This is a genomic window from Paraburkholderia sp. HC6.4b, from assembly GCF_014200875.1.
Taxonomy (GTDB): Bacteria; Pseudomonadota; Gammaproteobacteria; order Burkholderiales; family Burkholderiaceae; genus Paraburkholderia; species Paraburkholderia tuberum.
Genome location: NZ_JACHDC010000006.1, coordinates 226,945 through 340,656, shown reverse-complemented (window position 1 = coordinate 340,656; position 113,712 = coordinate 226,945). Strand labels below are relative to the sequence as shown.

The window sequence follows — 113,712 nt, the reverse complement described above, 5'->3', positions numbered from 1 at the left end:
TGCGGATTGCCCGTGTGAAAGTAGGTAATCGTCAGGCTCCCCCCCAGTCAGAAACCCCACCCGCCGCGGTGGGGTTTTTGCGTTTACGCGGCCAACTTTGCGCGCTTCACTACTTTCCGATCCGCAACGCATCCGCGTAACCCGTCAGTTCCAGATAGGCTCGCCCTACATCCGCATTTTGTTGACTCACCCGTACCGCGCCTTCCCAATACACGGCACCGGTCGACTGTCGTGAGTCGAGTTCCTGATCGTCCATCAGCGGATCGAGTTGCCATGTCAGCGTTCCCGCTCTAACCGTCATCGAGACCGGATACGAAGTATTCGTGTGCGGCGAGCGCCACATGCGACGCGGCGTGAAGTCGACTTCACCGGGGTTGAAATTCGTTACCTGACCATCGGGTCTGCGAAGCGTCGCGTGGGCCCATATTGCATGTCCGTCGCGGTTGCGGATCTTGAATGCCATTAGCGCCGAGCCGTCCGTCAAATTGGCGCCGAGCCAATCCCACCCGACCGCATTGGCGTCGAGCAACGTGCTCGACCACTCGTGATCGAGCCATGCGGTCCCCGTCACTGCTGCATCGCGCATCGTGTCGTTTTCACCTCCGGCTGGGCGCACCACAGTGCCCGTCACGCGGAGTTGCGGTTCGCTGTAGTAATAGCTCGTCTGTTCGGGCCGCGGTCCTTTGCGCGAGTAACCGCGCTCGCCCTGAATCAGCGGAGGCTGCGCTGGCGTGAGTTGGAGGTGTAGCGAGAATCCACTTGCATCGGCGGTGACGTCGTAGTGGCCGTCCGCGGCGCGAATCATTTTCCAGGCGTCGAGTTTGACGTCGGTGTTGGCGGTCTTCGCGTAGGCGAGCCCGAGACCCTGCCGAGCGATGCGTTGATCGTGAACGAGGTGTCCGATGGCCGGATCGCTCAGCGCAGCGTGCGCGATGATCAGTTGCGACGGGGCGAAATCGCTTGGATCGGCGGCATCGTGACCAGTCGCCGTACGGAAGAACGTGATCTGGAATCCGAGCGGTCGGTTGTCGGGCGTCGTGAGCCAGCCTGTCGCGTACCACCATTCGGTGCGGAAAGCCGGATGAGCACCGCTGTCCCGCGGAAACGAGATCGGATGGTCTGGCGTGACTGCCGCGAAGGCGACCGGGGTGGATCCAGTGGAGTCGCTACTAGCGGCGAAAGAGGGCGACACAGCGGCGATGCCAATCCAAAGTAGCCCTCGGAAAAAAAGCTGAAGGCGCCGCGGAGGTGACCCGCCGTGTCGGCGCGCGATGCACGTCGCGCAGCCATCAAGCGCAGAGCAAACCTCGCGAATGGCCGCGCTATCCCGGATCAACCGCATTTCACACGCACGCCGCGCAACTGGCATCACCAGTCCTCCTTCACCGCGCGCACTGCATCCACCGACACCGCGCCGCGTCCCGCGACCACCGCCGTCGTACACGACAGCACCAGCATTACCAACGCGACTGTGCCAAGCACTAACCACGGTACATGCAGCGACATGCTCCAGTGAAACGACTGCGGATTGACGACGAACACGAGAATCAGGCTGATCGCGAAACCAAGCGCGAAACCGAGCGCAATGCCGCATGCGGTGAGCAGACCGCCCTCCGAAGCGAGGATCGCGAGAATCTGCGCGCGCGTCACGCCGACGTGGCGCAACATCCCGAACTCACGGGCGCGCGCGAGCGTCTGCGCGGAAAACGTCGCTGCGACGCCGAACAATCCGATCACGATCGCCACCGCCTCGAGCAGATACGTGACCGCGAAACTGCGATCGAAGATCACCAGCGTGCGCGCACGGATCTCGCCCGGTTGCGACACCTCGAGCGAAGCGCCGAACGGCAGCGCCTTCAAACTTGCGACGACGCGTTCGACAGTCACGCCCGGCTCGACGGTCACGGCGACATCGGTTGCGGTGGAGTCGCCGGTCAGCCGCCGATAATCGGCAAGCCGTATCTGGATCGCGCCGCTCTGTCGCGCGTAGTCGCGCCAGACGCCGGCTACGACGAACGTCTGGCCATGCTCGCCGAGCGACAACCGCACACGTTGACCTAACTCATACCCATACAGGTCGATCATTGCTTCGGAGACCCAAATAGGTATGTCGCCGGCGCGAAGCGCGGACGGCGGCAGCACCGCGCCGGTCATCTGCAGAGTCGCGCCCGGATCGGTCGCGTCGATTTCGCGGGCGAGCAGCGCGACGTCCGGGCGCGCGGGATCGAGCGTCAGATGTGTAATGCGCGCGAACGCGGCGTTGCCGATGCCGGGCACCGTCGCGATGCGCGTCTGTTCGTCGGGCCGCAAGCCGCCACTGTCGCCGCTATTGCCGCCCGACGCTACGCGCACATACAGATCGGCGGACAGCAGATGCGTGATCCAGTCGTCGACAGACACGCGGAAGCTGGCCACCATGATCGCCATCGCGACGATCAGCGCGAAGCTCGACAGCACGCCGCCCATCGCGATCGACGCCTGCCCCGGCGCATTCGCGAGACGCGCAATCGCGAGCGTGCCCGTCGCGCCCGCGCGGCGTCGCGTGCCGCGCGCGCGGCCTGCCGCGCCGAATATCAGCGCGGTCACGCGCGGCATCAGCGCAATGCCGCCGACGAGCAGCAACGCGACCGCCAGATAACCGGCGATCGGCGCATCGAACCACGGCGGCACGCGCGTCAGCGCGGCGGCCGCCAGCAAACAGCCGAACGCCGGCCACGGCGTGGCGAGCCGCGCCAATGCGCTTTCCTCGGCACCGGCCTTGAGTGCCGGGGCAGGCCGTGCGCGCGCCGCGTCGATGGCGGGCGCTACGCTGCCCAACACCGACACCGCGACCCCGAGCGCGAGAAACACCGCGCTCGCGAGCGGCTCGAAGCCGACTCGCGGTTGCACCCCCGGAAAATAGCCGCCGCCGAGATCGCTGCCGAAGAAGCGCAGCGCACCGCTGGCCATCGCGTAGCCGAGCGCAAGTCCACACAACGAGCCGAGCAACCCGAGCAGCGCGCCTTCAAGCAGGATCTGCCGCAATAGCTGAGCTCGCGTGAGCCCGAGCACGCGCAGCATCGCGAATTGCGATCGGCGTCGCACGACACCGAGTGCCTGAGTCGAAAACACGAGGAACGCGCCCGTGAACAGCGCGACCAGCGCGAGCACGTTCATGTTGATCCGGTAAGCACGCGACAGGCGATCGGTGCGGCTCTCGGTGTCGCGCGTCTCGGCGACTACCCATGTGCTGCCGAGCTGCTGTTGCAGATCGCGTTTGAAGCGTTGCCGATCGACGCCGCGTGCGAGTTGCACGTCAACGCGCGTCAGCTTGCCCACCTTGCCGAATCGCCATTGCGCGGCGGCGATGTCCATCACCGCGAGCCGTTGACCCGGCCGCGTGCGCACGAGCCCGCCCGCGACGCGCAGATGCAGATCCGACGTACCGCGGCGTAGCGTGACGTCGTCGCCGGTCTTGACGTTCAGCCATTGCTGCGCGGCCGTCGACAGAAATATCGCATCGGAGGCGAGCGTGTCGAACGGGCGATCAGGCGAGGGCACGCCGATCAGATCGGGCGTGATCGACCTCGCCTTGAAGACGTCGATGCCGAGAACGGGCAGTGCACCGGTGCGGCCCGGCACCGCGACGTCGAGCGCGAGCACGGGACTCGCCAGCACCACGCCCGGTTCGTTGGCGAGTCGCGGATAGAGGGACTCGTCGACGAAAGGCTGCGCGCCGCGCACCTGCAGATCTGCTTCGCCTGACAGACTGCGCGCGGCCGCCGAGAATTCGTTGAAGGCGGCGCTGTTGATCAATTGCACCGCGTAGCCGAGCGCGACGCCTAGCGCGATCGTCGCGATGGCGACGAGTGCGCGTCCGCGATGACTGCGCCATTCCGCGACCATCAGCCAGCGCGCGAGAACACGATATCCCGGCGCGCGCGGCAGTGGACGAAGGTCAACGGCCATGGTGGGTCGAGCGGGCCGCGGCGTGCGCGACGTTCGCGGCCTTATCGCGCGCGCCATGCAAGTCGCCGTCGCTGAGGATCAACACGCGGTCCGCCACGGCGGCCGCGGCCTCGGAATGCGTGACCATGATCGTCGCCGCGCCGGTCGCCTTGCATTGCGCGCGGAACAGGCCGAGCACGTCGCGCGCGGTGGCAGGGTCGAGGTTGCCGGTCGGTTCGTCGGCGAGAAGCAGCGTCGGACGATGCACGAGTGCGCGTGCAATGGCTACACGCTGCAATTCGCCGCCGGACAGATCACGCGGAAAGTCGTCGCCGCGTCCGCCGAGGCCGACCGCCGCGAGCATGTCGAGCGCGGCGGCCGTCGGTAGATCATTGAGCAGCAGCGGCAGCGCGACGTTCTGCGCGAGCGTCAGATGCGGCAGCACGTGAAACGCCTGGAACACGAAGCCGAGCTTCTGGCGCCGCAGTCTCGTCGCGGCGTTGTCGTCGAGTTGTTCGACCGGGCGTCCGTCGATTAGCACGCTGCCGCTATCGGCGCGGTCGAGCCCGGCGACCAGGTTGAGCAATGTCGACTTGCCGACGCCCGAGTCGCCCATGATCGCGACGAACTCGCCCGCAGCGAGTGTGAAGTCGAGCCGCGCGAGCACGATGCGGCCGGTGCCGTACCGCTTGCTGAGGCCGCGGCATTCGAGTGCGGGTACGACGTCGTCACGAAGCGCCATGCGAGGAGGTCCGGAAAAGGAGTCGGGCGAGGGGAGCCCGCTGCGCGAATTGAGTGTGCCTCGCCGCGCGAGTTTCTGCAGCAGTTACCATGGCGCGGCGCTGGTCCGTGTAAGGAAAACGGAAGATTCGTGCGCCTGGAGTGGAACATTTTCAGCGCACCTTGATCGAGGCGCGCGGCACCGCTGGGGACCTCCTCGTCGGTCGGTTTAGACCGCTCGTACAAAAATTTTTTTATCGCCGACGAGGCAAATTTTTGTTTGGTTGCCGCTCGTCCGCGGCCGTCAAAAAGCATTCGACAGCACGATCCGTTCCAGTCGAACCAGCCCCGTAAACAGCGAATGTCTAACAGCGGCCAACCTCCGGCTAATTGCCAGCTTTTGCTGCCAAACTGCCAAGGCCTAACAACGTCTTTGTAACAATGTGCAAACGCACATTTCGATGCATTTTGCAAGCGCCCACGTCGCAACAATGTATTGTGGCGAGGATTTCGCGGCTGTTGCGATGCAAAATTATTCTTATCTTGGTAATCTCCCACCCTTGGTCAGTCGGCTGCGGGTAAACGTGTAGCGGGAAACCGCTCCACGCGTCAATTTCAGCGAACTCCAACTTACATTTCCATTTCAATGTCTGCTTGTTTCAGGGGGCGTTGACGCGGCGTTTTGTACTTCAAGTTTTGACAGAGCACATGCCATTGCCTCTCCTAAGTCTTCTCATCTGGATCCCCATCGTCGCCGGGTTCGTGGTTCTGCGCGCCGGGTCGGACGCGGCGCGTAATCGCACACGCTGGCTCGCGCTGATCGGCGCGGTGGCGGGTTTCTTGCCGGTGATCCCGCTCGTGACGAGTTTCCGTAACGACGTGACCTCGATGCAGTTCGTCGAGAACGTCCGCTGGTCGCCGACGTTCGATATCGCATGGCATGTGGGAATCGACGGGATTTCGCTGTGGCTCGTCGCGCTGACCGCGCTGACGACGATCATCATCGTGATCGCATCGTGGGAGTCGATCACGCAGCGCACCGCGCAATACTTCGGCGCGTTCCTGATGCTGTCGGGCTTCATGCAGGGTGTGTTCACGTCCCTCGACGGCATGATGTTCTTCATTGCGTTCGAGGCGACGCTGATCCCGCTGTATCTGCTGATCGGCACCTACGGTCACAAGAACCGCACGTACGCGGCGGTGAAGTTCTTCTTCGTGTCGTTCCTCGGCTCGCTGATGATGCTGATGTCGCTGCTCTATCTGTATAGCCTGACGCACAGCTTCGACCTCGCCGTGTGGCGCGAAGCGCACCTCGACATGGTGCCGCAGGCGCTGATCTTCCTCGGCTTCCTTGCCGCGTTCGGCGTGAAGGTGCCGATGTGGCCGCTGCACACGTGGCTGCCCGACGTGCACCTCGACGGCCCGACGGGCGCCGCGGTGATGATCGGCATGCTGAAGATCGGCGGTTACGGTCTGCTGCGTTTCGCGCTGCCGATCGCGCCGCAAGCGAGCCATTTCTTCGCGCCGATGATGATCACGCTGTCGCTCGTCGCGGTGATCTATTCGAGCCTGCTCGCACTCGTGCAGACCGACATGCGCCGCCTGCTCGCGTATTCGACGGTCGCGCATATGGGCCTCGTCACGCTCGGTCTGTTCGTTTTCAACCGCTTCGGCCAGTCCGGCGCAATCGTGCAGATGATCTCGTACGGCGTGGTGTCCGGCGCGATGCTGTTGTGCACCGGCATGCTCTACGACCGCACGAAATCCGCGTCGATCGCCGAATACGGCGGCGTCGCCAACACGATGCCGCGCTTTGCCGCTTTCGTGATGCTGTTCTCGATGGCCAACATCGGTCTGCCGGGCACGTCGGGTTTCGTCGGCGAATTCATGGTGCTGATGGGCGCGATCCGCTTCAACTTCTGGATCGGTGCGATCGCCGCGACCACCCTGATTCTGAGCGCGGCCTACACGCTGTGGATGTACAAGCGCGTGATCTTCGGTGCGATTGCCAACGCGCGCGTCGCGAAGCTGAAGGACCTCGGCAAGCGCGAGTTCGCGCTGCTCGGTGCGTTGGCGCTGCTGGTGCTCGCGATCGGTCTCGACCCGAAGCCGTTTACCGATGCGATCGATCCGTCGGTCGCCACGCTGCTCGCGCAATCGGAACGCTCGGCGCTGCCGTCGGACTCCGTGCCGACGGAGGGCGGCGAGCATCTGCAGGCAGCGGCGCCCGGACCGGTTCCCGTCGCCACGCAGACTCCGGGTTGAAAGAACAGAGCGCAAGAGTCGTTGTCGCATCCGCGCGTCAGGATGCGGCGACGCTCTTGCGCTTTTGCGCGTCGTTATCAATCCCTTTGTGAATGCATGCGTGTTGCAGTACGTCGAAAACCGCTGCGCGTCCAGCGATTTTTAGCGCTTATTTCAGGGGACTTTTGCGATGCGTCAGCTTTTCGATGCTTCGTTTCGAAGCGTCGCAAACGACGCTGGTGAATAGGGTGCGCGGGGAGATGCGGCAACGTGTCGCACTGCGTCGCGACGCAATAGTTCGTTGCTAAATCGAGTGTTTATTAGCACCCGATGCCCCCCTATTATGCGAGCGCTTATTAATGGAGAGCCGTCGAATGACGTTCGTTGAAGTCAAAAAAACGAGGCAGTGGATATGAAAGGACGGACGCTGAGAAGGCCGGCAAGTTTCATTTCCGCCAGCCTCATGTTGCTGCTTTCGGGTTGCAGCAACCTCGATATTCTGAATCCGAAGGGGAGTGTGGGACTCGCGGAGCGTGATCTGATCGCGACTTCGGTGTGGGCCATGCTGATCGTCGTGGTGCCGGTGATTCTGATGACACTGTTTTTCGCGTGGCGTTACCGCGCATCGAACAGGAACGCCGACTACCAGCCAGGGTGGACGCATTCCACCGCGGTTGAAGTCGTCGTCTGGACGATTCCGACTTTGATCATTCTGTTCCTCGCAGTGTTGACGTGGCGGACGACGCATGAGCTCGATCCGTATCGCCCGCTCGAATCGCAGGTCAAGCCGATCAACGTCGAAGTCGTCGCGCTCGATTGGAAGTGGCTCTTCATCTATCCGGACCTCGGCATCGCGTCGGTGAACCAGCTCGCGATCCCGGTCGGCACGCCGGTGAACTTCCGGATCACGTCGGACACGGTGATGAACTCGTTCTTCATCCCGCAGCTGGGCGGCCAGATCTACGCGATGGCGGGCATGCAGACGCGCCTGCACCTGATCGCCGATCACGCCGGCGACTACGCGGGCACCTCGGCAAACTTCAGCGGCAAGGGCTTCTCGGACATGAAGTTCCGCACGCTCGCCAGCTCTCCTGAAGACTTCAACGCGTGGGTCGCCAAGGTTCGCGCTTCGTCGGATCGTCTCGACATGGACCGCTATCACGCGGTGTCCGAGCCGAGCGAAAAGGACCCGGTGCGGTACTTTTCGACGGTCGATCCGAAGCTGTTCAACAACATCATCGCCCGCTACAACAACGGCAACGTCCTCGACAACAAGGACGCTAACTGTGCGCCTAAGGGGTAACGCATGTTCGGAAAACTAACGCTCGATGCGATCCCGTATCACGAGCCAATCATCGTTACGGCGGGCGCGGGGATGATTCTCGCTGCGCTGGCCGTGCTCGGCGCAATCACGTATTTCGGCAAATGGCGCTACTTGTGGGCCGAATGGTTGACCTCGGTCGACCACAAGAAGATCGGTGTCATGTATATCGTCATTGCCTTCATCATGCTGCTGCGCGGCTTCGCCGACGCGATCATGATGCGTATGCAACTGGCGCTGTCGTACCTGGCCCCGGGCTTTTTGCCGCCGCATCACTACGACCAGATCTTCACCGCGCACGGCGTCATCATGATCTTCTTCATGGCGATGGCGTTCATGGTCGGTCTGATGAACCTCATCGTGCCCCTGCAGATCGGCGCACGCGACGTCGCGTTCCCGTTCATCAACTCGCTGAGCTTCTGGATGACGGCAATCAGCGCGATCCTGATCAATATCTCGCTGGTGATCGGTGAATTCGCGCAGACGGGCTGGCTCGCTTATCCGCCGCTGTCCGAATTGCAGTTCAGCCCCGGCGTCGGCGTCGACTACTACCTGTGGAGCTTGCAGCTCTCCGGTATCGGCACGTTGCTGACCGGGGTGAACTTCTTCGTGACCATCGTGAAGATGCGCGCGCCGGGCATGTCGTTCATGAAGATGCCGGTGTTCACGTGGACCGCGCTGTGCACCAACGTGCTGATCATGGCGTCGTTCCCGATCCTGACCGTCACGCTCGCGCTGCTCGGTCTGGACCGTTACCTCGGCATGCACTTCTTCACGAACGATGCCGGCGGCAACGCGATGCTGTACCTGAACCTGATCTGGGCATGGGGTCACCCCGAGGTGTACATCCTGATCCTGCCGGCGTTCGGTATCTTCTCGGAAGTCGTCGCGACCTTCGCTAAAAAGCCGCTGTTCGGCTACAAGACGATGGTGTGGGCGACCTGCGCGATCATGGTGCTGTCGTTCCTCGTGTGGTTGCACCACTTCTTCACGATGGGTTCCGGCGCGGACGTCAATGCGTTCTTCGGTATCGCGACGATGATCATCTCGATCCCGACTGGCGTCAAAGTGTTCAACTGGCTGTTCACGATCTACAAGGGCCGTCTGCAATTCACGACGCCGGTTTTGTGGACGATCGGCTTCATCATCACTTTCACGATCGGCGGTATGACCGGCGTGATGATGGCGATTCCGGGCGCGGACTTCATGCTGCACAACAGCCTGTTCCTGATCGCTCACTTCCATAACGTAATTATCGGTGGCGTGCTGTTCGGCTATCTGGCCGGCTTCAACTACTGGTTCCCGAAGGCGTTCGGCTTCAAGCTGAACGAGAAGCTCGGCAAGGCCGCGTTCTGGTTCTGGCAGATCGGCTTCTGGGTTGCGTTCACGCCGCTGTACGTGCTCGGCTTCATGGGCATGACGCGCCGTCTGAACCACTACGACAACCCGACCTGGCATCCGTGGCTGATCGCCGCCGCGTGCGGCGCGGTGCTGATCGCGATCGGTATCGCTTGCCAACTGCTGCAACTGGTCGTCAGCATCCGCGATCGCAACCTGAAGGAAAACCGCGACCTCACGGGCGATCCGTGGGACGGTCATACGCTGGAATGGGCGACGAGTTCGCCGCCGCCGGCTTATAACTTCGCGCACATCCCGGACGTCCGCTCGCTCGACGCGTTCACCGAAATGAAGTCGCGCAAGGGCGGTGTGAAAGTGCCGGCGTATCGCGACATTCACATGCCGTCGAATACGTCCGCGGGTCTGTTGGTGGGTCTGTTCTCGCTGGTGCTCGGTTTTGCCGGTGTGTGGCACATCTGGTGGCTTGCGATCGTTGGCGCGGTCGGCGCGATCGCCACCGTGATCATCTACAGCTTCATGGACAACGACGGCTATTACATTCCTGCCGACACTGTTGCGCTGATTGAAGAGAATCGCAACGGCGGTGCTGGTGCCGTGGCCGGTGTCGGCGCAAGCGCCGGCAAGCAGGTCGCGCTGGAGGTGGACTGATGTTACAGAAGACAATTGCGGTTGAGCCGCAACTCGCGCCGGACCATGTGCCGTCGCACTCGGTGTTCGGTTTCTGGCTGTACCTGATGACCGACTGCATCATCTTCGCGGCGCTGTTCGCGGTGTTCGCGGTGATGAGCCACCAGTTCGCGGGCGGTCCGAGCGGCAAGGACCTGTTCGAGATTCCGGGCGTCGCACTTGAAACGACGATGCTGCTGCTCTCGAGTATCACGTACGGCTTCGCGATGCTCGGCGCGCACAAGAACCGCAAGGGCGTGCTGCTCGGCTGGCTCGGCGTGACGTTCCTGCTGGGCCTCGCGTTCCTCGTGCTGGAAATGCGCGAGTTCTCGCACCTGATCGCCGAAGGCGCGGGTCCGAGCCGCAGCGCGTTCCTGTCGTCGTTCTTCACGCTGGTCGGCACGCACGGCCTGCACGTGACGTTCGGCCTGATCTGGATGGTCGTGCTGGCGCTGCAGGTGATGCGTCATCGCGACCTGACCGAACGCGACATGATCCGTCTGACGTGCCTGAGCCTTTTCTGGCACTTCCTCGACGTCGTGTGGATCGGCGTTTTCACCTTTGTCTATCTTGCGAGCGTGATCTAAATGGACCATAGTCATAGCGCCCATGGCGCACACTCGGAAGGCGGTCACGGCAGCTTCGGCAGCTATACGGCGGGCTTCGTGCTCTCCGTCATTCTGACCGTCGCGGCCTTCGCGATCGTGATGACCGGCACGTTGACGGGCCAGAGCGCGTTGCTCGCGATCGCGGGTCTCGCGTTCGTGCAGATCCTCGTGCATCTGGTGTTTTTCCTGCACATGAACACGTCGTCGTCGCAGCGCTGGAACGTGACGGCGTTTGCGTTCACCGTGCTGACCGCTGTTATCGTGGTTGGCGGGACGTTGTGGGTGTTGCATAACGTCAGCATGAATATGATGTCGCGCTAAGCGGATAACGCTTTAGCGTCAGCCTCGGAAAAAAGCCCCGCAAGATTTCGATATTGCGGGGCGTTTGTTTTGTCTGGACGGTTTGTTTTTTTACTATGCTCGTGGCGCGCGCTTTTGCTGAAGGCGCCATATGGCGTGGCGAATTGCATTGCGGCTCCAGCGAAAAGCTTTGAGAAGCGGCCGCATCCGGTTGCCGCGTACTTTTTCGAGCGGCCGTGCGGCTTGTGGTGCGAGTTGTTCGACCACGGCTTCCGGGGTCGTGAAGAGACGGGTTTTCCAATCGAAGTACAGTGGATAGCGCAGCAGCACGCCCGCGCACAGCATGTCGAGCGTCAATGTGCGATGACGCCACGGCAGCGGCGCGAGCGCGTCGTGGGTGAGTCCCCAGCCCGCGTAGAACGGCAGCCCGTAGGTGAACACCGCTTTGCCGCGCAACAGCGCGTCGAAGCCCGCGAGCGACGATAGCGTGTGAACTTCATCCGCCGCATCGACGAGCGACAGCAGGTCCGCTTCGGTATCGACGACGTCGGCGAGTTGCTGCGCGTCGATCAGACCATTGCGATTGCCTGATAGTACGTCGGGATGCGGTTTGTAGACGACGAATGCGTCGGGCCGCAGGCGGCGGACTTCGCGCAGCAGCGCATCGGCGGTGCCGATTGCGCGCCATACGGAGCAGGGGCTCGATCTCGAAGGCGCGCCGACGCTGCTGGTAGCGCGGGCGCCGCTTGAAGATGCGGCGGGCGCGATTCAGGCGAGCACGTCGCCTGCGCATTGGTCGTTGCTGTACGCGACGTCCGACGCGATCGACGACACGCTGAGCACAGCGCTGCGATCCGCCGGCCACACGACGTCGAGCACGACGCTTCAGGCATTGCGTCACGATATGAGCAAGCTGGCCGCGCCGGCCGGGGGTGGGCAGCACATCGCGCATCACGTGGTGTTCGTTGCGCCCGATCAGCCGTTGTCCGCCGACGCGGACGGCGCCGAAGTGATGCACGCGCAGCGGCAGACCACGCTCGCGCTCGCACAGCTCGTGCGCGACCTCGCGGTGGCGTCGAACGAAATGCGCCCGCAACTGTGGATCGTCACGCGCGGCGGCGCGCCGGTCGCGACGCCGTTCGTCGATGCCGCGTCTCTGCGTCCCGAGCAGGGCGCGCTGTGGGGGCTCGTGCGCGTGCTGGCCAACGAGCATCCCGAACTATCGTGCCGTCTGATCGATGTGTGCGCGACGCAAGCGGACGCGGGCGCGTTGCTCGCGCGCGAACTGCTTGCGTCCGACGGCGAGGAAGAAGTGCTGCTGACGCCGCGCGGCCGCTACGTGACGCGTATGCTGCCCACCTCGAACGCGGCGCTGCGCGACATCGCGGCCGAGCCGCTGCGTGCGCGCAACGAAGCGGCGGTGCTCGGTTTCGCGTCGCCGGGTTCGTTGCGCAACCTCGAATGGTTCCCGCTGCCGCAGAGCGAGCTCGCTGCGGATGAGGTCGAGATCGAACCGGCCGCGACGGGCCTCAATTTCCGCGACGTGATGTACGCGATGGGCCTGCTGTCCGACGAGGCCGTCGAAAACGGCTTCGCGGGCGCGACGGTCGGCATGGAGCTGTCCGGGCGCGTCGTACGCGTCGGCCGCGACGTGCAGCGTTTCGCGGCGGGCGATGCGGTGCTCGGCTTCGCGCCGGCGTCGTTCGCGAGCCGAGTGCGCACGAAAGCGGAAGCGATTGCGCACAAGCCCGCGCGTCTGACGTTCGAGGAAGCGGCGACCGTGCCGACGACGTTCTTCACCGCGTACTACGCGCTGTGCGAGCTCGCGCGTCTGCGCCGTGGCGAACGGGTGCTCGTGCACGGCGCGGCGGGCGGCGTCGGGATCGCGGCGATCCAGCTCGCGCGGCATCTCGGCGCGGAAGTGTTCGCGACCGCGGGCAGCCGCGAGAAGCGCGAGTTCGTGCGTCTGCTCGGCGCCGATCATGTGCTCGATTCGCGCAGCCTCGCATTCGCCGATCAAATCCGCGAGCGCACGCAAGGCGCCGGCATCGACATCGTGCTCAATTCGCTGGCCGGCGAAGCGATGGTGCGCAGCATCGATACGCTGCGTCCGTTCGGTCGTTTCCTCGAACTCGGCAAGCGCGATTTCTATGAAAACAGCCGCATCGGCTTGCGGCCGTTCCGTAACAACATCAGCTATTTCGGCATCGATGCGGACCAGTTGATGAGCGCGTTGCCGGGGCTGACCGCGCGTCTGTTCGAAGACGTGATGCGGCTGTTCGCGGACGGTGTGCTGCATCCGCTGCCGTATCGCGCGTTCCCGGCCGAGCGCGTCGAGGAAGCGTTCCGCCATATGCAGCAGGCGCGGCAGATCGGCAAGATTCTGGTCACGTATCCGGCCGGCACGCCGAGCCCCGCGCGTTCGGCGCAAGCCAGCGCGACGCTGCGACTCGATCCGGCGGCCGCGTATCTGATCGTCGGCGGCACGGGCGGGCTTGGCTTTGCGAGTGCACGCTGGATGATGTCGCGCGGCGCGCGTCATCTGGTGCTCGCGAGCCGCTCCGGCTCGCTCGCGCCCGAACTGGCCGAAGAAACCGCACGCTGGCGCGCAAGCAACGGCACCGAAGTGCGCACGGTCGCCTGCGACGTGACCGACGCGGCCGCGCTCGATGCGTTGCTCGCCGACCTCGCGCAACGCGGCACGCCGTTGAAGGGCGTGCTGCATTCGGCGATGGCGATCGACGACGGTCTCGTGCGCAATCTCGACGACGAGCGCTTTGCCGCCGTGCTCGCGCCGAAGGTGGCGGGTGCGTGGAACCTGCATCGCTCGACGCGCGACCTGGCGCTCGATTTCTTCGTGCTCTATTCGTCGGCGACGACCTTTCTCGGCAATCCGGGGCAATCGAGCTACGTCGCGGCGAACAGCTTCCTCGAAGCGCTGATCGCGCAGCGGCGCGCGGCCGGTTTGCCGGGCACCTGCATGGCATGGGGTCCGCTCGACGACGTCGGCTTCCTCGCGCGCAACGCGGAAACACGTGAAGCGCTGCAGGCGCGGATCGGCGGTGTGTCGATCAGCTCGGCCGAAGCGATGGCCGCGCTCGAACGCGCGCTCGTCGCGATGCATGCGGGCGAGGCGGTGGTGCGGCTCGATTGGCACGCCCTAGCGCTCGGCATGCCGGCGGCGCGCGCGCATCGCTATACCGAGCTGCAGACGCGCGGCAGTCACGAACCGGCGCCTCAGGGCAGCGTGCAGATGCGCGAGCAGATCGCGGCGATGGCGTTCGACGATGCGCAGCGATTGGTCGAGGAGACGCTGCAGGCGCAGATCGCGCGCATTCTGCACATGTCGCCGGAGAAGATCGAAACCGGCCGCTCGATTCTCGACATGGGCATGGATTCGCTGATGGGCATGGAACTCGGCATGGCCGTCGAAGAGCGCTTCGAGGTCAAGCTGTCGATCATGACGATGGCCGAAGGCGCGACCGTGCATTCGCTCGCGCAACGGATCGTCGAGTCGATCCAGACGCACGATGAGGCTGCGGAGCCGAACGGCGCCGCCGCGCAGATGGCGGCGCAGGTCGCGGCAGTCGCCGCGCAACATGCGCTCGATGTGGGTGCCAACGCGCTGGCCGACGTGGCGGATGCGCTGTCCGCTCAGTCGAGCGCGACGGAGCCCGTCTAATGCGCGCGCCCGCGGGCTGGAGTCATCGGGAGGGGACGCTCGCACGCGTGCTGACGGTGAGCGGTCACGGCTTGCACACGGGCCGGCGCGTGAACGTGCGGATCCTGCCGGGCACGGCCAACAGTCCGCGCGGCATCGTGTTCAGGCGCATGCAGCAGGGTCGCGTGCTGGCCGAATTCGCGGTGAGTCCCGCGTTGCGGCGCGGGCAGCCGCTGTGCACGATGCTCGAATCGGCCGATGGCGTGCGCGTGCGCACGGTCGAACATCTGCTGGCTTCGCTGCTAACGTGCGAAATCGATCGCGCGACGATCGAGCTCGATGCCGAGGAAGTGCCAATTCTCGACGGCAGCGCGCAACCTTGGCTCGACGAGATTCGCGCGTGCGGACGCATCGAGCTACCGCATGCGAAGCGCTTCATTCGCGTGCTGCGGCCCGTGAAGATTGCCGACGGCGCCGGCACGCGCGACGAACGCAGCATGTCGATCGAACCGGCAGCCGCCTATGAATTGAGTGTGCGCAACGATCTGAAGGGCTTCGGCGAATTGCGCTGGGACGGCGCGCTGACGCCGGCGAGCTTTGCCGGCGAGATCGCGCCGTCGCGCTCCTATGGACGCGTCAAGTGGGCGATCCCGGCGATCGCGGCGGGCTACGTGCGCGGCACGCCGATTCTGCGCGGCGCGCGCCTGTCGTGCACGGCGGCGATCGTCGGCAATCGGGTGCTCGGCGGCATGCGCGTGCCCGACGAGTTCGTGCGGCACCGCGTGCTCGATCTGGTCGGCGACATGGCGATGGCCGGTGCGCCATTGCTGGGCCGCGTGAGCGCGTTGCGGCCGAGTCACGAAATGAACTACCGGCTCGTCGCCGCGCTGCTCGCGGATCGCGACGCGTGGGAATGGGCGGAATTCGCGAGCTGAACGTACAGGATTAGCGAAACACTATGGGACTGGGTGATCACCTTCGCCAGCAACTCGCCGCGAAGGCGTTGATGAGGCAACTGGAGCGCGTGTCCGACGAGGCGCGCGAGCCGGGCGCGCCGCTCGCGGCGAGCGGCACTCGCGCGGCGCAGGACGCCGCGCGCGCCGAGCTGTGCAGCTTCGAAAGCATGCCGGGTTATCAGCAGGTCGAGATCCTGCGGCAGATGGGCGACAAGCTGCAGGTTCAATCGCCGTTCTTTCGCGTGCATGAAGGCGTGGCCGGCGCGACGACGCGCATCGGCGGCGCCGAGTATCTTAACTACGCGAACTACAACTATCTCGGCCTCGCCGGCGATCCGCACGTATGTGCGCGGTCGAAAGAGGCGATCGACCGCTATGGCACGTCGGCGTCCGCGAGCCGCATGGTGGCGGGCGAGCGGCCCGTGCAGCGCGAACTCGAAACGGCGCTCGCGTCGTTCTACGAGGTCGACGATTGCGTCGTGTTCGTCAGCGGCCACGCGACCAATGTGACCGTGATCGGCTCGCTGTTCGGTCCTGGCGACCTGATCGTGCACGACTCGCTCGCGCATAACAGCATCGTGCAGGGCGCGCAATTGAGCGGCGCCAAACGGCTGAGCTTTGCGCACAACGACTGGCAGGCGCTCGACGCACTGCTCGCGCGCGTGCGGCACGACTACCGGCGCGTGCTGATCGCGATCGAAGGCCTGTACAGCATGGACGGCGACGTTCCCGATCTCGCGCAATTCGTCGACATCAAGCGCCGTCATGCGGCGTTCTTGATGGTCGACGAGGCGCATTCGCTCGGCGTGCTCGGCGAGCGCGGCAAGGGCGTGCGCGAGCATTGCGGCGTGGCGAGCGGCGACGTCGATATCTGGATGGGTACGCTGAGCAAAACGCTGGCCGGTTGCGGCGGGTTTATCGCCGGCACGCAGGCGTTGATCGATATCCTGCGGCACCTCGCGCCGGGCTTCCTGTATAGCGTGGGGCTCGCGCCTGCGTTGGCGGCGGCGTCGCTCGCGGCGCTCGAGCGTCTGATCGCCGAACCCGAGCGGGTCGCGCGCTTGCGCGCACACGGGCGGCAGTTCATCGACGAGGCGCGTGCCGCCGGTCTCGATACCGGCAAGAGCGCGGGGTATGCAGTCGTGCCGATCATTTCCGGCAGCACGCTGAAGGCCGCGCAATGGGCGAACGCGATGTTCGCCGAAGGCATCAACGTGCAGCCGATTTTCTATCCGGCCGTCGAGGAAAAGGCGGCGCGCCTGCGCTTTTTCATCTGCTCGACGCATGAACCCGAACAGATCAGCCGCACGATCGTCGCGCTCAGGCGCATCGCTCGCTAACCACACCGCAACAATCAAACACAGGGCAGCCTGTCATGTATGCCGTAGATCCTGCGCGCGCGGATTCGCCCGATCGCGAACCCGAACCGGTCGCGCTGCGCTGTCGTGCCGCGCGCGCAGACGATGCCGAAGCGTGCGCGCCGCTCGTGTTCGCATCGGGCATGCGCGAATTCGGTTTCTTTCTCGGCGAGCCAGCCGATGCGTGCACCGAGTTTCTCGCGTTTGCGTTTGCATCGAAGCTCGGGCGCTTTTCGTATCGACGCCACCGTGTGGCCGTGACTGAAGGCGACCAGCCGGTCGCGGTGCTAGCGCTCCATGACGGACGCAACACATGGTTCGACGATCCGCATGTCGCGCTGATGCTGCTGCTGTTCTTCGGCCTGCGCCGCACGGTTCGCATGCTGTTGCGCGGCCTTGTGCTCGAAAGCGAGTTGCCGGCACCGAAGTCGTCGCAGACGCTGATCGCCCACTGCGCGACGCATCAGCGCCTGCGCGGCACGGGCGTTTTCAGCGCACTGTTTGCGGATGCGATGCGCGCCCGGGAGTTGATGAATTCGCAGACTCGCGCGGCGCATGGCGAACACGATCGGCAACAGCTCGTGCTCGACGTGTTGGTGAGCAACAAGCGCGCATACGCGCTGTACCGGCGTCTCGGCTTCGTCGAATTGCCGCGCCGCGCGCCGCTTTCGGCGCGCTTGCCGCGCGAGCTCAAGTCGGTGCGAATGGAGTGGCTTGGCAAGCAACAAGTGGCGCGGAAAAAAAGACGGCCAGCAACGTACGACGCAAGCAAGACGCAGATGCACGATGCAGTCGATTGATAAGACACAAACAAGGACCTGAAATATGCACATCCATCCCGTAATTCTTTGCGGCGGCAGCGGCACACGACTGTGGCCGATGTCGCGTGGCGGCTACCCGAAGCAGTATCTGGCACTGACCGGCGAACACACGCTAGTCCAGCAAACCGCGTTGCGCCTGCACGGCATCGATGATGTGACCGTGCCGATCGTCGTCACGAACAAGGAGCAGCGTTTTCTTGTCGCCGAGCAACTGCGCCAGGTCGACGTGGGTTCGTCGCGCATCGTGCTGGAAACGGCGAGCCGTAACACGGCGCCGGCCATCGCCGTGGCGGCATTGCTCGCGTTGCGCGACGCGCCCGACGCGTTGCTGCTGGTGCTGCCGTCCGATCACGTGATCGCCGGCGAGGCCGCGTTCGTGAAGGCGGTCGAAGCGGCAGCACAGATCGCGAAAGACGGGCATCTGGTCACGTTCGGCATCGCGCCGACCGAGCCGCATACCGGCTACGGTTACATCCGCGCGGGCGCGGCGCTGATCGACGGCACGCAGACGTTCGCGGTCGACTCGTTCGTCGAGAAGCCCGATGCCGCGACCGCTCAGCGCTTCATCAACGAAGGCCGTTACTACTGGAATAGCGGCATGTTCATGCTGAAGGCGTCGACGTATATGGACGAGCTGCGCCGCTACGAGCCGGAGATCGCGCGTCAGGCCGAGCTGTCACTGCAGAACGCGCAGCAGGACTACGATTTCGTGCGTCTCGATGCCGAGGCGTTCGCCGCCTGCCCGAACATTTCCGTCGACCACGCGGTGATGGAGAAGACCCAGCGCGCGGCCGTCGTCGCGGTCGCCGATCTTGGCTGGAACGACATCGGTTCGTGGACCGCGCTCGCGGACATCGCCGAGCGAGATGCGCAGAACAACGCGCTGATCGGCGACGTGCTGACCGAAGCGGTCAGCAACTCGTACATTCGCGCCGAGCATCGGCTGGTGGCGGCGATCGGGCTCGAGAACATCGTGATCGTCGAGACCGCGGACGCGGTGCTGGTCGCGCATCGGGATCAGGCGCAGGACGTGAAGAAGATCGTCGCGCAGCTCAATGCGATGGGGCGTCACGAGTCGGTCACGCATCGTCGCGTGGTGCGGCCGTGGGGGTCGTATGAAGGCATCGATAGCGGCGAGCGCTTCCAGGTCAAACGCATCGTCGTCAATCCGGGCGCGCAGCTGAGTCTGCAGATGCATCATCATCGCGCGGAGCACTGGATCGTCGTGAAGGGCACCGCGCTCGTGACGAACGGCGACAAGGAAATCATGCTGACCGAAAATCAGTCGACCTACATTCCGCTCGGCGTCACGCACCGGCTGCTGAACCCCGGCAAGATTCCGCTCGAGTTGATCGAGGTGCAGTCGGGCGCGTATCTCGGCGAGGATGACATCGTGCGGTTCGAGGATACGTACGGGCGTGTGGCGAAGGTTTAACGCCGTCGACGTTTAGCCTCGGCGACGTGTTTCAAAGGCCACTGGTCGAAGGACCGGTGGCTTCTTTCATTTGCGTGAGCGCATCCGGAACCCGACTTACCGCACGCGAAGGGACCTTCGAAAAAGAGCATGAAGCGCGCGATGCGGCCCGATCGTACCAACCCGGGCCGCAACCCATGCATGATTGCGCCGTCGTACGCAACGGCGCTGGGCCTCGTGCTTACAGCGGCACGATCTTGACCGGCTCCGGATGGCAGACCGGGGTGTAGACCGGCCCGCAGCCGTAATGCACGGGCTGGCAGGGGTTGTAGGAGGGCGGGTTGTAGTACGACGGGCCGCGAACCGGCGGTTTTTCGCCGTAACACGAAGGCGGGTATTCGTGCGGGAAACACGAGTGGCCGCCGCGCACGGACTGTGCAGCTGCGTGGTCGAGGTCGTCGCAGCGCGACAGGTCGGCAAGGGTCAAGTTCGACATGATGAATCTCCGGCAACGTTGGATGGGTATCGAGCGCGCAAATGCTTTGCGCCCGGTCGTTCCAGTTGCACGCACCATGCCATGCGGCGGGATTCAACGTCTGTGCTGGGTCGAGCGCTGATCGACCGGATCTGCGCAGTCGAAAACTGATCGGCGTTGGCCAACTTGCGGCAAGCCGGTGTCGTTCAACCGCCAACACGTCGGTCGATCAGCGCGTGCCCCATCCCGCGAGCAACGCCGGTAGCTCGGCCATCTCCCTGAACACGTGCACCGCGCCCGCGCCATGCAACGCGGTCGCGCTGCTATGGCCGAGGTGCGTCGGGCAATAGCCGAATACCGTCGCGCCGGCCGCGACGCCCGCGGTCGCGCCCGTCACCGTATCCTCGATGACCGCACAGCGTGTCGGCTCGACGCCGAGTGCCGCGGCCGCGGCGAGGTAGACGTCGGGAAACGGCTTGCTGCGCGGCGTTTCGTGGCCGCTGAAGATGCGTCCGTCGAAGCAGTCGAGGATGCCGGCCTTCACGAGCTGCAATTCGATCTTGATGCGATCCGCGCCCGACGCCACCGCGATGCGTCCATTCAACCTCTGCTGCAGCGCGCGGACCGCGAAAGGCGCGCCGTCGATCGCGCGCAACTCATTGTCGAGCGCCACGTTGCGACGCGCGCGGAACTGCGCCAGCCACCCGGCCGTGATCGCGAAGCCGGTGCGCGCCTCGATCAATGCGGCTTCGTCCCTGACCATCTTGCCGACGAAAATGCGCATCGTCTCTTCGACGCTCAAATGCCAGCCGAGCTCGCCGAGCATCTCGGTGAGCACGCGGTTCGTGATGGGTTCGGAATCGACGAGCACGCCGTCGCAGTCGAAGAGCACGGCGTCGAAAGGAAAATCGGCCATCGGGGAGGGTAGGGATAAGGTCGCGGACCGGCAAGGATACCGCACCGGGCCGCGTGCCGCAGCCTGGAAGCTGCAGCGGCGGCGTCCAGCGCGGCTGCTCAGTCCTTGTACCCGTCGCTCAGCGTCTTCATGAACGCGATGATGTCCTGGATGTCTTGATCGGTCATCGCGGGCTGGTCGCCGAACTTGCGGTCGAACGGCGCATCGGCCACATCCACGTTCGCATGGTATTGCGGCGGCAGATCGTCGTACTTCTGCACCTTGCCCGACGCATCGCGCGGATAGATTCTGTCCGGCGACGTATTGCGCAGGTTGTAGAAGTCCAGCACCTGCTTGAGGTCGTGATACACGCCATTGTGGAAGAACGTCTTGCGTTCGGCGGCATTGCGCAGCGTCGGCGTCAGGAACATGCCGCAATACTGCGTCTGCCTGGCCATGTCGGTCCGGAAGGGCCCACAAATGCCCATGTCGTAGAACTTCGGATTCCTGTTCGGCGCAAGTTCGCGATTGCGCGGCACGCCGAGCGCTTCATACTGCGTGTCGGTAAAGAGAGGTGGAAGGCCGTCCGACGTCGGCTGGCTCAGGTGGCAACCCGCGCAATTGGCCTTGTCCTTGTCGTTGAACAGACGCAAGCCACGTAGTTCGGCTTGCGTGAGGCGTGCACGTCCTTCGAGCCAGGCGTCGTATTTGCTCGAGAATGGATGGAACGCCGGGTCTTCGAATTCATACCGACCGATCGCGAACATGGCTTCCGACACGAGCAGATCGGGATCGTTGACGACGTGCGGACCGAAAAGTTGTCTGAGTGTATCGATGTGCTTCGAGTGCCTTAGCTTGTCGGCAACCGAAGCCAGGTCGGGGTTCGCCATCTCGACCGGGTTGGTCAGCGGCCCAAGCGCCTGGTCCTGCAGCGTGCTTGCCCGGCCGTCCCAGAAGAGTCCCCCTTGCGGCACCATAGCCGGCGCGGCAGGCGCAACGCCCGCGGTTTTCTGGGCGCGCTGCACGCCTAGCGCGGCCGAGGCCTGCGTATCGAGGCTGACCGGTGCGGCGTCGGTATCGCCCTGATCGGGACCGATGCTGAACGGCGCCTGGCGATACAGGTACGCGAGCGATGGCACAGGCCGATAGCCCGCTTCCGTCATGTGAAGGCCGCCCGGTTGTACCGTCAGGTCGTTGGGAGGCGAGAAAGCGTGCGCGGCGCTGTGGCACGACGCGCACGACTGTTTGCCCGACGCCGAAAGCGACGGATCATTGAACAGGTCCCTGCCGAGTACCGCGACCGCGCTAAGGGGCGCGACGGGGGGACGCAGGAGCTTGACCGGATGGGCGTTGAGGCCCGTCAGATTCTCGACCGTATCGCCGATCGCCGCGGGCATACGCTCGGGATAGATCAGCGCGTAGCCAACCAGAGCGGCGCCTAGCAGCACGATGCCCAGCACTATCCGGAGGATCAGGCGACGCCACGTGCTGCTCGCGGCGCGAGGGGACGGGGCGCTTGCGGTGGGTAGTTGTGAAGACAAGGTGGCGTTCGAACGACGATTCATGGCGATAGCGGTAGGCAAGCTGAACTGCAAACAAGCACGTCGAGCCACCGTACCGGCTGGCTCGACGTCATCACTGATTGACGGGCATCAACAGCTCCGTTCCCTGAACGTCACACCGCGTACTTCCCTGTGCGGCAGAACGGACGGATAAACGGGTGGCTCCTTAGTTCGTTGCAGGAGGAGCCGACAGCTTGGTGCCAAGGTTCGTGTCGAGGTACAACGCCGGCGTTTTGCCACCGTTGGTGAAGTCGAACAGCGACGCGATGCTCCCCGTCGCCGCATCGTGCGATCCGTTGCCGATGCGGGTGCCGCCGAGCCAGTTGTCTTCGATGAACCTGACAACCGAAGCCTGAGTGATCGCCGTGTGGTCGACGTAGTTGCTACGTGCGTACGGCGAGATCACCAGAAGCGGAATACGCGTTCCCGGGCCGCAACGGCCGTTGACAGCCGCGCCTGTCACGCCGACGCCTTGCTTCGCGCCCGTTGCGTTGCAGGTGCCGGCGCCGTTCAGCTGGTCGGCGGTGGCGTCAAACGACGAAGTCGTCGGCGTCGCATAAGCGTGGTCGTACCAGCCATCCGAATCGTCGTACGTGATGATGACGGCGGTGTTCTTCCAGTCCGGCTGTTGTTGCAGGAAGTTGACGACCTTCGTGACGAACGCCTGCTCGTCGATCGGATCCGAGTTGCCCGGGTGCGCATCGCCGACGGCCGGTGCCTTCAGGTAGCTGACCGACGGGAAGTTGCCCGCCGAGACGGCCGTGAAGAAGTCGTTGACGTCGTATTGATGGTGCACCGGCGTCGCCGTCGAATCGAGCGGGTCGGTCTGTCCAATCAGCGCGGTCGACGTCGGGCGCGTGTGCGCCAGGTTGGCCGTCGTAGCGTAGTACTGGAACCAGTTGTGGTGAGGTACGTAGTCCGTCTTCGTTGCGCCGAGGACCGACGAGTAGGTACTGCGCTTGCACGCCGTGGTGCCGTTCGAGTTGGTGGCGCTCAGGTCGAAGCCGCCCATGAAGCCGCCCCACGTAATGCCTTTCGCGTTGAGGAGGTCACCGATGTTTTTGTTATTCGAGCTCAGCGTGGCCTGGCCGCTCGACGTCGAGGTGTTGCACACGTCCCCGGTCGGGTCGGAATCGCCGTTCATCGTGAAGCTGCCCGCGCCGTCGGCGATCACGTTGTCGCCTTGAGCGGCACCGTTCGCAGGAACAGCGCCGTTGGTCTGGCCGGAAACCACCTCGAGCGCGCCCGGTGTCGACGGACCGTACGTGTCGGTGTACATGTTGTCGCTCATCGCGAAGTTCTGCGCGTAATTCCACAGCGCGGTGACCGTGTTGCCGTCGAAATAACCCATCACGAGACCCGGCGTGCCGAACGTCGAACCGCTGCCGGCGCTGTTGTTACCCGTGTACTTGGGGAACAGGTCCGCCGCGCCATTGTCGTAAGCGAGCTGTTCCTTCATGTAGTCGTGCGACTGGCCGTTGGTATTGGCCTGGCTGCGGTCGAGGCGGAACGGATTGATACCGCTGCCTGCGGAGGCCGCGTTGTTCGCCGTGTTCAGGAAGTTCGGGTTGCTCGTCAGAAGCGAATTCTGATTCAGATTGTTGATCTGGGCCGGCGTGTTCGCCGCCGTGAACGCCGGTTCACCGACCGGGTTCTGCGCGTTCGGATAGGTGCCGAAGTAGTGATCGAAAGAACGATTCTCACCGAAGATCACGACGAGGTGCTTGATCGGCGTTGCCGTGGCCAACGCGTCCTGGGCGGATACGGTAGCAGCCGGTGTGGAGGCCGGCGCGGATGCAGTCGAAGGAGAGCTGACGCTGCTGTTTCCGCATGCGCTCAGCACGAACAGTGCGGCGGCAAACGGAATGGGCAAAAGGGCTTTACGAAACATTTTTTGGTGGCTCCACATTCGCGGTCCAGCCCTTCCATCGATAGGTATGAACGGTGCTGGAAATTGTTGTTAGAAGCGTAACGGCCGACGCCATTGATTGCAGCCCGGGCATTGGACCATCAAAAAATGAAAGTTTTCGGGCAATACGCCGACTATTGCCTTTCGTGAGCCCGACTGTATTCGTGCTTTTTTGCCAATAGCGCGACGGATTTCTTCCGCTGCCGCGTTCAAGTAGAAACGGGGCCGTCCTGGGCGCCGACTTGTTCCAGCCTTGAAGGGAGAAATCGACATGAACACCAACCGCATCGCTCGTCTGCTCGGTTCCACGCTGAGCGCCGCGCTGTGCTGCGCGGCCACGCTGACGGCCGCGCCCGCCTCCGCACAAGTGATGATCGCGCCGATGGCACCGCCGCCGCCGCGCGTCGAAGTCGTGCCCGCGCCACGGGACGGCTATGTGTGGGATCAGGGCCGCTGGCGCTGGGAGCACGGCCGCTATGCGTGGGTGCCGGGCCACTGGCAGCCGGTGCGCGTCGGCTATCACTGGGTGCCCGGGCATTGGGCGCAACGTGGGCCGCACTGGCGCTGGATCGAAGGACATTGGGCTTGAACGAGGCTTGCGATGAAAACACTCGTGATGATTCTGCTGGCGGCCTCGCTCGCCGGCTGTGTGGTCTATCCGGCACGCCCGGCCTATTACCGGCCGGCGGTCGTCGTATATTGACCGCGTACGTGATACCTGGCCGGATAGCGGCGTAGCGGCACGACAACATAACGACACGACAGCTGAAGGAGCGGCGGCAAGTGAACGACGTTGATCCCGTGATGCGGTCCTCACGCGAAAGCGCGCGCGTGATGTCGCGACCGAGCCGCACGCCTTGAGCGACGCACCACCCGATCCGGACGCCGATCCGGACGCGGAGCTGATCGCGCGGGTGGGCCGCGCGGAGCCCGGCGCGGTCCGCTCGCTGGTCGCGCGCAAGCTGCCGCGGCTACTTGCGCTCGCCACGCGCATGCTCGGCGATCGCATGGAAGCGGAGGACGTCGCGCAGGAGGTCTTCGTGCGAATCTGGAAACAGGCGGCCCGCTGGCGTGAAGGCGAAGCGAAGTTCGACACGTGGATGCATCGGGTCGCGCTCAATCTTTGCTATGACCGTCTGCGCGGCCAGCGCGAAGACCCGAGCGACGAACTGCCCGATTCGGCCGATCCCGCCGCGCCGCCCGACGCGCGGCTCGAAGCACGTGCCGACCACGCGCGCGTGCGCGCGGCGCTCGCCGCGCTGCCGGCGCGACAGCGCGAGGCACTCGTGCTGACCTACTACCAGGAGATGTCGAACCTCGACGCTGCCGCCTTGATGGGCGTCAGCGTCGATGCGCTGGAGAGTCTGCTGAGCCGCGCGCGGCACAATTTGCGCGCCCAACTGGCCGGCAGCGGCCTTAGCAAGGACAAGTCATGACGCCCGAAAGATTCCATCAGATCGTTGCAGCGTACGGCGCCGACGCGCGCCGCTGGCCGGAGCGCGAACGCGAAGCCGCGCAGGCGTGGGCGCGCGCGCATCGCGACGAAGCCGATGCGGCGTTGAGCGACGCGGCCAGCCTCGACGCGTGGCTCGCCGCCGACGAGCTCGAGCCGCCGAACCTCGAACTGCAGCGTCGCATCATCGACCGTGCGCCGTCGCGACGCTCAGCCGCGCGCTGGCGTTTGTGGTGGTCGGGCGCGGCGGTGGCAGGTGTCGGGCTGCTCGGCGGCGTGGCGGGGGCGTTCGCGGTGTCGTTCTTCGTGCTGACCGAGAACGCGCCGGTCGTGCATGAATCCTCGTATCTGACTTCGAGCTTCGGCGGCAGCTCCGCCGATTGGAGCGGCGAATGAACGGGCGCTCGTGGAAATTTGCGCTGCTGGGCTCGGTGGTGCTCAACGTGTTCCTGCTCGGCGCGATCGCCGGCGGCGCGTATCAATGGTTCGCCGCGCACGGTGCGAATCCGCCGGCGGCGGCGCAGGACCGGCGCGCGCTGCGGTTCGCCGCCGAGCCGCTGTCGGCGCAGCAGCGGCAGGCGTTTATCGACGGCCTGAAGAGCGCGCGGCGCGACGGGCGCCAGTATGCGCGCGACGCTCGCGAAGGGCGTCGTGAGGTGCTGCGTCTGCTGGCCGCGCCGAAGTTCGATCGCGCCGCACTCGATGCCGCGCTCGCGCGCACGCGCGCGGCCGACGTCAGCCTGCGCGCGATGGTCGAAGCGAGCGTCGCCGATTTCGCGGCGACGCTGACGCCCGAGGAGCGCGTCGAATTCGCCGAGAGTTTGAAGTTGCGCGGGCAATGGCGCGAAGCGCAGCCGGCGCCGAACGCGAAAAAACCGGCGGCGAATGCCGCATCGAGCGAATAAAAAATGCGCGCGATGGCGACGGATTTCAGCGTGTCGTCCGTTTAACGGACATGCAGGTGTCCTACCTGCGACGAGGATCGTATGGCCAACTCACCGAACCTGAATGCCGCGGCGATCGCACTGAACCGCTTCGGCCTCGGCGCGCGCGCCGACGACACGCCGCCCGCCGATCCGAAGGGCTGGCTGCTCGCGCAGTTCGAGCAGTATCAGCCGCGGCCCGACGCGTGGGCGAACCAACCCGATTCGATCGCATTGTCGAGGCAGCTCGTGCAGCAGCGCATGCAGATGGAGCAGCAGTCGAAACAAAAGGCGGGCGAGGAGACCAACCCGAGCCAGAATGCGAACAACACCGCAGCACCCAGCCAGACCGACGCGCAAGCCGCCAGGCAAGCCGAAAGAAAAGCACTGCGCGTCGAAATCCTCGACATGTACCGCTCGTCGGTCAATGCGCGCGTCGCAAGCGCGCTGACCACGCAGACGCCGTTCATCGAACGCCTCGTGCATTTCTGGGCGAATCACTTCGCGGTGTCGACCGAAAAGCCCGGCGTCGCGGCGCTCGCCGGGTCGTTCGAAGCGGAGGCGATTCGCCCGCACGTGCTCGGCCGTTTCGAGGACATGCTGGTGGCCGTCGAGCGTCATCCGGCCATGCAGCTGTTCCTCGACCAGACCCGCTCGGTCGGTCCCGACAGCATGGCCGCGCTGCGCGCCGCGCAGCGCAATCCGGACAACAAACGCGGACTCAACGAGAACCTCGCGCGCGAGATCATGGAGCTGCATACGCTCGGCGTGCGCAGCGGCTATAGCCAGGACGACGTGACCGAGTTCGCGCGTGCGCTGACCGGCTGGAGTCTCGTCGGCAATCCGGGGAACGGCGGCGCCAATGCAAACCGGCGCGCGCTGGAACAGAACGGCGAACCCGGCAGCTTCGTGTTTCGTCCCGCGCTGCACGAGCCCGGCTCGCGCACGATCATGGGACGCCGCTACGACGAAGCCGGCGAACAGCAGGCGCTCGCGATCCTGCACGACCTCGCGCACGCGCCGGCCACCGCGCGGCATATCGGCACGAAGCTCGCGCGCCATTTCGTCGCCGACAATTCTCCACCTGGCGTCAGCGAACGTCTGGCCGATGCGTTCACGCGCAGCGACGGCGATCTGCCGGCCGTCTATCGCGCGTTGATCGATACGCCGCAAGCGTGGTCGCCGGCCGCGGTGAAGTTCAAGACGCCGTGGGAGTGGACCATCTCGTCGATGCGCGGACTCGGCTGGCACGAGCCCGGAAATCTGCAGAGCGCGCCGATCCTCACGCAGCTTGGCCAGCCGGTGTGGCGGCCCGGTTCACCCGCCGGCTACGACGATATCGCCGCGAGCTGGGCCGCGCCCGATGCGCTCGTGCGCCGCGTCGAAGTCGCGCAACGTTTCGCCGCGCGCGTGGGTGACCGGCTCGATGCGCGCTCGCTCGGCCAGACCTTGCTGGCTGGCTCGCTCAGCGAGCCGACGGCCACGGCGGTGTCGCGCGCGGAAAGCGCATCGACGGCGATCGCGCTGCTGCTCGTATCGCCCGATTTTCAACGGAGATGAACGCCATGCTGTCACGCCGTCAGTTTCTGAGCGTCGCCGCCGCCGGTGCCGGCGCAATGCTCGTGTCGCCGCGGATTGCGTTCGCGCATGTCGCGACCGACCGCCGCTTCGTGTTCGTGATCCAGCGTGGCGCGGCCGACGGGCTGAACATCGTCGTGCCGTACGCGGACCCCGCGTATGCGACGCTGCGCGGGCCGCTCGCGATCGATGCGTCGAACGCGCCGCATCTGGACGGCACGTTCGCGCTGCATCCGGCGCTCGTGCAGATGGCGAAGCTGTACGCGCAGCGCGAGGCGTTGTTCGTGCACGCGGTCGCCTCACCGTATCGCGACCGCTCGCATTTCGACGGACAGAACGTGCTGGAAACCGGCGGCACGTCCCCGTATCAGACGAAGGACGGCTGGCTCAACCGGCTCGCCGCGCAACTGCCCGCCACCCGCGAAAACGCGATCGCGTTCGCGCCGACCGTGCCGATGGCGCTGCGCGGGCCCGCGGCGGTGACGTCATATGCACCGTCGGCCTTGCCGCAGGCGCCCGATGATCTGCTCGCGCGCGTGTCGCAACTGTACGAGCAAGACGCGCAGCTGCGTGCGCTGTGGGAATCGGCGATGGCGGCGCGCGGCCTTGCGGGCGACGCTGGCGCGCGCCAGGACCCGGCGAGCCTCGGCAAGCTCGCGGCCAGTTTTCTGGCGCGCGACGACGGTCCGCGCATCGCGATGATCGAGACCGGCGGGTGGGACACGCACAGCGCGCAGAACGCGCGGCTCGCGAACCAACTGAAGGCACTCGACACGATGCTCGCGGCGTTGCGCGACGGCATGGGTTCATCGTGGAGCAAGACCACGGTGCTGGTCGCGACGGAGTTCGGCAGGACCGCCGCCGCGAACGGCACGGGCGGCACCGATCACGGCACCGGCTCGGTCGCGGTGGTGGTGGGCGGGTCGGTGCAGGGCGGACGCGTGATTGCCGATTGGCCGGGCCTCGCGCCGCATCAGCTGTATCAGTCGCGCGACCTGAAGCCGACCGCCTCGCTCGATGCGTTGATCGCCGGCACCGCGAGTGAAAGCCTCGGGCTCGATCCCGAACGGACGGCGGCAGCGCTGTTTGGTCGGACCATGGCGGGCAGACCGATGACGGGCATCGTGCCGGCGTGACGCGTTGATCGCACAACGGCGTGCAATGACGATGGCACGGAGGCGTAATGGGCGAGCGAGGATTCCGTGGGCGAGCGACCTGCGATCGCGGCGGACGGGGGGTCGTGCCGCATCGGCATGGCGAGTCGCGTGAGCCGACGCTGACTGCTTTGCTCGACGCGTTGATCGTCGGTGCAGCGAGCGAAAGTATTGCGCTCGATCCGGAGCGCACCGCGGCCGCGCTATTCGGCCGGACGATCGCGGGCAGGCCGTTGGCGAGGGTGGGGCAGGGCAGGTGAAGCGGCGGGCGTCGCGTGAACCGAGCGCTCGCCGACGCGATGATAGCGGCGGCCGTAGTAGATCAGCGCATCGCCCGCGTCCTGCGTGCGCGCGGCTTTCACCGCGCAGAAGAACACCGTGTGCGTACCGACTTCGGTCACCGACTCGATCTCGCAGTCGAGCGACGCGAGCGCGTCCTGCAACACCGGCGCGCCGGTTGCGAGGTCGTCCCATTGCGCGGCGGCGAAGCGCTCTTCGATCGCGAGCGCGCTCGTGGCGAAGTGCGCGGCAAGCGCCTGCTGCTCGGCGCTCAGTACGTTCACGCAGAGCTTGCCGTTGCTGCGAAACGCCGCGTTGTTGCGGCTGCTGCGATTGATGCAAACGAGCAGGGTGGGCGGCTCGTCGGTGACGCCGCAGACCGCCGACGCGGTGCAGCCCGCAAGGCCGGCTTCGCCGTCGCTGCTGATGATGTTGACGGCCGCGCCAAGCCCGGCCATCGCGTCGCGGAACGTGCTCTTGTCAAGCATGGGGGCCTCTGCTGGAAGTCGGGTTCGCCAAAACAACGGTGGTCGAGTTAGCCGCGAGCCTCGTCGTCCGGCGCCGCCGCGCAAGCCGGCGAACGGAAGCGCGCCGCCGTGTGGCTCGCAGGCAGCCGCGCGTGGCCGAACAGCTTTTCGCGCAGCGTGCCGTCACGATACGCGCGCTTGTACGCGCCACGCTCCTGCAGCAGCGGCACGACCAGTTCGATGAAATCGTCGAAGCACTCGGGCACGACGGTGCGCGACAGATTGAAGCCATCGACGCCGGTTTGCTCGGTCCACGCGATCAGATCGTCGGCGATTTTGTCGGCCGAACCGACGAGCGGCTGCTGGCGGCTGCCGAGCACCATCTGTTCGAGCAGCTTGCGCTTCGTCCATTGCGGACCGGCCGCGCGCGTCATCGCTTCGACGTTCGACACGATCGCCTGGCTCTTGCCCGTTTCGATCGGCTCGTCGAGGTCGTAGCGCGCGAAGTCGATGCCAAGCGACGCGGCCGCATGCACCAGCGCCGCCTCCGAGCTCACATAGCGGCGGTACTCCTCGAATTTCTCCCGCGCTTCCTGATCGGTGCGGCCCGTGATCACGGTCTGGCCGAGCAGTACCTTGATGTCGTCGGCGCGGCGGCCGCCGGCGACCGCGTGCGCGCGGATGTCGTCGACGATCGTCTTGACCGCCGGCTTCGCCTGACCGTTGACGAACACGCACTCCGCGTGTGCCGCCGCGAACTGTTTGCCGCGCGCGGACGAACCGGCCTGATACAGCACCGGCGTGCGCTGCGGCGACGGCTCCGCGAGATGCATCGCATCGACGCGGTACTGCTTGCCGTGGTGATGGATCACGTGGACTTTCGACGCGTCCGCATAGACGCCGCGCGCCTTGTCGCGCAGCACCGCGCCGTCTTCCCAGCTGCATTCCCACAGCTTGTACACGAGCTCCATGTACTCGTCGGCGAGATCGTAGCGGTCGTCGTGCGCCATCTGGCCGCTCAGGCCGATTGCGCGCGATGCGCTGTCCAGATAGCCGGTCACGACGTTCCAGCCGACCCGGCCGCGCGTCAGATGATCGAGCGTCGACATGCGGCGCGCGAACAGAAACGGCGGCTCGACCGACAGATTCGACGTGACGCCGAACGACAGATGCCGCGTGAGCGCGGCCATCGCCGGAATCAGCAGCGTCGGATCGTTGACCGGCACCTGCACGGCGCCGCCGATTGCCGCGTCCGGGCTGCCGCCATAGACGTCGTAGACGCCGACCACGTCCGCGAAAAAGATGCCGTCGAACAGGCCCGCTTCGAGCTTGCGCGCGTAGTCGGCCCAGTACTGCAGGTCCGTGTAGCGCGTGGACTGATCGCGCGGATGGGTCCACAGCCCTTGCTGGATGTGGCCTACGCAGTTCATGTCGAACGCGTTGAGAACGATTTCCTTCGGCATGGTGTGTTCCTGCTGACGAGCGGGTTCGGGCGATGGCGTGGTGTTTAATATAGTGGACGAAAAATCACTATGCAAGACATGGTTGGCTGGCTGTGCCGGTTGCGGTGGTCGTAGCGGCCTGAACTGGTCTGCGCTGATCCTGGCGCTGCTGCGTCAAAGGTAATCAGCCTGGCGTCGGCCGTGCCGGGGCAGCAAGCCCGCCAACGCAACCGGCATGGCACGGGAGGTGAAGGCATTGCGAGTCTCGACTCAATCGCTTATCGTCTCGATGAGTTTCGATAAGAAAGGATGCCCATGCGACCGTCCGTTGTTCTCGACATGAAGCGCAGCGTAGTGCGCGAAGCGACGAGTCGCTTCCGCGCAGCGAACCCGCGCGTGTTCGGCTCGGTGCTGCACGGCACCGACCGGGACGGCAGCGACCTCGATCTGCTGGTCGATGCGCTGCCAGGGGCGACGCTGTTCGACCTGGGGGGGTTGCAGGATGAACTGGAAGCGCTACTCGGCGTCCACGTCGATCTGCTGACCCCGGCCGACCTGCCGCAGAAGTTCCGGGCCAAGGTGCTTGCGCAGGCGCAGCCGGTATGAACGAGAACCGCTTGCCGGACTACCTCGACCACATGCAGCAAGCCGCAACCGATGCTTGCAGTGCAACCGGCGCTACCAGAGCTACTGAAACAACTGCCTGCTGCGTGCCAGGATGCCGAAGATGAAGACCGCAAGGACGATGGAATGAAGCAATGACCGAGCGGATGGAGTTAACGGAACTGAAGGCAACTATCTCGACCGCCGGCGGCAACGAACTCGTCAATGGGCACTGTCACGCCACGATGATCGGCTACCCCCGTGTCTCGACGCAGGATCAGAACCTTGAGTTGCAACAAGAGGCCTTCCAAAGCCGGTTGTCGGAAGGTCTTTGAGGATAAGGTGCCCCCACTTGCGCAACGACAACCCGCCATGTCCGAAACTTCCGCCATCGATCTGACCCAGGCGATCTCCGCGCGCGTGAAGACCGAGCGCGAGGCGCGCAACTGGTCGCTCGCCGAGCTGGCCGAGCGCTCGGGTGTATCGAAGGCGATGATCAGCAAGATCGAGCGTGGCGAGGCGAGTCCGACCGCGATGGTGCTCGGGCGGCTGTCGGGCGCGTTCGGGCTAACGCTGTCCACGTTGCTCGCACTCGCGGAGCAGACCGGCGAGCGGCTCGTGCGTCATGCGGACCAGCCGCTGTGGGAGGACCCCGAAACCGGCTATACGCGGCGGCGTATTTCACCGCCGACCGGCGGCGTGCTGGAACTGCTCGAAATCGAATTGCCGACTGGGGTGAGGGTGCCTTATCCGTCGGATGCGTTCGTGTTTCAGCATCAGCAGATCTGGGTCACGCAAGGGGTGCTGACGTTTCGCGAGGGCGCGCTCACGCACCGGCTCGAAGCGGGGGATTGTTTACAACTCGGTGCGCCGGTCGAATGCGAATTCTTCAATGCGGGCACCGAGGTGTGCAGATATGTGGTGGGGTTGGTGCGGCGCTGAGTTTCGTCCAGCTTGTGCTCAGCTCCCGCCACTCCCGCGGGATGGCAGGTTCAGGGTGAGTCTGTTGGTCACCGAGGCCACGCCCGGCACGCCTTTCGCAACATCGCCGGCCTGCTGGATCATGTCGCCCTGAGGCACCGAGCCGGTCAACGTCACCGCGCCGCCGCGCGCCCGCACGAACACGTTCGATACATTGAAGCCCGGCGCTTTACCGAGCGCGCGCCGCACGTCGCGGCCGAGCTTGCGATCCGCCGCACGCGTCGACGGGGCGGTCGTGGCCGGCGCGGCTGCCGTGGCGGCGGGCGCCTGCGCGTCGCTCGCCTGGGCATAGGCGCTGGATGCGGTTGCCACGCACAATGCAATACCGAGCACCTTCAAAAGATTGACTGTTTTCACGGTTTCACCTCCTCGATAAGATGATGTCGCTTCGCTGCATGTTAGAAACGCCGCGCTTTGTCGAGCAGGTCTGGACTCTGGGAAGCGTCTGTCTTGTAGAGGAGTGGTGGTGTTGGCGCTTCCGGCGCGGTTAAAAGATACTCCTGACGGCGCGGACATGCCAAAAAACTGAATCGCGGAAGGAAGTGCGTGCGCCTTGATTCCAGCACGGTGAGACACAGGCACCGGCATACGACGCAGCCGACTATAAGCGCGGGCGCGCGGCGCCGGGGGCCGTCCACGCTCCCGACCCGCATCCCGCTATTTGGCAGTAAGCTCCCGTTGACGGGTTCGCGTGGAGGCTGCGCGACCCGGCGTGTGGTTCACGATTCGCAGCCGCAATTCGTACGTTATTGCCAATTTTTTCAGGGGATATCAGTGATGAACAACTTCGCCATTAAACGAATCATGCTGGGGGTTTCGGCCGTCGCACTGATGGCCGGTACGATTCCGCTCGCGCTCGCGCAGGGCTCGACGGATGCCGCAGCCCAGGAAGGCGCGACGACGACCACTCCAAAGCCGACCAAGGCCGAGCGCAAGGCAGAGCGCAAACAGGCTCGCGCGAAAAAGAACGCCGAGTTGAAGAAACTCGAAGACGCGGGCTACCAGCCGGCGCAGAACGATCCGAACTATCCGGACAAGCTGCAGGCAGCCCAGAAGAAGGCCGGCGTTGGTGTGCCTGCCAGCCAGTAACGGACAGGCGGACGCCCGGCGTGGCATTCATCGTTGATGAGGCGCCGGGCAGTTGCGAGGCGCGATCATGGCAACGAAACATGAAGTGAAACGCTACAAGGCGAATCTCTCCGACGAACTGCACAGCGCCGCCCTCTATGAGACGCTCGCGCAGGTCGAGAAAGACGAGACCCGCAAGCAGGTCTATCAGGATCTCGCGCAATCCGAACACAGCCACGCGCAAGTGTGGGCCGACAAGCTCAGAGCCAATGGCATCGAACCGAAGGGCCGTGGCCATGCGGTCAAGACGCGTCTGATGAAGGGGCTCGTGCGCGTGTGCGGCGCGGACTTCGTGCTGCCGACGCTCGCCGCAGCCGAATACGCGGACCGCAACAAATATCAAGGCCAACGCGACGCGGGCCACATGTCGGCCGACGAACATCATCACGCGGCAGTCGTGCAGACGCTCGCGAGCACCGGCAATGCCAACCTGTCGTCCGGCGCGCGCATTGCCGCGGCCGAATCGTGGCACAAGGGCGCCGCGTCGGGCAACGATCTGCGCGCGGCGGTTCTCGGCGCGAACGATGGCCTCGTGTCCAACTTCTGCCTGATCATGGGCGTCGCCGGCGCGGGCACCGGCAACAAGGCGATCCTGTTGACCGGCCTCGCCGGGCTGATCGCCGGTGCCTGTTCGATGGCGCTCGGCGAATGGCTGTCGGTCACCAATGCGCGCGAACTCGCGAGCACGCAGATCGCCAAGGAAGCCGAGGAGATCGAAGAACAGCCCGAAGCGGAGGAGCACGAGCTCGCGCTGATCTACCGCGCGAAAGGGCTCGACGCGAGCGAGGCGAAACGCGTGGCCTCGCAGATGATGCGCGACAAGGACAAGGCGCTCGACACCCTCACGCGCGAGGAGCTCGGTCTCGATCCGGCGGAACTGGGCGGCAATCCGTGGTCGGCGGCGGGTGTGTCGTTCTGCTTGTTCTCGCTCGGCGCGATTTTCCCGGTGATGCCTTTCCTGTGGACGCGCGGCGTCAGCGCAATCGTGCAGTGCGTCGTGCTGAGCATGCTGGCGCTCGCATCGATCGGCGTGTTCACGTCGTTGTTCAATGGACGCAGCGCGGGGTTTTCGGCGCTGCGCCAGATCGTCATCGGGCTCATCGCGGCAGGGTTCACGTTCGGCGTCGGGCGCTTGCTGGGCGTGTCGATTTCCTGAACCCGGCGCCTCTCAGGCGCCTCGCGCCCGCCGCCGTCCGGGAGCGCCGCTTGCTATGTCGCGACACGCTCCGCGCGCGGGCCAACCCGCGTCAAGCCTTTCTCCCACAAGGGTTTGCTCGCCGCGCCGAGCGTCCACGGCATGGCCGGGTGTCGCATTTCCTCATGTGGTTGTCGGAATTAGTCGGTTAGCCGCACTTTTTTCTGGCAACTATGTAGGCACAGCGCGGACGGACGTCCGCAAGCGAGGAGAGCACTCGATGAATTCCCCCAAGGTCGTGGTCGAAGGGCTGTGCAAGGTGTTCGGCAGCAATCCGAAACAGGCGCTCGCGATGCTGGCCAGCGGCGCCACGAAAGAAGAGGTGTTTGCCCGCACCGGTCAGATCGTCGGCGTCCACAACGCGTCGTTCGAGGTTCGCGAGGGCGAGATCTTCGTGCTGATGGGCCTGTCCGGCTCGGGCAAGTCGACGCTGATTCGCCTGATCAATCGGCTCGTCGAGCCCAGCGCCGGCAAGGTGCTGATCGACGGCCGCGATGTCGCGAGCGTGCCGCGCGCCGAGCTGACCGCGCTGCGCCGCAAGGACATGAGCATGGTGTTCCAGTCCTTCGCGCTGATGCCGCAGCGCAGCGTGCTGGCCAACGCGGCGTTCGGCCTCGAAGTCGCGGGCGTCGGCCGCAAGGAGCGCGAGGCGCGGGCGCTGACGGTGCTCGAACAGGTCGGCCTTGCACCGTTCGCGCAGAAACTGCCGGCCGAGTTGTCGGGCGGCATGCAGCAGCGCGTCGGGCTCGCGCGCGCGCTCGCGGTCAACCCGTCGCTGATGATCATGGACGAGGCGTTCTCCGCGCTCGATCCGCTCAAGCGCAAGGAGATGCAGAACGTGCTGCTCGATCTGCAACGCGAGCAGCAGCGCACGATCCTGTTCGTGTCGCACGATCTGGAGGAGGCGATGCGCATCGGCACGCGCATCGCGATCATGGAAGGCGGCCGTGTCGTGCAGATCGGCACGCCGCGGGAAATCATCAAGAATCCGGCCGACGACTACGTGCGAGCGTTCTTCGAAGGCATCGACACGAGCCGCTATCTGACGGCCGGCGATCTGATGCAGACCGACGACGTGCCGCTGATGCACGCACCGCAGATCGACGCGTCGAGCGTCGCCGCGACGCTCGACGGCAGCGCCGACTACGCGTTCGTGCTCGATAGCGAGCGCCGGATTCGCGGCTTCGTGTGCCGCGATGCGACAGGCAGCGCGTCGCCGCAGCTCAACCAGATCGAATGCATCCGCCGCAACGCGCCGCTCGACGACGTGGTCGCGCGCGTGGTGGCGAGCCGCGCGCCGCTGCCGGTCGTCGAAGCGGACGGCTCGTACTGCGGTTCGGTCAACAAGACGAACGTGCTGAACGTTCTCACGCGCCATCGAGGTTCCCATGTCTGAAGTCATTCCAGTTGGCGCGTGGGTCGATCACGGCGTTCACTACCTGCTCGATCACGACGCGCAGACCTTCGACACGATCGGCAAGGTCATCGAGAGTTTCGCCGCGGCGGTCGAGCACGGCTTGCAGGCCGTGCCGATGTGGGCGCTGATGGCGTTTTTCGTCGGCATCGGCTTGTGGCGCGTCGGCTGGCGCTTCGCGCTGTTCACGCTGGGGGCGCTGCTGCTGATCTACGGCACCGGCTTCTGGGATCAGATGGTGATCACGCTCGGCCTCACGCTGTCATCGACGGTGATCAGTCTCGTGCTCGGCGTGCCGCTCGGCATCTGGACGGCGAAGAGCCGCGCCGTCGAAATGATCGTGCGCCCGGTGCTCGATCTGATGCAGACGATGCCCGCGTTCGTCTACCTGATTCCGGCCGCGATGCTGTTCGGTCTCGGCCGCGTGCCGGGCATCCTGTCGACGGTGATCTTCGCGATGCCGCCCGCGGTGCGTCTGACCGCGCTCGGCATCAGGCACGTGAATCGCGAAATCGTCGAAGCGGGACAGGCGTTCGGCTGCACGCCGTGGCAACTGCTGTACAAGGTGCAGTTTCCGAACGCGCTGCCGTCGATCATGACCGGCGTGAACCAGACCATCATGATGGCGCTGTCGATGGTGATCATCGCGTCGATGGTCGGTGCGGGCGGCCTCGGTAACGACGTGCTCGCGAGCATCCAGCGGCTCGATATCGGACTCGGCTTCGAAAGCGGCATGTCGGTCGTGATGCTGGCGATCATTCTGGACCGCATCACGGAGAGCTTCGGCCGGGCGCCGGGCAAGGTACGCGCGCCCCTGTTCGCCGGTTTGCGCAATGCGATGAAAGTGCGCCGCGAGCCGGCGGCGCAACACGGTTGATGGCCTGATTCGATACGTCCATGAAGCGCGACGCAATCGCCTCCGCCGAAGCCGATGCGCGGCTGTGCGCCGTCGCGCACGTCGGCTTCCTGACGCTGCCGAACTTCTCGATGATCGCGTTCACGAGCGCGGTCGAGGTGCTGCGCATGGCGAACTACGTGGGCCGCGCGCAGCACTACCGGTGGTCGGTGATCACGCCGGACGGCGAGCCGGCGCGCGCGAGCAACGGCATCACGGTGAAACCGACCACCACGCTCGCCGAGGCCGGCATGCCGGACCTGCTGTTCGTGTGCGCGGGCTGGCACGTGCGCGAGTATGTGAACGACGCGGTGATCGCGCTGCTGCGCGAGGCGGCCGCGCACCGCGTGCCGCTCGGCGGGATCTGCACGGGTCCGTATGCGCTGCTCGCGGCCGGGCTGCTCGACGGCTATCGCGCGACCGTGCATTGGGAGGACATGTCGCCGTTGCACCAGCGCTATCCGCATGTGCATTTCGACGACGAACTGTTCGTGATCGACCGCGACCGGCTGACCTGCACCGGCGGAACCGCGCCGCTCGATCTGATGCTGCATCTGGTGGGCATGAGGCTGGGGGCCGCGGTGGCCGCGCAGGTGTCCGAGCAATTCATCGTCGAGCGGATTCGCGGCTCGACCGATTACCAGCACATTCCGGTCGACGCGCGGGTCGGCCTGTCGCGCACCGAACTGATCGAAGTGGTGCGGCTGATGGAAGCGAACATCGAGGAGCCGCTATCGCTCGACGAACTCGCCCGGCTCGTCAACCTGTCGCAGCGTCATTTGCAACGGATGTTCAAGCTATTCCTGAACGTGTCGCCGACGCATTACTACCTGAGCTTGCGGCTGCGCCGCGCGCGCGATCTGCTGCGCAATACCGATGCGTCGATCGCGCGCGTGACCACGGTGTGCGGTTTTCATTCTCCGTGCCATTTCAGCAAGGCCTATCGCGCGCAGTTCGGGCATGCGCCGAGCGTCGAGCGGCGCATGCCGGAGTAGCGGGTGCCGCGGCCTCGCATGCCGCGCGGATTCAGATCGCCTGCGCGCGGCCCGGAAACGTTTCGTCGTAGCACGAGCCGTCGTCGGCTTGCTCCGCCGTGCCGCGCTGTTCGCGATACATCATCGGCGGCACGCCGAACTGTTTGCGAAATTCCCGTCCCAGGTGCGAGGCGTCCGAAAAGCCGCAGCTCGACGCGATATCGGCGACGGTTTTGTCTGAGCTCGTCAACAACCACGCGGCGGTGCGCAGGCGCACCTGCTTCGCGTAGGCTTGCGGCGCCTTGCCGGTCTGCGCCTTGAACAGCCGTTCGAGCTGACGCGGCGACAGATCGAGCTTGCCCGCCAGTTGGTCGAGCGGCAGCGCGCGGCCCACGTGCTGCTCCATCAGCAGGATCGCGCGCTTGACCTTCGGATGCGAGGCCGGCGCGAGACCGGGGGGATGAGGCTGCGGCGCGTTGCCTTTCTGCAGGTCGTCGACGAGCAGGATGCGCAGCGCCTTCTGCACCGTGGCGGTTTCGAAATGACGCAGCAGGATCGCGGCGGCGACGTCGATCGACGCGCGGCCGCCGGAACAGGTGATGCGCCGCCGGTCGATCACGAACAGCCGGTCGGCGACCAGCATCTGTTCGTCGACCGACGGAAAGCGCTCGATGAAATCCCAGTAGTGAAACCAGCTCACGCAGATCCGATGGCCGTCGAGCACGCCCGCGCGCATCAGCGAGAACACGCCGGTGCACATGCCGACCAGCGTCGCGTCGCGGGCGGCGGCGCGGCGGATGAACGCGAGCGTCGCCTCGCTCGCGGCCGGCCCCGAGTGCAGCAGTCCGCCGACCACCACCACGTAGTCGAACTTCCCGGCGGTCTCGAAGGTTTCCCACGGCGTGATCTGGATGCCGCAACTCGCGCGCACCGGAGCCAGGGTTTCCCCGATCACGCTCCACGAACAGCGCACCGGCTTGCTGAAGTCGCCTTCGTCGGCGGACAGGCGCAGCAGGTCGACGAAACCCGCGAATGCGGTCAGCGTGAAGTTCGGCAGCAGGATGATGCCGAAGCGGATGCGCTGCTTCGCGGCCGTGTCGAGTGAGGGAGGGGCAAGCGTTTCAGCGGAATTCATGCGCGCGGCGGGTCGGTGAAAAGAACGGCGAAAGAGGAACGAACGTTGACCGAAACGGTGAAGCGAGGATAGCACCACGGACCTTCAGCATTGCCGGCCGCAATCGGGCCGCCTGTCGCAAATGCGTCACAAGTCATCGCAAATGCGCCGGAAGACCCGCCTGGCGGTTCACCTGACGACGCCATCCCATTGCGATGCCGTTTTTATTCTATCGATCCGGCCCGGCGTGCGGTGCAATAGACGCACATTCCGTCCGGGCGCATGAGTCGAGTCGAAGCGCTTCCGGCCATCGCAACACGCAAGACACAACGCACAAGGCACGCCATGAACGTCAGCGTCTTCGATCTGTTCAAGATCGGCATCGGTCCATCCAGCTCGCACACGGTCGGGCCGATGATCGCCGCATGCCGCTTCGCATCGCACATCGAGGACGCGAATCTGCTCGGCTTCGTGCGGCGCGTCAGAGCCGAGCTGTTCGGCTCGCTCGGCGCGACCGGCAAGGGCCACGGCACCGACAAGGCGGTGCTGCTCGGCCTCGAAGGCAATCTGCCCGACCGGCTCGATCCTGAGCTGATCGAGCCGCGGCTGCGCGCGATCCGCGAGACCCGACAGCTCGTGCTGCTCGGCAAGCATCCGGTCGCGTTCGACGAGCGCGAACATGTCGGCTTTTTCCGCAAGCTGATGCCGGGCGCGCCGGGCTCGGGCGTCGTGCATCCGAACGGCATGCGCTTCCAGGCCTTCGACGAGAACGGTCAACTGCTCGTCGAAAAAGAGTACTTCTCGATCGGCGGCGGCTTCGTCGTCAATCGCGACGGCGACCGCGTGAACGGCCGGCGCGCCAACGCGGAGGTGCCGTATCCGTTTCGCACCGGCGCCGATCTGATGCGCGTGTGCCGCGAAAGCGGCCTGTCCATCGCCGAAGTGACGTTGCGCAACGAATGCGCGACCCGGCCCGAGCACGAAGTGCGCGAGGGCCTGCTGGCGATCTGGCGCACGATGGCCGCGTGTGTCGAGCGCGGTTGCAAGGCGCGCGGCGAGTTGCCCGGCCCGATGCACGTGAAGCGTCGCGCGGCCGAGCTGTGCGAGCGCTTGCGCGCACACTCGGAGGAATCGCTGCGCGACCCGCTGTCGATGCTCGACTGGGTCAACCTGTACGCGATGGCCGTCAACGAGGAGAACGCCGCGGGCGGCCGGGTCGTCACCGCGCCGACCAATGGCGCGGCCGGCGTGATCCCGGCAGTGCTGCACTACTACGTGAAATTCATGCATGCGGCGAACGACGCCGGCATCGTCGACTTCCTGCTGACCGCCGCGGCGATCGGCATCATCTACAAGGAAACGGCGTCGATCTCCGGCGCCGAGGTGGGCTGCCAGGGCGAAGTGGGCGTGGCCTGCTCGATGGCCGCCGCCGCGCTCGCGGCCGTGATGGGCGGCACGCCCACCCAGGTCGAGAACGCCGCCGAAATCGGCATGGAACACAACCTCGGCATGACCTGCGATCCGGTCGGCGGGCTGGTGCAGATTCCGTGCATCGAGCGCAACGCGATGGGCGCGATCAAGGCGATCAACGCGGCCCGCCTCGCGATGAAGGGCGACGGCAAGCACGTGGTGTCGCTCGACAGTGTGATCCGCACCATGCGCGAAACCGGCGCCGACATGAAGACGAAATACAAGGAGACGTCGCGCGGCGGACTGGCCGTGAACGTCATCGAGTGTTGAACCGCTACACCGCATCTGCAAAACCGCAAAGGAACAACGATGAGCCGCTATTCGATATTCAGCCTGCTACGCAACGGGATGTCGTATCACGAGAACTGGGAGCGGCAATGGCGCAGCCCCGAGCCTAAACGTGAATACGACGTCGTGATCGTCGGCGGCGGCGGGCACGGTCTCGCGACCGCGTACTACCTCGCGAAGGAGCATGGCGTGCGCAATGTCGCGGTGCTCGAGAAGGGCTGGATCGGCGGCGGCAACACCGCGCGCAATACGACGATCGTGCGGTCGAACTACCTGTGGGACGAATCCGCCGCGCTCTACGAGAAGGCGATGAAGCTGTGGGAAGGGCTCGCGCAGGATCTGAACTACAACGTGATGTTCAGCCAGCGCGGCGTGATGAATCTCGCGCATACGCTGCAGGACGTGCGCGACACCGAACGCCGCGTCAACGCGAACCGCCTGAACGGCGTCGACGCCGAATTTCTCACGCCCGCGCAGATCAAGGAACTCGAGCCGACCATCAATCTGAACAGCCGCTACCCGGTGCTCGGCGCATCGATCCAGCGGCGCGGCGGCGTGGCCCGGCACGATGCGGTGGCGTGGGGCTTCGCGCGCGGCGCCGATCAGGCCGGCGTCGATATCGTGCAGAACTGCCAGGTCGTCGGCATTCGCCGCGACGGCAGCCACGTGACGGGCGTCGACACGACCAAGGGTTTCATCAAGGCGAAGAAGGTCGCGGTGGTCGCGGCCGGCAACACGTCGACGCTCGCCGACATGGCCGGCGTGCGGCTGCCGCTCGAAAGCCATCCGTTGCAGGCGCTGGTGTCGGAGCCGATCAAGCCGGTCGTCAACACGGTCGTGATGTCGAATGCGGTCCACGCGTATATCAGCCAGTCCGACAAGGGCGATCTCGTGATCGGCGCGGGCGTCGATCAGTACACCGGGTTCGGGCAGCGCGGCAGCTTCCAGGTCATCGAGGGCACGCTCGAGGCGATCGTCGAGATGTTCCCCGTGTTTTCCCGCGTGCGGATGAACCGGCAGTGGGGCGGCATCGTCGATGTGTCGCCGGACGCGTGCCCGATCATCAGCAAGACCGATGTGAAGGGACTGTATTTCAACTGCGGCTGGGGGACGGGCGGCTTCAAGGCGACGCCCGGCTCGGGATGGGTCTTTGCGCACACGATCGCGAAGGACGAACCCCATCCGTTGAACGCGCCGTTTTCGCTGGACCGGTTCTATACCGGTCATCTGATCGATGAGCATGGCGCTGCCGCCGTGGCCCACTAGTCGACAAGGAGACACAGATGCTGCTGATCGAATGCCCCTGGTGCGGTCCCCGCGCCGAAACCGAATTCTCGTGCGGCGGCGAGGCGGACATCGCCCGTCCGCTCGACACGGACAAGCTCACCGACAAGGAATGGGGCGACTACCTTTTCATGCGCAAGAACCCGCGCGGCGTGCATCGCGAGCAATGGTTCCACACGCAGGGCTGCCGCCGCTGGTTCAAGGCGCAGCGCGACACCGTCAGCTATGCGTTCCAGGGCTATCAGACGTTCGAGCGTCCGTTGCTGGCGCTGGACAGTACCGATACACAGGCAGCAAACGCACAGGTAAAGGCACAAGAGGGCAAAGCATCATGAGCCAGAAAGACCGACTCCCGACCGGCGGGCGCATCAATCGCGCGATCGCGCTGAGCTTCACGTTCAACGGCGTCGAGTATCAGGGTTATCAAGGCGATACGCTCGCGTCCGCATTGCTCGCGAACGGCATGCATTTCGTCGCGCGCAGCTGGAAATATCATCGGCCGCGCGGCATCGTGACCGCGGGCGTCGAGGAGCCGAACGCGGTCGTGCAACTGGAGACCGGCGCCTACACGGTGCCGAACGCGCGCGCCACCGAGGTCGAGTTGTACCAGGGGCTCGTCGCGAGCAGCGTGAACGCGAAACCGAGCATCGAGAAGGACCGCATGGCGATCAACCAGAAGATCGCGCGCTTCATTCCGGCGGGCTTCTACTACAAGACCTTCATGTGGCCGCGCAAACTCTGGCCGAAGTACGAGGAAGCGATTCGCGACGCGGCCGGCCTCGGCACCGCGCCGCGACAGCGCGACGCGGACCGCTACGACAAGTGCTTCGCGCATTGCGACGTGCTGGTGGTCGGCGGCGGCCCGACCGGGCTCGCGGCCGCGCACGCGGCGGCCTTGTCCGGCGCGCGCGTGACGCTCGTCGACGATCAGCCCGAGCTGGGCGGCTCGCTGCTGTCCTGCGGCGCGGAGATCGACGGCAAGCCCGCGCTGCGGTGGGTGCAGAAAATCGAGGACGAATTGCGGCAGTTGCCCGATGTGAAGATCCTGAGCCGCAGCACCGCGTTCGGCTATCAGGACCACAATCTCGTCACGGTCACCCAGCGCCTGACCGATCATCTGCCCGTGTCGCAGCGCAAGGGCACGCGCGAACTGCTGTGGAAGATCCGCGCGAAACGCGTGATTCTCGCGACCGGCGCGCATGAACGGCCGATCGTGTTCGGCAACAACGATCTGCCTGGCGTGATGCTCGCGTCGGCGGTGTCGAGCTATCTGCATCGGTATGCGGTACTGCCGGGTCGCAATGCGATCGTGTTCACGAACAACGACGACGGCTATCAATGCGCGCTCGACCTGAAGGCGGCCGGCGCGCAGGTGAGCGTCATCGATCCGCGCGCGGGCGAATCGAAGGGCACGCTGCCCGCGCTTGCGCGCCGCCATGGCATCAAGGTGCTGAACGGCACGGTCGTCACGGCGGCGCATGGCAAGCTGCGCGTCGCGTCGGTGTCGCTCGCCTCGTATGCGAAAGGGCAGATCACCGCTCAGCAGGGCCAACTGCCGTGCGATCTGCTCGCGATGTCGGGTGGCTGGAGCCCAGTGCTGCATCTGTTCGCGCAGTCGGGCGGCAAGGCCCATTGGCATGACGACAAGGCCTGCTTCGTGCCGGGCAAGGCGGTCCAGCCTGAGACCAGCGTCGGCGCCTGCGCGGGCGACTTCACGCTCGGCCAGGGCATCCGCTTCGCGCTCGACGCCGGCGTCGAAGCGGCGCGCGCGGCCGGGCACATCGTCGCGCGGCCAAAGCCGGTGCAGGTCGCCGAACTGAGCGAAACGAAGCTGGAACCGCTGTGGCTCGTCGGTGGACGCGAGTTGGCCACGCGCGGGCCCAAGCAGTTCGTCGACTTCCAGAACGACGTCGCGGCGGCCGATATCTTCCTCGCGGCGCGCGAAGGCTTCGAATCCGTCGAACACGTGAAGCGCTACACCGCGATGGGCTTCGGCACCGACCAGGGCAAGCTCGGCAACATCAACGGCATGGCGATTCTCGCCCAGGCGCTCGGTAAGACCATTCCCGAGACCGGCACGACGACGTTCCGGCCGAACTACACGCCGGTCACGTTCGGCACCTTCGCCGGCCGGGAATTGGGCGAATTGCTCGATCCGGTGCGCAAGACGGCGGTACACGAATGGCACGTGGAACACGGCGCGGCGTTCGAGGACGTCGGCAACTGGAAGCGTCCGTGGTATTACCCGAAAGCGGGCGAGGATCTGCACGCGGCGGTTGCGCGCGAAGCGCTCGCGGTGCGCACAAGCGTCGGCATCCTCGATGCGTCGACGCTAGGCAAGATCGATATTCAGGGCCCCGATTCCGCGAAACTGTTGAACTGGGTGTACACGAATCCGTGGACCAAGCTCGAAGTCGGCAAGTGCCGCTACGGCCTGATGCTCGACGAAAACGGCATGATCTTCGACGACGGCGTGACCGTGCGCCTCGCCGAGCAGCACTACATGATGACGACCACCACCGGCGGCGCGGCGCGTGTGCTCACGTGGCTCGAACGCTGGCTGCAAACCGAATGGCCCGACCTGCGCGTGCGGCTCGCGTCGGTCACCGATCACTGGGCAACTTTTGCGGTAGTCGGCCCGATGAGCCGCAAGGTGCTGCAAAAGGTCTGCGACGACATCGACTTCGCGAACGCGGCGTTTCCGTTCATGACGTATCGTGAAGGCACCGTCGCGGGCGCGGCGGCGCGCGTGATGCGCATCAGCTTCTCGGGCGAACTCGCGTATGAGGTGAACGTGCCGGCCAACGTCGGACGCGCGGTGTGGGAAGCGTTGATGGCCGCGGGCGCCGAGTTCGACATCACGCCGTACGGCACCGAGACGATGCACGTGCTGCGCGCGGAGAAGGGCTACATCATCGTCGGCCAGGATACGGACGGCTCGATGACGCCGCACGACCTCGGCATGGGCGGGCTCGTCGCGAAGTCGAAGGACTTTCTCGGCAAGCGCTCGCTCGCCCGCTCGGACACCGCGAAGGCGGGACGCAAGCAACTGGTCGGGCTGCTCGCGGAGGATGCGTCGTTCGTGATACCCGAGGGCTCGCAGATCGTCGCCGGTCCGTTCCAGGGCGACACCGCGCCGATGCTCGGGCACGTCACGTCGAGCTATTACAGCCCGATTCTGCAATGCTCGATCGCGATGGCGGTCGTCAAGGGCGGTCTCGACAAGATCGGCACGACCGTCACGATTCCGCTCGCGAGCGGCAAACAGATCGCGGCGAAGATCGCGAGTCCGGTGTTCTACGACAGCGAAGGAGCACGTCAACATGTGGAATGAAACAGGCGGGACGGTGTCCATCGTGGACCGCACGCTCGGGCGGCAAAACGGCGCGTGGCAGGAGTCGCCGCTGGTCGGTGTGGATGGGCTGCTGAAACAGCATCAGGCCAACGCGAGTGCCGCGTTCCGGCTCGGCGAGCGGCCATTTCTCGAACTCGTGAACGTGCGCGGCGATACGCGCGACGCGGCGTTCATTCGCGCGGTGGAACAGGTGATCGGCTGCAAGCCGCCGGAGAAGCCGAACACCGTCGCGCGCGGCAACGGCTACGACATGGTCTGGCTCGGCCCCGACGAATGGCTCGTGCGTTCGGAGACCGCGCACGATGCGACGCGCACGGCGCCGTTGCAGGCGAAGCTCGGCGCGGCGTTCGCGGGCGTGTTCGCATCGGCGGTCGATGTGGGCAGCGGCTATACGGTGCTTGAAATCACCGGCACGCGGACGCGCGACGTGCTCGCGCGCGGCTGTCCGCTCGATCTGCATCCGAAACTGTTCGGGGTGGGGCAGTGCGCGCAGAGCCACTATTTCAAGGCGTCGATCACGTTGCTGCCCACGGGCACCGACAGTTTCGACATCGTCGTGCGTCGCAGTTTCGCGGATTACTTCGTCAGGATCATGCTCGACGCCGCCGAGCCGTTGATGTGCTGAGCGACGCGCGCTTCGCTTTGCTGATTTCGCCATGACGTCGGCACGCGCGGCCACCTCGCTTCTCACGGCACGCGCGTGCGATGAGCGCGATGCCGGCGCCGCGCTCGCGCTGCTCGATCAAAGTATCGCGCTGCGTCATCGGCGCATTGCGCTGATCCGCTATCTGCTCGCGCGGGAGCTCGGTGCGCCCCTCGAAGCGCGGCATCATGCGTACGTCGAGAAAATCGCGGCCCGTCTGAGCGCGGATGCGCTCGCGCGGATCGCCGGCGCAGCGCGTGCGCGGCTGCGCCCGTAAGTCCACGCCGTATCAGGGCTTGCCGCCATCCAGCGCCGTGAGGATCTGATGCGCGGCGCTCACGCGCGCTTCGTTCGGGAAATTGCGATTGGCGAGCATCACGATACCGATGCGTTTTTGCGGCACGAACGCGACATACGCGCCGAAGCCGTTCGTCGATCCGGTCTTGTTGATCCAGACGTTCTGCTGCGGCGGCAGCGGCGGTTTGATTGCGGTCGACGGCGTCCCGTTGAGGACCATCTCCGGCGAATTGCCGGCCAGCAAGGTCGGCAACGCGACCGGATACGGGTACTGCTCCCAGATCAGATCCTGGGTCAGCACGCCGGACTGGAAGTAGCCGGTATGCGTGTCCGTGATCGCGCGCTGCCACTGACTGTCGAGCGGAATCAGATTCATGTTTGCCTGCACGTAACGCAGCATATCCGCGGCGGTCGACTTCACCCCGTAGGCTTCGGCGGAAATCACGCCGCCCGTCAGACGGACCGGCGGGCCGTCTTTCGCATAGCCCTGCGCATAGTCCGGCATTTTCGCCGCGGGCACGTCGATATAGGTGCTCTTCATACCGAGCGCCGGAAACACGCGTTGCTGCACCAGCACGGTGAAATCCTGCCCCATGGTCTTCGCGGTGATCAGGCCGAGCGTGCCGATGCCGGGATTCGAGTAGGTGCGGAACGTGCCGGGCGCATGAGCGGGCTCCCAGTCGTGGAAGTACCGCAGCAATTGCGCGTCGTTATGGATGTCGTCCGGCACCTGCAGGGGCAGGCCGCCAGGCGTGTGCGTGCCGAGGTTCAGCAGGCTGACTTTGCCGAACGGGCGGCCGCGCAGCGTCGGCAGATAGCGTTCCGTGCCGTCCGACAACGACAGCTTGCCGTCGAGCTGCGCATACGACGCGAGTGTCGCCGTGAAGGTCTTGCTGACCGAGCCGAGTTCGAACAGCGTGTCGCGTGTGACCGGCTTGCCGGTTTGCGTCGATGCGACGCCATAGTTGTAGACGTAGGGCTTGCCGTCGTCGATCACGCCGATCGCCATGCCGGCGATATGGTACTTCGCCATCAGCGGCCTGATCGCGGCATCGATGGTGGGTTGGAGTTGCGCGGCGGTGGGCTCGGCCGCGTGGCCGACGGGTGAGATCGCGCAGAGCGTGAACAGCGCGAACGTGGCGGTTGTTATCAGTTTGAGCGTTCGGGTCTTCATGGCAAACGGGTCCTCGGTCGGGGGAGTGTGAATCGGCGGATCGGCGATTCGGCTGAGGCAGCACTATCGGGCTTTTGCGAACCGCTGGCAAACGAGGATAAGTTAGGCGACGGTAAAGAAAAAGTTGTGGGCGGCAATCCGAGCGGCGCCGGCGTTGTCGGCTGAAGCCAAACGCGTGTCGGGTTCGACACAGGTGTCGCTCCGGGCGGCCGCTACGCTGGTGAAACGGTGCGCCGCGCGGCGTGCGGGGCGTGCCGCTCACGAACATGGAGACGAGACAATGAGCAGCAATCGCGGCGTCGTGTATCTGGGGCAGGGTATGGTCGAAGTGCAATCGATCGACTACCCGAAGATGGTCGATCCTCGCGGCCGTTCGATCGGCCACGGCGTGATCCTGAAAGTGGTCAGCACGAATATCTGCGGCTCCGATCAGCACATGGTGCGTGGCCGCACGACCGCCGAGGTCGGCCTCGTACTTGGGCACGAGATTACCGGCGAAGTGATCGAGGTCGGGCGCGATGTCGAGACGCTGAAGGTCGGCGATCTGGTGTCGGTGCCGTTCAACGTCGCCTGCGGGCGCTGCCCGACCTGCAAGGCGCAGCATACCGGCGTGTGCCTGAACGTAAACCCGTCGCGCGCGGGCGGCGCGTATGGCTACGTCGACATGGGCGGATGGATCGGCGGCCAGGCCGAATACGTGCTGGTGCCGTACGCGGACTTCAACCTGCTGAAATTTCCCGACCGCGCGCAGGCGATGTCGAAGATCCGTGACCTGACGTGCCTGTCCGACATTCTGCCGACCGGCTATCACGGCGCGGTGATGGCCGGCGTGCAGCCCGGTGCGAGCGTCTACATCGCGGGCGCGGGCCCGGTCGGCATGGCGGCGGCCGCGTCCGCGCGCCTCCTGGGTGCGGCCTGCACGATCGTCGGTGACATGAACGAGGCACGCCTTGCGCATGCGCGCAAGATGGGCTTCCAGACTATCAATCTGTCGAAGGACGCGACGCTCGGCGAACAGATCGAGCAGATTCTCGGCAAGCCCGAAGTGGATTGCGCGGTGGACTGCGTCGGCTTCGAAGCACACGGTCACGGCAGCAGCGCTTCACACGAGGAGGCCCCGGCCGCGGTGCTCAATTCGCTGATGGAAATTACCCGCGCGGCCGGCGCGATCGGCATTCCCGGACTCTACGTGACCGACGATCCGGGCTCGACCGATGCCGCCGCGCGCCAGGGCAGCCTCAGCTTGCGTTTCGGGCTCGGCTGGGCCAAATCGCACTCGTTCCACACCGGGCAGACGCCGGTCATGAAGTACAACCGCAATCTGATGCAGGCGATCCTGTGGGACCGTTTGCCGATCGCCGACATCGTCAACGTGACGGTGGTGTCGCTCGACGATGCGCCCGAGGGTTACCGGCAATTCGACGGCGGCGCGCCGAAGAAGTTTGTGATCGACCCGCACGGGTTGTTGAAGGCCGCTTGAGGTTCGTTGGCCGCTGGTATCAAGCGGCCATCACCGGCGCGTTCGATAGCGAAGGCACCTGCTTGCGACGCTCGCGCGTCGGCGCGGTGCCGAACGCATCGCGATAGCTCTTCGAGAAGTGGCAGGCCGACTGGAAGCCGCAGGCCATCGTGATGTGCATGATCGACATGTCGGTCTGCAACAGCAGCTCGCGCGCGCGCCGCAGGCGCAGTGTCAGATAGTAGTGCGTCGGCGTCATGCCCAGATGTTCGCGGAACAGCCGTTGCAACTGCCGTTGCGACATGCCGGCGAGCCGCGCCAGTTCTTCGCGCGACAGCGGCTCCTCGATGTTGTTCTCCATCAGCGAGATCACTTCGAACAGCGACTTGTTGGCCGAGCCGAGCCGCGCGACGAGCGGCATCTTCTGCTGCGCGCTGGTGTCGCGCACGTGTTCGACGATGAACTGCTCGGCGATCTGCGTGACCCGAGCGGTGCCAACACGCGGCGCGATCAGGTTCAGCATCATGTCGAGCGGCGCGACGCCGCCGGTACAGGTCACGCGATCGCGATCGATCACGAATAGCTCTTTCAGAAAGCGCGTATCGGGAAACTCTTCCTTCAGCGCCGACATGTTTTCCCAATGAATCGCGCACGCATAACCGGCCAGCAGGCCGGCGCGCGCGAGCGCATAGGTGCCCGTGCAAAGACTGCCCAGCACGCAGCCCATGCGCGCGAAACGGCGCAGCGCGGACAGATGCTCGGCGGTGGTGGAGCGCTGCACGTCGATGCCGCCGACCACGAACACGATGTCGGGTTGCCCGACGCATTCGACCGACCCCGTATCGACGGATAACCCGTTGCTCGCCATGACCGGCCCGCCGGCGGGACTCACGATCGACCAGCGGTAAAGCGTCTGGCCCGTCAGATAGTTCGCCATGCGTAGCACTTCGATCGCGTTCGAGAAGGCGATCATCGTGAAGTTGGGGACCGGCATGAATGCGAAATGCGACAACGATGCCGTGCGATCGGTGGACATGGGAACGGTGATTCCTGATGTAAATGTCGCGTCGCCGTGGGGAGGGCGACTATCTGAATTCTGAGTATCAGGGCAACTACCGTGCCATCAGGCTAAACCCTTGGATACTGCGCACAAAGCCTGGAATAGCTAAGCAATCGACTGATGAAAGCATCCGCGCGGCACCGGAACAGCGCGGCGACGCCCTTGCAGCGCACCCGATCGGCGCAGGAATACTGCGTTGTAGTGCAGCGCTGAGCGCGCGGATCGCGCCGACTTGTCGAAAAAGGTTGCGCATGGCGGAAAAGGCAAAGAACGCGTCTGAATTCGTAAATAGACGCGCCGGGCGACCGTCAAGAATAGACCCAGGGCAAAGCGGTAGCGCGATCCCGCCGGCAACCCGTAGCGGCCTTCCCGTCAACGATCTCACGGACCTTCCATGTCGAACCCGAATCCCTTCTTCGAAGACTCGCTAGCGGCGCGCGACCCGGCCGTGCGCGGCGCCATTCTGAAAGAGCTCGAGCGTCAGCAGTCGCAAGTCGAGCTGATCGCGTCGGAAAACATCGTGTCGCGCGCGGTGCTCGACGCGCAGGGCTCGGTGCTGACCAACAAGTACGCGGAAGGGTATCCGGGCAAGCGTTACTACGGCGGTTGCGAATACGTCGACGCGATCGAGACGCTCGCGCTCGATCGCATCAAGCAGCTCTTCAACGCGAAGTTCGCCAACGTGCAGCCCCATTCTGGCGCGCAGGCCAACGGCGCGGTGATGCTCGCGCTCACCAGGCCGGGCGATACGGTGCTCGGCATGTCGCTCGACGCGGGCGGGCATCTGACGCACGGCGCGAAACCCGCGATGTCGGGCAAGTGGTTCAACGCGGTGCAGTACGGCGTGCGGCGCGACACGATGCTGATCGACTACGAGCAGATCGAGGAACTGGCGCAACAGCACAAGCCGACGCTGCTGATCGCCGGCTTCTCCGCCTATCCGCGCGCGCTCGACTTCGCGCGGCTGCGCGCGATCGCCGATGGCGCCGGTGCGAAGCTGATGGTGGACATGGCGCATATCGCCGGCGTGATCGCGGCCGGCCGCCATGACAATCCGGTCCCGCATGCGCACGTGGTCACGTCGACCACCCACAAGACCTTGCGCGGTCCGCGCGGCGGATTCGTGCTGACCAACGACGAGGAGATCGCAAAGAAGATCAACTCTGCCGTGTTCCCCGGCTTGCAGGGCGGCCCGCTGATGCACGTGATCGCCGGCAAGGCGGTCGCATTCGGCGAGGCGCTGCAGCCGGACTTCAAAACCTATATCGACAGCGTGCTCGCGAACGCGCGGGCATTGGGCGAGGTGCTCACATCGGGCGGCGTCGATCTGGTGACGGGCGGCACCGACAACCATCTGCTGCTGGTCGATCTGCGGCCGAAGGGGCTCAAGGGCAATCAGGTCGAACAGGCGCTGGAGCGCGCGGGCATCACCTGCAACAAGAACGGCATTCCGTTCGATACGGAGAAGCCGACCATCACCTCCGGCATCCGCCTCGGCACACCGGCGGCCACGACACGCGGCTTCGGCGTCAGCGAGTTTCGCGAGGTCGGGCGTCTGATCGTCGAGGTGCTCGATGCGCTGCGCGTGTCGCCCGAAGGCGATGCCGCAACCGAACAACGCGTGCGCCGCGAGATTTTCGCGCTGTGCGAGCGCTTTCCCATTTACTGAGTACGCGTGGAGCAAACGATGAGTCAACTGCACGAGAACAGCATCATCATCGACGGGCTGAACATTTCGAAGTTCGAGCGCGGGGTGTTCGAGGACATGCGCAAGGGCGGCGTGACCGCGGTGAACTGCACGGTGTCGGTCTGGGAGAGTTTTCAGAAGACCGTCGACAACATCGCCGAAATGAAGCAGCAAATCCGCCAATACAGCGAGATCCTCACGCTGGTGCGCACCACCGACGACATCTTCCGCGCCAAGAAAGAGAACAGGACCGGCATCATCTTCGGCTTCCAGAACGCGCATGCGTTCGAGGACAACCTCGGCTATATCGAAGCGTTCAAGGATCTCGGCGTCAACGTGGTGCAGCTTTGCTACAACACGCAGAACCTGGTCGGCACCGGCTGCTACGAACGCGACGGCGGTCTGTCCGGCTACGGGCGCGAAGTGATTCAGGAGATGAACCGCGTCGGCATCATGGTCGATCTGTCGCATGTGGGCGGCAAGACGTCGTCGGAGGCGATCGCGGCGTCGAAGAAGCCGGTCTGCTATTCGCATTGCTGCCCGTCCGGGCTCAAGGAGCATCCGCGCAACAAGACCGACGAGCAGATGAAGGAGATCGCGGACGCGGGCGGCTTCGTCGGCGTGACGATGTTCGCGCCGTTCCTGAAGCGCGGACCGGATGCGACCGTCGAGGACTATATCGAGGCGATCGAGTACGTGGTGAACCTGATCGGCGAGGACCAGGTGGGGATCGGCACGGATTTCACGCAGGGCTACAGCACCGAGTTTTTCGACTGGATCACGCACGACAAGGGCCGTTATCGCCAGTTGACGAACTTCGGCAAGGTCGTGAATCCCGAAGGCATTCGCACGATCGGCGAGTTTCCGAACCTGACCGCCGCGATGGAACGCGCCGGCTGGAGCGAGACGCGCATCCGCAAGATCATGGGCGAAAACTGGGTAAGGGTGTTCGGCGAAGTCTGGAAGGTGTGAGCTTTAGCCCTTGTTTTCATAGCGGATACGAAACGGAGTCTCCACATGCAACCCCAACTGCCTATCGACGTCGATCCGGACACCGGCGTCTGGACCACCGACGCGCTGCCGATGCTGTACGTGCCGCGCCACTTCTTCACCAACAACCACGTCGCCGTCGAGGAAGCGCTCGGCCGCGATACGTACGCAGGGATTCTCTACAAGGCCGGTCACAAGTCCGCCTATTTCTGGTGCGAGAAGGAAGCGAAGCAACATGCTCTTGCCGGCATGGCGGTATTCGAGCATTACCTGAACCGTCTGTCGCAGCGCGGCTGGGGCATCTTCAGGATCATCGAAGCCGATCCGGCCAGCTCGCATGCGCGGATCGAATTGCGGCACTCGTCGTTCGTGCTCGCGCAACCGGGCAAGACCGGCAAGCTTTGCTACATGTTCGCCGGCTGGTTCGCGGGCGCGATGGACTGGGTCAACGATACCGCGCCCGACGGCGCGCGCAAGGGCCCGCCGTCGCAGTCGAAAGAAGCGCGCTGCGCGGCGGAGGGACACGAGCACTGCGTGTTCGAAGTCTCGCCGCTCGCGTCAATTTAATCCGGGCATTCCGAGGTCGATCGCGATGCGTTACCCGAACCTTTTCAAGCCGCTCACGTTGAACAAGCTGACGCTGCGCAATCGCATCGTCAGTACCGCGCACGCGGAGGTCTATGCGGAGCCGGGTGGCCTGCCCGGCGACCGTTATATCCGCTACTACGAGGAAAAGGCGAAGGGCGGAGTCGGACTCGCCGTGTGCGGCGGTTCGAGCCCGGTGTCGATCGACAGCCCGCAAGGCTGGTGGAAGTCGGTGAATCTCGCCACCGACCGGATCGTCGATCCGCTCGCGCGGCTCGCCGAAGCGATGCACGCGCATGGCGCGAAAATCATGATTCAGGCCACTCACATGGGACGCCGCTCGGCGTTTCACGGCGAGCACTGGCCGCATCTGATGTCGCCGTCGGGAGTGCGCGAGCCGGTGCATCGCGGCAACGCGAAGATCATCGAGGTCGAAGAGATCCGCCGCATCATCGGCGACTTCGCGGCGGCCGCGAAGCGCGTGAAGGATGCGGGCATGGACGGCATCGAGATCTCGGCGGCGCACCAGCATCTGATCGATCAGTTCTGGAGCCCGCGCACCAACTTCCGTACCGACGAATGGGGCGGCTCGTTCGAAAACCGCCTGCGTTTCGGCGTCGAAGTGTTGCAGGCGGTGCGCGCGGCGGTGGGTGCCGACTTCTGCGTCGGCCTGCGCATGTGCGGTGACGAATTCCATGAAGACGGGCTCGATCACGAGCAGCTGAAAGAGATTGCCCAGGCGATGAGCGAAAGCGGCCTGATCGACTATCTCGGCGTGATCGGTTCCGGCGCGGACACCCACAATACGCTCGCCAACTGCATGCCGCCGATGGCGCTGCCGCCCGCGCCGTTCGTGCATCTCGCGGCCGGCATCAAGCAGGTCGTCAAGGTGCCGGTGATGCACGCGCAAAGCATTCGCGACGCCGGCCAGGCCGAGCGCTTGCTCGCGAGCGGCATGGTCGATCTGGTCGGCATGACGCGCGCACAGATCGCCGATCCGCATATGGTCATCAAGATCCGCGATGGCCGCGAGGACGAAATCAGGCAGTGCGTCGGCGCGAACTACTGCATCGACCGTCAGTACAACGGGCTCGACGTGCTGTGCGTGCAGAACGCGGCGACCTCGCGCGAAGCGACGATGCCGCACGTGATCGCCAGGTCGCGCGGTACGAAGCGCAAGGTCGTGGTGGTCGGCGCGGGGCCGGCGGGGCTCGAAGCGGCGCGCGTCGCGAAGTCGCGCGGTCACGACGTGGTGCTGTTCGAAAAGAACGATCACGTGGGCGGCCAGATCATGCTGGCGGCGAAAGCGCCGCAGCGCGAGCAGATGGCGGGCATCGTGCGCTGGTTCGACATGGAGACGAAGCGCCTCGGCGTGGACCGCCGCCTCGGTGTCGCCGCCGACGAGCGGACCATCATGGCCGAGAAGCCCGACATCGTCGTGCTCGCCACCGGCGGTTCGGCGTTCACGTCGCAGGTCGCGGCGTGGGGCGTCGACGCGGGGCTCGCGGTCAGTTCGTGGGACGTGCTGGCCGGCAAGGTCGAGCCGGGCAGAAACGTGCTCGTGTACGACGGCGTCAGCACGCATGCCGGCGCGGGCGTAGCCGATTTCATCGCGAGCCGCGGCGCCAACGTGGAGATCGTCACGCCCGACGTGAAGGTCGCCGACGACGTCGGCGGCACCACGTTCCCGATCTTCTATCGCCGTCTGTACGCGCAAGGCGTGATCCATACGCCCAATTACTGGCTCGACAGTGTGTACGAGGAGGACGGCAAGAAGATCGCCGTGATCCGCAACGAGTACACCGAGGAGCAGGAGGAGCGCGCGGTCGATCAGGTGGTGATCGAAAACGGCAGTACGCCGAACGACCGGCTTTACTGGAAGCTGAAACCTGAATCGCTCAATCGCGGCCAGGTCGACGTGCACAAGCTGTTCGCGTCCGAACCGCAACCGTGTCTCGACGAGCAGCTCGGCGACGGCCGCTTCCTGCTGTTCCGGGTCGGCGACTGCATCTCGATGCACAACATTCACGGCGCGATCTACGACGCGCTGCGCCTTTGCAAGGATTTCTGACGATGAGCCCCGTGTTTGTCATCACCGTCCTGCTGTGGGTGTCGGTGGCCGGTCTCGCGTTCGCGCTGGCGCGCCGCGCCGCCTACTGGCGCGAGGGCCGCGCGACCGTCGCGGGCGCCTATGGCTGGGCCAATCTGCTCGCGATCCCGAAGCGTTACTTCGTCGACCTGCATCATGTGGTCGCGCGCGATCCGTATATCGCCCGCACGCACGTTGCCACGGCCGGCGGAGCGATCCTCGCGATGTCGCTCGTGTTCGTCAACTACGGTCTCGCGATCTACTCACCGTGGCTGGACAAACTGATCTTTCTCGCCGCGCTGGCGATGCTGATCGGCACGGTGTTCGTGTGGCGCCGCCGGCATGGCGCGAAGACGGTGCCGGCGCGACTCTCGCGCGGGCCGTGGGATCAGTTGCCGTTGCTACTGGGCGCGTTCGCGCTCGGTCTCGCGCTGTTCATCGCGCTTCCGGCGACGGTGATGTCCGGCGCGCTCGCGGTGATCGTCGCGCTGCTGATCGCGGCGGGCGCGTTCACGATGACGTTCGGCGCGGCGCGTGGCGGTCCGATGAAACATGCGGTGGCCGGTCTGCTGCACCTCGCGTTTCATCCGCGTCAGGAGCGCTTTGCTGGTTTTGCCGCTGCTCGCGATGCCGTGCCGCCCACCGCGCTTAAAACCCCGCTGCTCGACGCGAAGGAATACGGCGTCGGCAAGCCGGTCGAATTCCGCTGGAACCAGTTGCTCAGCTTCGACGCCTGCGTGCAATGCGGTAAATGCGAAGCGGCGTGCCCCGCGTTCGCGGCCGGTCAGCCGCTCAATCCGAAGAAGCTGATTCAGGATCTGGTAACCGGCATGGTCGGCGGCACCGACGCGCAGTACGCAGGCAGCCCGACGCCCGGCATTCCGGTCGGCAAGCACGCGGGCGCGCCCGGCAAGCCGCTGGTCTCGACGCTGATCGAAGCGGACACGCTGTGGTCCTGCACGACCTGCCGCGCCTGCGTGCAGGAGTGCCCGATGCTGATCGAGCACGTGGACGCGATCGTGGACATGCGCCGCAATCAGACGCTCGTCGAAGGCAGCGTGCCGGGCAAGGGGCCGGCGACGCTCGCGAATCTGCGCGAAACCGGCAGCCTCAACGGCTACGACATCGGCGCGCGCTACGACTGGGCCGTCGATCTGCAGGTGCAGCTCGCGCAGCCGGGGCGTCACGTGGACGTGCTGCTGATCGCCGGCGAAGGCGCGTTCGACATGCGCTATCAGCGCACGCTGCGCGCGCTCGTCAAGGTGCTGAACCGCGCGGGCGTCGATTACGCGGTGCTGGGCGGTGTCGAGACCGATACCGGCGACACCGCGCGGCGGCTCGGCGACGAAGCGACGTTCCAGCAACTGGCCCGTACGCTGATCGGGACGCTCGCGCAGTACTCGTTCGCGCGCATCGTTACCGCCGATCCGCATGTGCTGCATAGCCTGCGCAACGAGTATCGCGCGCTCGGCGGGTTCTATCAGGTCCAGCATCACACGGCGCTGATCGACGAACTGATCGCGAGCGGCAAGCTGTCGCCGCGCGCGGCCGCCGCCGTCGCGGAGCGCAACGTCACGTATCACGACCCGTGCTATCTGGGCCGCTACAACGGCGAGACGGAAGCGCCGCGCCGGGTGCTGAAGAGCATCGGCATCGAGGTGGTCGAGATGGAGCGTCACGGCCTGCATGGACGCTGCTGCGGCGGTGGCGGCGGCGCACCCCTGACCGATATCCCGGGCAAACGGCGGATTCCCGACATCCGTATCGACGACGCGCGCGCGAGCGGCGCGGAGATCGTCGCGGTCGGCTGTCCGAATTGCACCGCGATGCTCGAAGGGGTGGTGGGGCCGCGACCGGAAGTGCTGGACGTGGCCGAACTGGTCGCCGCGGCGCTGGAGTAACGCGATGATGAATACGCTCAATCGAATCGATCCGCGCCGGCCGTTCACGGTGACGGCACAGGGACTCAGGCGCATCACGCTCGGCGTCGTTGGCATCGCGGACGCCGGCGGCAGTGCGTCGCCAGCGGATGCGCGTCACGCCGCGCATCGCGAACAGCCGAAGCCGCGCCGCACGACGGCCGCGCCGCGCCATGTGCTGCTGGTCGCGGCGCACGCGGAGCGCGGCGCGCTCGATGAACATGCGCGCCAGACGCTCGCGGCCGCCGCGCTGATCGCGGACATGCACAGCGAAGTCGTGCTGCTGGTGTTCGGCGAATTCACCGGCGATGCCGCCGCGCTCGGCGCCGACAAGCTGATCGAATTGCCGATGTTCGATCGCCGCACGTACGCGCCGAACGATGAACTGAATGCGCTGGCGGCCTGCGTCGCGGCCTATGCGCCAGCCCATGTCTTGCTGCCCGACAACGCGACCGGCGACGGCGACCTCGGCCGCCGCTATGCGGCGGTGGCCGAGGCAAGCGTCGCGACGCACGTCGTCGAGATCGCTGCCGGGCACGTGTGCACCTATATTCGCGCGAATACGGCGCTCGCCAGCCGCGCGCTGCCCGAGGTCGTGCTGCTCGAGCCGAATGCGGTCGATCCGAAGCTGCCGTTCGTCGGCGCGGGCGAGCGGGTCGCGTGGCGCTTCGAGCGCGAAGCGGACAGCACGGTCGCGCAACGAGCGATACAAGATCTCGGCATCGACGAAATCGACGCGGCGCAGGTCGCGCTGGAGGAGGCGGATTTCATCGTGTCGGCGGGCAACGGCGTCAGCGACGTGCCCGCGTTCGAGCGACTCGCGACGACCCTCGGCGCGGCGATCGGTGCCAGCCGGGTTGCCGTCGACGACGGCAAGTTCACGCGCGACAAGCAGATCGGCGCGACCGGCAAGACCGTCGAGGCGAGCGTGTATATCGCGTTCGGCATCTCGGGGGCGGTGCAGCATCTGCAAGGCATCAAGGATTGCCGCCATGTGATCGCGGTGAATCTCGACGCGAGCGCGCCGATCGCGAAGCGCGCGAATCTGACGGTGATCGCCGACGCGCAGGAAACCATCGCGGCGCTCAACGAGGCGGCGGCCGCGGCGCGCGGTGCCCGCGCGACCTCGGCCGCGCTGCTGCGGCCGGGCAAGCTTGCCGAAGGAGTGCTCGCATGAAGATCGCCGTGCTGGTTTCAGTCGGACGTCACCCGGTCAGCGGCGTCGCGCGCTACAGCCGCAACGATGCGGCGGCGTTGACGCTGGCGCTGTCGCTCGTCAGAACGCATGGCGCGACGCTCGACGTGCTGCACGCGGGCGATCCGTCGAACGCCGCGTTGAACGAGTATCTGGCGCTCGGCGCGCGTTCGGTCGAAGTGCTCGAGATGCCGCCCGACGCCGATCCTGCGCCGCAACTCGCCGGGCGTTTGCGTGGCTACGAGCTGGTGCTGACCGGCACGCGCGCCGAAGGCGGTTTCGATAGCGGCATGCTGCCGTATCGCGTCGCGCGTGCGCTGGCGGTGCCGCTCGTCGGCGCCGCCGTCGATGTGGCGCTGCGCGACGGTCGAGCGCAGGTCCGGCAGTTCATGCCGAAGGGCCTGCGACGGCGCGTCGAAGTGCGGCTGCCGGCATTGGTTGCCGTGCATCCGCTCGCGAACGTCGCGACGTCGTACGCATATGCACGGATGCGCGAAGGCACGATCGAGCGCGCCGTCGCGCCGCTCGCCGACGCGCGGCACGGCACCACTCCCGAACAGTCCGCATGGACGATCGGCCCCGCCACAGCGAAACCGGTGCGCCTCGCCGCCGCCGAAAAGCGCTCAGGCCACGCGCGCATGCTGTCGGCGACGACGACCGAGAGCCGCGGCGGCAGCGTCGTAATTGAAGGGAGTTCCGTCGAAAAAGCACAAGTGATACTCGCGTATTTGCGCGAGCATCAACTGGTGGATTACTGAATTCCGGCTCGGGCCAGCATGCGACCAGGAGGGCCTGGCGCGGCGCCAGACGTGACACGCAACGGAGCAAACAATGAAAGTTTCCGCAGACGTTCGCGCAATGATCGAACGCCGCAAGCAGAATTACACGCTGGAAGCGCCGTTCTATACCAGCGAGCCCATCTTCGCGCTCGACATCGACGCGATTTTCCGTCGGCACTGGATTCAGGTCGCGGTCGAGCCCGACGTGCCCGAGCCGGGCGACTATGTGACGGTCGAGATCGGCGACGATTCGATCCTGATCGTGCGCGACGACGATATGCGGGTGCGTGCGTTTCATAACGTATGCCGCCACCGCGGCGCGCGTCTGTGCAATACCGGCAAGGGCTCGCTCGGCAATATCGTCTGTCCGTATCACAGCTGGACGTATAGCCTCAATGGCGACCTGATGTTCGCCGAGCACATGGGCGAGCAGTTCGAGCGCTGCAAACATAGTCTGAAAGCGGTGCATGTCGAAAATCTCGCCGGACTGATTTTCATCTGCCTCGCCGAGCAGCCGCCCGCCGATTTCGCCGTGATGCGCGCCGCGATGGAACCGTATCTGTTGCCGCACGATCTGGCCGGCTGCAAGATCGCCGCGTCGATCGACATCATCGAGGAGGGCAACTGGAAGCTGACGATGGAAAACAATCGCGAGTGCTATCACTGCGTCGCGAACCATCCGGAGCTGACCATCTCGCTGTACGAATACGGTTTCGGTTATCAGCGCACGCCGGCGAACGAGGAGGGCATGGCCGCGTTCGAGACGACGGTCGCGCGCCGCACCGCGCAGTGGGAGGCGATGCAGTTGCCGTCGGCGGAAATCGAGCGGCTCGCCGACCTGGTCACCGGGTTTCGTACGCAACGTCTGCCGCTCGATCGCGACGGCGAATCGCAGACGCTCGACGCGAAGGTCGCCTCGAAGAAGCTGCTCGGCGGTTTCAAGCATGCGGATCTCGGCGGCCTGTCGTTCTGGACCCAGCCGAACTCGTGGCATCACTTCATGAGCGACCACATCGTCAGTTTCTCGGTGATTCCGCTGTCGGCCGGCAAGACGCTGGTGCGCACCAAATGGCTCGTGCACAAGGACGCGCGCGAAGGCATCGATTACGACCTCGACAATCTGACCGCCGTGTGGCGCGCGACCAACGACCAGGATCGCGCGCTCGTCGAATATTCGCAGCGCGGCGCGACGAGCAGCGCGTATGAGCCGGGTCCTTATTCGCCGTTCACCGAAGGACTCGTCGAAAAGTTCTGCGAGTGGTATATCGGCCGTCTCGCGGATTACGACGCGAACTCGCGGGCGGTGCACGACGAGAAAGTCGTGTCGTTCGTGCGCTGAGCGCAAGACCGCAATGAGGAGCGGGGGGACAACCATGATGCGCGATCAGGCCATGTTTCAACCGGACATCGAGCAGACTTCGCAGAATCCAGCTGACGCGCCGAGCCGCGTCACGCAGCCGCGCTTCTGGGACGCGCTGCCGGCGCGCTGGAACAGCGACGCCGACGACACGCTGGAGTGCTGCCAGGTTCGCAGCGAAACGCACGACGTGAAGAGTTTCTTCTTCCGCGCGCCATCCGGTCGGGCGTTCGTGTTCGAGCCGGGGCAATTCATCACGCTGGAGTTGGAGATTGACGGCGAGCGCGTCAATCGCTGCTATACGATCTCGTCTGCGCCCACCCGGCCGCATACGATTTCGATCACCGTCAAGCGTGTGCCGGGCGGCCCGGTGTCCAACTGGCTGCACGACCATCTGCATGCGGGTATGCAGGTACGCGTGCTGGGCCCAGCCGGCGAATTCACCTGCGCGCGGCATCCGGCGCGCAAGTTGCTGTTTTTGTCGGCGGGCTCGGGCATCACGCCGCTGATGTCGATGAGCCGCGCGCATCATGAACTCGGCGAGGACAGCGATATCGTCTTCGTGCACAGCGCGCGCACGCCGGACGACATCATCTTCGCGCGCGAGCTCGATCTGATCGCCGCCAATCAGGCGCATTTCCGCACCGCGTTCGTCTGCGAACGCGTGGGCGCGCGCACCAATTGGCCCGGCATCACCGGCTTTCTGACGCTGCCGCTGCTGAAACTGATTGCGCCGGATTTTCTGGAGCGCGAGATTTTCACGTGCGGCCCCGCGCCGTATATGCAGGCGGTGCGCAATCTGCTCGATGAAGGCGGCTTCGATCGCCAGCACTATCACGAGGAAAGCTTCTCGTTCGAGACCGTCAGCGAAGTGGCCGCGCAATTGGCCGAAGCGCATGTCGCGCACACGCTGAGCGATGCGTGCGCGCCGGCCGAAACCGCCACGCGTTTCAAGGTGAGCTTTACGCGCAGTCATCGCGAGATCGAGTGCGGCGGCGGCCAGCATGTGCTCGATGCGGCGAAGCAGGCGGGCGTGCGGCTGCCGGCGTCGTGCACGCAAGGCATGTGCGGCACCTGCAAGGTGAAGCTCGTGTCCGGCGAAGTGGCGATGAAGCACGCGGGCGGTATCCGTCAGCGCGAGATCGATCAGGGCATGGTGCTGCTGTGCTGTAGCAAGCCGCTGACCGATCTCGTCGTCGACAAGTAATACGACTGATAACACCGCAAGAACACGGCAAACACTGGGCGGATTTGCGTGGATGTCGCATGCGGACAACTGCATGTCGAAAAACAACGCTACCCGGCAATTCTGGTTGGCGATTCTAAATACGCGATGTGCGGTTCGATGGCAAACGCGTCAATGGGCAAATGGATCAACGGGAGAACGTCGATGAGACTGATCGGAAAGGTAGTGGTGGCAAGCGCGTTGGGGGTGATGCTGGCGGCGGTCAGTGCGGGCGTGTCGGCCGATTCGAAACCGACCATCAAGATCGGTTACGTGGAGGGCTGGGACGATAGCGTGGCGACCTCGAACGTGGCTGCCGAGGTGATCGAAAAACGCCTCGGCTATCAGGTGCAACTGGTGCCGGTGGCGGCCGGCGTGATGTGGCAGGGCGTGGCGCGCGGCGATCTCGACGCGACGCTGTCCGCGTGGCTGCCGGTCACGCACGGCGCCTACTGGAACAACTTCAAGGACAAGGTGGTCGACCTCGGGCCGAACTTCAACGACGCGAAGATCGGTCTGATCGTGCCGGACAACGCGGACGTGAAGAGCGTCGGCGATCTGCAGGCGAAGAAGGCGGAGTTCGGCGCGCGCATCGTCGGCATCGACGCCGGCGCGGGTGTGATGCAGAAAACTAGCGAGGCGATCAAGGCCTATGGGCTCGACTATCAGCTGATGCCGAGTTCCGGAAGCGCGATGACCGCCGAACTGGCGCGCTCGGAGGCGGCCAGCAAGCCGATCATCGTGACCGGATGGAAGCCGCACTGGATGTTCGCCAAGTACAAGCTGAAATTCCTCGACGATCCGAAGAAGGTATTCGGTGAAGCCGAGCACGTGGACAGTGTGGTGAATCCCGAGCTCGAGAAAAAAGCGCCGACAGTGGTCGCGTTCCTGAAGAAGTTCCAATGGAAGCCGGGCGAGATCGACACGGTGATGCTGGCCACGCAGAATGGCGAAAAGCCGGCTGCAGCGGCCGACGCGTGGGTCAGCGCGCATGCGGACCGGGTGGATAGCTGGGTGAAGTAACTCGGCCACGCGTCGGCGCAGCACACGAAAACGCCGCTTTTCAGCGGCGTTTTTCTGTTTACCGCAGCACGACGGTGCGCTCGCCATTGATGAACACACGCCGCTCGACGAACGCCTTGACCGCGCGCGCGAGCGTAATGCATTCGACGTCGCGTCCGGTCGTCAGCAGCCGTTCGGGGCTGTACGAGTGATCGACCGGTTCGACTCCCTGCTCGATGATCGGACCTTCGTCGAGATCGTCGGTGACGAAATGCGCGGTGGCGCCGATTACCTTGACGCCGCGCGCATGGGCCTGATGATACGGTCTCGCGCCCTTGAAACCGGGTAGGAACGAATGGTGGATATTGATCGCGCGCCCGGCGAGCGCCCGGCTCGTTTCGGCGGACAGGATCTGCATGTAGCGCGCGAGAATCAGCAGTTCCGCGCCGGACGTATCGAACAGCTCGAGCAGGCCGGCTTCCTGTTGTGGCTTCGTGTCGGTTGTAATCGGCAGATGATGGAACGGCAGGCCGTGCGCTCGCGCGAGCGGTTCGAGATCGCGATGATTGGAGCCGATGCCGACGATGTCCATCTTCAGTTCGCCCATGCGCCAGCGAAACAGCAGGTCGGCGAGACAGTGTTCGAGCCTGGAAACCATGATCAGGACTTTCGGCCGGCTCGACAGATCGTGGATCGCCCACGTCATCCGGAAGCGTTCGGCGATCGGCGCGAATTCCTGCTTCAGCGTGGCGATCTGCAGCGCATCGTCGCGATCGACGTGGTGAAACACGCAGCGCACGAAAAATCGCTCGCTCAGTTCGTCGTCGAATACGGTGAGTTCGTCGACATAGCAACGATGCCTTTCGAGAAAGCCAGCGACGGCGGCAACCTGGCCCGCCGCGCTCGGACACGCGACGGTGAGAACCCCTTGAGCAGGACGGGAAATGGCGGACATAAGCTCTCCACATTGACGATCAGGCGAGGCCGCGGGGTGCGGCGCGCATCGTCGCAGTAGAGCAAATCGGGCGATAACGCGGATAGAAGCTAACCGCCGTTGCGCTGGAATGGGAGCGCCAGAAGGATCTGCCGTGCTAATCCGCAGGCCCCGCCGCGAGCCTTCGCTTCAGTGTATCGATCAACGCGCGCACCTTCGCCGGCGGGTGACTCGTCGGCGGGAACACGGCCTGAATGCTCGCCGGTGCGCTCGCCCATTCGGGCAGCAGCCGGATCAGCCGTCCCGCCGCGACGTCGTCCGCGATCGAAAAATCCGTCAACAGACCGATGCCGCCGCCCGCGAGCGTCGCCGCGCGGCAGGCATCGGCCGTGTTGACGCGCAACGCGGACGCGCAGCGCACGCTCGCGATCTTGCCGTCGACGTGCCGCAAGTCGAGCGTCAACGGATGCGGCAGCACCGACAACGCGCAATAGGGCAGCGTCTCCAGCGCGGCCGGCGTGCCCGGCGCGCCCCACGTCCGCAGGAACTCCGGACTCGCGACGAGCCATTTGACGAAGCTGCCGAGCTTCACCGCGCGATAGTTGGAATCCGCGAGGCGACCAAGCCGGATCGCTACATCGATGCCATCGGCGATCAGATCGACGTAGCGGTCGCTGCTCAGCAGCTCGACGTCGAGCTGCGCATGCGTGCGACGCAGTTCGACCAGCGCGGGCGCGACGACGAGCGTGCCGTAGTCGTTCGGCGCACTGACGCGCAGCGTGCCGCGCACCGGTGAGGTTTCCCCGCCGAGCGCGTTCAGCGCGTCCTCGGTGGCGCGCAGGATCTTCACGCTCGCCTCGTAGAACGTGCGGCCCGCCTCGGTGACGCCGAGCCGCCGGGTGGTGCGCACCAGCAGGCTCGCGCCGACTTCCGCCTCGAGCCTCTGCATGTGCGTGCTGACCATCGTCTTCGCGAGCCCGAGCCGCGTCGCGGCGGCGCTCAGCGAGCCCGCGTCGATGACCGCGACGAAGATCGCGAGGCGGTTCAGGTTCACGTTGCGCACATCGGCCATGATCGATTGTCCATTCTCGCTTGACTGTGTTTCCCGGATTATCGGGCTTCCGCGCGACAGTGCCTACGCCTTATGCTGGGCGTGTCATTCAACGTATCCGGAGCCATCCATGCCCGCTGCCAGACCCGCCGAGCCTATCAAGCTGTATACGACGCTGCTTTCAGGCCACGGTCATCGCGTGAAGCTGTTTCTGACGCTGCTCGATCTGCCGTTCGAGGTCGTCGAACTGAACATGAAGGCGGGCGGCAACCGCAAGCCCGAGTACCTCGCGCTGAACCCATTCGGTCAGGTGCCGACGATTCAGGACGGCGAGCTCACGCTGTTCGATTCGAACGCGATTCTGGTCTATCTGGCGAAGCGCTATGGCGACGCATCGTGGCTGCCGGACGATCCGCGCGGCGCCGCGGCGGTGCAGCGCTGGCTGTCGCTCGCGGCTGGCCAGATCGCCTACGGGCCGTGCGCGGCGCGGCTCGTGACCGTGTTCGGCGCGCCGCTCGACCACGAACGTGCGAAGCAGATCGCCGTCAAGCTGTTCGACGTGATCGACGAGGAGCTTGCCGGTAAGCCGTTCGTGGCTGGTGCGCACGTCACGATCGCCGACATTGCCGCGCACACGTATATCGCTCACGCGCCCGAGGGCGGCGTGTCGTTGCAGCCGTATCCGAACATTCGCGCGTGGCTGCAGCGCGTGGAGGCACTGCCGCGTTTCATCGCGATGCCTTCGACGAAGGCGGGCTTGCTGGCGGCGTGATACGCGTTGACGGCTGCGTCAGATCTTGCAAAGGAGTCCGATCATGTCCGAGTTCGTCCCGTTGAATAACTGGGGAAGCGACGCGTCGCCGTTTCATGCCGGCGAGCAGGATGCGCAGCAGCGCGCGGGTGTGCGTGAGGTGGCCGAGTCGATGGGACGTCGGGGCATTCGCCGATTCATGCCTGAGCAGCATCGCGAGTTCTTTGCCGCGCAGCCGTTCGTCGTGATTGGCGGCGTCGATGCGAGCGCTCAGCCGTGGGCGACGCTGCGTGCGGGTGCGCCGGGTTTCGTCTCGTCACCGGATGCGGGGACACTGCGCATCGAAGGTGGCACATTGGCTGGCGATCCGCTCGCCGCGGGTTGGCGCGAAGGCGCGCAGCTTGGTGCGCTGGGCATCGAGCCGCGTACGCGGCGGCGCAATCGGGCAAATGGCGTCGTCCGGTCCGTGGCAGGCGACACGTTGCAGGTCGAAGTCATGCAGAGCTTCGGCAATTGCCCGAAGTATATCCAGAGCCGCGCGCCGTCTTTCATCGAGCGGGACGCGGCCGCGACGCGCGCGCAGCCCGAAATCGCCACGCTTCTGAGCAGTGCCGACCGCGAGTTGCTCGCGAGCGCGGACACCTTCTTTATCGCCAGCGCGAATCTGAGCGAGGAAGCGGGACCGGGAAAGGGGATCGACGTTTCCCATCGCGGCGGTGCGCCGGGCTTCGTGCGCGTGGACGACGCAACTACGCTGACCACGCCCGACTACAGCGGCAACCGCTTTTTCAACACGATCGGCAACCTCGTGCACGATCCGCGCGCGGGTCTGCTGTTTATCGACTTCGCAACCGGCGATCTGCTTTATCTGGCGGTGCTAGCAGAGATCATCTGGGACGGCGACGAACTCGCGGCGTTTGCGGGCGCGCAGCGGCTCGTGCGGTTTCATGTGAGCGAAGTGCGGCGCAGTCGCGGCGCGTTGCCGTTCCAATGGTCGGAGGTCGAACTGGCGCCGCAGTTTCTGCCAAAGGTTCGAGAAAGCGCCTGAGCCGATGCGCACGCGCGTGCTTTAGCTGGGTGCGGCCGCCGTTTTACTGCGCATTCCGGCCGAGCCGATAAGACACGCCGAGTCTGGTGGCCAGTTGCCATACATAGACTCGCGAGTACGAAATGCCAAACTGACGGCTTATCAGCTCGCGCATGCGCGCATTGCTCCAGCCATCGGCGTCGAAGCCGTAGTCCCGCGGCGAGGCCCTCAGCGCCTGGGCCAACCAGTCCAGATCCGCCACCGCGAGTGCGGAATGGCGGCCGCCGACGCTCATGTTTCTCAGCGCCTCGAGCCCGCCTTGCTCCAACAGCTTGCGATATCGCTCGACGGTGGTCTTGGCCATCCCCATCTGTCTCGCGACCTCGGCCGCAGCGACGCCGTCGAGCAGTTTCTTGCCCGCCGTGAGACGCCGCGCGACGGTCGGCAAATCGTCATTTGGTCGATGCATCGGAGAACTCCGCCGTTGGGTCGCTGACCGGACTGCAATCGGTTATGGGGTAGACAGTGAGGAGGGCGCGCCACCTACAGATAATCGAAAAGTCGCCCGTTGTGTCCAAAAGAATAAAAAATCAATCGCGTCTTTCCTCTGATAGAAAATCACGCAAGCCGCCCGTAAGGCGGTTACGCGATGTTTTCTTTCTAAAATCTTAAATATCTCTCTTGCGATTGAATTTAACGTTTGCTAACCTGATTGACGTGATTTCAAACAGTCGGCTCGCTCTGGCAGCCCGGATAGCGCTAGGCCGCATACGGCTTGACGTCGGGCGCTTTTAAGTGCGGGCAGCAGGTCGGAAGACTGAACCGTTTGAGTGCGCGGATTCCTGTTTTGCGAATGTAATTGGAATGCATTTTTCGGTGCAGGGTGGCGATTCGCCGAAAGCTGCGAAAAGGTGCTGAAGATTGAAAATCCTTCGCGGCGTTTTTCCAGCGGATTATATGTAAACGGGACATTCGCGCAGAGTGGCGTTGTGAAGCCCGAATCCAGTAACCACCCGCTTAATTTTAGCTGCGTCGTTCAATACCGGAAATATTTTATGCCGGGCAGTTTCCGACTCGATACGCATAACCGCGATAAAAGCTGACAGCGCTTTCATCGGTTGCCATTGGGCGCTTGCAAGCAGGCGGTAAGGAGAACGACATGAACATGGATAGGACCCGCGATATTGCCGCGATGCTACTGCGTGCCGCGAAACGCAAAAGACTCGTGACTTATCAGGAACTGCACGCGCTTTTCGGTCGCGACGAACCGTTGCAAAGCCGCTATCGCGCATTGGAGGACGCGGCGCGCTCACTGAGCGATTGCGCGTCGCTCGACTACGGCTGCCTGATGAGCCTCGACAACGGCCTGCCGGGCGATGACTTCTTTAATCGCTTCAGGCACGGCAGGCCGCGTGAGTACGAAAAGGTGATGGGCTTCGGATCGGCGGGACGCTCGATGACGAAGAAGCGACTGATTGCGGATGCCGAGCGTCTGCGCGTGTTCGAACATGCATCTCAGATCGCGGCAAGTGGGAGGGTGGCGAACACGTTGCGCCCGTACGCCACGTCGAAATGCACGTAGCCCATTCACAGTCGCTCAACGACGACACGCTCGCCGGTTGAGAGAAATGCGAAACGTCTCTAAGCCACAAGGCAATAGCCGACGATAAAAATCCGCGCGAGCTGCGATAGCGGCATTGGCTTTCGCTACCAAGCTTATTCTTGTGGTGCGCAAAGCAGTATTTAACAGTTGTCTAATTTCGGCATGTGGCGTGCATAAATTAATCTGTACGCACGGCCGCGTCTTAATTCGTGAGGGCTCTGATTGGGCCCGCCATAGAAATTGGAATTGAATTGCCGCGCCAGTTTTGTTGATCACTGAACCGGGCTGCACCCGGTGTCAGTTGTGGCAGGCGAAAGAGTCGCGGTTCGGACGATTCGCGATGGTCACCGGGCATCGGTGTGCATCGCTTGTGGCGGAGGGCCGACACGCGGCACGCGCATCGACGGTAGCACGTGCATGCGTACTGGAAGCCTTTTCCGAAGAATTGTCAATTTGACATAAGACAAATTATCAACGTTTTGATGTGTTACGGCAGAGCTGTAATGTCGTACCTAAGCAAAGCTGAAGCGTCGCAGTCGCAGCATTTTCCAAATCGGCCCAACGAGATTTACCAAAGCTGTCAGAGAAATCCGCTTTAGATTTAATGATCGAGCTCAATCGCCTGAGGACTTTATGTACGCTGGCGCACATTGTGCGCGCCTCGGAGGGAATATTTTTCAATACGGTCGTAGAACAAAAAGCGAATGGAAATTTGGGCTATGGACACCCTGACAGACGTGCGTGGGCATACAGAGACTAAGCGGATTCGAATCGACAAAAGCGTCGCGTTGAACTCTTTTGATGACGTGATTCCGCAGGAGACGATCGTCGAAATCAACGACTTCATCGACCACCTGTTTGGCACGACGGCACCGCGCTCGCAGTCCGGCGCAAAGATTGCAGAGATGCTGCGTCGCGGTCAGGCCTTTCGCGAACTCGAACAGACGATCTGCGCGAATGCGCGCGCGATGGCCGCGAAGTTCGGTCGGACAAACTTACCGACTGAGCCGTTCCACGTACTGCGCTGTGCGAGCAAGACTTCGTTAGCCGAGAGCCACTGCCGCCACTACGACTCGCACCTGCTGACGCTGCTGATTCCGCTTCAGCTCGCACCCGACGGAGTTCACAACGGCGACCTCGTGATGTACCGCAAGCCGCGCCTGTCCGTAACGACGCTGACCAACATGATCTGCAAGATGCGCCATGGCTTCCTGCAAAGCCTGCCGCTCAGCTGGCGCAGCTGGCATACCTTGCATGATCTGCGTGTCGGCAACTGCAAGCGCATTCCGGTCAAGCCGGGCAGCGTCTACGAATTCAACGGCTTCGCACTTCAGCATGCGAACCTCGACGTACAGAACGGACAGCGGCGCACGCTCCTCATTCACTACTACGACCCAGGCCACTCGCTCGGTCTGAGCGGCGTGCTGCGGCGCGGACGGATCGGCTGAGGTCCGCCCCGCAAGCCTGAAATCGTCCACGTTGGCTTGTCGATTCCGCAATCGCACATCGTAAGTCCTCCTGAATCGAACCAGAGGCCTTGCTTGCGATCGCCCGCCATCGCACTGCCCTATCGCGCCGACATGCAAGCGGATTTCACTTTGCCTTTAATCCGGCATAGACTGAATTTTCCGTTAGATGCTTTCTCCGCACTTGCCGTGGCCATTGCCGTGCACGGCGACGGATGTTTTTGTCGTGCTCCACGAGCCGATGGCAGCCTAACCGGTTCGTGCCTGATCAACACTGAAAAGGGACGACTTATCATGGCCGATACCGGTTACATGGCACGCAAAACCGTTGCTGATATCGTCGCCAGCGCCGACGCCGAAGAAGGCCGTCACCTGTCGAAAACGCTGGGCGCGACGAGTATCACCGCGATGGGCATCGGCGCGATCATCGGCGCAGGCATCTTCGTGCTGACCGGGACCGCCGCCGCGCAGTTCGCGGGGCCGGCCATCACGCTGTCGTTCGTGCTGGGCGGCATCGCGTGCGCGTTCGTCGGCCTGTGCTATTCGGAGCTTGCGGCGATGCTGCCCGTGTGCGGGAGCAGCTACACGTACACGTATGCGACGCTCGGCGAGATCTTCGCGTGGATGATCGGCTGGGACCTGATCCTCGAGTACGCGATGGGCGCCGCGACCGTCGCGGTCGGTTGGTCCGGCTATATCGTGAGCCTGTTGCGCAACGTCGGCATCGACATTCCACCTACCCTCGCCGCCGCCCCCGGCACCGTCGTCAAACTGGCCGATGGCTCGACGGTCACCGGCGTGATCAACCTGCCGGCGGTGTTGATCATCGCGATCCTGACCACGTTGCTCGTGTTGGGGACCAAGGAGTCGGCGCGGCTCAACAACGTGATGGTCGCGATCAAGCTGACCGTGGTGGTCGCGTTTATCGCCGTCGGCGTGTTTTTCATCAAGCCGGAACACTGGCATCCGTTCATTCCTGCCAATACCGGCCAGTTCGGCAGTTTCGGCATGAGCGGTATTCTGCGCGGCTCGGCCGTGGTGTTCTTCGCGTTCATCGGCTTCGATGCGGTGTCGACCGCCGCGCAGGAAGCGCGACAGCCGCAGCGCGACATGCCGATCGGCATTCTCGGCTCGCTGATCATCTGTACGGTGCTGTACATCCTCGTCGCCGGCGTGCTGACCGGCCTCGTTGCGTACCCCGAGCTGAACGTTCCTGATCCGATCGCCAAGGGCGTCGACGTGATCGGGCTCACGTGGTTCTCGATCCTGATCAAAATCGGCGCGTTGACGGGGCTGACCACCGTGATACTCGTGCTGCTCTATGGACAAAGCCGCATCTTCTTCACGATGTCGCAAGACGGTTTGTTGCCGCACTTTTTCTCGAGGGTCCATCTGCGTCTGCATACACCCTATCTGAGTCAGATCCTGATCGGCACCGTCGTCGCGATCGTCGCGGCGCTGACACCGATCGGCGTGCTCGGCGAGATGGTCAGCATCGGCACCCTGTTCGCGTTCGTCCTCGTGTGCGGCGCGGTGATCTATCTGCGGCGCAGCGACGCCGAGGCGACGCGTCCATTCCGGGCGCCCGGCGTGCCGGTCGTGCCAGTGCTCGGCATCCTGTTCTGCCTGCTGCTGATGGTCGGCTTGCCGCTCGTCACGTGGCTGCGGCTCGTCGTGTGGCTCGTGATCGGCATGACGATTTATCTGTCATACGGCCGCAACCATTCGGTGTTGCGGCATCCGGAGCGCAAGCGTACGTGAATGTGTGGCGACTCGGAATATTTTTTCAGGCGCCTCGATTTCGATGACAATTGCATGCCTTTGAATTGCGGCAATTGCTGGATGACAATTGACATGTAATTGACAATTACCATTCAACACCTCGTCTGCGAGCGGGAATCACCCGCTCGTGCCCACCGCATGCGCCGCCTGGTCGTTGCGAGTCCATTCCACTCGCGACCACCAAGAATAAATTGACAAGCTACCCAGACACGGTAGGATCAACAGAAATCTTTTCCCCGCATTAACGCACCCACACACGTTCTGAATAGTTAATTCGACCGCAAACCGTTAAAACCGTCACCGATCTCACGCGCAAAAAAGACTGCCTTGATCAAAGGAGTTTCTCTTGCTTTGCTCCGCATGCCGCCTGCGTAGTCGTGCCGTATCGCTTCTGATCACCGGTTTGCCGCTCCTGCTTGCCGCCTGCAACGACCGGTCGCAGACGCCCACCGCCGCGTCGATGCCACCGGTTCCCGTGCTGGTCGAAACGGTTTCCACCACCCCTGTCGCCGATGTCGTCGAGTTGCCTGGCCGCATCGAGGCCGTGCGCACCGCCGAGATTCGCGCGCGCGTCGACGGCATCGTCCAGCGCACGCTCTATCGGGAAGGCACGGACCTGCCGGCCAACGCCCCACTCTTCCAGATCGACGCGAGCGACTATCGCGCGCAGTTGCAGCAGGCGCAGGCCGCGCTCACGCGCGCGAGCGCCGTGCGCGACAACGCGGCGTCGGTGGTGGACCGGTTCAAGCCGCTCGTCGGCCGTCATGCAGTCAGCGCGCAGGAATACGACGCCGCACTCGCGACCATGCAGCAGGCGCAGGCCAATGTCTCCGATGCGCAAGCTGCGGTCTCGCTTGCGCAATTGCGGCTCGATCGCTGCATCGTACGCACGCCGATCGCCGGACGCGCGGGCCGCGCGCTCGTCACCGAAGGCGCGCTCGTCAGCGCGGGCGCCGCCACGCTGCTCACGCAGGTCAATCAACTGACGCCGATCAACGCGGTGTTCACGCAGTCGAATACCGCGATGCTCGACGTCGAGCAGCAGATCCAGTCGGGCGCGCGCAAGCCGACCAGCATGAAGCACGTCGAGGTGCAACTGATCCTTGCCAACGGCCAGGTCTACAACGAGCGCGGTTTTCTGGACTTCGCCGATCTCGTCGTCGATCCGTCGACCGGTACGCAGACGGTGCGCGCGCAGTTCGCGAATCCGGACCGCACGCTGTTGCCAGGGCAGTTCGTGCGCGGGCGCATCATCGCGGCGGGCAATGCGCAGGGCATCCGTATTCCCGAGCGCGCGGTGCAGCTCGACAACGGCATTGCAAGCGTTGCGTTGGTCGCCGACGACGGCACCGTGGTCCGCCGCAATATCGATCTCGGCGAGCAGGGCGAAGGACGCTGGACCGTGCGCGACGGTCTGAAGCCCGGCGAGCGCCTGATCGTCGATGGCTGGCAGAAGGTGCAGCCCGGTCAACGGGTCGACGCGCGGCCCGCCCCCGATGCGTCGCCAGCGGCGCATTCGGCCGCGTCCCCCGCTCCCGCTTCGACCGCGCACTGACGGGCTCGCCGATGAATCGATTCTTCGTCGCCAGGCCGGTTTTCGCGTGGGTCATCGCCCTTTTCATCGTGCTGTTCGGCTCGATCGCGCTAGCGCTGCTACCGGTCGAGCAGTACCCCGACGTCGCTCCGCCGTCGCTCACCATCAGCGCGGTCTACAGCGGCGCGGACGCGAGCACGCTCGAGCGTACCGTCACGTCGATCGTCGAAGACGAGCTGAACGGCATCGAGAATTTCCTGTACATGTCGTCGGTGAGCCGCTCGAACGGCACGATGCAGATCACCGTGGTGCTAAAGCCCGGCACCAATCTCGACATCGCGCGCACTCAGGTGCAGGACCGTCTGAGCCGCGTCGAACCGCGCCTGCCGCTCGAAGTCCGTCAGATCGGCTTGAGCGTGACGAAGGCGTCGTCGGGCTTTCTGATGCTGCTTGCACTGCAGGCGACCGACGGCACCACCGACGCCGTCGCGATGGGCAACTTCGCGTCGAACAACATCGTCAACGAGCTGCGCCGTATCGACGGCGTCGGCGACGTGCAACTGTTCGGCTCGTCGTACGCGATGCGGATCTGGCTCGATCCGCGCAAGCTCGCGGGCTTTGGGCTGTCGGCCAGCGAGGTGTTGCAGGCGATCCAGGAGCAGAACAGCCAGACCGCGGGCGGCAGCCTCGGCGATCAGCCGATCGCGCCGGGCTCCGAGTTCACCGCGCAGATCGTCACGCAAAGCCGCTTCACGACGCCCGAGCAGTTCCGCGAAATCATCGTGCACGCGAATCCGGATGGCTCGACCGTGCGGGTGGGCGACGTCGCGCGCGTCGAGCTCGGCAACGACAGCTACGGCAACCGCCTGACCGTCAACGGCAAGGCGTCGGCCGGGATCGCGATCCAGCTCGCGAGCGGCGCGAACGCGCTCGCAGTCGCCAACGCGGTGCGCCAGCGCATGGCCGAATTGCAGCCGATCTTCCCGCGCGGCGTCGCGTGGACCGTGCCGTTCGACACCACGCCGTTCATCACGACCTCGGTGCAGGGCGTGATCCGCACGATGGTCGAGGCGCTGTTGCTCGTGACGGTCGTGGTGTTCCTGTTCCTGCAGGACTGGCGCGCGACCGTGATCCCGACGATCGTGGTGCCGATCGCGTTGATCGGCACGTGCGCGGGGCTCTACCTGTTCGGGCTGTCGATCAACATTCTGTCGCTGTTCGGCATGGTGGTCGCGATCGGTATCCTCAACGACGACGCGATCGTCGTCGTCGAAAACGTCGCGCGCATCATGCGCGAGGAAGGGCTCGGCGCGCCGCGCGCAACGGTGAAGGCGATCGGGCAGATATCGGGCGCGGCGATCGCGAGTACGCTGGTGCTCGTCGCGGTGTTCATTCCGATGGCGTTTTTTCCGGGCTCGACGGGCGGCATCTACCGGCAGTTTTCGGTCACACTCGCGGTGTCGATCCTGCTGTCGACGATGTTGGCGCTGACACTCGGCGCGGCGTTGTGCGCGGCGCTGTTGCGCAGCGAGGCGGCCGCCAAAGAGCGGCCGAAGAACGCGGCTTCGCGTCTGCTACATCGCGTGTTCGACGGCTTCAATCGTGGGCTCGACGCGGGCACCACACGCTATATCGTGGGCGTCGATGCGATGCTGCGCTCGCCGCTGCGCTGGCTGCTGGTGTTCGTCGCGGCCTGCGCGATCACCGTGTTTTTCTTCACGCGGCTGCCGACGGGCTTTCTGCCGACCGAGGACCAGGGGCATATCTTCATCACGTATACCGGCCCGCCGGGTTCGACCGACCAGCGCACGCAGCACGCGATCGACCAGGTCGAGGCGTTTCTGCGAACCCAGCCGCAAGTGCGCAACGTCGCGTCCGTGACGGGCTTCAGCTTCTTTGGCCAGGGGCAATCGGCGGCTCTGTCGTTCGTCGATCTGAAGCCGTGGGACGAGCGCTCGGGCGAGGCCAATTCGGCGAGCGCGCTGGTGCGTCGCGCGAATGCGGCGTTTCGGCAGATTCCCGAGGCGATCATTTTTGCGCTCGACCCGCCGCCGATTCCGTCGCTCGGCAACGCGACCGGCTTCACGATGAAGATCCAGGATCGCAGCGGCATCGGCGGCGAAGCGCTGCAACAGGCCGCGCGGCGGATGATGATCGAGGCGTCGCAAAGCCCCCTTCTCGCCGGCGTGCGCGCCGAGGGCATGCCGGAAGCGCCGCAACTGTATGTCGAGATCGACCGCGTGAAGGCGCGCGCATTAGGCCTGCAAATCGGTCAGGTCAACCAGGCGCTTGCGCTGACGTTCGGCTCGAACTACGTGAACGACTTCGTGTTCGAGGGCAACGTGCTGCGCGTGCTGTTGCAGGCGGACGCCGAGCAACGCATGCGTGCCGAGGACGTGACTTCGCTGCGCTTGCGCAATAACCGCGGCGAGATGGTGCCGTTCTCGGCGTTCACGCGCGTGCGCTGGATTTCCGGACCGCAGCAGCTCGAACGCTATAACGGCTTTCCGTCCGCGACGCTGTCGGGTCAGGCCGCGCCCGGCCGCTCGAGCGGCGCGGCGATCGCCGAGATGGAGCGCATCGCGTCGCACGTGTTGACCGGCAACCTGACTTACGAATGGACCGGCACCGCGCTCGAGGAAAAACAGGCGAGCGGCCAGATCGGCATGCTGCTCGGGCTGTCGCTCGTGGTCGTGTTCCTGTTGCTCGCGGCGCTGTACGAGAGCTGGGCGATTCCGGTCGCGGTGTTGCTGATCATCCCGTTCGGCGTGATCGGCGCGGTACTGTTGACGATGCTGCGTGGACTGTCCGCGGACGTGTATTTCAACATCGGCCTCGTGACGATCATCGGCCTTGCCGCGAAGAACGCCATCCTCATCGTCGAATTTGCGATCAAGGAGGAATCCGAAGGAAGGGACGCGCTAGCCGCCGCCAAAAGCGGCGCACAGCAGCGTCTGCGCCCGATTCTCATGACGAGCGTCACGTTCGTGTTGGGCATGCTGCCGCTCGTGCTCGCAACCGGCGCGGGCGCGGCGAGCCGCCGCGCGGTCGGCACCGGCGTGATGGGCAGCATGCTGACCGCGACGATGTTCGGCGTCTTCTTTACGCCGCTGTTCTATGTCGCCGCGCGACGCTGGCTGAGCCGCAAGAAACGCAGCACCGATCTCGACGATGACGATCTGCCGACAGGCATGCCGCGCGATTCGGGTGGAGGGCCGCGCGATGCGTAAATGCCTTCATGTGCGCCTGGTGCTGCCCCTCTTCTGCTGCTCGCTCGCCGCCTGCAACTTTGCGCCGAACTATCAGCAGCCCCAATTGCCGATCGCCGATCGTTTCGACACGACGGAGACCGCCAATCCGGCCGCCGCGCATCTGGCAAGCGAAGTCGACTGGCAGACCTTCTTCGCCGATCCGCAACTGAAGCTGCTGATCGAGGCGGCGCTCGAGCACAACCGCGATCTCGCCGCGTCGATCGCGCGCATCGAGCAGGCGCGCGCGTTTTATCGCATCCAGAACGCCGCGCGTTTGCCGCAGGTCAATGCGAACGCGGGTGCGACCCGCACCAGGGCGCCACTCGGTTCGATCGATCCCGAGTTCGACAACACGGACATCTCGGTCCAGTTCAACCAGTACAACGTGCAGGCCGCAGTGACGTCGTTCGAACTCGACTTCTGGGGGCGCGTGCGCAACACCAGCGAAGCCGCGCGGCGTCGATATCTGGCCACTGTCGACGCGCAGCACGCGTTCCGTTTGTCGCTGATCGGCAATGTCGCGTCGAACTACTACGCGATCCGCTCGGGCGAGGAAGGCATCGAGCTTGCACAACAGACGCTCGACAGTCGGCGCTACGCGCTGGAAGTCGCGAAGATGCGGCTCGACGCGGGCGTCACGTCGATGGTCGATTACGACCAGGCGGCCATTCTGGTCACGCAGGCACAGACGCAGCTGGCCGAGCTGCAACGGACCACCGCGCAGCAGCGCCATCTACTCGAGGTGCTGATCGGCGGGCCGCTCAGCGGGTCGCTACCGCCGGCGCCGCCGATCGCCGACGCCGCGCAGTTCCGCGAGCTCGATGCGGGCCTGCCCTCCGCACTGCTGATCGACCGGCCGGACATCCAGCAGGCCGAGCAGCAACTGCGCGCAGCCAATGCCGACATCGGCGCCGCTCGTGCGGACTTTTTTCCACGCATCGCGCTGACGGGTAGCTTCGGATATGTGTCGCCCGAACTCGGCGATCTGTTCGTGCCGGCCAAGCAGGCGTGGTCGTTCGGCGCGCTGGTCGGCATGCCGATCTTCGATGCGGGACAGCGCCAGGCGCAACTATCGCAGGCGCGCGCGCGACGCGACGAACTGGTCGCCGATTATCAGCGCACGGTGCAGAACGCGTTTCGTGAAGTGTCCGACGCATTGGTCGCGCGACAACGCTACAAGGAACAGATCGCGGCGCAGGAGCAGGCGGTGCAGGCGCAGCGGCAACTCGCCGAAACGGCGGAGCTGCGCTACGAAAACGGGATCTCGATCTATCTCGAGGTGGTGGATGCGCGACGCAATCAGTTTGCCGCCGAGCAGCAGTTGATCCAGCTTCGGGCGACGGCCTTGCAGAACGGGGTGTCGCTTTACGTCGCATTGGGGGGCGGGCCCGACGAGCCGCGGAACGTCACGCAAAGCACGTCTCACGCTGAGGGGGTCCACCCGTCCAACTGAGGCACGCGCGCCACAGCAGCGCGTCGTGCCCGCCGCCGGCATTGCACCGGCGGGTTCTACTCATCAGCCAAGCGTTACGTCGACCGATGCTTGTTCACCATCGCGCACCACGGTGACAGACACGCTGTCGTCCGCCTGAGCGATCATGCGGCGCAGTTGCTCGACGCCGTGAATCACCTTGCCGTCGACGGCAACGATGATGTCGCCCGCCTGAATGCCGGCTTCGGCGGCCGGACCGGTGGACTGCTGCACCACCACGCCGCCCGGCAGCTGCGCTTGCTGCTGTTCGTCCTGGGTCAGCGCACGCACGGCGACGCCGAGACGCGGACGGTTTTGCTGCTGCGGTTGTTCCTGCTGCTCTTCGCGTGGCGCGGCCGACGCCATGTCCGACGCTTGCTGCGCGCCCACCGTCACCGCCAGCTTGCTTTCGCCGCCGTTGCGCCACACGCTGATCGTCGCTTTGCTGCCCGGCGACAGTTGCGCGACCTGACCGATCAATTCGGTCGTGTTACCAATATGCTTGCCGTTCACGCCGACGATCACGTCGCCCTGGCGCAGACCGGCTGCGTGCGCGGGACCATTCGGATCGACCGAGCCGACCAGTGCGCCGCCCGTCGAGTCAAGGCCGAGCGCCTTGGCCTTGTCGGCGCTGAGCGGCTGCACGCCCACGCCGATGCGGCCGCGGCTTACGTGACCGGTACTCACGAGCTGGTCCTTCACGTGCATCGCCGCGTCGATCGGGATGGCGAACGACAGTCCCTGGAAGCCGCCGGTGCGCGAATAGATCATCGAGTTGATGCCGATCACTTCGCCATTCAGGTTGAACAGCGGACCGCCCGAGTTGCCCGGGTTGACCGGCACGTCGGTCTGGATGAACGGGATCGGGCTATCGTCGGAGAACGAGCGCGATTTCGCGCTGATGATGCCCGAGGTCACCGTGCTGTCGAAGCCGTACGGCGAGCCGATCGCCACGACCCATTCGCCGACCTTGCTGCTGTCCGGGTTGCCGATCTTCACGGTCGGCAGATTGGTCGCGTCGATCTTGACGACGGCGACGTCGGTGGCCTTGTCCTTGCCGATCACGCGCGCGTGGAATTCGCGGCCGTCGGTGAGCTTCACGGTCACGCTGGTCGCGCCGTCGACGACGTGATTGTTGGTCAGGATGTACCCGTCCTGGCTGATGATGAAGCCCGAGCCGAGCGCTTCGCCGCCGCTCTTGCGTTGACCGTTCTCGTCGACCGACGCGGCTTCTTTCACGCCGATATGCACGACCGCCGGGCCATAGCGCGTCACGATGCTGGAGAAGTCCGGTGCCGACGAGCGCGAGCCGACGACATCCGCCGCCGCGTGCAGCGACGACGTCGATCCCTGCGCGTCGTTTACGGACGCATCGGCATTGCGATGGCTGAGCGCATACGCGCCGCCGATTGCGAGGACAGCGCAGATCGCGGCGCTACCGCGCCAATAGTTTTTGGTGGTCATAGTCAGGGAGTGTTGCGGAGGGTTACGTGGTGGATGCGTAATGTAGTGGCCTCCACTTAAGGCAGACTTAAAGATGGTGTTCGATCAGAATGCGCGCGCAGGCCTTGTTTTAGGCGCTTTTTGCGTGTCGTGCGGCTTTTATGAAATAGCAACACGTGCATCTTTCGCGCGGTTCGAGAACAGGTGCGGCGTCGCTTTATCGTGCCTGACCAGTAATTTCCCCAGGATTGACCCCGCCCAAAGCGGTTCGGATAATAACCATATCGTGGACTTGTTATCCATAATGTGGACATTTCTTTTTTCTGCACACTTCGCGAGGAATTTCCCATGCCAGAGGCCAATCAATCCGACCTGACGCCGTACCAGCTACCGTTCCCGAAGGAAGCGCAAAAGGAAATCGTCGTGCCCTTCGCGATTCCGACCGACGAACGCGTGTGGGTCCCGCAGGCAGAAAACGTGTCGTTCCGCCCACTGTGCCTGAATGCGTCGCAGGGATACTGGATGAATCTGCTGCGCGTACGCCGCTCGGGTGTGTTGAGCCGGCATCGTCATCCGCAGGCCGTGCACGGCATGGTGCTCAAGGGCCGCTGGCGTTATCTCGAGCATGACTGGGTCGCGACCGAAGGCAGCTACGTGTACGAGCCGCCGGGCGAAACGCATACGTTATATGTGCCCGAGGACGTCGAGGAAATGATCACGTACTTCCAGGTCAACGGCGTGATGTTCTATTGCGATCCGTACGGGAACTACACCGGTTACGAAGACGTATTCACGAAGATCGACATGTGCCGCAAGCACTACGCGGCGGTGGGCCTCGGCGAAGACTACGTCGAGCAGTTCGTCCGGTAAAAGGCCGCGCAAGCCCCCAACGGAACCAACAGCCAGGACACCGCAATACCGACAGGCACGGCAACACCATTCCCACACAGCAGGACCCATTGCGCAGGAGACAAGCATGCTTCAGAAGTCGCAGCGTCTGAAACGCATCCAGGTGGTCGCCGTCGTCTTCCTGACGGTGGCGGGCATCGTCAATTATCTCGACCGCAGCACGCTGTCGATCGCGAATCATCTGGTCAGCGAGGAATTGCATCTGTCCGCTTCGCAGATGGGGCTGCTGCTGTCCGCGTTCTCGTTGTCGTATGCGTTCGCGCAGTTGCCGGTCGGCGCGCTGCTGGACCGTTTCGGATCGCGCGTGATGCTCGGCCTCGGCATGCTCGTGTGGTCGATCGCCCAGGTCGCGGGCGGCTTCATCCAGACGCTCAATCACTTCCTCACGGCGCGCGTCGTGCTCGGCATCGCCGAGGCGCCGCTGTTTCCGGCCGGCGCGAAAGTCGTCAGCGAATGGTTCGCGGTACGCGAACGCGGCACGCCGATCGGCACCTTCATCTCGTCATCCACCATTGCGCCGATGATCGCGCCGCCGCTGCTCACGGTGCTGATGCTTTCCTTCGGATGGCGAACGATGTTCGTCATCATGGGCGTGGTCGGCGTTGTCGTCGCGCTCGCGTGGTACCTCGTCTATCGCAATCGCAGCGAAATCGCGCTGACCGAAGAAGAAACCGCGCATCTGAACGAAGGCGCGACCGGCCAGGAGAATCCGCAGGGCCTCAACTGGTCCGAATGGGGCGCGCTGTTCAAGCTGCGCAACACGTGGGGCATGATCTTCGGCTTCATGGGCGTGATCTACATGGTGTGGCTCTATCTGACGTGGCTGCCCGGCTATCTGGAGCGTGAGCGTCATCTGAGCATCGCGCACACCGGCTGGCTCGTCGCGATTCCGTATGTGTTCGGCACGATCGGCATGGCGAGCAGCGGCGTGATCGCCGACTATCTGTTGAAGCGCGGCATGGCGCCGATCCGCAGCCGCAAGTGGCCGCTGTGCGTCGGTCTCGTCGGCGCCGCCGCATTCACGGTGCCGGCCGCCTACACACCGAGCACGACGCTCGCGATCGTCTACGTGTCGCTCGCGATGCTGTTCGTGAACCTGTCGAGCGGCAGCGCATGGGCGCTCGTCAGCGTCGCCGCGCCGCGACATCTGGTGGCGTCGCTCGGCAGCATGCAGAACTTCGGTGGTTATCTGGGCGGCTCGTTCGCGCCGGTGATCACCGGCATCGTCGTCGATCGGACGCATTCGTTCGTCAACGCGCTGCTGATCAGCGCGGCCGTCGCGTTCGCGGCGGCGCTCGTCTATCTGTTCGTCGTCCAGGAAGTGGCGCCCGCGCCGCTCGCGAGCTCGATCGAGACCCAACCCACCTGAGGCGGCTTCTCCCATGACGTTCCAGAACCAGCTCCTCGAAGGCAAGACCGCGCTCGTGACCGGCGGCTTGTCCGGTATCGGCGCGGCGATCGCCAACACGCTCGCGCAGCTTGGCGCGCACACGGTGGCGGCTGGTTTGCCGCCGCCCGAAGGCACGCCCGATACGCTCAATCGCGAGATTGCGCGCGTCACGCTGGATGTCCGCTCGGGCAACGCCGTCACGGCCGCGGTGAACGCGTTCGAGCGTCTCGACATCGTGGTCAACTGCGCCGGCGTGATCAGCCGCGGCGAAGAACATCGGCTCGACGTGTTCGAACGCGTGATGGATATCAATCTGAACGGCACGATGCGCGTGTGCGCCGCCGCGCGCGACTCGTTGAAGGCGTCGGCGGGCTGCATCGTCAATACGGCGTCGATGCTGAGTTTTTTCGGCGGCGGTCTCGTGCCCGCTTATAGCGCGAGCAAGGGCGCGGTGGCGCAGCTAACGAAGTCGCTCGCGATCGCCTATGCCGCCGACGGCATTCGCGTCAATGCGGTTGCGCCGGGCTGGATCGCAACGCCGCTCACCCAGGCGTTGCAGGACGACGATGGACGCTCGCTGGCGATTCTGGAACGTACGCCGCTGCGTCGCTGGGGCACGCCGCAGGAAGTCGCGCAGGTCGCGGTGTTCCTGTGCTCGCCGGCGGCGTCGTTCATGACGGGCGCAATCGTGCCGGTCGACGGCGGATATCTCGTCGCGTGATCGAGTCGTCGCGTAAAGCGGCGCCGCCGTCGTTCGACACCATCGATAAAGGCATAATTGCGTACCCCTGCTCTGCCCTGCCTCTGTATGATGTCGAGTTCCGCTTCCAAACCCCGTTCCCACGCCGGCGCCGCCGGCCATGACGCTGTCGGGCACGCCGACGACAAAGCCGACTCCAAGGCCGTCGCCGGCGCGGCCGCGTTCTCGAAGTTCATCGCGGTGCTGCAACTGATCGCCGATGCGCCAACGCCGCCCAACGTCGCGAAGCTGAGCGCGGCGAGCGGCTATCCACGCCCGACCGTCCATCGCATCGTCGCGGCTTTGCAGGCTGAAGGGCTGATCGTCGCGAGCGGCAGCGCCAACACCTTCGGCCTCGGACCGCGCCTGATCAACCTTGCGAGCCATAGCTGGGAGCGCTCGGATCTGCGGCTCGCGGCCGTCGATGCGTTGATGGCGTTGCGCGACTTCACATCGGAGACGATCCACCTCGCGGTGCCCAGCCAGGGCGAGATGGTCTACATCGAAAAGCTCGAAAGCCCGCACGCGGTGCGCATGGCATCGCGCATCGGCACGCGCGTGTCGCTGACGTCGAGTTCGGTCGGCAAGGCGTATCTGGCGACACTCAGCGTGGCCGAGCGCGAGGCGCTGCTGAAGAACGCGCCGCTCGAGCGTTTCACCGAGCACACGCTGACCGACCTCGACGCCGTGCGCCGCGAGCTCGACGCGACCGCGCAACGCGGCTACGCGGAAGACCACGAGGAGAACGAAGTATCGATCTGCTGCTACGGCGCCGCGATTCGCGGCCCGGACGGCCGCGCGGCCGGCTGCGTGAGCATCAGCATGCCGACCTTCCGCCGCCGCGACGATGTGCAAGCCACTTACATCGAGCCGCTGCTTGCGGCATGCCGCACGATCGCGGCGCGGCTGGGGCCGGCGAGCGGCAGATAGCGGACGATAGTGCGGCCGCGCCCGTCGATAAACTGCTATTCTTGCTGTCGCGCGGCCGCTCTGGCCGCCCGCCGCGTGCAAGCGGCAGACCCCGACAAGCTCCCGGCGGCGCTCACGCGCCCGCCTTCGCAAAGACAGGAATACGCATGTTCGGTTTTCTGCGCGGCTACTTTTCCAACGACCTGGCAATCGACCTCGGTACGTCGAACACGCTGATCTACATGCGCGGCAAGGGCATCGTTCTCGACGAGCCGTCGGTCGTGTCGATCCGCCAGGAAGGCGGCCCGAACGGCAAGAAGATCATCCTCGCCGTGGGCCGCGAAGCGAAGCAGATGCTCGGCAAGGTACCGGGCAACATCGAGGCGATCCGCCCGATGAAAGACGGCGTGATCGCCGATTTCAACATCACCCAGCAGATGATCAAGCGCTTCATCCAGATGGCGCACGAGTCGCGGCTGTTTGCGCCATCGCCGCGCATCATCATCTGCGTGCCGTGCGGTTCGACCCAGGTCGAGCGCCGCGCGATCAAGGAGGCCGCGCATAGCGCGGGCGCCTCGCAGGTCTATCTGATCGAGGAACCGATGGCCGCGGCGACGGGCGCCGGCCTGCCGGTGTCGGATGCAACCGGTTCGATGGTCGTCGATATCGGCGGCGGCACCACCGAGGTCGGCGTGATCTCGCTCGGCGGCATTGTGTACAAAGGCTCGGTGCGCGTCGGCGGCGACAAGTTCGATGACGCCATCGTCAACTACATCCGCCGCAACTACGGCATGCTGATCGGCGAGCAGACCGCCGAGGCGATCAAGAAGGAAATCGGCTCCGCGTTTCCGGGCTCCGAGGTCATGGAGATGGAAGTCAAAGGCCGCAACATGTCCGAGGGCATTCCGCGCAGCTTCACGGTGTCGAGCAACGAAATCCTCGAAGCGCTGACCGATCCGCTGAACCAGATCGTGTCGTCGGTGAAGATCGCACTGGAACAGACGCCGCCGGAACTCGGCGCGGACATCGCCGAGCGCGGCATCACGCTCGCGGGTGGCGGCGCGCTGCTGCGCGATCTCGACCGTCTGCTCGCCGAGGAAACCGGCCTGCCGGTGTTCGTTGCAGAGGCGCCGCTGACCTGCGTCGTACGCGGCTCGGGCATGGCGCTGGAGCGGATCGAGAAGTTCGGCAGCTCGTTTTCCTACGATTGATGCGCGTGCCGAACGCTGAACGATGACGACCCTGCCAGCCTACGAGCCGCCCGTCGACGAAACCGAGCTGCTGTTGAAATGGATTCGCCGCGCGCGCGAATCGCAGATGAGCCATTACGACATGGCGGATCTGCTGTCGGCGCGCGAGCGCCGCATGGGCTGGCTCGTGACCGCGCTGACCGCGTTCGTCGGCACGGCGGTGTTCGCGTCGTTGAGCGCGCCGCCGGTGTCGATCGAGATGCGGATAGTCGTTGGGCTCGTCAGCGTGGCGGCGGCGATGTCGGCCGCGTTGCAGACGTTCCTGCGCTATGCGGAGCGTGCCGAGAAGCATCGCGCGGCCGGTGCGCGCTATGGCGCGGTGCGTCGGCGGCTCGAAGCGGTGTTTGCCGGCGACGCCGATGCGCGCGAAGCGCACTACCTCACCGGGATCCGTACCGAACTCGACCGTCTCGCCGAAGACTCGCCGAACGTGCCGCCGCGGATCTTCTATCGCACGCAGCGCACGTTGCTGGCGGACAGGCCGCGTCGGCGTGATGCGTGAAACAGGCGGCCGGGCGCGTTTTCGCCTTCGCCTTCGTCTTCGCTTTCGTTTCCGTTTCAGATCACAGATCGTCCGCGCTGATACCCAGCTCGGTCGCCATGCGCCGCACGACGGCCTGCAGACGGCTGACTTCATCGGCGAGACGCTTCTGCTCGGCCTTCAGCGCCTCGAATGCCGACAGCGGCACGCTGTCGTCCTCGGCGAGCGCGGACTGCGCGGCTTCGGTGATGCTGAGCTCGCCGCACAACAGATGCATCCAGCGAATCTCACGCTCGCCCGCCATGCGCGGCAGCCGGACGACGCGAGGCGGATCGTTCGCGGCCAGCTCGTCGAGGAACGCCTCGACCGACGAAATATCGGCGAAGCCATGCAGGCGCGCGCTGTTCAGGCGCAATTCGGCGGCCGTTTGCGCGCCGCGCAGCAGCAGCGTGGTCAGCAGCGCGATCGACTGTCCCGGCAGCCCGAGCACGCGGTTCATGTTGTGCTCGAAGCGCGGCACGCGGCTGCTGCTGCCCTCGAACACGAGGCTCAGGCGTTTCAGGCCGTCGACGGCGGTCAGCACCTCGGCCTCGGTCGCGCTCATCACCGGCGCGCGGCCGGTCTTCTGATTGCAGCCGAGCGTCAGCGCGTTCAGCGACAACGGATAACTGTCGGGTACCGTGTGCTGTTTTTCGACGAGCACGCCGAGAACACGTCCTTCGAGCGCAGTCAGCGCGCGCAGCGAGGGTCGGGAAGGAGCGTCGGGAGTCGAATTCATGGGATTGCGAGGTCTCGTGGAAGATGCGCGCGCCGTTCGCGGCTGGACGGCGCGTTCTGTCAGGTGGGCACTATGATAAACGTGGCGGGCCCGGCGCGGCGAGCGAATCTGCGCTGCCGGCGAAGCGCGCACGCCGGCAAAACCCGCCACATCTGCTAGTGTGAGTTGATCGACATTCTGTTTCGCGGAGACGCCATGCGGTCCACAAGCTCGAGATCGAGCGAATCTCCCCGCCTGACCGACGCGCAGATCGCCGCCGAAGCAGCGCGCCGTCTCGCGTGGGATTCGGCCGTGCCGCCGCGCGCCGTGCGCGTGAAGGTCGCGCGAGGGCGCATCACGCTGTCGGGCGAGCTTCAGCGCGAAGCACAACGCGCCGCGATGCTCGAAGACGTGACGCGTCTGTTCGGCGTCACCTCAGTCGCGGACCGGACCGTCGTCCGCAAGGGCTGACCTCAGTCAGGCGGGTCAGCTCCCGCCCGCTTGCAGCAGTTGCCGGCAATGCCGCGCGATCTGCCTTTCCTCCTCGGTGTGCAACACTCTCACCTTGCCCGCCGGATCGTTTTCGACGAGCCCAAGAAACGCAAGCCCATCGCATACGCGCCGCCGAACCTCGGCGCTGTGCTCGCCGATCCCGCCGGTAAACACGAGCAGATCGATGCCGCCAAGCAGTGCCGCGTACCCGCCGATCGTCTTGCGCACCGCGGTCGCTCAGCCTTTCCACGTCCAGTTGCGGATTTCCTCCTTGTCGATCCCTTCCTCGTGCGCATACGCGAGATGCTCGATGATCTGCCCGCGCAGCCACTCCTTCGTATGATCGCCGACGCCGCGCAGCGACGGCACGCGATCGATCGCATCGATCGCCAGCGTGAAGCGGTCGACGCCGTTGATGATCGCGAGTTCGAGCGGGGTATTGATGTTGCCCTTCTCGTTATAGCCATGCACGTGCATGTTTCCGTGATTCTGTCGGTTGTACGTGAGCTTGTGCACGAGCGCCGCATACGAGTGGAAGTTGAAGATCACCGGCTTGCTGGTCGTAAACAGCGAATCGAAATCGCGGTCGGACAGTCCATGCGGATGCGCATGCTCGGGCATCAGGCGGAACAGATCGACCACGTTGACGAAGCGGATCTTCAGCGTCGGGCAGCGCTCCTTGAGGATCTGCACGGCGGCGAGCGCTTCCATCGTCGCGATGTCGCCCGCGCACGCGATCACGACGTCCGGCTCGACGCCCTGATCGGTCGACGCCCAGTCCCAGATGCCGATGCCCTTGGTGCAATGCGTGACGGCCGCGTCCATGTCGAGATAGTCCAGGTGCGGCTGCTTGTCGGACACGATCACGTTCACGTAGTCGCGCGAGCGCAGGCAGTGATCGGCGACGCTCAGCAGACAGTTCGCGTCGGGCGGCAGATAGATGCGCACGACGTCCGGGCTCTTGTTGGTGACCACGTCGAGAAAACCGGGGTCCTGGTGCGTGAAACCGTTGTGATCCTGGCGCCACACGATCGACGTGATCAGCAGATTGAGCGACGGCACCGGCTGCCGCCAGCCGAGCTCGCGCTTGGCTTTTTCGAGCCACTTCGCGTGCTGGTTGAACATGGAGTCGATCACGTGCACGAACGCTTCGTAGGTCGCGAAGAGTCCGTGACGGCCGGTCAGCGCATAGCCTTCCAACCAGCCTTCGAGCGTGTGCTCGCTGAGCATTTCCATCACGCGGCCATCGGGCGACAGTTCTCCGCCGTCGGCGTCGCCCGGTTCGAGCGCGGCGAGCCAGGTCTTGCCCGACGCTTCATAGACCGCGTGCAGCTTGTTGCTCGAAGTTTCGTCGGGACCGAACAGCCGGAAGTTCGACATGTTGTTGCGCATCACGTCGCGCAGGAACGTGCCGAGCACCGCGGTCGGCGACGTATACGCCGCCGCCGGTTTCTTCACGGCCACCGCGTAGTCGCGGAACGGCGGCATGTCGAGCATCTTGCACAACAGCCCGCCGTTCGCGTGCGGATTCGCGCTGATGCGGCGCGCGCCCTCGGGCGCGAGCGCGCGCAGTTCTTCGACGAGCCGGCCGTTCGCATCGAACAGCGTTTCGGGGCCGTAGCTGCGCAGCCAATCCTCGACGATCTGCAGACTCTTGCGATTGCTCACCGCATCGGCCACCGGCACCTGATGCGAGCGCCACGAGCCTTCCACCTTGTGACCGTCGACTTCCTTTGGCCCGGTCCAGCCCTTCGGCGAGCGCAGCACGATCATCGGCCAGCGCGGCCGCGTCGTGTCGTTGTTCTGCCGCGCATGCTGCTGGATCGCGCGAATTTCGCCGATGCATTGTTCGAGCGTCGCGGCCATCTGCTGATGCATCGTGTCGGGATCGTCGCCTTCGACGAAATACGGCTTGTGCCCGTAGCCGACCATCAATGCTTCGAGCTCCTCACGCGGAATGCGCGCGAGCAGCGTCGGGTTGGCGATCTTGTAGCCGTTCAGATGCAGCACCGGCAGCACCGCGCCGTCGCGGATCGGGTTCAGGAATTTGTTCGAATGCCACGACGTGGCGAGCGGGCCGGTTTCCGCTTCGCCGTCGCCGATCATCACGGTGACGATCAGCTCGGGGTTGTCGAACGCGGCGCCGTAGCCGTGCGACAGGCTGTAGCCGAGTTCGCCCCCTTCGTGAATCGAGCCCGGCGTTTCGGGCGTGCAATGCGAGCCGATGCCGCCCGGGAACGAGAATTGCCGGAAAAAGCGCCGCATACCGGCTTCGTCCTCGCTGCGGTCCGGATAAATTTCCGAGTAGTGGCCTTCCAGGTAGCAGTGCGCGAGGCTCGCGGGGGCGCCGTGACCGGGGCCGGACAGAAAGATCACGTCGAGATCGTGTTTGCGGATCAGCCGGTTCAGATGCACGAGCACGAAGCTCTGGCCGGCGTCGGAGCCCCAATGGCCGAGCAGCCGGTTCTTGATGTGCTCGGCCTTCAGCGGTTTGCGCAGCAACGGGTTGTCGCGCAGATAGATCATGCCCACCGACAGGTAATTGCATGCGCGCCAGTAGCGATCGAGGTTGCGCAGCGTATCGGGGTCCAGAACTTCCGGTGGGGTGGGATGCGAGGTTGCTTCGGCCATGGCGTCACTCCTCGAAAAGAACTGTCAGGCTGGTTGGCGGATGATGCGGCGCACTCGAAACGAAGCCGGGCGGTGCGAGTCGAATGTACTAAGCTGCTCAAACGGGGGCGAATGCTTTCTACCCCTCCCAGTATGTCGCGCTGAATGTGGCATTCGTGCTGCAACTCCTTGCGCTGTCTGCTTTCTTTTCGTGATTTTCTGTCTCAGGTCAATGGCCGCCATGTCGACATCTCCCAGTGCGCTCAAAGTGCTCGTGGTCCTGGTCCTTACGCTCGTGTTCACATGCCTGGCTGTCGCCATACCGATCGGCATATTCGGGCTGCTGGTCAAGCTGTTCAGCCACGTCTAGCACAGCGGCGCGGCTGCCAGCGTGCGAACGCGAGCGCAACGGAATGTGTATGCTCGCTGAAAGACCGAGCGCGGCATTGGCAATGCGCCGCTCATTCATCGCAAGGAGAGTGCCTTGACCGACCGCACCGACAACCCGCCCGCATCGCAACCCGATCCCGAATTGCAGGCGCTCGCGCGCGAAGTCTTCGACCTCGCGCGGCGCGGCGATGCGACGATGCTCGCAGCCGTCATCGAGAAAGGCGTGCCGCCGAATTTGCGCAACGAGCGCGGCGACAGCCTGCTGATGCTCGCGAGCTACCACGGCCACGTCGACGCGGTGCGCACGCTGCTCGACCGGGGCGCCGATGCGAACCTGCGCAACGACGCGGGCCAGACGCCGATCGCGGGCGCCGCGTTCAAGGGCTTCGACAAGGTGATCGAAACCTTGCTCGCGCATGGCGCCGACGTCGAAGGCGCATCGCCCGATGGCCGTACCGCGCTGATGATCGCGGCGATGTTCAACCGCACCGCGATCGTCGATCTGCTGCTCGCGCACGGCGCGGACCCGCATGCGCGCGACGCGAACGGCGTCAGCGCGGCCGATGCCGCCGCACGGATGGGCGCGGCCGATACCCAGGCGCGCCTGAAAGCGCTGGGCGCGTGAGCCCGCGATGTCACCCATGAAACGGCGCCCGCACCACGCGCGCGGCGCCGCCTAGTTGCCCTTCGCGCTACGCAACAGCGTGTCCACGTCGAGCTCCGCCAACTCGCCGATCCGCCCGACCGTCACGTCCGCGGGCGGATTGCTCGCGATCTGCTTCGCATCGAACGCATAGTGTCCCTGGCGCGGAAACACGGTGGTCAGCTCCGCGCCCCATGCCTTCTTCATCGCGCTCAGAATTCGCAGCTTGTCGTCGACCATCACGTAATGGCGCGCCGGATAGCATTCCATCACCTGGTCGAGCATCAGCTCCTTGTGGATGTAGATCAGCACGCGCCCGTCGACTTCGTCCCACAGGCCCGAGCGCGAAATCTTGCGCGGCTGGAACACGACGTCGCCATCCGACAGGATCACCGTCGGCCCGTGCTTGCCGAGATGCCGCAGCGCGTCGAGCGCACCCGGATAGAGCCGGTTCGCAAACGGATACTCGATCAGGAACGACGACATCAACAGCAGGCGCGTGTCGCGTGGATGCTCGGTCCGGTAGCGCTGCAGCGCGCCGAGGTAGTCGGCGTAACCGAGTTCGGTGCGCAGGTTCTCGAAGATTTCCCAATAGCGCGCACTGTTCTCTTCGCCGAACTGGCCCATCATGTGCGCGCGTAGATCCTGCAGCACGTGATCGTTGTCGAGCAGCGTGTTGTCGCAATCGAACAGAAACACGACGTCGTGCGGCGTGGCGGAGGTGACTGGCATCGGGGTTCCTTGTGGCAAGTTCGGCGGGCCGGTTCGGCGGGTCGGCGTGATAGCGCACGCGTGGATGGCCTCGGCTACTTCAGCCCGCCGTCCGGCGCAACGGGTTTTTCCGCGTGGCCGCCGAAATCGTGCCGCATCGCCGACAGCACGCGATTCGCGAAATCGGCTTCTCCGCGAGAACTGAAGCGCGCGAACAGCGCCGCGCTGAGCACCGGCGTCGGCACACCTTCGTCGATGGCCGCCGTGACGGTCCAGCGCCCCTCGCCCGAATCCGATACGCGGCCCGCGTAGCCTTTCAGTTCGGTGTCGCTGGCGAGCGAGCCGGCGATCAGGTCGAGCAGCCACGAGCCGATCACGCTGCCGCGCCGCCAGACCTCGGCGATATCCGCGAGATTCAGATCGTACTGATACAGCTCGGGACGGCGCAGCGGCGACGTCTCCGCATCGGCCTCGCGCGCGTGCCGGCCGGCGTCGGCGTGGCGCAGCACGTTCAGACCCTCGGCGTAGGCGGCCATCAGCCCATACTCGATGCCGTTATGAACCATCTTGACGAAATGCCCCGCGCCTTGCGGGCCGCAATGCAGAAAGCCCTGCTCAGCGGTGCTCGCGCCCGCCGCGCGGCCCGGCGTCGCGCTCTGCGTGCCCGCGCCGGGCGCCAACGTCGAGAAGATCGGTTCAAGCCGTTTGACGACCTCAGCCTCGCCGCCGATCATCAGGCAGTAGCCGCGCTCGCGCCCCGCGACGCCGCCGCTCGTGCCGACGTCCACGTAGTGAAGCTGGCGCGCGCCGAGTTGCTGGCCGCGGCGGATGTCGTCGTGGTAGTAGGAGTTGCCGCCGTCGATCACGACGTCGCCCGGCTCGAGCAGCGGCACGAGCTTGTCGAGCGTCGCGTCGACCACGGCGGCGGGCACCATCAGCCACACGGCGCGCGGCTTGTCGAGCTTCGCGACGAGGTCTTCGAGCGAGCTCGCGCCGGCCACGCCTTCCTGCTTCAGCCTGTCGACCGCCGCCGGCTGCACGTCGTAGACGATGCACTGCTGAGCTCCCCTGGTCAGGCGCCGCACCATGTCGGCGCCCATTCGTCCCAATCCAATCATGCCTAGCTGCATGGCTCGCTCCTAAAGATGCTGCGTTGCGCTGCCCGATTTTCCGGTCATCGTGTTGCGGCGGCGCGGCTGCCCTTATGCATAGGCGCTGTGTCGCGAGCTACGCCGCATGTATCGAAGCAAGCCGCACTTTTTTGCAGAGGCGCAGCGCGGCTCAAAGTTCCACGCAACTGGAGGCGCGCCGCATCCGCACGAAAGCGAACGCGGCGAGCCCACGTGTCATTCGCTACGCTCGGGCACGCGCGTGCCGCGGCGGGCGGCCAGCTTCGCGTATTGCTCGGCCGCGAAGCGCTTGACGGCGCGCCACATCAGCGGATAGCGATAGCCGGGCACCGCGAACAGCACCAGCGCGCCCAGCGCCAGCAGTCCGCAGAACAGGAACGTGCCGCGATAGCTGAACGCCTGCACGAGCAGCCCCGACAGCACGCCCGACAGGATCGAGCCGACCCGCGCCGCATTGAAGAACAGCGCGGTCGCACGCCCGGGCGAATGCGGCATCAGATCCTGCACGTAGGTCATGCCGAGACACGAGGTCACGGCGACCACGAACGCGTTCAGCATCTGCATCGGGATCAGCACGCTGACGTTGCCGGCCAGCGACATCGCGACGAAGTACACCGCATGCACGGCCGCGCACGCGGCAAGCCAGTTCGGCTTGTGCAGCGACGACGACTTCGCGCCGAGCGCGAGCATCATCGGGATCTCGGTCAGCGCGCCGAGACCGAGCATCACCGACACGTCGAGATGCGTGCCGTTGAGCCCATGCACGATGTACAGCGGCAGTACGATCATCGTCGCGTTCGCGGCGAGGCCGAGCAGGGTCAGCGCGCTCACCGAGCGCAGGATGTCGTTCGCCGACGCGACCGGCAGTGTTTCGTGCGCGTCCTCGCCGGGCTGCCTCAGCGGCGGCACCGTGATCGACGCGGACGGCTCCGACGCGGTGTCCTCGACCGTGTGATCGCCGAGATGGCTCTGCGGCTCCTGCATGCGCCAGACGATGAAGCCGCAGGTCGCGAAGCTGGCGGCCGCGAACAGGAAGAGTCCGGTGAAGCTCGTCGCGGCGAGCACCAGCGCGCCAACCGCCGGCCCGAACACCCATGCGGCCGAGAGGATCGTACGCAGCGTCGCGCTCGCGAACACGCGCTCGGCAGGGTCGGGCACCGGCAGCGCCGCGCGGCTGAACGAGAACACCATCGAAATCGCCGAACCGCCCGCGCCGATGAACACGATGCCGACCACGAGCAGCAGCCGGTAATCGCGCACCACGCACAGACACAGGTAGCCGAGCGCGGCTGCGATGAGCGCCGCCAGTAATAACGGTCGATGCCGCCCGCTCCGGTCGCTCCAGCGCCCCGCCACCGTGCTCGCGAGCACGCCGCTCGCGGCGATCAGCGTCATGAATACGCCGAGCCGGAACGGCGTCATGCCGGCGCGTTCGATGCCGAACAGAGACAGATACGGTGCGGTGAAGGACATCGCCACACCGAGCATCAGGGTGGCGGCGGCGAGCGGCTTGAAGCCTGGAATGCGAAGCAGGTCGAAAAAACGCGCAGTTTTCAACACGGGGCGGTGGGTCAGGTGGAGCGGGCCTCGATACGCAGCGAAGCGCTCGAAGGCACGTTAGGCGTCGCAGGCAGGGGGCCGGAACGACCGGGGCATTATCGACCCGGAGCGCGGCTTGCGTAAACCCGCTAATAGCTGTCCCAAATCCGTGAGAAGCCTGCGGATACATCCGGCGACTCGCGCCGCGCCGTGCCGATGCGTGCCGTTAGCGGCAAGCTGCTGGCACGCTCAACGCTACTTGCCCTCAGTTGCGCGCATTTGCTGCGCCTGCGCCTTGTAGTCGTAGGTCGGATAGAACTCGGTGTGATAGCCGCCCCACGCGGTCGATTCGATCGCGCGGTTCACTTCGCGCAACCGGCTCGCGGGCACGCGCAGCGTCACGACCTGCCCGATGCCCATCATCACGTACCACGACACGACTTCGATGCCTGGCGGCGGGAAGGTCTTGAAGAAGCCCTGCTCGCGCAGTTGATCGTTGATTTTCGGCAGCGGCTTCGATTCGTCGTGGCGCAGGAAGATCGTCAGCAGGAAGGTGTCGTCGGCGGGGGCGGAGGCTGCCGTGGCTGGGGTGGCCGCCATCGTGGCGGGGGGCGCCGCGTCGGCGCCGTGCGCGAGCGGCGCGATGGCCAACATGACCAACGATGCAGCCAGCGCGAGCGCCCGCGCGCCGCGTGTCGAAAGCCGATCAGCGGAAAGACCAGCGATTGCCGATGCTATGAGCATAAAACGCCTCCATGAGGGATTGAACTCAGCTTCGATCACATTCCTGCGCGCAGCAATCCCCGCTCCAGCGCGAACGCATCACACCACGACGTAGCCGCGCTGTTCGAGCGTCCAGCGGTGCCACCGGTTGCCATACGCGCCGCATCCGAACGCGAACACGATCGACAGCACGAAGCCGATCAGATCGGCCGTCTCGCCCCACAGCCCGATGCCGAGCAGGATCACGTTGATGCCTAGCATCACGAACGCGGCGAACCACATTCTCTTCGACAGCGCCCAGATGAAGCCGAGCAGGCACGCGCCCCAGCTGAAGCCGGTCGCGACCGCGATAGCGTCCTTGTGTTGCGGATGTTGCAGATAGATTCGTGCGTTCATGTTTTGCGAGGTTCCGTGCGATGACGCGGCGCGTCGATCGGTCGAGCACGCGCGCACCGCTTTTTAACATGCCGCGGCGACACCGCGCGCATCGGCAGCATACGGCCGCTGCGCTGACGATCCGCGGCATAGCTGCTACCCTTGGCAAATCACGATCAGCAGCGGAGCACGCATGACCTCGCCGACAGCTTATTCCCCGAAAGGACCGACCCGCGCCGAGCTCGACTCGCTGCCCGGCGTCACCGTCGTCGAATTCGGCACCGACTGGTGCGGCTATTGCCAGGGCGCGCAGGCATCGATCCGCCAGGCGCTCGCGCCGCACACGGGCCTGCGGCATCTGAAGATCGAGGACGGCCCGGGCCGCCCGCTCGGCCGCTCGTTCAAGGTCAAACTGTGGCCGACGCTCGTGCTGATGCGCGACGGCGCCGAGGTCGCGCGCGTGGTGCGGCCACGCAGCGCCGAGGATATCGACGACGCGTTCGCGTCGCTCTGAGATTCGAGTTCCGTCATGCGCCAGGTCATCCATCATCTGAGTGTCCAGGCCCGCGGCCGCGGCCTCGTCGAATTTACCGACGACGCGCGCCGCTTCGTCGACGACACGGACATCCGTACCGGTCTGCTGACGCTGTTTTGCCGGCACACGTCGGCGTCGCTGCTGATTCAGGAGAATGCCGATCCGTCCGTGCGGCGAGATCTGCAGCGCTACTTCGAGACCCTCGCGCCCGAGGACGACACGCGCTACGAGCACGACACCGAAGGCCCCGACGACATGCCCGCGCATCTGCGCACGGCGCTCACCCAGGTGCAGTTGTGCGTGCCCGTCGAGCATGGAAGGATGGTGCTCGGCACATGGCAGGGGCTGTATCTGTTCGAACATCGGCGTCACCCGCAGCCGCGCGATATCGTGTTGCATCTGCTCGGCGAATGAAGTCCGCTTTCGCACCCACTCGTCACGCAAAGGAAACTGTCACCGGCACTTCTCCGCACACCGCATCGACCGGAGCCTACCCAAGGGAGCACACCTCATGGACACCCGTAGCGAGCTGCAAGCCACCGTCAAGGCGATGGTTCAACCGGGCAAGGGTCTTCTCGCCGCCGACGAAAGCGGCCCGACCATCGCCAAACGCTTCAAGACGATCGGCCTCGAATCGACCGAGGAAAACCGTCGCGCGTATCGCAACCTGCTCCTGACGACGCCCGGTCTCGGCGAGTTCGTGAGCGGCGTGATCCTCTACGAAGAAACGCTCGGCCAGAAAGCCGACGACGGCACGCCGTTCCCGCAGGTGGCCGCGGCAAACGGCATCGTGCCCGGCATCAAGGTCGACCTCGGCAAGGTGCCGCTTGCGCTCGCTCCCGGCGACGAGATCACCGAGGGCCTCGACGGTCTCGCCAAACGCTTCGTCGATTACAAACGGCAAGGCGCGCGCTTCGCGAAGTGGCGCGCGGTCTACAACATCACGGCGAGCCTGCCGAGCCGGCTCGCGATCGAGGCGAACGCCGATTCGCTCGCGCGCTACGCGGCGATCAGCCAGGAAGCCGGCATCGTGCCGATCGTCGAACCCGAGGTGCTGATGGACGGCGAGCACACGATCGAGCGTTGCGCGGAAGTCACCGAGGCCGTGTTGCACGAGGTGTTTCATGCGCTGCATCGGCATCGCGTGGTGCTCGAACATATCGTGCTGAAGCCGAGCATGGTGCTGGCCGGCTCCGAGCATCAGCAGCAGTCGAGCACGGCGCATATCGCGGCGGCGACCGTGCGCGTGCTGATGCGTACGGTGCCCTCTTCGGTTCCCGGTCTCGTGTTCCTGTCGGGCGGACAGTCGCCCGAGGAGGCTACCGCCAATCTCAGTGCGATGAACCGACTCGGCGCGCTGCCGTGGAATCTGAGCTTTTCGTACGGGCGCGCGTTGCAGGAGCCGCCGTTGAATGCGTGGCGCGGACAGCCGGCCAACGTGAAGGAAGCGCAGCAGGCGTTGCTCAAGCGCGCGCGTCTGAACGGCGCGGCCGCGCTCGGCAAGTACGACGCGGCGATGGAAAAGGATTGAACCCAGGGATTGAACCCGGGCGCGGGCGCAGGCTATCCGGGAGCTGTGGAAAAAGGCTTCTGGATCGCGTCCGCGCATAACATCCATCCCGCACATATCACAGCCGACAGTACGAATTGACGGTCAGCGACTGTTACGGGCTTTGCAGATAATCCAACGCCGAGATTTGCCTTTTCCTGGGGACGTTCGTCACGATAAAGACCAGGGATCAACCTTGCCGCCCTCGATGATAAAGTGCTTCGCATTGGAGGTTGGGTCAAAAAAGCGCCAGTCTTCTTCGTCAGGCGCACTGTTCGGGCTGATGACAAGCCGCAAGCCACCGGACAGTAAAATGTCTGCACCGCCTTCTTCGCTTCCCGATACGCCTTTCACAATGGCAGGGCCCTGTTTGACCAGCAAATCGTCAATACGCTGAGCCGAACGGTGTGCCTTTTCATCGGGACCGAAAAGATCATCTTGCGTTGCAATCGCACTGCCAGCCTGTTCTATTTTCCAGTTGCATTGGATGTGTAACGACCACTCCCCAACGTGCCTGATCGCACCTTTGAAATTGGCTACCGGTCTTAGGGAGCCAAACTGCATCGTCAGCGTGCCTGCTGCATGATGTACCGCACTTATCGGCAGTCCTTCAACAGCTGACAGGCGGCGCTCAATCTCGTCTCGTGTGTTAATCATTCGGTAATTCCACTGTTTGTTGGCCGCGTTACCACAAGTTGAACATATCTTTGGCGCGTTCCATTATTTCGTGATAGCCGAGCCGTTGACCGCCAATTTCCCGATGAAGCTGCTGCGCCTGATTTTTGTTCAGGCCCAAGGCAGTTGCTACGTCACGAGTCTGCCTGTTTTGCGCCTGATTATTACCCGGCATTCCCTCGGCGCCCGCCAGTACCTCAACGTCGCCACTTGCCGCGTCCGGTGTGTACTCGAACGGCTTTACATTGGCGAGATTCTGCGGCACGCGCGCGCTGTTGCTACGAAGAAGCTTTGCCATGTCCGCGTCGGCTGGCTGTTGCGCGCGCGCGGGCGCTTGCCTGGAACCCTTGTCTCGCTGCTCCTGTATCGCCTGCACGCACTTGCGCATATCCTGCCGCTCCGGCACAAAGAGCAGGCCACCGTTCTGCACTTCGTTGTAAAGGGCCTTTGCAACCTCATGGTCGTCCATCCGGCGCATATCGAATCGGTTGTCACTTCGGCCAAGCACGTCGCGCAGCTCGTACGACTGGAGGGACAGCAGCATCGAGGGGGCGTGTTGCAGCCACGCTGCGCGCGCTTCCTCCATGCCTTGCGCCAGGTCGTCGTTTCCCGCGCGGGGTGCGCCGGCTGGCAGGGCAAAATGAAACCAGCGGTCCGCGTCAAACATGCGGGGCGACTCAATGTGAAGGTAGATCGATTTGCGAACGCTCTGCCAGAAGAAATGTCCGTGCCGTCTTTCACGGACGTCGAGGTGAGGAGCGGGAAAAAGTGAAGTCATCGTGCCTCACAGTCAATTGACGAGGCACGATTGTGCAACATGGCACCATCTCATAAAACCCCCGTTGCCGACAGTGCCGGGTTCTGGCGGGGACTGCGGCGCACAGAAAAACTGCCGGAGCCGACGCGCCAGACGATGTTCGACGCGGGGCGCCAGCCGCCCTTCTGCCTTGACACGCTGCGCTTACTGCCCCTTCGTATCGCTGCTCGCGTCGGCGCCCGGCATATTCGTCGAGTCGGTCATGGGCTTCTTCGACTTCGAATGCTTCTTCATGTGATGGTGAGTCGAAGGCGTGGTCTCCCCGGTCGCGCCCGCATCGCCGCCCTCGCGTGTCGAGGTCGCGGCGTTGCTGTTCGGGTCGTTGCCGGCCGGCCCCCCGCCGCCGCCTGCGCCACCGCCGGCGCCTTGGGCCATTGCGAGCGACGAAGCCGCGAGCAAGGTGGAAACGAGCACTGCGTGTCTGATCTTCATGGCGATTCTCCTGGGTGTCGGGAGTGTCGAAAGGAAGTGGGCGCGCGGTGACCGCACGCGCAAACCTCGCGCTCTTTTCAGCAAGGGCTGTGCCGCAGCACAGCACGCCAGGAAAAGCCCATGGACGCGATAGACGAACGGTGCCGCGGCTTCAGGTGCCGCAAGCCAGCAGCGCATGCAGTTCGTCGATATTGAACGGCTTCGCGAGTATCGCAATGCCGAGCCGACGCGCGCGGTCGAGCTCGTCGGCGTAACCGGTCATCAGCGCGATCTTCTGCGACGGCCACGCGCTGCGGATCTTCTCCGCCAGGTCGATACCGTTCAGCTTGCCCGGCATCTGGATGTCCGACAGCACGAGTTCGAAGCGCTCGCCGGCGTTCAGCACGTCGAACGCCTGGTCGGCGGTCGGCTCGTGATGCACCTCGCAGCCGAAGGTTTCGAGCACCGCGGTCACGCCGGCCGCGACGTCCTCGTTGTCCTCGACGAGCAGCACGGCCCCGGCCGCGGTCGGCAGCGGCTGGCGCGCATCGGCGCCGGCCAGCGCGGCGCCCTCACGATAGCGCGGCAGAAACATCCGCACCGTCGTGCCGCTGCCCAGCACGCTGTCGATCTTCGCGGTGCCTCCGGCCTGCTCGGACATCGACAGTACCTGGGCGAGCCCGAGGCCGGTGCCCGAGCCGCGCAGCTTGGTCGTGAACAGCGGCTCGAACGCGCGTCGCGCGACCGATTCGGGCATCCCTTCGCCGTCGTCGGAACAGGCGATCAGCACGTACTCGCCGTCCGGCAGCAGCGTATCGCTGCCGACCAGCCGATTGTTCTGGCAGCGGATCACGAAGCGTCCGCCGCGCGGCATCGCATCGCGCGCGTTCATCGCGATGTTCACGATCGCGAACTCGAGATCGGTCGGATCGACGAGCACCTGCCACAGGTTCTCCGGCATGCGCAACGCCAGTTCGACCGTGTCGCCGAGTGCCGCGTTGATCAGCGGCTCGGCGGCCGGCAGCCAGCGCGCAAGCTCGACGGGCTCCTGCTTCAGCGGCTGCTTGCGCGCGACGCTCAAGAGACGCCGCGTCAGCGCTTCGGCCGTAGCGGTGGCACGCTCGACCGCATGCACTTCCTTCTCGAGATCGTTGTAATGCTTGAGGCGCGCGAGCTCGGTGTTCGCTGACACCACCATCAGCAGGTTGTTGAAATCGTGCGCGACATTCGCGACCAGATTGCCGAGCGCGCCCATGCGCTGCAGTTGCCGGCTCGACGCCTCGGCCGACAAACGCATCGCGACCTCGCCCTGCCACCGCTCCCACGCGCGCCGCTCCGCCTCGAGCTGACGCAGCGAATACAGCACGAGCCACCAGATCGCGATGCAGGGCACCGCCGTCAGCGCCGCGATCAACATAAAGTGCGTGCGCCACGCCGCCACGATCGATGACATCGCGTACGCGCTCATCACATACAACGGATAGTCGCCGACACGGCGAAACGCGAGCAGCCGCTCGACGCCGTCGACGGTCGAATTCAGGTGCACGTGGCCGAACAGCTGTTTGTCGCGCAACGCGGACATGAACGCGCTGTGCATCGACGGCCGGGCGCCGGCCGGCCACGGCGGATAGCGCACCAGCAGATTGCCGTCCTGCCGGTACAGCGCGAGCGCGAGCGACGGATCGCCGTTGGTCAGCTCGCGATAGAAGCGCGAAAAATATTCGTTGCGCAGCGCCACCGTGACCGCGCCGAGAAACTGACCGTCCGTACCCGTGCGGGCGATCGCGGTCGTGAACACGTCGACCTTCGACAGCTTGCCGAACATCGGCAGCGAGAAATACGGCTGCGGACGCATTGCCTTCGCCGCGAGAAAGTCGTCGCGCAAGCCGCTCGTCACTGCCGGCGCCGGATACGCGAGGCTCGACGCAAGTAACTGGCCGTTCACACCGAGCAGCGAGATCGACGCTACCTGCGGAAAGTCGCCGCCGATGCTCTGCAGACGCTCGTGCAATTCGCGCTCGCGCGCGCGGATCTGCGCGTCGTCGGAATTGCCGAGCAGCTCGATCACGCGCGAGGCCATCTGCCGGTTCAAGTCCAGCACCTTGACGGCCTGCTCCTGCGCCACGCGCGCGAGGCGGTCGAGCGCATCGTTCGCATCGGAGATGCGGCGCTGGTAGTCGAAGTAGCCGTAGCCCACGAGGCAGGCCAACGGAAACACGATCGACACGGCCAGCAAGATCAGCAGCATGCGCTGCGTCGCCGCGAAGTTGCGTGACGGCATCGGCACATCGACTGCGACACGTTCTGCACGCTGCACGGTCACCTGCTCCATCAAAGTTGCATACGGTCAGGGAAGGCATTGCCTGTGAATTCGCACGCCGCTGTTCGCGCGCTAATTCCCCTGTCTCGAAATTTACCGCAACTCGGCCTATCTTCCCAAGAAGCTTCACGGCATCACTCCGCCGACGCGTCCGGGCACGACGATTGCTGCCTTATCGCTGCTTGATGGCAAGCGTACTTCCGTCACCGCTCGCGACGCGTTTGCGTGCGCTGCGCGAGTTCTTTCTTGCGCGAGGCCTCACCATGTCCACGACTGCCCGCCGCGTCGCGCGGCTCCCGGAATTGCCAGCGGACCGCGCGGTGCGCGTGATCGTGGACGGCACGCCGATTCTGCTCGTGCGCGATGGCGACACCGTGCGGGCTTACTCGCCTGATTGCCCGCATGCCGGGGGCCCGCTCGAAGAGGGCGCGCTGTGCCGCGGCCGCATCATCTGCCCATGGCACAAGGGTACGTTCGACGTCGCGACCGGCAACGTGCTCGAGCCGCCCGCGCTGCTGCCGCTCGATCGCTACCCGGTCACGCTCGATGGCGACGACGTGCTCGTGTCGGCGGAAAAAATCGCAGCGCCGGCACCGGCGGCGCGCACATCCCCGCCCGATGCCACCGCGCAAGCCAAGCACTACGTGGTAATCGGCGCGGGCGCGGCCGGCGCCGCTGCCTGTGCCGCGCTACGCGAGTTCGGCTTCGAGGGCCGCATCACGCTGATCGGCGACGAAGCGCACGCGCCCTATGACCGCACCTCGCTGAGCAAATTCGTCCCCTCGTTTGAAATGACGCCCGCCGACGTGCCGCCGCTGCTGCCGCCCGACTGGCTGCACACGCACGGCATCGAGCGCATCGTCGCGAAGGTCGCGCGGCTCGACGTGCCTGCGCACACGATCCATTTCGAAGCCGGCGCGGGTGGTAGCGAGCAGAGCATCGAGCCGCTGAAATACGACACCGCGCTGCTCGCGACCGGCAGCGTGCCGAAAGTGCCCGACATGCCCGGCTGCGAACTCGGCGGCGTGCATGTGCTTCGACACCTGGACGATGCCGCCGCGTTGATCGACGCGCTCGGCGACGATGCATCGCAAACCCGCGTCGCGATTCTCGGCAGCAGCTTCATCGGCCTCGAAGTCGCGTCCGCGTTGCGCAAGCACGGCGTGCCCGTCACCGTGATTTCGCGCGACAAGGTGCCGTTCGCGAAGCAGTTCGGCGAGCGCGCGGGCCAGATGTTTCGCGCGCTGCACGAAAGCAATGGCGTGAAGTTTTATCTCGACGCCAAGGTCGCCTCGCTCGAGGGCGAGGAAGGCAATGTGCATACGGTGATGCTCGCCGGCGGCGAGGCCATCGCGGCCGATGTCGTGCTGCTGGGCACGGGGGTTGCGCCCGCTACGGGGTTTGTCGAAGGACTGCCGTTGCAGAAGGACGGCGGCGTGGTCGTCAATGCCGGCATGAACGCCGCGTGCGGTCTGTATGCGGCCGGCGATATCGCCGTGTTCACGCTGCATGAGAACCAGGAGCCGGTGCGTATCGAGCATTGGCGCGTCGCGCAGCAGCATGCGCGCATCGCCGCGCAGAACATGTGCGGTTTGCGCAATCGCTATGCCGACGTGCCGTTCTTCTGGACCTATCACTACGGCAAGAACTTCGAATACCTCGGCCACGCGAGCGAGTGGGATGAGATCGTCGTCGATGGCGACTTCGATCATCACCAGTTCATCGCGCTGTACGTGCGCGACGGCCACGTCGACGCGGTGTTCGCCTGCGAGCGCGAAGCGCTGACCGCGCGGCTTTCCGACGCGATGCGCGGCGGCCTGTCGCGGGCCGACGCGCTCGCGATCATCGGCACGCCGGAAGCGGCGGCGTCGTGACCCATCGAGTTGCCGTTCAACCTTGACTAGGGAGTCACCATGACGACACACAAGGAAAAACATCCTCACTCGGAAAAGAGTGAAAAGCAGATCGACAAGCAGGTCGAAGACAGCTTCCCGGCTAGCGACCCGCCGTCGACGGGCGGCACCACGAGGATCGAGCCGGAGCAGGACAAGGCAAAGGCAAAGGCCGGGCACGACAAGCCCGCCGGTCAATAGCCGCGTGGCAGCGGTTCGCGCTGCCCGCGCTTGCCGAGCGCCCGCGGCCTCGCCCATCATTGTGTTCGCGGCGGCCGCGGATGGCATCTATTGCACTCCCCCATTCTCAACCCACTGGAACGACGGAAACGACTCACCATGTCAGACGAGACCGGCTCGGCCAGCACCGGGCAGGAAGCATTCGGGCGCGATGCGCCGCACGGCGATGATCGCCGCGACGGCAACGACGAACGCGATGGCGTCGGCAAACGCGGCGACCAGGGCCGCGCTGACGGCAAACATGGCAACGGCAACAGCGACAAGGACAACGGCGACGACGGTCAGCAGAAAAAGACGCCCGGCAAGAAGCCGCTGATCATCCTCGGCGCGGTCGTGATCCTGATTGGCATCGTCGGCTTCGTCTGGTGGTTCGCGACGCGCAACGAGGTGACGACCGACGACGCCTACACCGATGGCAACGCGATCACGATGGCGCCGAAAGTCTCCGGCTACGTGGTGACGCTGGCGGTCGACGACAACCAGTTCGTGCACAAGGGCGACCTGCTGCTCGTGATCGACAAGCGAGACTACCAGGCGCAGGTCGATCAGGCGAAGGCGCAGCTTGGTCTTGCAAAGGCGCAATTGAACGCCGCGCAGGTGCAGCTCGACATCGCGCGCGTGCAGTATCCGGCGCAGTATCGCCAGGCGAAGGCGCAAACCTCGTCGGCGGAAGCGAATCTGCGCGAGGCGCAAGCCTCCTGGCAGCGTCAGCACACGGTCGATCCGCGCGCGACCACGCAGCAGAACGTCGATACCGCCGACGCACAGCGCCAGTCGGCCAACGCGAGCCTCGAGCAGGCGCGCGCGCAGCAGCGGACCGCGAGCCTCGTGCCGCAGCAGTTGCGCGAGGCCGAGGCCGCCGTCGACGAACGCCGCCAGCAGGTGCATCAGGCCGAGGCACAGCTCGAACAGGCGCAGCTGAATCTGTCGTACTGCGAAGTGCGCGCGCCGTCGGATGGCTGGATCACGCGGCGCAACGTCCAGCTCGGCAGCTTCCTGAGCGCGGGCGTGTCGCTGTTCTCGATCGTCACGCCGCAGGTGTGGGTCACCGCGAACTTCAAGGAGTCGCAGCTCGACCGCTTGCGCCCCGGCGACAAGGTCGAAGTCGACGTCGACGCGTATCCGAAGCTCGATCTGCGCGGCCACGTGGATAGCGTGCAACTCGGCAGCGGCTCGCGCTTCTCGGCGTTCCCGACCGAAAACGCAACCGGCAACTTCGTGAAGATCGTGCAGCGGGTACCGGTCAAGATCATCATCGACGAAGGTCTGCCGCGCGATCATCCGCTCGGGCTGGGCTTGTCGGTCACGCCGAAGGTGTACCTGAAATGACGGCGTCCGACGCGCCCGGCGAAGCGTCGCCCGGCGAGGCGTCGAACTGGAAGCCATCCGCGAATCCGTGGCTGATCGCGATCGTCGTCACGCTCGCCGCGTTCATGGAAGTGCTCGACACGACCATCGTCAACGTCGCGCTGCCGCACATCGCGGGCACGATGTCTGCCAGTTACGACGAAGCGACGTGGACGCTGACCTCATATCTGGTCGCCAACGGCATCGTGCTGCCGATCTCGGGTTTCTTCGGTCGGCTGCTCGGGCGCAAGCGCTATTTCCTCGTCTGCATCATTGCGTTCACCGTGTGCTCGTTTCTATGCGGCATCGCGACCAATCTGTGGCAGCTGATCATCTTCCGCTGTTTGCAGGGTTTTTTCGGCGGCGGACTGCAACCGAACCAGCAATCGATCATTCTCGACACGTTCCCGCCGCAGCAGCGCGGCCGCGCGTTTTCGATCTCGGCGGTCGCGATCGTCGTCGCGCCGGTGCTGGGACCCACGCTCGGCGGCTGGATCACCGACAACTTTTCGTGGCGCTGGGTGTTCCTCGTGAACGTGCCGTTCGGCGTGCTGACCTCGCTCGCGGTGATGCAACTGGTCGAGGATCCGCCGTGGAAACGCAAGGGCGATCTGCGCGTGTCGGTGGATTACGTGGGCATCCTTTTGATCGCGATCGGCCTCGGCTGCCTGCAGGTGATGCTCGATCGCGGCGAGGACGACGACTGGTTTTCGTCGAACTTCATTCGTACGTTCGCAGTGCTCGCGGTGTCGGGCATCGTCGGTGCGACGTACTGGCTGCTGTACACGAAGAAGCCGGTCGTCGATCTGCGCTGTCTGAAGGACCGCAACTTCGCGCTCGGCTGCGTGACGATCGCCGCGTTCGCGACGATTCTGTATGGCAGCGCGGTGCTCGTGCCACAGCTCGCGCAACAGCAGCTCGGCTATACGGCGATGCTCGCGGGCCTCGTGCTGTCGCCTGGCGCTGTGCTGATCACGATGGAAATTCCACTGATCAGCAAAATGATGCCGTACGTGCAGACGCGTTTTCTGGTGGCCACCGGCTTCGGGCTGCTCGCGTGCGCGCTCGCGTATTCGCACACGCTGGTGCCGGACATCGACTACTTCACGCTGGTGAAGATGCGCAGCGCGCAGTCGCTGGCGATCGGCTTCCTGTTCGTGCCGATCACGACGCTTGCGTATCTGACGGTACCGCCGCGACTGAACGACGACGCGTCCGCGCTGTTCACGATGTTCCGCAACGTCGCGGGTTCGATCGGTATCTCGCTGTCGACCGCGATGGTTCGCGAGCGCACGCAGGCACGCATGGCGCATCTGTCGGAGTTCATGTCGCCGCTTTCACAGAATTACAACGATACGTTGCAACGCAACGCGCGGACGATCGCGGACATCAATGGCATGCCGCTTTCTCAGGCGCTGCAAACGGCCAACGGTCATCTGTACACCACGTACATCTCGCAGGCGACGTTCCTTGCCTATGTCGACGTGTTCGCGTTCCTCGCGATTTTCTGCACGCTTTGCATTCCGATCACGATTTTCTTCTCACCGGCCAAGGCGTCCGGCGGCGGAGGACATTGAAGTGAAGCCTGGTTTGAAGCGCGGCGTTCCCGAACCCGCCACGTGTTTGATTGCCTGTGTCGTCGTCGGCATGTCCGCGCTGCTCGCGTCCTGCACGGTCGGCCCCGACTTTCATGCGCCGTACGCCGACGTGCCGGCGCAGTGGCACGATACGCAGCGCACCGCGGCGAATGCCGCCGCGAGCGACGCGTCCGTAACGAGGCCCAACGTCGCTTCGGTGCCCACCCTCGACACCGATCCCGACCCGCGCTGGTGGCGCAGTTTCAACGATCAGACGCTCGACGCGCTGATCGCGCGCGCCGCGCTCGGCAATCTTGACTTGCAGCAAGCGGTGCTGCGCATCGTCGAAGCGCGCACCCAGGTCCAATCGGCGGCCGCGCAGGGTCTGCCGAACCTGCGCGCGACCGGCAGCTATCAGCGCGAGCAGCTTGGCCTCAAAGGTTTTCTGCAGGAGAACGGCGCCTACGACAAGGTCGATCAGCTCGGCGCGCCCAATTCGCCCGTCAATGCGATCGCACCGGGCGCGGGCGCCGCGTTGCAAAAAGGCGCGAACAACCTGCTCGACCAGTTGAGCGCGCCGATCAATCTGTGGCAGGTCGGCTTCGACGCAACCTGGGAGCTCGATCTGTTCGGCCGCGTGCGTCGCTCGGTCGAGGCCGCGAACGCGCAAACCGAGGCCGCGTACGAGAGCCGCAACGACGCGTTGCTGTCGCTCGAAGCCGAGGTCGCGCAGACCTATATGCAGCTGCGCGGCGCGCAAACCTTGCACAACATCGCGATGAGCCTCGTCGAGCAGCAAGCCGAGACCGTCGAGTTGACGCAGAACAAGGCGAAGGTCGGGCTCGCGAGCGAGCTCGACGTGCAAAGCGCGCGGGCGCAGCTCGCGCAAACGAAAACGCAGTTGCCGCAATACGATCAGCAGATCGCCCAGTCACTCAACGCGCTCGCGTATCTGATCGGCGAGCCGCCCGGCGCGCTCGAAGCGCAACTGAGCACGCCGCAAACCGTGCCGCCGGTGCCGCCCGTCGTGCCGATAGGCTTGCCGTCGACGCTCGCGCGGCGCCGGCCCGACATCCGCCGCGCCGAGGCGAATCTGCATGCGGCAACGGCCAGTGTCGGCGTCGCGGTCGCGCAGTTCTACCCCGACGTGTCGCTGACCGGCCAGGCCGGCATGCGCGCGACGAATGCCCGCGATCTCGCGCGCTGGTCGCACCTGTTCTATTCGTTCGGGCCCACCGTGTCTCTGCCGATTTTCCAGGGCGGCGCGCTGGTAGCCAATCTGCGCATGTCGAAGGCCCAACAGGCCGAAGCCGCGCTCGATTACCGCAAGACCGTGCTGAGCGCGCTGAGGGACGTCGACAACGCGCTGGTCGTCTACCGCACCGATCAGGCGCGGCGCGATGCGCTCGCGGACAGCGTCACCGCGCAGCAGACCTCGTTCGATCTGTCGCGCGATAGCTATCGCAAGGGGCTGACGAGCTTCATCAACGTGCTCGATGCGCAGCGGCAGCTCGCGCAGGCACGAGAGCAATACGCTCAGGGCACGACCCAGGTCAGCACCGACCTGGTGGCGCTGTACAAGGCGCTAGGCGGCGGCTGGCAGAGCGATGCCGATGCGGCGGGAGCAACGGGCGCGGCGACGCGGTCAGGCGGCGGCGGATAACCAGCGACGCTGCCGCAAGGCTTCAGCCATGCTCGAACTGGGGCTCCGCGATCACCGTTCGCGTCGCATCGAGACGACCGCACGCGGCCAGCATCTGCTGCAACGACGTCACGGCGCACTCCGCTTCCAGCGATTCCTGCTGTTCCGCGCTCCACTGCTGCGTATCCTCGGGTGTCCAAAGGCCGACCACGATCGACACGTTCGGCAAGCGCGTGCGGATGCGCCGGATCAGATTGCGCAGATGCGACGGAATGCCGTCGATCTGCAGATACAGAAGGCAGACGATGCCCACGTCGTCCGCCACGAGGCTGTCGATCGACGCGCGCGACACCGCCTCGTGCGGCAGCGAGCGCGCCGCGAAGCCGTGCTTGCCGAGCAACTGCAGCAGAATGATCGTCGCGAGCGCATCGAGCGGGCCACGGCCCGGCAGGCACAACACGCGGCTCGTCGGCGCATGCGAGGCGAACACGGGCGCGGCGTCGACCGATCGTGGCATCGCCCGCGCGGCCTGCGTTTCGTCGGAAGGTGCCAGCGGCCCCACTGCGGCCGGCTTCGCCTGCGTCGCGAGCGGCGCGGGCTCGCGATCCTCGTAGCCGTCGAGGCCGTCGACCAGGTCGTTGGTCGTCGACTCGATGCGCGCGAGTTGCACGCTCGTCACGCTGCCGCGCGTCACGTCGTTGGCCGCGAGCCGCAAGCCCTTGATCGCGACTTCGTCGTAATAGGCCGACAGCGAGCGGTCGCGCAATAGCACTTCGGCCTGCTCGATCGCGTCATCCGGATCGCCGGCGAGCGCGCGTTGATAGAAGTTTTCGACCGGCGTCAGCGCGGGCTGATCGCCGAGCAGCACGTCGAGAAACTCGAGACGCCGCACGTGCCGCCCGAGCACCAGCAGACACAGCGTCAACGGTGTCGACAGGATCAGCCCGATCGGCCCCCAGATCCAGCTCCAGAAGATCGCCGCGACCACCACCGAAAACGGCGACAGGCCGGTGCTGCGCCCATACAGCAGCGGCTCGACTACCTGCCCCACCGCCAGTTCCGCGACCACGAACAGCACCAGCGACCAGATCGCCATCGCCCAGCCGGGACTGACCGCGGCGGCGAGCGCGGTGGGCAGTATCGCCGCGATCCAGATGCCGACGTAGGGCACGAGCCGCAGCAGCGCCGCGAGAATGCCCCACAGGATCGGGCTCGGCACGCCGATCAGAAACAGCCCCGTCCCGATCACGACGCCGACGCCGGTGTTGACGCCGAGTTGCGACACGAAGTAGCGGCTCAGGCGCCGCGCGGTCTCGTCCATCACCGTGGTCGTGCGGTGCAGGTCGCGCGAGCCGAACAGCCGGATCGCGCGATCGCGCAGGTCGTCGCGTTGCAGCAGGATCACGATCGTGACGACGAAAACGATGAACGCGGTTGCCAACGGACTGATGGCCGGCGACAGCACGCGTCGCGCGAGCTCGAACGGCGTCGGCACCGGCTCGCGCACTTCCACCGGCACCGCCGTCGACGCCTGCGGACTCGCCGCGGCCGCGGCGCCGTTCGGCGCTCGCGGCTGCGGCGGCTCGATCGTCGCGCGCTGCAATGCCTGCCCCGCCTCGCTCGCGAAACGGTTCAGCTTGCCGATCGTCAGACTGTGCACGGTGTCGATCTTGTGCTGGATGGTCGCCTGATAGCGCGGCATGCCGGCCGCGAGATCGGTCAGCTGTGTGGCGATTACCGCGCACAGCAGCGCGATGACCGACACCGAGATCAGGACCGCCGCGCACACCGACGCGACATGGCCGAGCTTGAGCCGGGACAGCGCATCGGCGAGCGGTGCGACGAGAAAGCTCAACAGGATCGCGAGCGTGATCGGAATCATCACCGCGCTCGCGACGTACAGGCATGCGACCGCGATCACGCCGACGCCGAACGTGACGAGCCCCTCGATACCGAATGCGGTGGAGGCCGCCTGAATGCGCGAGGCGGCGCTCGTGCCGCGCGGCTCGGGTGTGTCGTTCATGTTGCGGAGCGAAGATCGGGCATGGGAAAACGGTCTCTGAGCCGCACGCGGTTCGCCGGCTCGGAGTCTTATTACTCAATACCGTTGAGCAATGTCTATTTCATCGAATCGCCCGACACCGGCCCGCTCTCGACCGGTGGTGCCTCCTTCTCGATCTCACGGCGGGCCTGCTCCCAGTATTGCTCGGGCGTGCCCTTCGGCTCGGCCGCCTGCTCCCACAGATAGTAGGCGCGCGTGCGGATCTGCTCGTCGACGCTCGGTTCCTGTTCCATTTGTTCACTCCAGCTTGGCCGTTTGCGTGCGCACGCCTGCCGTGGCGAAGGTCGCAGACGCGTGCGTATCGTCAACCACAGAACGAGCAAACCTTGTACCTGTGCTGCGGCCCGCTTTTGCAACGGGGCTGGCGTCGCTCGCCAGCCTGCACTAGCCTGGCGCGGACTCGCCTTCGTCGGAAGTCAACTGCTCTTCGAGGCGGTCGAACACGCGCTGCGTCGCGCGGCTCGGCGCTTCGAGCGCGAACAGCAGCAGCGAGCGGCCGGTCACCTGGTAGGCATCGCCCGCGCTGAATTGCGGCAGCTCGGCGCGCACCGGCATGTTGGTGTCGACGAGGCAGGTCCAAAAATCGCCCTCGGGAATGTCGGGCAGCGTGAAGTTGACGACGTCGTGATACGCGTTCAGCACCAGCAGCAAGGTCGCGTCGGACGCGAGACGGCGAATGCCGCTCGCCTGCGCACGGCCGTCGATCACGAGGCCGAAGCAACGCATCGCCGGATCGGCCCACTGCTCGCCCGTGATGTCGGTGCCGTCCGGCGATAGCCAGCGCGTGTCGGTCACGTCGAGCGTCTCGTTGTATTCGCCAGTCAGAAAACGGCCGCGCCGCAGCACCGGCAAACGGTGGCGCAACGTGGTCAGATTGCGCACGAACTCGGTCAGCGCGCGGCCGTCGTCGTCGATCGCATCCCAATCGACCCAGCTGATCTCGTTGTCCTGGCAATACGCGTTGTTGTTGCCCTGCTGCGTGCGGCCGAATTCGTCGCCGGCGAGGATCATCGGCGTGCCCTGCGACAGCAGCAGCGTCGCGAGCAGATTGCGCTTCTGGCGCTCGCGTTGCTGGCGGATGTCGGCGTCGTCGGTCGGTCCTTCGGCGCCCATGTTCCACGACTTGTTGTCCGAATGGCCGTCGCGGTTGTCCTCGCCGTTTGCCTCGTTGTGCTTGTCGTTGTACGAGACCAGATCGTTCAGCGTGAAGCCGTCGTGCGCGGCAATGAAGTTCACGCTCGCCCACGGCCGCCGGCCGCGATGATTGAACTTGTCGCCCGACGCGGTGACGCGCGTCGCGAGATCGGCGGCGGTGCCCTCGTCGCCCTTCCAGTACGCGCGCGCGGTGTCGCGGAAGCGATCGTTCCATTCGGCCCAGCCCGGCGGAAAACCGCCCACCTGATAGCCGCCGGGGCCGCAATCCCACGGCTCGGCGATCAGCCGGATGCTGGAGAGGACCGGGTCCTGGCGGCAGCTGTCGAGAAAGCCGCCGCCCTCGTCGAAGCCGTGATCTTCGCGGCCGAGGATCGTCGCGAGATCGAAGCGGAAACCGTCCACTTTCATTTCGGTGACCCAGTAGCGCAGGCTGTCGGTCACCATCTGCAGCACGCGCGGATGCGACAGGTTCAGCGTATTGCCGGTGCCGGTGTCGTTGATGTAGTAGCGCGGCTCGTCGGGCATCAGCCGGTAGTACGACGCGTTGTCGATGCCCTTGAACGAGACCGTCGGGCCGCGTTCGTTGCCTTCGGCCGTGTGGTTGTACACGACGTCGAGTATCACTTCGAGATCGGCCTGGTGAAAGCGGTCGACCATCTCCTTGAATTCGCCGACCGACTCGGTCGACGACGCGAAAAAGCGCGGATCGGCCGCGAAGAAGCCGATCGTGTTGTAACCCCAGTAGTTCGTGAGACCCTTGTCGAGCAGATGGCTGTCGTTGACGAAAGTCTGGATCGGCATCAGCTCGACCGAGGTCACGCCAAGGCTGCGGATATGGTCGAGCACCGGCTGCTGCGCCAGACCCGCGAACGTACCGCGCAAACGCTCGGGCACCCGCGGATGACGTTTCGTGTAGCCGCGCACGTGCGTCTCGTAGAGAATCACGCGCTCCCACGGCAGCGCGTTGCGCTCCGGATGGCTCCACGAAAAATTCGCATCGACCACCTTGCACTTCGGCACGAAAGGCGCGCTATCGCGTTCATCGAATGACAGGTCGAGCTCTTCCGAGCCGAGCGTATAGCCGAAAATTTCCGGCGCCCATTTCAGCTCGCCGATGTGCGCCTTCGCATAGGGATCGAGCAGCAGCTTGTTCGGATTGAAGCGATGCCCGTTTTCGGGCTCGTAGGGACCATGCACGCGATATCCATAGACGGCACCCGGTTTCAGATTCGGTACGAACACATGCCATACCTCGTCGGTGTATTCGGGCAGCTCGATCCGTTCGAGTTCGTGTTGGCCAGTTTCATCGAACAGACACAGTTCGACTTTGGTTGCGTGCGCGGAGAACAACGCGAAGTTGACGCCACTGCCGTTCCATGTCGCGCCGAGCGGAAAAGGCGTGCCTTCGGCAATGCGTGTCGAGTAGCTGGCTGGGGAAGACATAGGTGTTCTCAATGGCTGCAAGGAGGTGTGTATCTCAGGGTCATGCATGTGTTTTTTTCAACTGCCTTTCCACGTGTTCTTTGCTGCTCATTGTTCCAGTGTAGGCATTGGAGGCCCGCGCGCCGGACATTGCACCGCGCGAGCAGCGGGCCGGTGCGTGTAGCAACTTGTGGGCCTGATGCGCCTCGCTTTCCCTCAGCTCAAAGTCGCGGCATGAGATTTGCAGCATACCGGCAAGGCGCACGCATTGCGCGCCGTCGAAACGCCACCACACCAAACCGGGAGAACACAGATGATGCGCAACCCGCAGATCACACCGCTGGCCGCTTCCGCATCGCTTCTCGCCGCCATGACGCTGATTTCCGCGTTGGGCACGTGCGGCAGCGCGTTCGCGCAAGGCGCGCCGCAGGCGATCACCGAAAAACGCACGGACGTCGTGCAGCTCGCGAGCGGCTATCGCGCGTCGAAGCTGTCGGGCGCGGACGTGTACAACCGCAACAAGGACAACATCGGCACGCTCGACGATCTGATCGTGTCGCCGGGCACCGAGCGCACCACGTATGCGATCCTGTCGGTCGGCGGCTTTCTCGGCATGGGCAAGCATCTGGTCGCCGTGCCGTTCAACGATCTGCAGATCGACAACCGGCGCGTCGTGCTGCCCGAGGCGACGAAGAAATCGCTCGAGGCGTTGCCGGAGTTCAAGTACGCGAATTGAGCGCGGCGTTGCCGCGTCGAATCGATCGACGCGGCAACGGGCCGTCCATGCACAGGCGTTCAGGGGCGTAGTCAGCCGAGCAGCTTGTCGGGCGTAATGGGCAAATCGCGGATGCGTTTGCCGGTCGCATGCCAGATCGCGTTGCACACTGCCGCGGCCACGCCCACCACGCCGATTTCGCCGACACCTTTGACGCCGAGCGGATTGACGATGTCATCGCGCTCGTCGACGAATAGCACGTCGATCTCGTGAATGTCGGCATTCACCGGCATGTGATATTCGGCGAGGTTGTGATTCATCTGGCGTCCTAGCGCGTG

General features: G+C 64.9%; 97 protein-coding genes and 4 pseudogenes (1 of these 101 only partly in view). 67 read left to right on the top strand and 34 right to left on the bottom strand.

Features of this window, described 5'->3' with window-relative positions:
- Positions 1-109: 109 nt before the first annotated feature.
- The 3 genes from HDG34_RS12175 to HDG34_RS12165 are packed head-to-tail and all read right to left on the bottom strand — an operon-like array spanning position 110 to position 4,669.
- Positions 110-1,369, bottom strand: coding sequence for a lipocalin-like domain-containing protein (locus HDG34_RS12175; protein ID WP_409259327.1), 1,260 nt, complete (start codon positions 1,367-1,369; stop codon positions 110-112).
- Positions 1,369-3,948 (bottom strand): FtsX-like permease family protein, encoded by a 2,580-nt coding sequence (locus HDG34_RS12170; protein ID WP_184060285.1) that lies wholly within the window; start codon positions 3,946-3,948, stop codon positions 1,369-1,371. Before HDG34_RS12170 ends, HDG34_RS12175 begins: the two co-directional genes overlap by 1 nt.
- Positions 3,938-4,669: an ABC transporter ATP-binding protein gene (locus HDG34_RS12165; protein WP_184060283.1), complete on the bottom strand. Its 732-nt coding sequence runs from the start codon at positions 4,667-4,669 to the stop codon at positions 3,938-3,940. Before HDG34_RS12165 ends, HDG34_RS12170 begins: the two co-directional genes overlap by 11 nt.
- A 686-nt stretch (positions 4,670-5,355) precedes the next feature.
- Here HDG34_RS12165 and HDG34_RS12160 point away from each other — a divergent pair.
- The 5 genes from HDG34_RS12160 to cyoD all read left to right on the top strand — a co-directional run bounded on the left by HDG34_RS12160 (position 5,356) and on the right by cyoD (position 11,166).
- Positions 5,356-6,912: an NADH-quinone oxidoreductase subunit M gene (locus tag HDG34_RS12160; RefSeq protein WP_184060281.1), complete on the top strand. Its 1,557-nt coding sequence runs from the start codon at positions 5,356-5,358 to the stop codon at positions 6,910-6,912.
- A gap of 391 nt (positions 6,913-7,303) precedes the next feature.
- On the top strand, positions 7,304-8,194 hold the full coding sequence (gene cyoA, locus HDG34_RS12155; protein WP_184060279.1) for a ubiquinol oxidase subunit II: 891 nt from the start codon (positions 7,304-7,306) through the stop codon (positions 8,192-8,194).
- Between the two features lie 3 nt (positions 8,195-8,197).
- Positions 8,198-10,219, top strand: coding sequence for a cytochrome o ubiquinol oxidase subunit I (cyoB, locus tag HDG34_RS12150; RefSeq protein ID WP_184060277.1), 2,022 nt, complete (start codon positions 8,198-8,200; stop codon positions 10,217-10,219).
- Positions 10,219-10,824 (top strand): cytochrome o ubiquinol oxidase subunit III, encoded by a 606-nt coding sequence (cyoC, locus tag HDG34_RS12145; protein ID WP_018425052.1) that lies wholly within the window; start codon positions 10,219-10,221, stop codon positions 10,822-10,824. The genes cyoB and cyoC overlap by 1 nt, the downstream gene beginning before the upstream one ends.
- A complete protein-coding gene (gene cyoD / locus HDG34_RS12140) occupies positions 10,825-11,166 on the top strand; it encodes a cytochrome o ubiquinol oxidase subunit IV (protein ID WP_090805900.1) in 342 nt (113 codons plus the stop codon).
- A 93-nt stretch (positions 11,167-11,259) separates the two neighbouring features.
- Here the strand turns inward: cyoD and HDG34_RS12135 are convergent.
- A pseudogene (locus HDG34_RS12135) lies at positions 11,260-11,829 on the bottom strand (capsular biosynthesis protein); the annotation flags it as partial.
- Between HDG34_RS12135 and HDG34_RS12130 the strand changes: the two are divergent.
- The 5 genes and pseudogenes from HDG34_RS12130 to HDG34_RS12110 all read left to right on the top strand — a co-directional run.
- Positions 11,816-14,827 (top strand): annotated as a pseudogene (locus tag HDG34_RS12130) (SDR family NAD(P)-dependent oxidoreductase); the annotation flags it as partial. The pseudogenes HDG34_RS12135 and HDG34_RS12130 sit on opposite strands and share 14 nt — an antisense overlap.
- On the top strand, positions 14,827-15,741 hold the full coding sequence (locus HDG34_RS12125; protein WP_184060275.1) for a UDP-3-O-acyl N-acetylglycosamine deacetylase: 915 nt from the start codon (positions 14,827-14,829) through the stop codon (positions 15,739-15,741). The pseudogene HDG34_RS12130 and the gene HDG34_RS12125, both read left to right, overlap by 1 nt.
- Positions 15,742-15,764: 23 nt before the next feature.
- Positions 15,765-17,102 (top strand): aminotransferase class I/II-fold pyridoxal phosphate-dependent enzyme, encoded by a 1,338-nt coding sequence (locus HDG34_RS12120; protein ID WP_184060273.1) that lies wholly within the window; start codon positions 15,765-15,767, stop codon positions 17,100-17,102.
- A gap of 35 nt (positions 17,103-17,137) precedes the next feature.
- On the top strand, positions 17,138-17,920 hold the full coding sequence (locus tag HDG34_RS12115; RefSeq protein ID WP_260321129.1) for an N-acetyltransferase: 783 nt from the start codon (positions 17,138-17,140) through the stop codon (positions 17,918-17,920).
- Positions 17,921-17,945: 25 nt separating this feature from the next.
- Complete coding sequence (locus HDG34_RS12110) at positions 17,946-19,376, top strand: mannose-1-phosphate guanylyltransferase/mannose-6-phosphate isomerase (protein ID WP_184060271.1); 1,431 nt, start codon at positions 17,946-17,948, stop codon at positions 19,374-19,376.
- A 220-nt stretch (positions 19,377-19,596) separates the two neighbouring features.
- Here HDG34_RS12110 and HDG34_RS12105 read toward each other — a convergent pair whose 3' ends face one another.
- The 4 genes from HDG34_RS12105 to HDG34_RS12090 form a co-directional block, all read right to left on the bottom strand.
- On the bottom strand, positions 19,597-19,851 hold the full coding sequence (locus HDG34_RS12105; RefSeq protein WP_090805865.1) for a hypothetical protein: 255 nt from the start codon (positions 19,849-19,851) through the stop codon (positions 19,597-19,599).
- Positions 19,852-20,059: 208 nt separating this feature from the next.
- Positions 20,060-20,746 carry an HAD family phosphatase gene (locus tag HDG34_RS12100; protein WP_184060269.1) on the bottom strand — a complete coding sequence of 229 codons (687 nt, stop codon included), beginning with the start codon at positions 20,744-20,746 and terminating at the stop codon, positions 20,060-20,062.
- Between the two features lie 98 nt (positions 20,747-20,844).
- Complete coding sequence (locus HDG34_RS12095) at positions 20,845-22,290, bottom strand: cytochrome-c peroxidase (RefSeq protein ID WP_184060267.1); 1,446 nt, start codon at positions 22,288-22,290, stop codon at positions 20,845-20,847.
- 163 nt (positions 22,291-22,453) lie between these two features.
- Complete coding sequence (locus tag HDG34_RS12090; protein WP_184060265.1) at positions 22,454-24,178, bottom strand: phospholipase C; 1,725 nt, start codon at positions 24,176-24,178, stop codon at positions 22,454-22,456.
- Positions 24,179-24,467: 289 nt separating this feature from the next.
- Here HDG34_RS12090 and HDG34_RS12085 point away from each other — a divergent pair, with 289 nt between their 5' ends.
- The 6 genes and pseudogenes from HDG34_RS12085 (at position 24,468) to HDG34_RS12060 (ending at position 29,286) form a co-directional block, all read left to right on the top strand.
- Positions 24,468-24,785, top strand: a complete 318-nt coding sequence (locus tag HDG34_RS12085) for a YXWGXW repeat-containing protein (RefSeq protein ID WP_184060263.1) — start codon at positions 24,468-24,470, stop codon at positions 24,783-24,785.
- Between the two features lie 256 nt (positions 24,786-25,041).
- Positions 25,042-25,632 (top strand): annotated as a pseudogene (locus HDG34_RS12080) (RNA polymerase sigma factor); the annotation flags it as partial.
- On the top strand, positions 25,629-26,045 hold the full coding sequence (locus HDG34_RS12075) for a hypothetical protein (protein ID WP_184060259.1): 417 nt from the start codon (positions 25,629-25,631) through the stop codon (positions 26,043-26,045). The pseudogene HDG34_RS12080 and the gene HDG34_RS12075, both read left to right, overlap by 4 nt.
- Complete coding sequence (locus HDG34_RS12070) at positions 26,042-26,554, top strand: periplasmic heavy metal sensor (RefSeq protein WP_090805856.1); 513 nt, start codon at positions 26,042-26,044, stop codon at positions 26,552-26,554. The genes HDG34_RS12075 and HDG34_RS12070 overlap by 4 nt, the downstream gene beginning before the upstream one ends.
- A gap of 81 nt (positions 26,555-26,635) precedes the next feature.
- Complete coding sequence (locus HDG34_RS12065; protein WP_184060257.1) at positions 26,636-28,132, top strand: DUF1800 family protein; 1,497 nt, start codon at positions 26,636-26,638, stop codon at positions 28,130-28,132.
- Positions 28,133-28,137: 5 nt separating this feature from the next.
- Positions 28,138-29,286, top strand: a complete 1,149-nt coding sequence (locus HDG34_RS12060; protein WP_184060255.1) for a DUF1501 domain-containing protein — start codon at positions 28,138-28,140, stop codon at positions 29,284-29,286.
- 221 nt (positions 29,287-29,507) lie between these two features.
- Here the strand turns inward: HDG34_RS12060 and HDG34_RS12055 are convergent, their stop codons facing one another.
- Entirely contained in the window at positions 29,508-30,071 is a 564-nt protein-coding gene (locus HDG34_RS12055; RefSeq protein WP_184060253.1) for a flavin reductase, read from the bottom strand.
- A 47-nt stretch (positions 30,072-30,118) separates the two neighbouring features.
- Positions 30,119-31,513 (bottom strand): LLM class flavin-dependent oxidoreductase, encoded by a 1,395-nt coding sequence (locus HDG34_RS12050; RefSeq protein WP_184060251.1) that lies wholly within the window; start codon positions 31,511-31,513, stop codon positions 30,119-30,121.
- Positions 31,514-31,807: 294 nt separating this feature from the next.
- Here HDG34_RS12050 and HDG34_RS12045 point away from each other — a divergent pair, with 294 nt between their 5' ends.
- From HDG34_RS12045 to HDG34_RS12035, 3 genes are all read left to right on the top strand, one after another.
- Positions 31,808-32,098 carry a nucleotidyltransferase family protein gene (locus tag HDG34_RS12045; RefSeq protein ID WP_090805850.1) on the top strand — a complete coding sequence of 97 codons (291 nt, stop codon included), beginning with the start codon at positions 31,808-31,810 and terminating at the stop codon, positions 32,096-32,098.
- Between the two features lie 152 nt (positions 32,099-32,250).
- Positions 32,251-32,430 carry a hypothetical protein gene (locus HDG34_RS12040; protein WP_184060249.1) on the top strand — a complete coding sequence of 60 codons (180 nt, stop codon included), beginning with the start codon at positions 32,251-32,253 and terminating at the stop codon, positions 32,428-32,430.
- 37 nt (positions 32,431-32,467) lie between these two features.
- The gene (locus tag HDG34_RS12035; protein WP_184060247.1) at positions 32,468-33,037 is read left to right on the top strand and encodes an XRE family transcriptional regulator; all 570 of its coding nucleotides are present in this window, start codon (positions 32,468-32,470) and stop codon (positions 33,035-33,037) included.
- A gap of 18 nt (positions 33,038-33,055) precedes the next feature.
- Here the strand turns inward: HDG34_RS12035 and HDG34_RS12030 are convergent, their stop codons facing one another.
- On the bottom strand, positions 33,056-33,433 hold the full coding sequence (locus tag HDG34_RS12030; RefSeq protein ID WP_184060245.1) for a BON domain-containing protein: 378 nt from the start codon (positions 33,431-33,433) through the stop codon (positions 33,056-33,058).
- Positions 33,434-33,853: 420 nt separating this feature from the next.
- Between HDG34_RS12030 and HDG34_RS12025 the strand changes: the two genes are divergently transcribed.
- The 5 genes from HDG34_RS12025 to HDG34_RS12005 all read left to right on the top strand — a co-directional run bounded on the left by HDG34_RS12025 (position 33,854) and on the right by HDG34_RS12005 (position 38,703).
- Positions 33,854-34,165, top strand: a complete 312-nt coding sequence (locus HDG34_RS12025; RefSeq protein ID WP_184060243.1) for a hypothetical protein — start codon at positions 33,854-33,856, stop codon at positions 34,163-34,165.
- 67 nt (positions 34,166-34,232) lie between these two features.
- A complete protein-coding gene (locus HDG34_RS12020) occupies positions 34,233-35,360 on the top strand; it encodes a VIT1/CCC1 transporter family protein (RefSeq protein WP_184060241.1) in 1,128 nt (375 codons plus the stop codon).
- Between the two features lie 259 nt (positions 35,361-35,619).
- Positions 35,620-36,795 (top strand): glycine betaine/L-proline ABC transporter ATP-binding protein, encoded by a 1,176-nt coding sequence (locus HDG34_RS12015; protein ID WP_184060239.1) that lies wholly within the window; start codon positions 35,620-35,622, stop codon positions 36,793-36,795.
- Complete coding sequence (choW, locus tag HDG34_RS12010; RefSeq protein ID WP_184060237.1) at positions 36,788-37,690, top strand: choline ABC transporter permease subunit; 903 nt, start codon at positions 36,788-36,790, stop codon at positions 37,688-37,690. The genes HDG34_RS12015 and choW overlap by 8 nt, the downstream gene beginning before the upstream one ends.
- A 20-nt stretch (positions 37,691-37,710) precedes the next feature.
- On the top strand, positions 37,711-38,703 hold the full coding sequence (locus tag HDG34_RS12005; protein WP_184060235.1) for a GlxA family transcriptional regulator: 993 nt from the start codon (positions 37,711-37,713) through the stop codon (positions 38,701-38,703).
- A gap of 31 nt (positions 38,704-38,734) precedes the next feature.
- On the opposite strand, the gene HDG34_RS12000 is transcribed toward HDG34_RS12005, so the two are convergent.
- Positions 38,735-39,817: a GlxA family transcriptional regulator gene (locus HDG34_RS12000; protein WP_184060233.1), complete on the bottom strand. Its 1,083-nt coding sequence runs from the start codon at positions 39,815-39,817 to the stop codon at positions 38,735-38,737.
- 324 nt (positions 39,818-40,141) lie between these two features.
- Here HDG34_RS12000 and HDG34_RS11995 point away from each other — a divergent pair, with 324 nt between their 5' ends.
- From HDG34_RS11995 to HDG34_RS11970, 6 genes are read left to right on the top strand one after another with little or no spacing between them, the layout of a single operon-like run.
- Positions 40,142-41,536 carry an L-serine ammonia-lyase gene (locus HDG34_RS11995; protein ID WP_184060231.1) on the top strand — a complete coding sequence of 465 codons (1,395 nt, stop codon included), beginning with the start codon at positions 40,142-40,144 and terminating at the stop codon, positions 41,534-41,536.
- A 39-nt stretch (positions 41,537-41,575) separates the two neighbouring features.
- Positions 41,576-42,820, top strand: a complete 1,245-nt coding sequence (locus tag HDG34_RS11990; RefSeq protein WP_184060229.1) for a sarcosine oxidase subunit beta family protein — start codon at positions 41,576-41,578, stop codon at positions 42,818-42,820.
- 17 nt (positions 42,821-42,837) lie between these two features.
- Complete coding sequence (locus tag HDG34_RS11985; protein ID WP_018425086.1) at positions 42,838-43,173, top strand: sarcosine oxidase subunit delta; 336 nt, start codon at positions 42,838-42,840, stop codon at positions 43,171-43,173.
- A complete protein-coding gene (locus HDG34_RS11980) occupies positions 43,170-46,172 on the top strand; it encodes a sarcosine oxidase subunit alpha family protein (RefSeq protein WP_184060227.1) in 3,003 nt (1,000 codons plus the stop codon). The genes HDG34_RS11985 and HDG34_RS11980 overlap by 4 nt, the downstream gene beginning before the upstream one ends.
- Positions 46,162-46,818: a sarcosine oxidase subunit gamma gene (locus HDG34_RS11975; protein WP_184060225.1), complete on the top strand. Its 657-nt coding sequence runs from the start codon at positions 46,162-46,164 to the stop codon at positions 46,816-46,818. Before HDG34_RS11980 ends, HDG34_RS11975 begins: the two co-directional genes overlap by 11 nt.
- A 31-nt stretch (positions 46,819-46,849) precedes the next feature.
- Complete coding sequence (locus HDG34_RS11970) at positions 46,850-47,113, top strand: hypothetical protein (RefSeq protein ID WP_018425089.1); 264 nt, start codon at positions 46,850-46,852, stop codon at positions 47,111-47,113.
- 12 nt (positions 47,114-47,125) lie between these two features.
- Here the strand turns inward: HDG34_RS11970 and ampC are convergent, their stop codons facing one another.
- Positions 47,126-48,307, bottom strand: a complete 1,182-nt coding sequence (gene ampC / locus HDG34_RS11965; protein WP_184060223.1) for a class C beta-lactamase — start codon at positions 48,305-48,307, stop codon at positions 47,126-47,128.
- A 280-nt stretch (positions 48,308-48,587) separates the two neighbouring features.
- Here ampC and fdhA point away from each other — a divergent pair, with 280 nt between their 5' ends.
- On the top strand, positions 48,588-49,787 hold the full coding sequence (gene fdhA, locus HDG34_RS11960) for a formaldehyde dehydrogenase, glutathione-independent (RefSeq protein WP_184060221.1): 1,200 nt from the start codon (positions 48,588-48,590) through the stop codon (positions 49,785-49,787).
- A gap of 19 nt (positions 49,788-49,806) precedes the next feature.
- Here the strand turns inward: fdhA and HDG34_RS11955 are convergent, their stop codons facing one another.
- Positions 49,807-50,802 carry a GlxA family transcriptional regulator gene (locus tag HDG34_RS11955; RefSeq protein ID WP_184060219.1) on the bottom strand — a complete coding sequence of 332 codons (996 nt, stop codon included), beginning with the start codon at positions 50,800-50,802 and terminating at the stop codon, positions 49,807-49,809.
- A gap of 418 nt (positions 50,803-51,220) precedes the next feature.
- Between HDG34_RS11955 and HDG34_RS11950 the strand changes: the two genes are divergently transcribed.
- The 10 genes from HDG34_RS11950 (at position 51,221) to HDG34_RS11905 (ending at position 63,675) form a co-directional block, all read left to right on the top strand.
- On the top strand, positions 51,221-52,495 hold the full coding sequence (locus tag HDG34_RS11950; protein WP_184060217.1) for a serine hydroxymethyltransferase: 1,275 nt from the start codon (positions 51,221-51,223) through the stop codon (positions 52,493-52,495).
- A gap of 18 nt (positions 52,496-52,513) precedes the next feature.
- Positions 52,514-53,485 (top strand): dipeptidase, encoded by a 972-nt coding sequence (locus HDG34_RS11945; protein ID WP_184060215.1) that lies wholly within the window; start codon positions 52,514-52,516, stop codon positions 53,483-53,485.
- Between the two features lie 45 nt (positions 53,486-53,530).
- Positions 53,531-54,070, top strand: coding sequence for a DUF5943 domain-containing protein (locus HDG34_RS11940; protein ID WP_184060213.1), 540 nt, complete (start codon positions 53,531-53,533; stop codon positions 54,068-54,070).
- A gap of 25 nt (positions 54,071-54,095) precedes the next feature.
- The gene (locus HDG34_RS11935) at positions 54,096-56,159 is read left to right on the top strand and encodes an NADH:flavin oxidoreductase (RefSeq protein ID WP_184060211.1); all 2,064 of its coding nucleotides are present in this window, start codon (positions 54,096-54,098) and stop codon (positions 56,157-56,159) included.
- A 2-nt stretch (positions 56,160-56,161) separates the two neighbouring features.
- On the top strand, positions 56,162-58,078 hold the full coding sequence (locus tag HDG34_RS11930; RefSeq protein WP_184060209.1) for a (Fe-S)-binding protein: 1,917 nt from the start codon (positions 56,162-56,164) through the stop codon (positions 58,076-58,078).
- A gap of 7 nt (positions 58,079-58,085) precedes the next feature.
- Positions 58,086-59,273 (top strand): electron transfer flavoprotein subunit alpha/FixB family protein, encoded by a 1,188-nt coding sequence (locus tag HDG34_RS11925; protein ID WP_184060324.1) that lies wholly within the window; start codon positions 58,086-58,088, stop codon positions 59,271-59,273.
- Positions 59,270-60,049 (top strand): electron transfer flavoprotein subunit beta/FixA family protein, encoded by a 780-nt coding sequence (locus HDG34_RS11920; RefSeq protein ID WP_184060206.1) that lies wholly within the window; start codon positions 59,270-59,272, stop codon positions 60,047-60,049. The genes HDG34_RS11925 and HDG34_RS11920 overlap by 4 nt, the downstream gene beginning before the upstream one ends.
- A 73-nt stretch (positions 60,050-60,122) precedes the next feature.
- Entirely contained in the window at positions 60,123-61,409 is a 1,287-nt protein-coding gene (locus tag HDG34_RS11915; RefSeq protein WP_184060204.1) for an SRPBCC family protein, read from the top strand.
- A 34-nt stretch (positions 61,410-61,443) separates the two neighbouring features.
- Positions 61,444-62,634 carry a hybrid-cluster NAD(P)-dependent oxidoreductase gene (locus HDG34_RS11910; RefSeq protein WP_184060202.1) on the top strand — a complete coding sequence of 397 codons (1,191 nt, stop codon included), beginning with the start codon at positions 61,444-61,446 and terminating at the stop codon, positions 62,632-62,634.
- Positions 62,635-62,817: 183 nt separating this feature from the next.
- Positions 62,818-63,675, top strand: coding sequence for a glycine betaine ABC transporter substrate-binding protein (locus tag HDG34_RS11905; RefSeq protein WP_090810004.1), 858 nt, complete (start codon positions 62,818-62,820; stop codon positions 63,673-63,675).
- A 58-nt stretch (positions 63,676-63,733) separates the two neighbouring features.
- On the opposite strand, the gene purU is transcribed toward HDG34_RS11905, so the two are convergent.
- Together purU and HDG34_RS11895 are read right to left on the bottom strand one after the other, a co-directional pair.
- Positions 63,734-64,609 carry a formyltetrahydrofolate deformylase gene (gene purU / locus HDG34_RS11900; RefSeq protein WP_184060200.1) on the bottom strand — a complete coding sequence of 292 codons (876 nt, stop codon included), beginning with the start codon at positions 64,607-64,609 and terminating at the stop codon, positions 63,734-63,736.
- 136 nt (positions 64,610-64,745) lie between these two features.
- Entirely contained in the window at positions 64,746-65,660 is a 915-nt protein-coding gene (locus HDG34_RS11895; protein ID WP_184060198.1) for a LysR family transcriptional regulator, read from the bottom strand.
- A 109-nt stretch (positions 65,661-65,769) separates the two neighbouring features.
- On the opposite strand from HDG34_RS11895, the gene HDG34_RS11890 reads away from it, so the two are divergent.
- Positions 65,770-66,411, top strand: a complete 642-nt coding sequence (locus tag HDG34_RS11890) for a glutathione S-transferase family protein (RefSeq protein ID WP_184060196.1) — start codon at positions 65,770-65,772, stop codon at positions 66,409-66,411.
- Between the two features lie 43 nt (positions 66,412-66,454).
- A complete protein-coding gene (locus tag HDG34_RS11885) occupies positions 66,455-67,438 on the top strand; it encodes a pyridoxamine 5'-phosphate oxidase family protein (RefSeq protein ID WP_184060194.1) in 984 nt (327 codons plus the stop codon).
- A gap of 43 nt (positions 67,439-67,481) precedes the next feature.
- Here HDG34_RS11885 and HDG34_RS11880 read toward each other — a convergent pair whose 3' ends face one another.
- Positions 67,482-67,886, bottom strand: a complete 405-nt coding sequence (locus HDG34_RS11880) for a helix-turn-helix domain-containing protein (protein ID WP_090809994.1) — start codon at positions 67,884-67,886, stop codon at positions 67,482-67,484.
- Positions 67,887-68,576: 690 nt separating this feature from the next.
- On the opposite strand from HDG34_RS11880, the gene HDG34_RS11875 reads away from it, so the two are divergent.
- From HDG34_RS11875 to HDG34_RS11850, 6 genes are all read left to right on the top strand, one after another.
- Positions 68,577-68,999 carry a hypothetical protein gene (locus tag HDG34_RS11875; RefSeq protein ID WP_184038385.1) on the top strand — a complete coding sequence of 141 codons (423 nt, stop codon included), beginning with the start codon at positions 68,577-68,579 and terminating at the stop codon, positions 68,997-68,999.
- A 740-nt stretch (positions 69,000-69,739) separates the two neighbouring features.
- A complete protein-coding gene (locus HDG34_RS11870) occupies positions 69,740-70,468 on the top strand; it encodes a hypothetical protein (protein WP_184060192.1) in 729 nt (242 codons plus the stop codon).
- A gap of 312 nt (positions 70,469-70,780) precedes the next feature.
- Entirely contained in the window at positions 70,781-72,247 is a 1,467-nt protein-coding gene (locus HDG34_RS11865; protein WP_184060190.1) for an amino acid permease, read from the top strand.
- A gap of 367 nt (positions 72,248-72,614) precedes the next feature.
- Positions 72,615-73,823: an efflux RND transporter periplasmic adaptor subunit gene (locus HDG34_RS11860; RefSeq protein WP_184060188.1), complete on the top strand. Its 1,209-nt coding sequence runs from the start codon at positions 72,615-72,617 to the stop codon at positions 73,821-73,823.
- Between the two features lie 11 nt (positions 73,824-73,834).
- Positions 73,835-77,032, top strand: a complete 3,198-nt coding sequence (locus HDG34_RS11855; protein ID WP_184060186.1) for a multidrug efflux RND transporter permease subunit — start codon at positions 73,835-73,837, stop codon at positions 77,030-77,032.
- Positions 77,025-78,506 (top strand): efflux transporter outer membrane subunit, encoded by a 1,482-nt coding sequence (locus tag HDG34_RS11850; RefSeq protein ID WP_184060185.1) that lies wholly within the window; start codon positions 77,025-77,027, stop codon positions 78,504-78,506. The genes HDG34_RS11855 and HDG34_RS11850 overlap by 8 nt, the downstream gene beginning before the upstream one ends.
- A gap of 63 nt (positions 78,507-78,569) precedes the next feature.
- Here the strand turns inward: HDG34_RS11850 and HDG34_RS11845 are convergent, their stop codons facing one another.
- Positions 78,570-79,988 (bottom strand): trypsin-like peptidase domain-containing protein, encoded by a 1,419-nt coding sequence (locus HDG34_RS11845; RefSeq protein ID WP_184060183.1) that lies wholly within the window; start codon positions 79,986-79,988, stop codon positions 78,570-78,572.
- A gap of 327 nt (positions 79,989-80,315) precedes the next feature.
- Between HDG34_RS11845 and HDG34_RS11840 the strand changes: the two genes are divergently transcribed.
- From HDG34_RS11840 to HDG34_RS11815, 6 genes are all read left to right on the top strand, one after another.
- Positions 80,316-80,837, top strand: coding sequence for a 2,4'-dihydroxyacetophenone dioxygenase family protein (locus tag HDG34_RS11840; RefSeq protein ID WP_090809981.1), 522 nt, complete (start codon positions 80,316-80,318; stop codon positions 80,835-80,837).
- A gap of 106 nt (positions 80,838-80,943) precedes the next feature.
- Positions 80,944-82,245: an MFS transporter gene (locus tag HDG34_RS11835; protein WP_184060181.1), complete on the top strand. Its 1,302-nt coding sequence runs from the start codon at positions 80,944-80,946 to the stop codon at positions 82,243-82,245.
- Positions 82,246-82,258: 13 nt separating this feature from the next.
- Complete coding sequence (locus tag HDG34_RS11830; RefSeq protein WP_184060179.1) at positions 82,259-82,987, top strand: SDR family NAD(P)-dependent oxidoreductase; 729 nt, start codon at positions 82,259-82,261, stop codon at positions 82,985-82,987.
- Between the two features lie 90 nt (positions 82,988-83,077).
- Entirely contained in the window at positions 83,078-83,935 is an 858-nt protein-coding gene (locus HDG34_RS11825) for an IclR family transcriptional regulator (protein WP_184060322.1), read from the top strand.
- 146 nt (positions 83,936-84,081) lie between these two features.
- Positions 84,082-85,125, top strand: a complete 1,044-nt coding sequence (locus HDG34_RS11820) for a rod shape-determining protein (protein ID WP_013091688.1) — start codon at positions 84,082-84,084, stop codon at positions 85,123-85,125.
- Between the two features lie 22 nt (positions 85,126-85,147).
- Positions 85,148-85,666 carry an SLATT domain-containing protein gene (locus tag HDG34_RS11815; RefSeq protein WP_018425120.1) on the top strand — a complete coding sequence of 173 codons (519 nt, stop codon included), beginning with the start codon at positions 85,148-85,150 and terminating at the stop codon, positions 85,664-85,666.
- A 61-nt stretch (positions 85,667-85,727) separates the two neighbouring features.
- Here HDG34_RS11815 and HDG34_RS11810 read toward each other — a convergent pair whose 3' ends face one another.
- A complete protein-coding gene (locus tag HDG34_RS11810) occupies positions 85,728-86,423 on the bottom strand; it encodes a YceH family protein (protein ID WP_184060177.1) in 696 nt (231 codons plus the stop codon).
- A 195-nt stretch (positions 86,424-86,618) separates the two neighbouring features.
- Between HDG34_RS11810 and HDG34_RS11805 the strand changes: the two genes are divergently transcribed.
- Positions 86,619-86,873: a BON domain-containing protein gene (locus HDG34_RS11805; protein WP_184060175.1), complete on the top strand. Its 255-nt coding sequence runs from the start codon at positions 86,619-86,621 to the stop codon at positions 86,871-86,873.
- Positions 86,874-86,888: 15 nt separating this feature from the next.
- Here HDG34_RS11805 and HDG34_RS11800 read toward each other — a convergent pair.
- Both HDG34_RS11800 and HDG34_RS11795 read right to left on the bottom strand, forming a co-directional pair.
- Positions 86,889-87,131, bottom strand: a pseudogene (locus tag HDG34_RS11800) (acetate kinase); the annotation flags it as partial.
- Complete coding sequence (locus tag HDG34_RS11795) at positions 87,132-89,525, bottom strand: phosphoketolase (RefSeq protein ID WP_184060173.1); 2,394 nt, start codon at positions 89,523-89,525, stop codon at positions 87,132-87,134.
- Between the two features lie 220 nt (positions 89,526-89,745).
- Between HDG34_RS11795 and HDG34_RS39055 the strand changes: the two genes are divergently transcribed.
- Both HDG34_RS39055 and HDG34_RS11790 read left to right on the top strand, forming a co-directional pair.
- Positions 89,746-89,874, top strand: coding sequence for a hypothetical protein (locus HDG34_RS39055; protein WP_260321128.1), 129 nt, complete (start codon positions 89,746-89,748; stop codon positions 89,872-89,874).
- Positions 89,875-89,988: 114 nt separating this feature from the next.
- Positions 89,989-90,519, top strand: a complete 531-nt coding sequence (locus HDG34_RS11790; protein ID WP_184060171.1) for an ankyrin repeat domain-containing protein — start codon at positions 89,989-89,991, stop codon at positions 90,517-90,519.
- A gap of 51 nt (positions 90,520-90,570) precedes the next feature.
- Here the strand turns inward: HDG34_RS11790 and HDG34_RS11785 are convergent, their stop codons facing one another.
- The 5 genes from HDG34_RS11785 to HDG34_RS11765 all read right to left on the bottom strand — a co-directional run bounded on the left by HDG34_RS11785 (position 90,571) and on the right by HDG34_RS11765 (position 95,036).
- Positions 90,571-91,269, bottom strand: a complete 699-nt coding sequence (locus HDG34_RS11785) for an HAD family hydrolase (protein WP_184060169.1) — start codon at positions 91,267-91,269, stop codon at positions 90,571-90,573.
- A 74-nt stretch (positions 91,270-91,343) separates the two neighbouring features.
- Positions 91,344-92,378, bottom strand: a complete 1,035-nt coding sequence (gene gnd / locus HDG34_RS11780; RefSeq protein ID WP_184060167.1) for a phosphogluconate dehydrogenase (NAD(+)-dependent, decarboxylating) — start codon at positions 92,376-92,378, stop codon at positions 91,344-91,346.
- A 216-nt stretch (positions 92,379-92,594) separates the two neighbouring features.
- Positions 92,595-93,938, bottom strand: coding sequence for a sugar efflux transporter (locus HDG34_RS11775; protein ID WP_184060165.1), 1,344 nt, complete (start codon positions 93,936-93,938; stop codon positions 92,595-92,597).
- A gap of 234 nt (positions 93,939-94,172) precedes the next feature.
- Positions 94,173-94,661 carry a hypothetical protein gene (locus HDG34_RS11770; RefSeq protein WP_184060163.1) on the bottom strand — a complete coding sequence of 163 codons (489 nt, stop codon included), beginning with the start codon at positions 94,659-94,661 and terminating at the stop codon, positions 94,173-94,175.
- A gap of 78 nt (positions 94,662-94,739) precedes the next feature.
- Positions 94,740-95,036, bottom strand: coding sequence for a DUF2628 domain-containing protein (locus tag HDG34_RS11765; protein ID WP_018425131.1), 297 nt, complete (start codon positions 95,034-95,036; stop codon positions 94,740-94,742).
- 172 nt (positions 95,037-95,208) lie between these two features.
- Between HDG34_RS11765 and HDG34_RS11760 the strand changes: the two genes are divergently transcribed.
- From HDG34_RS11760 to HDG34_RS11750, 3 genes are all read left to right on the top strand, one after another.
- Positions 95,209-95,529 carry a thioredoxin family protein gene (locus tag HDG34_RS11760; protein ID WP_184060161.1) on the top strand — a complete coding sequence of 107 codons (321 nt, stop codon included), beginning with the start codon at positions 95,209-95,211 and terminating at the stop codon, positions 95,527-95,529.
- A 15-nt stretch (positions 95,530-95,544) separates the two neighbouring features.
- Positions 95,545-95,964: a secondary thiamine-phosphate synthase enzyme YjbQ gene (locus tag HDG34_RS11755; RefSeq protein ID WP_184060159.1), complete on the top strand. Its 420-nt coding sequence runs from the start codon at positions 95,545-95,547 to the stop codon at positions 95,962-95,964.
- Between the two features lie 97 nt (positions 95,965-96,061).
- Positions 96,062-97,081, top strand: a complete 1,020-nt coding sequence (locus tag HDG34_RS11750) for a class I fructose-bisphosphate aldolase (RefSeq protein WP_184060157.1) — start codon at positions 96,062-96,064, stop codon at positions 97,079-97,081.
- A gap of 189 nt (positions 97,082-97,270) precedes the next feature.
- Here the strand turns inward: HDG34_RS11750 and HDG34_RS11745 are convergent, their stop codons facing one another.
- The 4 genes from HDG34_RS11745 to HDG34_RS11730 all read right to left on the bottom strand — a co-directional run bounded on the left by HDG34_RS11745 (position 97,271) and on the right by HDG34_RS11730 (position 101,319).
- Complete coding sequence (locus HDG34_RS11745) at positions 97,271-97,756, bottom strand: hypothetical protein (RefSeq protein ID WP_184060155.1); 486 nt, start codon at positions 97,754-97,756, stop codon at positions 97,271-97,273.
- 28 nt (positions 97,757-97,784) lie between these two features.
- Positions 97,785-98,441 (bottom strand): hypothetical protein, encoded by a 657-nt coding sequence (locus HDG34_RS11740; RefSeq protein WP_260321127.1) that lies wholly within the window; start codon positions 98,439-98,441, stop codon positions 97,785-97,787.
- 294 nt (positions 98,442-98,735) lie between these two features.
- Positions 98,736-99,023: a hypothetical protein gene (locus HDG34_RS11735; RefSeq protein ID WP_184060151.1), complete on the bottom strand. Its 288-nt coding sequence runs from the start codon at positions 99,021-99,023 to the stop codon at positions 98,736-98,738.
- Between the two features lie 151 nt (positions 99,024-99,174).
- Positions 99,175-101,319, bottom strand: coding sequence for a response regulator (locus HDG34_RS11730; RefSeq protein ID WP_311734776.1), 2,145 nt, complete (start codon positions 101,317-101,319; stop codon positions 99,175-99,177).
- Between the two features lie 266 nt (positions 101,320-101,585).
- On the opposite strand from HDG34_RS11730, the gene HDG34_RS11725 reads away from it, so the two are divergent.
- From HDG34_RS11725 to HDG34_RS11705, 5 genes are all read left to right on the top strand, one after another.
- Complete coding sequence (locus HDG34_RS11725; RefSeq protein ID WP_184060147.1) at positions 101,586-103,196, top strand: FAD-dependent oxidoreductase; 1,611 nt, start codon at positions 101,586-101,588, stop codon at positions 103,194-103,196.
- A gap of 39 nt (positions 103,197-103,235) precedes the next feature.
- Positions 103,236-103,415, top strand: a complete 180-nt coding sequence (locus HDG34_RS11720) for a hypothetical protein (protein WP_184060145.1) — start codon at positions 103,236-103,238, stop codon at positions 103,413-103,415.
- A gap of 138 nt (positions 103,416-103,553) precedes the next feature.
- Positions 103,554-104,783 carry an HlyD family secretion protein gene (locus tag HDG34_RS11715; protein ID WP_184060142.1) on the top strand — a complete coding sequence of 410 codons (1,230 nt, stop codon included), beginning with the start codon at positions 103,554-103,556 and terminating at the stop codon, positions 104,781-104,783.
- Complete coding sequence (locus tag HDG34_RS11710; RefSeq protein WP_184060140.1) at positions 104,780-106,378, top strand: DHA2 family efflux MFS transporter permease subunit; 1,599 nt, start codon at positions 104,780-104,782, stop codon at positions 106,376-106,378. The genes HDG34_RS11715 and HDG34_RS11710 overlap by 4 nt, the downstream gene beginning before the upstream one ends.
- 70 nt (positions 106,379-106,448) lie before the next feature.
- The gene (locus tag HDG34_RS11705) at positions 106,449-108,041 is read left to right on the top strand and encodes an efflux transporter outer membrane subunit (RefSeq protein ID WP_260321134.1); all 1,593 of its coding nucleotides are present in this window, start codon (positions 106,449-106,451) and stop codon (positions 108,039-108,041) included.
- Between the two features lie 22 nt (positions 108,042-108,063).
- Here HDG34_RS11705 and HDG34_RS11700 read toward each other — a convergent pair whose 3' ends face one another.
- From HDG34_RS11700 to glgX, 3 genes are all read right to left on the bottom strand, one after another.
- On the bottom strand, positions 108,064-110,043 hold the full coding sequence (locus HDG34_RS11700; RefSeq protein WP_184060138.1) for an AI-2E family transporter: 1,980 nt from the start codon (positions 110,041-110,043) through the stop codon (positions 108,064-108,066).
- A 95-nt stretch (positions 110,044-110,138) separates the two neighbouring features.
- Entirely contained in the window at positions 110,139-110,315 is a 177-nt protein-coding gene (locus HDG34_RS11695) for a DUF2934 domain-containing protein (RefSeq protein WP_184060136.1), read from the bottom strand.
- Between the two features lie 151 nt (positions 110,316-110,466).
- Positions 110,467-112,680 (bottom strand): glycogen debranching protein GlgX, encoded by a 2,214-nt coding sequence (gene glgX / locus HDG34_RS11690; RefSeq protein WP_184060134.1) that lies wholly within the window; start codon positions 112,678-112,680, stop codon positions 110,467-110,469.
- Positions 112,681-112,972: 292 nt separating this feature from the next.
- Here glgX and HDG34_RS11685 point away from each other — a divergent pair, with 292 nt between their 5' ends.
- Positions 112,973-113,395, top strand: a complete 423-nt coding sequence (locus HDG34_RS11685) for a PRC-barrel domain-containing protein (RefSeq protein WP_184060132.1) — start codon at positions 112,973-112,975, stop codon at positions 113,393-113,395.
- Between the two features lie 71 nt (positions 113,396-113,466).
- Here HDG34_RS11685 and HDG34_RS11680 read toward each other — a convergent pair whose 3' ends face one another.
- Positions 113,467-113,712, bottom strand: the 3' portion of a protein-coding gene (locus HDG34_RS11680) for a xanthine dehydrogenase family protein molybdopterin-binding subunit (RefSeq protein ID WP_184060131.1). Its footprint extends 2,016 nt past the window's final position; only the last 246 of its 2,262 coding nucleotides appear in the window; its start codon lies beyond the right edge, outside the window; its stop codon occupies positions 113,467-113,469.

Coding starts and splice junctions, on each gene's coding strand:
- HDG34_RS11760 (WP_184060161.1), top strand. CDS start 95,209: ATGACCTCGCCGACAGCTTATTCCCCGAAAGGACCGACCCGCGCCGAG.
- HDG34_RS11945 (WP_184060215.1), top strand. CDS start 52,514: ATGAGTCAACTGCACGAGAACAGCATCATCATCGACGGGCTGAACATT.
- cyoA (WP_184060279.1), top strand. CDS start 7,304: ATGAAAGGACGGACGCTGAGAAGGCCGGCAAGTTTCATTTCCGCCAGC.
- HDG34_RS11830 (WP_184060179.1), top strand. CDS start 82,259: ATGACGTTCCAGAACCAGCTCCTCGAAGGCAAGACCGCGCTCGTGACC.
- HDG34_RS11870 (WP_184060192.1), top strand. CDS start 69,740: ATGGACACCCTGACAGACGTGCGTGGGCATACAGAGACTAAGCGGATT.
- fdhA (WP_184060221.1), top strand. CDS start 48,588: ATGAGCAGCAATCGCGGCGTCGTGTATCTGGGGCAGGGTATGGTCGAA.
- HDG34_RS11740 (WP_260321127.1), bottom strand. CDS start 98,441: ATGTTTGACGCGGACCGCTGGTTTCATTTTGCCCTGCCAGCCGGCGCA.
- cyoB (WP_184060277.1), top strand. CDS start 8,198: ATGTTCGGAAAACTAACGCTCGATGCGATCCCGTATCACGAGCCAATC.
- HDG34_RS12035 (WP_184060247.1), top strand. CDS start 32,468: ATGTCCGAAACTTCCGCCATCGATCTGACCCAGGCGATCTCCGCGCGC.
- HDG34_RS12015 (WP_184060239.1), top strand. CDS start 35,620: ATGAATTCCCCCAAGGTCGTGGTCGAAGGGCTGTGCAAGGTGTTCGGC.
- glgX (WP_184060134.1), bottom strand. CDS start 112,680: ATGTCTTCCCCAGCCAGCTACTCGACACGCATTGCCGAAGGCACGCCT.
- HDG34_RS11710 (WP_184060140.1), top strand. CDS start 104,780: ATGACGGCGTCCGACGCGCCCGGCGAAGCGTCGCCCGGCGAGGCGTCG.
- gnd (WP_184060167.1), bottom strand. CDS start 92,378: ATGCAGCTAGGCATGATTGGATTGGGACGAATGGGCGCCGACATGGTG.
- HDG34_RS11720 (WP_184060145.1), top strand. CDS start 103,236: ATGACGACACACAAGGAAAAACATCCTCACTCGGAAAAGAGTGAAAAG.
- HDG34_RS11920 (WP_184060206.1), top strand. CDS start 59,270: ATGAAGATCGCCGTGCTGGTTTCAGTCGGACGTCACCCGGTCAGCGGC.
- HDG34_RS11765 (WP_018425131.1), bottom strand. CDS start 95,036: ATGAACGCACGAATCTATCTGCAACATCCGCAACACAAGGACGCTATC.
- HDG34_RS12040 (WP_184060249.1), top strand. CDS start 32,251: ATGACCGAGCGGATGGAGTTAACGGAACTGAAGGCAACTATCTCGACC.
- HDG34_RS11855 (WP_184060186.1), top strand. CDS start 73,835: ATGAATCGATTCTTCGTCGCCAGGCCGGTTTTCGCGTGGGTCATCGCC.
- HDG34_RS11750 (WP_184060157.1), top strand. CDS start 96,062: ATGGACACCCGTAGCGAGCTGCAAGCCACCGTCAAGGCGATGGTTCAA.
- HDG34_RS11885 (WP_184060194.1), top strand. CDS start 66,455: ATGTCCGAGTTCGTCCCGTTGAATAACTGGGGAAGCGACGCGTCGCCG.
- HDG34_RS11840 (WP_090809981.1), top strand. CDS start 80,316: ATGCCAGAGGCCAATCAATCCGACCTGACGCCGTACCAGCTACCGTTC.
- HDG34_RS11895 (WP_184060198.1), bottom strand. CDS start 65,660: ATGGCCGATGTGCGCAACGTGAACCTGAACCGCCTCGCGATCTTCGTC.
- HDG34_RS12000 (WP_184060233.1), bottom strand. CDS start 39,817: ATGAATTCCGCTGAAACGCTTGCCCCTCCCTCACTCGACACGGCCGCG.
- HDG34_RS12060 (WP_184060255.1), top strand. CDS start 28,138: ATGCTGTCACGCCGTCAGTTTCTGAGCGTCGCCGCCGCCGGTGCCGGC.
- HDG34_RS11875 (WP_184038385.1), top strand. CDS start 68,577: ATGAACATGGATAGGACCCGCGATATTGCCGCGATGCTACTGCGTGCC.
- cyoD (WP_090805900.1), top strand. CDS start 10,825: ATGGACCATAGTCATAGCGCCCATGGCGCACACTCGGAAGGCGGTCAC.
- HDG34_RS12165 (WP_184060283.1), bottom strand. CDS start 4,669: ATGGCGCTTCGTGACGACGTCGTACCCGCACTCGAATGCCGCGGCCTC.
- HDG34_RS12090 (WP_184060265.1), bottom strand. CDS start 24,178: ATGTTTCGTAAAGCCCTTTTGCCCATTCCGTTTGCCGCCGCACTGTTC.
- HDG34_RS11715 (WP_184060142.1), top strand. CDS start 103,554: ATGTCAGACGAGACCGGCTCGGCCAGCACCGGGCAGGAAGCATTCGGG.
- HDG34_RS12100 (WP_184060269.1), bottom strand. CDS start 20,746: ATGGCCGATTTTCCTTTCGACGCCGTGCTCTTCGACTGCGACGGCGTG.
- HDG34_RS11810 (WP_184060177.1), bottom strand. CDS start 86,423: ATGAATTCGACTCCCGACGCTCCTTCCCGACCCTCGCTGCGCGCGCTG.
- HDG34_RS11950 (WP_184060217.1), top strand. CDS start 51,221: ATGTCGAACCCGAATCCCTTCTTCGAAGACTCGCTAGCGGCGCGCGAC.
- HDG34_RS11815 (WP_018425120.1), top strand. CDS start 85,148: ATGACGACCCTGCCAGCCTACGAGCCGCCCGTCGACGAAACCGAGCTG.
- HDG34_RS11785 (WP_184060169.1), bottom strand. CDS start 91,269: ATGCCAGTCACCTCCGCCACGCCGCACGACGTCGTGTTTCTGTTCGAT.
- HDG34_RS11845 (WP_184060183.1), bottom strand. CDS start 79,988: ATGACCACCAAAAACTATTGGCGCGGTAGCGCCGCGATCTGCGCTGTC.
- HDG34_RS11910 (WP_184060202.1), top strand. CDS start 61,444: ATGATGCGCGATCAGGCCATGTTTCAACCGGACATCGAGCAGACTTCG.
- HDG34_RS11915 (WP_184060204.1), top strand. CDS start 60,123: ATGAAAGTTTCCGCAGACGTTCGCGCAATGATCGAACGCCGCAAGCAG.
- HDG34_RS12005 (WP_184060235.1), top strand. CDS start 37,711: ATGAAGCGCGACGCAATCGCCTCCGCCGAAGCCGATGCGCGGCTGTGC.
- HDG34_RS11705 (WP_260321134.1), top strand. CDS start 106,449: ATGTCCGCGCTGCTCGCGTCCTGCACGGTCGGCCCCGACTTTCATGCG.
- HDG34_RS12095 (WP_184060267.1), bottom strand. CDS start 22,290: ATGAATCGTCGTTCGAACGCCACCTTGTCTTCACAACTACCCACCGCA.
- HDG34_RS11935 (WP_184060211.1), top strand. CDS start 54,096: ATGCGTTACCCGAACCTTTTCAAGCCGCTCACGTTGAACAAGCTGACG.
- HDG34_RS12020 (WP_184060241.1), top strand. CDS start 34,233: ATGGCAACGAAACATGAAGTGAAACGCTACAAGGCGAATCTCTCCGAC.
- HDG34_RS11700 (WP_184060138.1), bottom strand. CDS start 110,043: ATGAACGACACACCCGAGCCGCGCGGCACGAGCGCCGCCTCGCGCATT.
- HDG34_RS11975 (WP_184060225.1), top strand. CDS start 46,162: ATGTGGAATGAAACAGGCGGGACGGTGTCCATCGTGGACCGCACGCTC.
- choW (WP_184060237.1), top strand. CDS start 36,788: ATGTCTGAAGTCATTCCAGTTGGCGCGTGGGTCGATCACGGCGTTCAC.
- HDG34_RS12085 (WP_184060263.1), top strand. CDS start 24,468: ATGAACACCAACCGCATCGCTCGTCTGCTCGGTTCCACGCTGAGCGCC.
- HDG34_RS12115 (WP_260321129.1), top strand. CDS start 17,138: ATGTATGCCGTAGATCCTGCGCGCGCGGATTCGCCCGATCGCGAACCC.
- HDG34_RS11940 (WP_184060213.1), top strand. CDS start 53,531: ATGCAACCCCAACTGCCTATCGACGTCGATCCGGACACCGGCGTCTGG.
- HDG34_RS12065 (WP_184060257.1), top strand. CDS start 26,636: ATGGCCAACTCACCGAACCTGAATGCCGCGGCGATCGCACTGAACCGC.
- HDG34_RS11865 (WP_184060190.1), top strand. CDS start 70,781: ATGGCCGATACCGGTTACATGGCACGCAAAACCGTTGCTGATATCGTC.
- HDG34_RS11685 (WP_184060132.1), top strand. CDS start 112,973: ATGATGCGCAACCCGCAGATCACACCGCTGGCCGCTTCCGCATCGCTT.
- HDG34_RS39055 (WP_260321128.1), top strand. CDS start 89,746: ATGTCGACATCTCCCAGTGCGCTCAAAGTGCTCGTGGTCCTGGTCCTT.
- HDG34_RS11925 (WP_184060324.1), top strand. CDS start 58,086: ATGAATACGCTCAATCGAATCGATCCGCGCCGGCCGTTCACGGTGACG.
- HDG34_RS12075 (WP_184060259.1), top strand. CDS start 25,629: ATGACGCCCGAAAGATTCCATCAGATCGTTGCAGCGTACGGCGCCGAC.
- HDG34_RS11995 (WP_184060231.1), top strand. CDS start 40,142: ATGAACGTCAGCGTCTTCGATCTGTTCAAGATCGGCATCGGTCCATCC.
- HDG34_RS12170 (WP_184060285.1), bottom strand. CDS start 3,948: ATGGCCGTTGACCTTCGTCCACTGCCGCGCGCGCCGGGATATCGTGTT.
- HDG34_RS11890 (WP_184060196.1), top strand. CDS start 65,770: ATGCCCGCTGCCAGACCCGCCGAGCCTATCAAGCTGTATACGACGCTG.
- HDG34_RS11755 (WP_184060159.1), top strand. CDS start 95,545: ATGCGCCAGGTCATCCATCATCTGAGTGTCCAGGCCCGCGGCCGCGGC.
- HDG34_RS11970 (WP_018425089.1), top strand. CDS start 46,850: ATGACGTCGGCACGCGCGGCCACCTCGCTTCTCACGGCACGCGCGTGC.
- HDG34_RS11745 (WP_184060155.1), bottom strand. CDS start 97,756: ATGATTAACACACGAGACGAGATTGAGCGCCGCCTGTCAGCTGTTGAA.
- HDG34_RS12125 (WP_184060275.1), top strand. CDS start 14,827: ATGCGCGCGCCCGCGGGCTGGAGTCATCGGGAGGGGACGCTCGCACGC.
- HDG34_RS11795 (WP_184060173.1), bottom strand. CDS start 89,525: ATGGCCGAAGCAACCTCGCATCCCACCCCACCGGAAGTTCTGGACCCC.
- HDG34_RS11980 (WP_184060227.1), top strand. CDS start 43,170: ATGAGCCAGAAAGACCGACTCCCGACCGGCGGGCGCATCAATCGCGCG.
- HDG34_RS11880 (WP_090809994.1), bottom strand. CDS start 67,886: ATGCATCGACCAAATGACGATTTGCCGACCGTCGCGCGGCGTCTCACG.
- HDG34_RS12050 (WP_184060251.1), bottom strand. CDS start 31,513: ATGCCGAAGGAAATCGTTCTCAACGCGTTCGACATGAACTGCGTAGGC.
- HDG34_RS11735 (WP_184060151.1), bottom strand. CDS start 99,023: ATGAAGATCAGACACGCAGTGCTCGTTTCCACCTTGCTCGCGGCTTCG.
- ampC (WP_184060223.1), bottom strand. CDS start 48,307: ATGAAGACCCGAACGCTCAAACTGATAACAACCGCCACGTTCGCGCTG.
- HDG34_RS11955 (WP_184060219.1), bottom strand. CDS start 50,802: ATGTCCACCGATCGCACGGCATCGTTGTCGCATTTCGCATTCATGCCG.
- HDG34_RS11805 (WP_184060175.1), top strand. CDS start 86,619: ATGCGGTCCACAAGCTCGAGATCGAGCGAATCTCCCCGCCTGACCGAC.
- HDG34_RS12175 (WP_409259327.1), bottom strand. CDS start 1,369: ATGCCAGTTGCGCGGCGTGCGTGTGAAATGCGGTTGATCCGGGATAGC.
- cyoC (WP_018425052.1), top strand. CDS start 10,219: ATGTTACAGAAGACAATTGCGGTTGAGCCGCAACTCGCGCCGGACCAT.
- HDG34_RS11930 (WP_184060209.1), top strand. CDS start 56,162: ATGAGCCCCGTGTTTGTCATCACCGTCCTGCTGTGGGTGTCGGTGGCC.
- HDG34_RS12045 (WP_090805850.1), top strand. CDS start 31,808: ATGCGACCGTCCGTTGTTCTCGACATGAAGCGCAGCGTAGTGCGCGAA.
- HDG34_RS12070 (WP_090805856.1), top strand. CDS start 26,042: ATGAACGGGCGCTCGTGGAAATTTGCGCTGCTGGGCTCGGTGGTGCTC.
- HDG34_RS11820 (WP_013091688.1), top strand. CDS start 84,082: ATGTTCGGTTTTCTGCGCGGCTACTTTTCCAACGACCTGGCAATCGAC.
- HDG34_RS11905 (WP_090810004.1), top strand. CDS start 62,818: ATGAGACTGATCGGAAAGGTAGTGGTGGCAAGCGCGTTGGGGGTGATG.
- HDG34_RS11770 (WP_184060163.1), bottom strand. CDS start 94,661: ATGCTCATAGCATCGGCAATCGCTGGTCTTTCCGCTGATCGGCTTTCG.
- HDG34_RS12120 (WP_184060273.1), top strand. CDS start 15,765: ATGGGACTGGGTGATCACCTTCGCCAGCAACTCGCCGCGAAGGCGTTG.
- HDG34_RS11825 (WP_184060322.1), top strand. CDS start 83,078: ATGTCGAGTTCCGCTTCCAAACCCCGTTCCCACGCCGGCGCCGCCGGC.
- HDG34_RS11850 (WP_184060185.1), top strand. CDS start 77,025: ATGCGTAAATGCCTTCATGTGCGCCTGGTGCTGCCCCTCTTCTGCTGC.
- HDG34_RS12025 (WP_184060243.1), top strand. CDS start 33,854: ATGAACAACTTCGCCATTAAACGAATCATGCTGGGGGTTTCGGCCGTC.
- HDG34_RS11725 (WP_184060147.1), top strand. CDS start 101,586: ATGTCCACGACTGCCCGCCGCGTCGCGCGGCTCCCGGAATTGCCAGCG.
- HDG34_RS11695 (WP_184060136.1), bottom strand. CDS start 110,315: ATGGAACAGGAACCGAGCGTCGACGAGCAGATCCGCACGCGCGCCTAC.
- HDG34_RS11985 (WP_018425086.1), top strand. CDS start 42,838: ATGCTGCTGATCGAATGCCCCTGGTGCGGTCCCCGCGCCGAAACCGAA.
- HDG34_RS12055 (WP_184060253.1), bottom strand. CDS start 30,071: ATGCTTGACAAGAGCACGTTCCGCGACGCGATGGCCGGGCTTGGCGCG.
- HDG34_RS12105 (WP_090805865.1), bottom strand. CDS start 19,851: ATGTCGAACTTGACCCTTGCCGACCTGTCGCGCTGCGACGACCTCGAC.
- HDG34_RS12160 (WP_184060281.1), top strand. CDS start 5,356: ATGCCATTGCCTCTCCTAAGTCTTCTCATCTGGATCCCCATCGTCGCC.
- HDG34_RS12110 (WP_184060271.1), top strand. CDS start 17,946: ATGCACATCCATCCCGTAATTCTTTGCGGCGGCAGCGGCACACGACTG.
- purU (WP_184060200.1), bottom strand. CDS start 64,609: ATGTCCGCCATTTCCCGTCCTGCTCAAGGGGTTCTCACCGTCGCGTGT.
- HDG34_RS11990 (WP_184060229.1), top strand. CDS start 41,576: ATGAGCCGCTATTCGATATTCAGCCTGCTACGCAACGGGATGTCGTAT.
- HDG34_RS11835 (WP_184060181.1), top strand. CDS start 80,944: ATGCTTCAGAAGTCGCAGCGTCTGAAACGCATCCAGGTGGTCGCCGTC.